Origin of the sequence: Dyadobacter beijingensis DSM 21582, assembly GCF_000382205.1 — a bacterium.
Lineage (GTDB): Bacteria > Bacteroidota > Bacteroidia > Cytophagales > Spirosomataceae > Dyadobacter > Dyadobacter beijingensis.
In genome coordinates this window covers 1,325,260-1,440,602 of sequence record NZ_KB907787.1, presented here as the reverse complement: position 1 = coordinate 1,440,602, position 115,343 = coordinate 1,325,260, and the positions used below count along the sequence as shown (strand labels likewise).

Here is a 115,343-nt window from a genome sequence, read left to right as displayed (position 1 = left end):
CTTTCCGAGACATCTTTCCGCTTTTCGTAGCCTTTCATGTATTCATCGAAGGCAAAGATGTAGGCTACGGCAGGCGGTAGCATGAACGCACGTTTTATCCGGTCAGCGGTAACTTTCTCGTTTCGGCGTACCAAGTCATTAAAAATGCCCCACAATCGCATTTCTAAGCCTTTTAGCGTCTCGTTCTTTAAGTTATTCAATGGATCGCGGCCGGTGATCTTTTGCCCGTCGACGTTCCAATCTTTTACACTGATAGTAACCCCGGTAGAACCTATTTCAACGCGGCTACCATTAACGGTAATGCGCAGATAAAGAGTGCAAAGTCCGGACTTTTCTTGTTTTGAAGTTGCATGTTTCCAAAATAAAATTTCCATGCGATTAGAGGGAATTGGTGTACTCATGTGGGTATTAAAATAGCATTAAAAAAACCCACGAAACTATGTAACCGCTGAATAGATAGTTTGTATTTCAGGTACAAATACGTAGCCGAACAGGTAAAACTACCTATTTCTAAAATCCACTTCCGTCATCGAATAATTTCATAGCAAATGCAAAAATGTTCGTGCCACCGCGAGCTTTTTCGTGCCACCGAATGTGCCACCGGAAGGGCGTAGGAGAGCTAATAAACTAGAGTTTAAAAAGATAGGATACAAAAAAACCTCCCAAAATGGGAGGTTTCAGATCAGAAGTAGTTAATAAGTGGAGAATATCGGATTCGAACCGACGACCTCTTGCATGCCATGCAAGCGCTCTAGCCAACTGAGCTAATCCCCCATTTCAACTCATTGTCGGCGCCCGCATCTGGCCGCCTGCCCTCGTTTGAGGAGTGCAAAGATGAAACGGAGTTTTTACAGATGCAAGCGCCAGCGCATTTTTTATATAGCAAATCCTAACTTTTTCAGTGCCGTCAGCGCGACCCGCCGCCGAATGCCTTGGCCAACAGCCATATTACGATCGCGATCACACCAACGACGAGGATGACGCCCGTCCAGACGCCCGTTTTGAATATGTCGCCGATCAGCTCGCAGCTCGTCAGTGTGAATGATAACAGGAGGATGATCAGAAGATTGATGTATGCTTTCATGAGAAGGAATTATTTAGGTTAGTAATACTTCCTATCCTTCAAAAACCATTCCATGCGGCACTACACGGTGTATCGAAAGCCTAAAACCTATTGAAACAGGTCGATCGGGATGAGCTTCTGCCGATCGTTCAGCAGCAGTTTTTCAAATAAACGCACCGTAGCTTCCGCATCGCCGTGGGCGCGGTGACGGTTTTCGATCATGATTTCAAGACTTTCGCAGAGATTTCCCAGGCTGTAAGATTTCAGTCCGGGGAAAATTTTCCGGCTTAACTGAACGGTACACAGTAAATCCCGTTGAAAATACTCGTCCAACGCACCGAATTCCCTTTTGATAAAGCCGTAGTCGAACTTGGCATTATGGGCTACAAACCAGGCGTCGCGCGTCATGGCACGGACTGCATCCTGCACCTCGTGGAACGTCGGCGCGTCTTTTACCATCTCATTATCAATGCCCGTCAGCCGGGTAATGAATGGCGGTATGTACATTTCGGGATTGACGAGCGAATGAAAAAAATCAACGATACGAGTGCCGTCGTGCCTGAAAACAGCTATTTCGGTAATGCGCGCAGTTCCCCCTCCCCCCGTCGTTTCAATATCTACAATTGCGTACATTAATTACTCACTCTGAAATGGTTATCTAAAAACACCGGTTATCCCCGGCAGCGCCGGCAGCAGGATTTAACATTACAAAAAAACGAAAAAATCCCCGCCGAAGCGAGGATTTTCTTCAATAACAGGGAGGCATCTACGTAATCAGACTAAGATCAGTCCAGTTGAAATGCAATCGGCAGGGTAAATTTCACACGCACCGGAATGCCGGCCTGCTTGCCAGGCATCCAGTCTTTCATCATTTTCACCACTCTTACCGCCTCTTCATCGCAACCAAACCCAATCCCTTTGATTGCCGCCGCATTCTCCACTTTTCCATCAGAACCTACAACAAATTGTACGTATACCTTTCCCTGGATGCCGGCCTGCGATGCCGGTCTAGGGTATTTCAAATTCTTGCGCAGGAAAGCAGCCATCGCCTCGGTGCCGCCTTCATATTGTGGCGACTGTTCCACAGCCGTAAACGTTTCTTCTTTTTTAGGTTCGACACCAGTCGCCTCGGATTTAGCGGAAGGTACATTTTCAACCGGCGGCACGATCACATCCAGGTTGGCGATACCGTCGACCGTTTCCGTCGAAGGCTGTGCATTTTCCAGCTCGTCGATCGCCGGCGGAAGGTTTTCAATTTCCACCAATTCATCGGGCAGCACTTCCGGCGTCAGCGATTTCACCGTTTTGGGCGCAGGGGCGATCTCTTCTTCTACCGGTGGCGGCTTGGGCAGCTCTTCCATTTTAATGTCCACAGGATTCGCTTCCACAATGTAGGCGATATCATCGGGCTTGGGGTCCGGTTTGAGCCTCGCGTACAATTGCGGCAGCATCACAAGCAGCAGAAAGAACGCAACCCCCATCACCACCGACCGTTGTACAGTCTGCCCGTAACCCTTTCTCAAATCATAAGCACCATAAGACTTATTACGGTTCTCGAAGACGATGTCATTCAAAGACTTTTCCATGGCTAATAGATTTTGATGATCAACACTCAGATTCAGGAGGGTTTGCGCATCAGCCGTCTTTACCATATCCCGGTAAATCTGCTCGAATGGCTTGCCATCCCAAAGACTTTCCTCCGCCTCACAAGCCAGGTGATCGAGGATCTCCGGAAGCAACTCCGGGTCCAGCTTGTGAGCCTGCAAATATTTGCTTATTTGGTCAATGCGATTTTCCTGAAGGCGTTTCATAGATCGATCAGTTTAGAGTTTAGCCATGTAACTGTTCTTTATTCGGTTGCCAGGTTCTTAGGGGCCAGCAGCAATCTTACCGCCTCTATAAAACGCTCTAAGTCATTGGTTTTAGTACGCGCGGTTTCATTGCCGCGGTGGGTCAGAGAGTAATATTTACGAAGGCGCCCGTCTACCTCTACCGATTCGGTGAGCAGCAGCCCTTCCTGTTCCAGCTTATGCAATACCGGATACAAGGCACCGAAAGTGAGCGCAATAGCCCCTCCTGTCCTGTCTTTGACCTCCTGGGTGATTTCATAACCATACATCCGGTCGTGCTCAGCCAGCAGATTCAACACGATGGTTTTCAGTGTACCCCTTACATATTCATTACTCGTTGTGCTATTCTCCATGAGTGAAATTGTTATATACAAATATATATAAGTTTTTTATATATACAATACAAATCTAGCAATTTATTTTAATCGGTTCAAGAGAAATTTACAACTAGCTCTCTGCCAATGGAATAGAACGATTAATGCGCTCTTCCAGCGAAATAAACGTCTCTGTCCGCTGGATTCCGTTCACTTTCTGGATCTTGTCATGGAGGATTTCGCGCAGGTGCCCGGTGTCGCGGCAAACGATTTTAAGAAATATACTATAAATACCGGTCGTATAATGGATATTCACCACTTCCGGAATATTTTCAAGCTCGGTGGCAACCTGCTCGTATAACGAACTTTTATCGAGGTAGATTCCCAGAAAAGCGCTGATATCCCAGCCCAGCTTGGTAGGGTCGATCACGAGCTGCGAACCCTTGACGATGCCCATTTGTTCCAGTTTTTTCATGCGCACATGCACGGTCCCGCCCGAAACAAACACCCGCTTTCCAATTTCCGTGTACGGTAACGCAGCGTTCTCTATGAGCAGGGAAAGGATGCGCAGATCGGTATTATCAATATCTGAATATTTTTGCATTCCACGTTAAAAGTTTGAATTTTTCGCAATAATACAATCCAAATTATAGAAGAATTGTAAATTTTAACAATTTTAAATGAAAAAATTTTAGAATTCAGATCAGAAGTTTTAGTTTTGCAGAACCAAATTCAGAAAAGCAGTCGGTCACGGCTCTTTACTCGATTTGAGATCACATTGTAGGGTGATGAAATTGGCAGCCATGCCCTCCTGTCTCGGGGGTGGTGAATAAGGGATAAACGCGGCATAATGCCGACGCAAGTCGACTGGGGTGGACCACCAACAGTATTTGTACCGTAGCTAACCGCACCGTGGGTGGTTCGAATCCCCCTCCTACAGCAAAAAAAACTTGACAAGCGAATTTTTTCGTATTAGTTTTATTTGGTTTTTAGTTTGTTGATGAAGTGTAATTTGACACGCGGGTTCATTTTGAAACCTGCGTGTTTTTTTATGGGCATTTATGAGCTTTTCAAAAATACTGATTTCGCTATGTCTGGTATGGATTGCGGGTGCTCATACGCTGTATGCGCAGGGAGATTCCACCCGTACCTATGCCGTCGTTATCGGTATTTCTCATTACCAGCAAGCGAGTTTACCCCAGCTACAATTTGCCGATAAAGACGCGACGCTCTTCGCCGCCCACCTTCGCTCCTCCGCAGGCGGCAACGTACCTAAAGAAAATATCAAACTCCTCCTCAATGAAGACGCTACCATTGCCGCCATTTACGATGCGCTGAACTGGCTCCAGGAACGCTGCCGGAAAAACGACAAAGCCTACTTTTATTTTTCGGGGCACGGGGATGTGGAAACGCAAAACAGTTTCAGCCTCGGGTACCTGCTCGCCCATAATTCGCCCGCGACCAACTACCGCAACAACGCCATCCGCATTGAAGACATCAACAAAGTCGCCAACCACCTTTCCACCGCCGCCAATGCAACCGTTGTCCTCGTCACCGACGCTTGCCATACCGGCAAGCTCGCCGGGGATTATTACAAAGGCAAACAACTCGTGGCGAGCCAGCTGAAATTAATATTGAACAACGAAGTAAGGCTGGCCGCATGCGGAGTCGACGAAAAAGCTGCCGAGGGCCTCGATTGGGGCGGCGGGCGCGGCGCATTTTCCTATTACCTGCTCAAAGGCCTGAATGGCCCGGCAGACCGCAACCGGAACGACACGATCCAGCTGCGCGAACTGCAAACCTACCTGGATTCCGTATTCGCCACCGACAGAGCCCTGATCCGCAATGCGCACAGGCAGCATCCCTCGCTGGACGGCAACCCTTACCAGACTTTGGCATTCGTTAAGGCGACTTCCAGCGAAATGGCGCAGTCCCCCGACTCCGGCAGCGACGCTAGCAGCCATTTCCGGAAGGTTTTGGACGCATTCAAACCCGTGGGCATACAGCCTGTCGATTATTTTTTCAGGTTAATCAAAACAAAAGCTATTGAAAGCAGGCTTCGTTTTTCTCGCTATGCATCCGTCAGAAAGGAAGCATTTCCATTAAAACTGGTCGATGATTGCCTCTCCTACCAGGCAAAAATGGATTCCCTGGCAAATGCGGATCCCGAAAACCGGGAAAATCATGTTTTCGCGAACTCCGACACGCTGATTTTACTCAAAAACCAACTGGCCCAAAGCAATGCGTCCGTTAACAATTTCAATGAACGCTTTGTACAAATGGTCCACGGCCAGGCGCAGGATATGGTAAATGCTTACCTGGAAGGCGACGAGGCCGAGCTGGAAAGAAGGCAATATTACTATGCGGGCAACCGGCAGTACGGTGCTTTTGTGCAAATGCTGCAAATCGCCATCGGATTGACCCCGCCAGAACATTACCTGCTGCCGCTGCTGCACGTGCAGGAAGCCTATCTCACCGGCCTGACCGCCCGGCTGGAAATGGCCACTTCCGCTAATGGCCTCAAACTCCTCGCCCGAGCATTCCGCTACCAGCGCCAGGCGTTGAAACTGGAACCTTATGCGGCATTTATTTACAATGAAATGGGCAACCTCTACCTGCGCAGCAGGCAATATGCGCAGGCCGACCGGCAGTTCGAAATAGCGAAGGAACTCTCGCCTGCCTGGGCCATTCCGTGGAGCAATCAAATCCGCCTGAACCTGGCCGCAGGCAATCTTAAAAAAGCGAAGACCGCCATTGCCAAAGCGGATTCACTTCAAAACGACCTCGCGTACACGTATACGAATGCGGGAATGGTGATGCTGAAACAAGGCGACTTGCTGGCAGCAGAAGGCTATTTCCGCAAAGCGATCGCCAGAAACAATGTTCATTTCCTGCCATTTCAAAAACTCGGCGAGCTTTACACCAGGACCGGAAAATACCGCGATGCCGACTGGTTCCTGGCCGCGGCGCAGATGCGCAGGAAGGATTTCGCTGTCAATGACCAAAGTTTTGAATACGGCATCGAACTTGGCGGCCTGCCGTCTTTTTTGGCACAAAACAATCTAGCTCCCGCCTCGCCGGACGATTCCATTTCGCCTGCTCAGCCGCCTTTCGTGCGCCTCATTCACACGCTGGGGCTCATGCGCGCGAAGCCGGAACTGGCATTAAGCAGGTTAAAGTCGCTGCTAAACGAATTGAGTGCCGGCAAGTACCTGGCCTATCATTACATAGGCAAAATATTTTATGAAAACCGGCAATGGCAGGAAGCAGAGCCATTCTTCGCCCATGCAGCGCATGACTATCAGTCCGATTCAGCATTGATCGCCTCGCTCAGAAACGGCCCGAATTCCGGCATCCGCATCGATAGTTCGGCAACGGTTGTGCAGATCGCTTACCAATACGACGCATTGGAAGACCATTATTACCTCGGCAGCATTTACGAAAACCTCGGAAAATCGACGGAAGCCATCACGCAATACACATTGATTACCCGCATCGAAAACCAGCGGCAACGCGACCAGGCCATTTTCAAGGGCTTTGACGTTTCGCCCGATATTCCTGCGGACCAGTTCCGGCAAATGCTTGCGGAAGGGAAATACGGCGACCCGGAAACGCTTCTGGGCCATTACGAAAACCCCGTTGTGATGGGAGGTTACATCAAATTGGGCAGCCTGTACGAGAAAGCCGGCAATTACGAAATAGCTGAAAAAGTGTACCTGGAACAAGTGAAGCAAGACCGGGAAGCTGGTAATGCCAGGAGCGCGGCGACTGTTTCGGGGCCATTTCAGCGAATGTCGGGCAACAGCATCAACTACTACCGGGTTGCCATCAATCGCCTCGCCGAAGCGCAAACCCGCGCATTTTACCAGCAAATGCTCCGGCGTTTCGCCCGCGACACGGACTGGCACCGCAAAGCCGGACTGTTTTTGTACGATCGGCTCCGGCTCGCATTTCAGCAAATACCGGTCAGCCAGTTCAAGCCGGTATACGAAAGCATTAACCAGTTTGCATACCCTTTCATGACGGCCGACGAAACCGAAACCGGCCTGGCCGCATCCGTTACATTGCCCGGAACACAGGAACAGCTTCACATTCCAACACCCAAATACGACCCGCTGAAAGAAGCATTGGAAAGCCTGGAAATGTCCGTGAAGCTCTCCGGCGATCTCCTCCCCGACCCGCTAACACTAGAAGCCATCGCCGATCTGAACAGCTGGATGGGAAATGCACCGGTAGCATTGAAGAGCTTCCGCGCATTGAGCGCCTTGCGAGCGCCCAATCCTGCTCTTCGCAACAAAATCGTCGCATATGCCCTCGCCGTACACGAATATCCCCTGGCCGTAGCGCAGCTCAGCATTCTTTACCAACAAAAACTGACCACCCCGGCCCAGAATATGGTCCTGGCGGAATGCAACCTGCTAAGCGGCTCACCAGCAGCATCGGCGAAGATCACCAGTGCCCCGGACCGGATAGCCGGCATCCCAAAACCGGATATTGCCTTGCTGAATGCCAAAACCCACTCGCTCGCGGGCCGGTACGCACAGGCGCTTTCATACCTGCGCACGATCCCCGCGCCGGGCAGTGAGGATATGCTCAATGACAGCACCAGGGAAGCTACGGTTTGCCGCTACTACACCATCGCCAGGCTCAATGCGCTTTTGAAACAGAATACTCAGGCATTCAATGCATTAACGAAAGCACTGCAAACAGGCTTCAACTTTGGTTTCCTGCTGGCCGCCGACCCCGCATGGAATGCATTGCGTACATTGCCTCAGTGGGAACGGCTGCAAAAAGATTACGCGGAGCAATTGCAATCGCGGGACTATGTCTCTCCACAAGGCTATTACAACGCCCTCGATTACCGCATCCCCGATTCACGTCATTGACTCACCACAAACCGGGCTTTCTGCACGCAAGGCTGGACCTTCGCGTCTGCGCCGCGTTCGTTCCGGTTGCAATCCGCTCCCAGCGAGAGCTCGAATGCCTGTTGACGGCTGGCCGCCAGGATCGTGCGCCAGGTAATGTCGGCAGGGGACAGTTCAAATAGCCGTTTTTCGAGCTCCACCTTGAACGCATTGGTGAAATACCCGCCCAGCTTGTCCGTACATACCGCCAGCTGGTTCTTATCCGCCGATCCTATAATAATGCCTACCGGCTTTTCCGGAAAGAACAATTTTTTGCAAAGGGAAATATTCAATGGCGGCCGGCCCGGCGGCGCTTTTACGCGCAGGAATTCCTCGACCATCGGCACCGGCGAGCCGATGTCTTCATTACAACAATCGCTCAGTACAAGGGTTACCTTTGCTTTTTTCCGAAGCAATGCCTTGTACACGCCCTCGACGCTCATATTGTTTTTCGCCAGATCGGCGAAAGGCTGTGTACGGAATGACATGCGCGGGTATAGGCTCGCATCATTGGAATACCTGAAACCGTGACCGCTGTAATAGAACACCACAATGTCGGACGGGGCAGGCTGCAACTGGGCAATGGCTATTTCAACCGCTGTTTTTGTAAAGTCGGCATCCGCGATTTTCCGGACCCGGATTTCCATATCCAGGCCGTTGGCAATGCGGGTAAACATCCCGACGATATTGTCGAGGTCGCGGCGGGTGCTGCTTCCCAGTGTCGTGTCCCGCGTGTTCGCGACGGCGATCAGGTGCAATTTTTCCTTTCGCTGGTTTGGCGAACCGCTCCGCATCAGGAAGAGGCTTTGGTAAAAAAGGTCTCCGGCACTAAAAAAGAATGTGACCAGATCCGCATCGCGCTGTAAATCTGCCCTTGTTTTCTGCGCATTCACGAGCATTTCTGAGTAATGCCAGCTTCCGTCCGGCCACTGGTACGCCCAGGCTGCCGGTTTGAAATAGGTTTCGCCAGCCTCTTCGTATTTTTCAAATACATATTTCGGCGGGACGTAAAGCCGGCCTGGCGTGCCTTCGATGGGCAAAACTTCGCCGCGCTGCACGAGAAAGCGCCGCTTCGTGGGGTCGGTACCGGCCGAATCGAGCAATGCAGTTTCGAACAAACGGTTCTCGCCCGAAACCGGGTCTTTGAACCGCGTGCGCGCGATGCCGCTGCCGTTATTATATAATGTCAGAAAGGTATAGTAGCTAACCACCGAATCGTTGGGATAACCGATCCTGTTTTCGAAATAAAAATACGCCTGACCCGACGACTCGAACCCCGCCAGGAGCAGCCACAGGAAAAGCATCGCCGGTCCGGTAATGTTGTGAAACCAGCCCGGCGAAACAGGAGAATCCGAGCGCTTCATCGGGTTGTGCGCGGCTCCGGACGGATCTTGGCTGCACTGTCGATGACAGGCAAACTATCCGGCATCGTTAGCGTATCGAGCGCTTGTTCGGTCGTGTCGGTGGCGGGAACGGCTTCGGTCGCTTCGGTTTTCTGGGCATTACCGCAAGAAACGAGCATCCAGGCAGCAAACAGCATGGCGGGGAGGGCACCGCACTTTTTGATTTTGTTTGTAAATTGTGACATGGTATCTGGTTGATTTACCACAAGTTAAGCTTTTATTTTGAAATCAACCAAGCGCCTTGCATTACTATATACGCAGCAAGTCCTTGTAAAGCAAGCTGTTACCTCCTCTTCATATCAGCCCCGTTCGTTATCATGGAAAAAATGTCCAAGATACTCCTGCTTACCGCTTTCCTGTGGAGCTGGTCTGTCCCCCTCGTCTTCGCGCAGACTACCGATCTCCGGCACCTGAAAGAAGAGCGGTTACGCCTTCAAAAAAAGGCTGATTTTCACAGCGACACCGCCTATCTGAATGTGATCAACCAGATCGCGTTCCTGTACGCCGACAGCTACCCCGATAGCGCCCTGCAACTCACACAAGCCAATATCGCCGACTGCCAGCTCACCGGGCACAGCAAAGGCGAAACCAATGCCCTGAAAATCACCGGCACCGCTTATCTCACCAAGGGGGATTATGCCAATGCATTGGCCTGGTACCGGAAAAGTTATGAAAACGCGGAGGCTACCGGCGACAAGAGCGCCATTCCCGGCATTCGCAATAACATCGGCCTCGTGTACATGAACCAGGGCAACTACGCTGCCTCGCTGAACGAGTTTTACGGCGCATTGCAGGCGGCCAGGGAAAACGGCAACCGATTCGTGATGGCCAGCGTGCTGAACAACATTGCCATCATTCATTTTTACCAGGGGAAATTCAGGGAATCCGAGCGGACATATCATCAGACGCTGGCGATAGCGCAGGAAATGGCCGATACCATCGGGATTATTTTAGCCTACAATAATATAGCGGAGGTAAATATCGAACAAAACGCTTTGCCGGCGGCATTGCAGAACCTTAACCGCGCCAATACCCTCGCCAACCGCAAGAACAACCCCGAAATGCAAACCATCGTGGCGCATTCGCTCGGCAATACCTATTTGCGGATGGATAGCCTCAATAAAGCTGCTGCGTATTTCAGCACGGCATCCACGCTGGCGAAGCAAAACAATTACAGCACCTCTTCCTGCAAAGCGCTGATTGGTCTCGCACGTGTGTATGCGAGGCAGGGAAAATGGCAGGACGCGCTGCGGAATGGGCTCGAAGCCCTCGAACTGGCCCGTAATATGGGGCATACGCAGCTGCTGAGGGATGCCAACGAAATTGTGTCTTCCGTGTATGAAAAAACGGGCGACGGCATGAATAGCCTGCTGCATTACAAGGCATTCAAGCTGTATTCCGACAGCCTGCGCAACCTGGAAAGCCAGCGCATTGCCATTGTTTACGATGCCAAACTGGAATTTTCCAAAAAAGAAGACGAACTGAACCGTAAAAATCTGCAACAGCAATGGCTGATCTTCTCGGCATTCGCGGGGCTCGTGTTGCTGGGCGTGATATTGTGGATCGTGAACCGGAACCGGACAAAGCTGAACCATACCTACAAGGAACTGCAACAGCAGCATGTCGTAATCGAATCGGAGCGAAAAAAGGCGGAAGATGCGCTGATAGAGCTACGTTCCGCGCAGGCGCAGCTGATCCAGTCCGAAAAAATGGCTAGTCTCGGCGAGCTTACGGCGGGTATCGCCCACGAGATCCAGAACCCGCTCAACTTCGTCAACAACTTCTCCGAGACCAGTATCGAACTCCTGGAAGAAATGCGGGAAGAGCTTGATTCGGGCGATACGGATGAAGTAAAGGCCATCGCGACTGATCTTTCGGCCAATCTTGAGAGGATCAACTTCCACGGCAAGCGCGCCGATTCGATTGTAAAAGGCATGCTGCAACACAGCCGCGCCAGTACCGGCCAGAAGGAACTTACCGATATCAATGCACTGACCGAGGAGTACGTCCGTCTGAGCTATCACGGCCTGCGGGCGAGGGACAAGTCATTCGACGCGACCATCGAAGAGCATTTTGATCCGCAAACGGGGAAATGCCTGCTCGTGGCGCAGGACATGGGCCGCGTGATTCTGAATCTGCTCAACAATGCATTCTATGCCGTACACCAAAAGCAGAAAACCGATACCGGCAATGGCTACGTCCCGACGGTCCGCGTCAGCACCCAAAAGGTGGATGGAAAAGTAGTGATACGGATAGGCGACAATGGCAACGGGATTCCCGAAAGCATCCGAAACAAGGTGTTTCAACCGTTTTTCACCACCAAACCCACCGGGCAAGGCACGGGCCTCGGGTTATCCCTGAGCTACGACATTATCACCAAGGCTTTCGGCGGAACGATTGACTTACAGTCCAGGGAAGGAGAAGGAACGGAATTCACGATCACGCTGCCGGCATAAATCCGGCGGGACCCGAACCCGCGACCCCATGCGTGACACCCTGCGCGGGGCGGACATGTATTCCAGCCAGCTGAACTTTAATGTAAGATCCTAAAATGCAAAAAGCCCGGATTTCTCCGGGCTTTTGTGCGGTCTGGACGGGACTCGAACCCGCGACCCCATGCGTGACAGGCATGTATTCTAACCAGCTGAACTACCAAACCATTAAATAAAGAACTTCAACACTTTCAAAAATCGGCGGTCTGGACGGGACTCGAACCCGCGACCCCATGCGTGACAGGCATGTATTCTAACCAGCTGAACTACCAAACCGATTCGTTTCACAATCGTTTTTGTAAAACGTGGTGCAAAACTACCACTAAAATTTACGATTGCAATACCTTACACAGCAATTTAGTTATTTTATTTGTAAATCAATAACCCTTCATTCAAGAATATTCTGAAAATGAAACAGTTGAATCAGGAGAAAAATTTATGACTTTCATCAAAGAAATATTAACCGAACTCGAAAACCTCGCCCCACTACCCTACCAGGAAGATTATGACAACGCCGGACTGCTCGTCGGCTCACCGGATACAGAGGTTACGGGCATCCTCTTCACGCTCGACATTACCGAGGCCATCGTGGAAGAGGCCATTCGCAGGCAATGCAACCTCATTATCGCGCATCACCCAATCATTTTCAAAGGCCTTAAAAAGCTGAATGGCAAAAACTACGTGGAACGGACGGTGATCAAGGCGATCAAAAACGACATCGCGCTTTACGCCACGCATACCAACCTCGACCACGTCACGGGCGGCGTAAACTGGCAGATCGCCAAACGCCTGGGCCTTCGGAATATCAAGGTCCTGGCGCCGAAAAAACAAATCCTTACGAAACTGGCCTTCTTCTGCCCGGTCGAAAACACGCAGGAGGTGCTGAATGCATTATTCGAGGCCGGTGCGGGCGAAATCGGCGATTACCGGAATTGCAGTTTCCGCACAGAAGGCCTGGGTACTTTCCTGCCTGGCGATGCTGCCAATCCTGCAATAGGTTCGCGCGGGCAGCTGGAAACGGTGAAGGAGCACCGCGTGGAAGTAATGCTGCCTTCGCACTTGGAAGCGCGGGTGTTACAGACGCTCCGGCGCGCGCACCCGTACGAGGAAGTGGCGTATTATATGTCGGCATTGGAAAACGAGGACCAGGAAGTGGGCGCCGGGGCCATCGGCGAGCTCTCCGAGCCGATGGATGCTGCTGCATTTCTCTCGCATTTGAAGGGGCAGATGGACGCTTCCATAGTGAAGCACACCGAACCGTTAAATAAGCCAATCCGGCACGTGGCTGTTTGCGGCGGCGCGGGCAGTTTTTTGCTGCGCAACGCCATTTCAGCGGGTGCCGACGTGTTTGTAACGGCCGATTACAAGTATCATGAATTTTTTGACGCCGAGGGCCGCATTATGATCTGTGACATAGGCCATTATGAAAGCGAAGTATTTACGAAAAATTTGTTGCACGATTATATATCAGGAAAATTTAGTAATTTCGCACTCTGTTTGTCAGAAATCAGTACCAATCCGGTCCGGTATTTTTCCTGAAAGCCGGGTTTTGACAACTAATTCTGCTGATAATCTGTTAAATTAAGGCTGACTACCTTCACATTTAAAGCATTGAAACAAGTCCATTAAAGACATACATGGAAAACACAATCGCACAAAAACTAGATGCTCTCCTGAAACTTCAGGAAATCGATTCAAGCCTTGACGAAATACTAAAAACCCGCGGGGACCTTCCCGAAGAAGTGAGGGACCTGGAAGATGAGATTGTCGGATTCGAAACGCGTTTAGGAAAATTTAAATCTGAAATTGCCAACCTGAACACAGAGATCGACAATTTCAAAAATGCGCAGAAAGAAGGGGAAAAGCTGATCAAAAAATACAAAGATCAGCAGATGAACGTCCGCAACAACCGCGAATACGACGCCATCACCAAAGAAATAGAATTGCAAGAACTCGATATGCAACTGGCCGACAAGAAGATCAACGAAGCCAGAGCGCGTATCCGCCTCATCGAAGAAGACGCCAATCGTGCGGAATCTATCCTCAATGAAAGAAACGAAGACCTGAAAGTGAAGAAAAACGAACTTTCGGTTATCACCTCGGAAAGCCAGGCCGAAGAACAGGCATTGATCGCTGAAAGAGAGAAGCACATCAAAAAAATCGAAGAACGCTTACTGAAATCCTACCAGAAAATCCGCGACAACTCGCTGAACGGCCTCGCCGTCGTGCATGTACAGCGCGGAGCCTGCGGCGGATGTTTCAGCATCGTTCCTCCTCAGCGCCAGGCGGATATCCGCGAACGCAAGAAACTGATCGTATGCGAGCACTGCGGACGTATCCTTGCCGACGTGGAAAGCGTACAGCCGGTTCACCAGCGTCGCTAAGATTTTTAATAGTAAATTGAAAGGTTGTCTTACCCGGACAACCTTTTTTTATGTGCATTCATATGACAAGGAGCTATCGGAAGGTAAAATATGCGGTAAAATGGCTGCCCGTATTATTGCTCCTCTCCTTCACAGGCGCTCCGGCTGTAACTATGGCCGAAGAGCAAACCGACGTCGTTTTCTCTCCCAAACTGCAAAAAGCCTATTTTGAAATCCAGAAGCTGAGACTGCCCGCCGCCCGGGAGCTGATCGACGACGAAAGGACCGCAATGCCCGGTAATCCGCTTATCGCCTATCTCGACAGCTACGCCGACCTGCATTACCTGCTCATTGCCGAGGACCGCAATCGCTACAAAACGTTCGTTCAGCAGGAGGACAATCGGCTGGACGATGTCGGCAAACTCTCTGAAAAATCGCCCTACAAACGGTTGTTCCAGGCCGATATCCGGCTGCATTCGGCATTTGCGAAGCTCAAATTCGGCAATGAGGTGAGCGGCTCCTGGGAGATCATCAAAGCCTACCGGCTGTTGGAGGATAACCGCAAAAAATTCCCCGCATTCACCCCTACCCTCAAATCGCTGGGCCTGCTGCACGTGCTCATCGGTTCCATTCCGGACAATTACACGTGGATTGCCAAAATACTGGGGCTCAGAGGCAACATCGCACAGGGCATTCGCGAGCTGCGGGAAGTAGCGCACGAAGAACCGTTTTTCCGGCAGGAAGCCGAGCTGATCGACCTGCTTTTGCACGCCTACACCCTGCAATTGAGTCCCGCCCAGCAAACGCGCATTCGCCAATGGCCCGCCGAGCAGCCCGATAACCTGCTGCTGCATTTCTTCGCGACGACCGTTTTAATGAAGGAAAACAAAAGCGACGAGGCGGCCCACTTCCTCGCGGAGGCGCCCACGGGCAAGGAATACATGCCGTTCCCGTTCCTTGATTACCTGCGCGGCGAGATTGCCTTGCAAGATGGTGACTATGACGCGTCATTCAGCCATTATGCCCGGTTTTTGAAACAGTACCGCGGGTTTAACTACATCAAAGACAGCTATTTCAAGATGTTCATGTGCCGCTGGCTGGCAGGGCGCGACCAAGAAGCTGCGGGTTACATGCAAAAAGTAACGCAAACGGGCAGTACCATCGTGGAGGCCGACCAATTTGCCGAGAGAATGGCGAAGGAGTTCACGGCCGGAAGCATTCATGCAAGTCAGAAAGTGCTTTACAAGGCGCGTTATGCCACCGACGGCGGTAACTTTCAGCGGGCTTTTGAGCTGATGAAAATGGTTTCGGAAAAAAGTTTTGAAACAACTTATGAAAAGGCTGAGTACAATTATCGAATGGCGAGAATTCTGCAAAAATCCGCTCGTGTGAATGAATGCATGCCATTTTACGAACGCTCGGTCGCATTGGGGCAGAGCGATGCGGGCGCAGCGGGCTTTGCAGCTTCATCGGCGTTGCAAATGGGCTATATCTATCAAAAAAAGGCTGATAATCAGAAAGCTGCCGCCTATTTCAGGAAGGCCATGAGTTTTAAGAAGCACGAATACAAAAACAGCATCGATAACAAAGCCCGTGCGGCACTGACGGAACTCGGTCAATAGCGAATGTGACCAAACCCGGTCCTTGTCGTATCAAGGATGCAAGCCTAAAATGCATCCGTATATGCCCAGAAAGAAAAGTGACAACCCGAAAGTGATCGTCAACTGGCACGCTGACGACCAACCGCGTGAAAAATTCATGAACAAAGGCCGCGCAGCCTGCTCCGATTCCGAACTGATGGCCATCCTTATCCATTCCGGCACGAAGGAAATGTCGGCCGTCGACCTTGCCAAATCCATCATGGCCTCGGTGGGCAACAATATCAACGAGCTCGCCAAGTTGAATGTCAAGGACCTGACCAAAATCAAAGGAATCGGCGAGGCAAAGGCGCTGACGGTCCTTGCCGCACTGGAACTCGGCCGGCGCCGCAGTGACATTATACCGGTCAAAAAGCCGAAAATCACCGGTTCCAAGCCTGCCTACGAAGCCATGCGCCCCTACCTGATGGACAAAACGCACGAAGAATTCTGGATCCTGCTCCTGAACCGCGGCAACTACGTCATGCGGGCCATACAGGTTGGCGTGGGCGGGATTGCGGGCGTGCCTATGGATGTAAAAATGATATTCAAATTCGCCCTCGATCATATGGCCAGCTCGCTCATTCTGGTGCATAACCACCCGTCGGGGCAGCTGGTACCGAGCCTGGCCGACAAGCTGATCACGGCACAAATTAAAGAGGCAGGCCAATTGCTCGACCTGCCTATTCTGGACCATATGATCTTTACCGATGAAGGCTATTACAGTTTCAAAGACGCGGGCGAAATGTGATCAAAACACCGCGTCCCGGTTGACAATGCCTTTCAGCTCTTCATAAGGGATGGTAAAATCGATCGCGCCGCGGGCATATGCCGCGATTTCGTATGGATTATAGTAAAAAAGGATTCCGTCCTGCGTGAAAACGTAGTTGGCCGGGAGGAAAAACTTGTGATCGGCCAGAAAGTAGCCTGCATCTTCCAGGTTCACTTCGGGCGTCAGCTTTTCCAGCTCGCGGAACTTGGTTTCCACCAGGTTCATCAAGGCAACGGAATCTTGCACGAAGCTCTTCATTTCCACTTCCTCGCCTGTTTTGGCATCGAATGCATGAAAAGACGTGAAAGAATTCGGATGCGCGCCACCGACAAATGCGTAATGATCGAGCTGATAGAAAAGCATTTTCGACGTCGTGAGTACCGTATCGCCCTGTAAATCCACCTCCCAGCAACCCGGTGCGTCGGGGAATTCTTTTTTGAAATCGTTGTAATTCTTTTCAAAAATATCGAAAGCAGCTTTGGCACTCCGGCTAGCCTCGGGATGGGCCGCAATGCTGGCAGAATCGCCGTACGAATTCAACCGCTTGATCGTCTTATCCGTCAGTATCTGCCGGATTTTGGCCGCAACGGCGCTGGAATCGGTCGGTTGCCAGAGATTTATGTGCACCGTCACGCCTTTGTTACTTGCCGTATCGCAGCTTCCGTATTCCTCCTTGGTGATCTTACCCTTCCGGAAATCCGGGCTACCGGCTGCATTCTCCTTTTTAGACGACTGGTTACATGCCCAAAAGAGCAAAGTGCCCAACGCCAGGGCAGCCATTTGCTTCAATCCCATACAAATTGATTTAAAAACTAGGGAAAAATTAAAGGCTCATCAGTTCCTTGAAACGGATCGCCTGGCGACGCGAAATCTCGATCTTGTCGCCGCCCTGCAAGGTCACGAGCAAGCCGCCGCTGAACCACGGCTCGATCTTCTCGATCCAATGCAGGTTGATAATGTGCTTCCGGTTGGCCCGGAAATAGGTATTCGGATCGAGCCTTTCTTCGAGGTTGTTCAGGGATTTCAGCACGAGCGGCTTCTGGTCGTCGAAATGCAGGCGGACGTAGTTACCCATCGACTCGAACAGGCGGATTTTACCCAGTTTGACAAACCAGCATTTCTCGCCGTCCTTCACAAAAACCTGGTCGTTTTCTCCTAAGACCTTCTCCGCGCGCTCGTTCGTATGCGAGGGAGCTTCGGGTTGGGCTTGGTTTTCCTCGATGCGATGGATGGTTTCTTTGAGGCGCTCGGTATCGATCGGTTTGAGCAGGTAATCCAATGCATTGAATTCGAATGCCTTGATCGCATACTCGTCGAATGCGGTCGTGAAAATCACTTCCGGGCTCTTGCCTTCGATCGACGACAGCAGTTCGAAACCGTTTTTGCCCGGCATCTGAATGTCCAGGAAAAGCAGCTCCGGTTGCTGTTCTTCAATGAGTTTCAACGCCTCTTCGGCATTGGCGGCCTCTCCCACTATTTCAATTTTAGTGTATGGTTCCAGCAATCGCTTCAATTCATTGCGTGCAAGTCGTTCATCATCAACAATTAAGGTCCTCATGGCGGATGGAGTCAGTTAGGAATTTTGTTAGATAGTATATTGATTATTGGTCATTAGTTTGCTTGCTCCGATCCCTCTCCTACCATCATCACTCCTTCGGACAACATCGGGATCCTGATTTCCGAACATACCACGTTTTCCTCTTCCTGGAAAATCCGGAATGTGGCCGCCTTCCCGTACAGGATCGACAGCCGCTCGGCCGTGTTTTTCAACCCCACCCCGCCCGACTCGGTGTTACCCAGGTTGCCGGCATTCACTTCGGTATTGCCGAGATTACCCGAGTTATGGATCGTGATCACGAGCAGCTCATTGGCAATTTCCGATTTTACCCCGATAAATCCACCACCCATTTGCTTTGCCACCCCGTGCTTGATGCCATTCTCGACCAAAGTCTGCAGCATCATCGGCGGCACCTGCCAGTAAATGGCCTGCGGATTGGTGGTAATGCTGTAACAAAGACGCTCTTCGTACCGCACTTTTTCGAGTTCGAGGTAATCCTCCACGGTTCGGAGCTCTTCCTGCAAGTCGACTGTCTTGCGGCGGTCGGCGAGGAGTGAGTTCCTCAATATATTCGAAAGCTGCGTAATGCTGAGCTGCGCCCTTTTGGGATCTTCGTACACCAGCGCGCGGATGCTGTTCAATGCGTTGAATGTAAAATGCGGGTTCAGCTGCGAACGGAGCACCTTAGCCTCCGCTTCCCGCATCGACATTTTCAGCATGATCTTCTCGTAACTCGCGAGCCGGGTTTGTTCTACATAATGATAAACCGTGTAGGACAAAATCCACGCCAGCAGGTTTTTGCACCAGTTGGCATAATACCCCCAGAAAACGAGCGGCTGGTTGAGCAGGTTGTGTTCCAGCACCTCGCGGTCCATCGGCTGGTTGATCATCGCCATAATGAGCCCCAGCCATAGCACGGAGCCGATCACCCGCAAGGCTAGCCTGGGGAGCGGCAGCGACGACCAATTCCACCGCCTAATAACCAGCCGGTACACGTGGGTAAGGCAAATGCCTAACAGAATATTCGCCAGTGCAGTATAGAATTCCCCCAGTTCGAACCCGTATTCCAGGGCATAGGGAATGTATTCGAACATGATCAACAATGTCCAGCCCAGTATCTGCAGAACCCAATAGATGCGTTTTTTGGACATGAACTCAGAACGCTGAATAGTAGTAATGGAAAGCCACAAATGTATTAATGACCCCTCAGGAGAGGTACATTAATACACCAATGGAAACGAATCTACACAAACGGCTGCTATATCGTTTGCGGAATTTCGATGGAAAGAAGGTGTGTGATGTCGTTGGACACTTCCAGCTCGAACTGCTGGGTATCGTAGGAATAATTGATTTTGTAGAGGCAGAGATTGCTGTGCTCATAGTCGTCCATCCGTACCAGCGGCTGGCTGAAAAGCGTCGTCAGCAAAACGCGCATGGCGCGGCCGTGCATGGCAATGAGGATGTTGCGCTCGTGCGGGCGCGAGAGGATCGTTTCGATCACCGGGATCTGACGTTCGCGGACGTCTAACGGGCTTTCGCCTCCTTCTGCCGCCAACTCAACGGCACCGCTTTTCCAGGCATTCACCAGGCCGCGGTAATAGTTGTTGTCGCCGGTGTTCGGCTCGCGGCCTTCGCGGTCGCCCCAGGATATTTCGTTCAGCCCGGAATAGCTTTCATGCGGGATGCCGAGCCTGATGAACCCGCGAACCGTTTGATGTGTTCGCTTTAAGTCAGAGGTATAAATTTTGTCAAAAGGAACATGTTGATAAGCATTAAAAAAAGCAGCGGCCTGAGCTTCCCCCCATTCGTTCAGCAAGGAATCAACACCACTTCCCTGAACAACTCCCCTGCGGTTAAAATCAGTTTCACCGTGGCGAATGAGGTAAATCGATTTTCTTTTCAAAATAATAGGATAATTTAAATATTAAATTTGCAAATACCTTGTTTTTCCTCTGCAAAGCCAATACAAATTTATACATTTTTTAGATATGTTTGTTAAAACCGTCACCGTTGATTCACTACAATCTTTTGGAACTAACACCATTGCCGGACACATCGGAATCGAGTTTACGGAAATCGGAAAGGATTATATCTCAGCCCGTATGCCGGTGGACAAACGCACGCATCAGCCGTTCGGGATTTTGCATGGCGGCGCGTCGGTCGTGCTTGCCGAAACACTCGGGAGCATTGCCTCTTTTCTCTGCATTCCCGAGGGCGAAAACAAGCACGCGGTGGGGCTGGAAATCAATGCGAACCATTTGCGGCCGGTAAAATCCGGGTTCGTGTACGGCACCGTCCGCCCCATACACGTCGGCCGAACCACGCACATTTGGGACATTCAGATTACCAATGAAGAAAACAAACTCGTTTGTATCAGCAGACTCACCGTTGCTATTGTGAATGCAGAGCGCTAACCTTATTTTGCAAAAAATTGACCTAACGGGCATTACCCATTCGTTATAAATGCTATCAGTACAGACCGACACCGGGATTTCGATATTTGAAGGATTGCAGATCGAGGAGCTTTGGCACGCGTCCAGGATAATGGGCTTCCCCTCTGCCCTGTGGCGCCTGCCGCATACCAACGAAATCAAACTGCTCATTTCCATCCGGGACGGCATACGCAAATGTCTCCCCGAGCTCGAAAAAATGACTCCGGGCTTCGTAATGAGCACTTTCTACTGGGAAAGCGACCAGGAAGTACTGTTCCTGGAAGGCGACATCATTCTCACATTCTCGGAAGAGAACCGCATTACCACCGTCGATAACAAGCTGGGTGAAGAGCATACCGAGGTCAAAAGGCTGGTAAAGCTCGCTGCGTCGGCAAGTTCCGAAGAACCGGCAGGCGCTTCCCCCGCCGGCCTGCTGCTGCCGATCGATCCGCATCTGGACGCCAAAGCGCGCTTCGAACGGACCGTGGAAATGGCCGTGGCCGCCATTCGCCAAAACCAGTTCAAGAAAGTGGTGCTTTCGCGCACGAAAGACCTCGCCTACACCGAAGCATTCCAGCCTGCACAGGCATTCCAGCGGCTGGTAAAAGCTTATCCGCACGCATTCATTTCGCTCGTGAATTTGCCGGAAGAAAACGAAATGTGGCTCGGTGCCAGTCCGGAAGGCCTGGTCGAGCAGCGGTCGGACGGTATTTTCAAAACGATGTCCCTCGCAGGCACGCAAGGCGCGCGCGACGCGGCGGGTACGATCATACCCAAGTACGATATTCGCTGGGGTGAGAAAGAAATTGAGGAGCAAGCACTTGTGAGCCGGTATATTATTGAATGTTTCAAAAAGATCCGCCTGCGCGAGTACCTCGAAACGGGCCCGCGCACAGTATTGGCGGGTAATCTATACCATTTGCGTACGGTTTTCGAAGTGGATACCGTGGACCTGAATTTCCCCGAACTGGCTTCGGTGATGCTCAAACTTCTGCACCCAACCTCCGCCATTTGCGGCGTACCCAAGGCGCCCAGCCTGCAATTCATCAACGACGTGGAAGGCTATAACCGCTCGTTTTACAGCGGCTTTCTCGGCCCCGCACAAGTGGGCGGCGACACGAACATCTTCGTAAATCTGCGCACGGTTCGTTTCAAAGACGGCATCGCTACATTCTTCGCCGGAGCGGGCATTACGGAAGACTCTGTGCCTGAGCAGGAATGGTTTGAAACCGAACTGAAATGCGATACGCTCCTCAAAGTGATCGGCAGTTCCTTCTAAAAAAATTAGCTGGCATTAAACTTTTATAGGTACAAAAAGTCTAAACCGTTCGAGATTAATATCTAATTTTGGACAAACCTCTGAACTAAACGCATTTAGTTTCGCAGGACCCCCAAATTACTAAGCCCAGGTTAACAAAACCCTATGAATGTTATCGCCAGATCTGCCCGCGCAGAAGGACTGCCAATTTTACCCAAACCCCTGTCTTCACTTTTCATTGCCGGCTCGCTCTTCATTACGCTTTCATGCGGAGAAAAAAAGGATACTTTTCAGCAAAAAGGGGGCGGCGGGCCTACTATCGTCGACGTCATTGTTGCGAAATCCGAAAAGGTCAGTGACAAGGTGGAAGTGAATGGCACCATCGTAGCCAACGAATTTGCCGAATTGCGGCCCGAAGTAAGCGGGTTGCTCACTTTCCTCGATGTTCCCGAAGGCCAGACCGTGCAGAAAGGGACGGTTATCGCCAAGATCAACAACGCCGACCTCCTGGCCCAGCTCAACCGATCGAAAATACAACTCGACCTGGCCGAAACTACCGAGAAACGCTTGAAGCAGCTCATCGCGGTGAGCGGTATCAATCAGGCGGATTATGACCTGGCGGCCAATAATGTAAATACATTGAAAGCCGATATGGCTTATACACAAGCCCTTATCGATAAAACAATTATCAAGGCGCCTTTCACGGGCGTGGTAGGCCTGCGCAAGGTGAGCGAAGGCGCGTATGTAACGCCCCAAAGCGTGATCGCGACCATGCAGCAGCTTTCTAATCTGCGCATTGATTTCACCGTGCCGGAAAGCTATCAGCAATATGTTTCCAAAGGCGGTAATGTCGAAGTGATGCTCGACCAGGCGTCCGGCAAATACGAAACGGCCCGCATTCTGGCGATCGAGCCGCAGGTGAACCAGACGACCCGCAACCTGACCGTCCGCGCGGTGCTGAATTCAGGCAAAACCAGTCCCGGCTCGTTTGCAAAGGTGTATATCACTGCCAGCAAGAGTAAAAACAGCATTCTGATCCCCAGCAACAGCATCATTCCCGAAGCGAGCAGCAAGAAAGTCGTAACCGTGAAGAACGGGAAGGCGGTCTTCGCACAGGTTGAAACCGGCGATCGCCGGGAAGATGTGGTGGAGGTGACCAAAGGTTTGAATATAGGTGATACCGTGGTTGTTTCGGGCGTACTTTTTGCCCGTCCCGATGCTCCTGTGAAAGTGAGAAGTGTACGAAGCCTCAATAACGGCAAATAAGTGACGGAGTCGCAATGCAAATTGTTACGGTGACCATTCCTTTGAAACCCATACTATGAATATTTCAGAACTATCCCTGAAACGGCCCGTTCTGGCGGTCGTGATGAACCTGCTCATCATCCTCTTTGGTGTGGTAGGATATAACTTCCTGTCGCTTAGGGACTACCCGGCTATCGACCCGCCGATCGTAAACGTGCGAACGAGCTACACCGGTGCCAACGCCGACATTATCGAGAGCCAGATCACCGAGCCCCTCGAAAAAAGCATCAATGGTATCCCCGGTATCAAGAGTATCAGCTCTTCGAGCCAGATCGGTTCGAGTAACATTACCGTCGAGTTCAACCTTGAAGCCGACCTCGAAGGCGCGGCGAACGACGTGCGTGACAAAGTGAGCCAGGCAACCCGTAACCTGCCGCAGGACGTCGATGCCCCGCCGGTGGTCAGCAAGGCCGATGCCAATTCCGACTTCATTCTCCTGCTTGCCGTACAAAGCCCTTCCAAAGGCTTGCTCGAACTGAGCGAATACGCCGAGAACGTACTCCAACAAAGCTTGCAGACGATCGACGGGGTTAGTGCGATCAATATTTTTGGTCAGAAACGGTACGCCATGCGCATCTGGCTCAATCCCGACCAGATGAGTTCCTATAACATTTCATTCAACGATATCACCACCACCCTCGCGTCGGAAAACGTGGAACTGCCGGCCGGTAAAATCTACGGCGACAATACCGAACTGACGATCCGGACGATGGGCCGCCTGAAAACGGAGAAAGAATTCAACGACCTCGTAATCCGTAACGACAGCTCCGGCATTGTGCGGCTCGGCAATGTGGCCAAAGTAGAGCTAGGCCCTGAAAACGAGGAACAAAGCTGGAAATACAATGGCATGTATGCCGTAGGCCTCGCGGTAATCCCGCAGCCGGGCGCCAACTACGTACAGATCTCAGACGAGTTCAACAAACGGCTTGAAGAAATCCAGAAATCCAACAAATCGGACATTACCTTTAACGTACTCATCGACAATACACGCCTCGTGCGCCAGTCGATCAAAGAAGTGGAAGAAACGCTGATCATCGCATTCTCCCTCGTGGTGATCGTGATCCTGTTCTTCTTTCGGAATTTGCTGGTGGCCGTGCGGCCATTGATCGACATTCCGATCTCGCTCGTGGCGACTTTCTTCGTCATGTACATGTGCGGGTTTTCGATCAACATCCTTACATTGCTCGGGATCGTGCTCGCTACGGGGCTTGTGGTGGATGACGGTATTGTGGTGACGGAAAACATTTTCCGCAAACTGGAAAGCGGCTTGCCGATCCGGCAGGCGGCATTGGAAGGCAGCCGCGAGATTTTCTTCGCGGTAATCTCCACCTCGCTCACGCTTGCCGTGGTATTTCTTCCCGTCATCTTTCTGGAAGGTTTTGTAGGAAGCCTTTTCCGGGAGTTCGGTATCGTAGTCGCGTCGGCGGTGTTGATTTCCGCATTCGTTTCACTCACCATTACACCGGTACTAAACGTTGTCCTGAACCGCAAAGACTCCGGCCACGGATGGTTTTACAACAAGACGGAGCCCTTTTTCACTGGTATGGAAAATGGCTACAACAGCATGCTGCGTGGCTTTATGAAGGCGCGCTGGGTTGCCTGGGTACTGGTCGTAGCCTGCGGTGTGCTCATCTGGTTTACCTACTCCCATTTACAGAGCGAGCTCGCGCCGATGGAGGACCGCAACAGTATCCGTTTCAACCTCTCGGCACCTGAGGGTACCAGCTTTGATCAAATGCAGAAGGTATCCGACCAACTCAGTGATTTCCTTAATGACTCTATTCCTGAAAAAGCATTTACCTTCTCCGCAACCCCCGGCTTCGGCGGCGGCGGCGTGAACAGTGGTACCGGACGTATCGGCCTCGTCCCTTCGGATCAGCGCAAAAGAAGCCAGAACGAAATCGCGCAGGAGGTTAACAAGAAACTGTCACGCTTCAACGACGCCCGCATTTTTGCCACACAGGAACAAACCATTTCCGTGGGTATCGGCTCGCGGGGATCGCTTCCGGTCCAATTTGTATTGCAAAACCTCGATTTCGAGAAGTTAAGCGAAGTACTTCCGAAATTCCTCGACGAGGCCCGCCAGGACCCGACCTTCCAGAACGTGGACGTGAACCTGAAATTCAACAAACCCGAGGTAAGGCTCACAATCGATCGCCTCAAAGCCCGCGACCTGGGCTTATCGACCACCGACGTAGCCGCTACCATCCAGGCTGCATTCAGCGGTCGCCGTCTGGCCTACTTCATTATGAACGGGCAGCAATACCAGGTGATCGGGCAGGTTGAACATGCTGAACGCAACAAACCGGCCGATATCGAAAAGCTGTATGTACGCAACAACCGCGGCGAAAACATCCCGCTGACGGCCGTGGTGCAAATGGACGAGGAGTCAGGCCCGCCGACCATTTACCATTATAACCGCTACAAAAGCGCAACGGTATCGGCGTCGCTTGTCGAAGGCAAAACGATCGGCGACGGCGTGGCAGCTATGCGGCGCATCGGCACGAAATTGCTGGACGAATCGTTCCAGACCTCGCTCACAGGCCCCTCGCGTGACTTCGAAGAAAGTTCTTCCAACACCAGCTTCGCATTTGGCCTTGCATTGCTGCTCGTGTACCTGGTACTCGCGGGCCAATTCGAAAGCTTCACCGATCCGTTCATCATCATGATCACCGTGCCGCTGGCATTGGCGGGCGCCTTGCTGAGCCTGTACCTGTTTGGGTTAACGATCAATATCTTCTCGCAGATCGGGATGATCATGCTCATCGGGCTCGTGACGAAGAACGGAATCCTGATCGTGGAATTTGCAAACCAGAAGCGGGAGCAAGGCATGGGCAGAATGGCGGCGGCAGTCGAATCCGCCACGCAGCGTCTCCGCCCGATCCTGATGACAAGCCTTGCCACGGCATTCGGCGCATTACCTATCGCGATGAGCCTGGGAGCGGCGGCCACGAGCCGGGTGCCGCTGGGGGTAGTAATCGTGGGCGGACTGATGTTCTCGCTGATCCTGACGCTGTTTGTGATCCCTGCGATTTATACATTCATTTCACCCAAAAAACACAAGGTAACGGAAGAGCAGAAGATGGCTGAGGAGCTTATTGCCGAACATTAATCACAGAGATAACCGATCCTGCATGCAGGGTCTCATTCATAAAATCAATCATTATTCTTTTCATGGGCTCGCTCACCTTTCTTAAAAAGTACAAAAATACCTGCATCCTTCTCCTGCTCTGCACGGCATCCCGCTGGGCATCCGCAGGCGTACCTGCCGACACCCTCGCCCTTACTTTGGAACAGGCGGTAGCGACGGCGTTGAAAAACAGTTACGAAATTGAAATAGCGAAAAATAATGTCGACGCGAATACGATCCTGAACAACTACGGCGTGGCAGGGGGCTTACCGACCGTTTCCCTGAATGCTTCGAATACCGAGCAGATCACCCAGGTGAACCAGAAACTGAACACCGGCGTCGAGATCAGTCGCAATGCCGCGGCCGGTAACAACACCCAGGCGAACCTCGCCGTGGGCATGCTCCTGTACAATGGCAAGCGCGTGGTAGCCACCAAAAAACGCCTCGCCGAGCTGCAATACCAAAGCTCCGAAGTACTCAACTCGCAGATTCAGAATACGATCGCACTGGTGATGACGAGCTATTATGATGTGGTTCGCCAATTAAGTTACATCAACACGATCCGTACGTCGATTGTAGCGTCCGAAAAGCGCCTCGAAATCCTCAGGGTACGGAAGGAAGCCGGTATGGCCAACAACGCGGACATTTTCCAGGCTGAAATCGATTTGAATACGCTCAACCAGACGCTGCTCAACCAACAGATGGTGGCGCAGGTTGCCAAAACGGAACTCCTGCGTACGCTCACGCTCGATCCCAAATCGGCGGTGACCATTAAGGATACCATTACGGTGGACAACAATATGCAGCTGGCCGCCGTAATAGACCGGCTGGCTTCCAATGCCGATATCAAAGCGGCGGACCATCAGATCCAGATTAACGAGCTGATCGTAAGAGAAACGGCTGCGCTCCGTTATCCTACGGTACGTTTCAATGCGGCTTACAATTTCAGCCGTAACCAAACGGCGGCCGGTCTGACGCTCCTCAACCGCGTGGCAGGTCCGCAGGCGGGGCTTTCGCTGGCCGTCCCGATTTACAATGGCTCCGCATTCAAACGCCAGAAACAAGCTGCGGAAATCGACGCCAAAACGGCGGAATTGCAGAAAAACACCCTGATGCGCGATTACAGCGCCAGCGCCGTGAAAATGTACCAGACCTACCAGAGCTCCATCGAGCAACTCGAAAACCAGAAGAAGAACTACGCGCTCAGCAAGCAGCTCCTCGACCTGACGCTCCAACGTTTCGAGCTCATCCAGGCGACCATTATCGACGTTCGCGAGGCCCAGCGCAGCTTCGAAGAGGCCGGTTACCGCCTCATTAACCTCAACTACGCCGCCAAAGCCGCGGAAATCGAACTGAAACGGCTCAGCAATACCCTTCAATAAGGCCATAGGCACGGTTGCGGATAAAAAATTTCCGTAACCGTGCATTGATTTCCAATCGGGGCATGTCCACACATGTAAAGCCCCGATCCATGAAAATACTGGCCATACATAATATCCTCTGGTCGCACTACAAGGCCAAAATTTTCACTGAACTCCATCAGCGGCTTCAAAAGGAAGGCACCGATTTCTTTGTTCTCCAACTTGCATTCAGCGAACTGAGCAGGCTCGGCCTCAAAACCGACCTCAGCATTCATACATATCCATACGAAGTCCTTTTCCCCGGCAAGGCGATCGAGCACATCGGTCACGTGGAAAAAGCGAAGAAATTACTCGCCGCGCTACGTCAGCACCGGCCCGGCATTGTCTATCTCAATGGCTATTACGATCCGTCCTACTGGCTGGTAATGGCTTACTGCAAATCCCGCAACATCAAAATCGTGCTCGATTTCGAGAGCAGCGAAATCAGCCGGCGGCGGGTCTGGTGGAAAGAGGATTTAAAGAAAATATTCCTCAGCCAATGCGACGCCCTCGTGTGCCTGGGCCAGAAGGCGGCCGAATATGCACAGAAACTGGGCGTGCCCCGCAACAGGATCATGAGTGTCAAAAACGTGGGCGTCGATAACGATGCGCTGCTCGAAATTTTTACCCGGGAGCTCCCCCTGCGTGAACAGCGGAAGGCGAAAACGGGCCTGCCGAAATACAATTTTCTGTATGCAGGCCGCTTTGTCGAACGCAAAAACCTGGATATGTTCATCCGGGCATTCCACGAAGCGAAAAACAGCGCCGCCAACGGCCACGAATGGGGCCTGATCCTCAGCGGGGAAGGCAATCAGAAACCGAAGTTGCAGGAACTGGTCCGCTCGCTGGGCGGCGACAATTGGGCGCAGTGGATGGAACCCTGCGAATGGTACGAAGTGCCGATCCGCTACACGCTGGCCGATGTGGCCGTGCTGCCGAGCACGTTCGAGCCATTCGGGTTTGTGACGAACGAGGCGATGGTGTATTCCATGCCCATACTGGTTTCGGAGCGCTGCGGCAGCGCCCACGATCTGGTGATCGACGGCCTGAACGGCTTCCGGTTCGATCCCCACAACGAGGCAGATTTTACCGGCAAGCTGCTGTGGTTCATGGACCACCCGGCCAAGTTCCGGCAAATGGGCAGCAACGGTAAGGCCATTATCGACCAATGGTCGCCCGACATTATTACGGAAGAACTAATTCAATCATTTCACAAAGTATCCTTACATGGTTAACAAGCAAAGCAAAACAGTACTGGTGACTGGCGGCGCGGGGTATATCGGTTCCGAGCTCGTCAGGGTCCTGTTACAGGACGATTTTCGCGTAGTCGTATTCGATAACCTCTCGTTCGGAGGTGAATCGCTGCTCAGCTTCTGGGGCAATCCTGCATTCACATTCATCAAAGGCGACCTCCGCCACGACGACGACGTCCGCAATGCATTACAGGGTGTGGATTACGTATGCCACCTGGCCGCAATCGTCGGCGAGCCGCCGTGCAAGAAGTACCCCGAGCTTGCATTGGAAGTCAACTGGCATGCGTCCGTGCGCCTGTACGAGCTATGTGAGGAAGCCGGCATCGAACGCTTTGTATTCGCTTCTACATGCAGCAACTACGGCAAAATGGCCGTCGCCGACGCGTTACTCGACGAAACTGCGGAACTCAACCCGATTTCGCTGTACTCGGAGACAAAGGTCAACTTTGAAAAATATCTGCTTAGCCAGGAAAACAGCACTATCACACGCACTATTCTTCGTTTTTCGACGGTTTATGGCATTTCGCCCAGGCCGCGCTTCGATTTGACGGTCAATGAATTCACCCGCGACGCGGCATTGGGCAAACCGCTGCTGATCTACGGCGAAAATTTCTGGCGCCCCTACTGCCACGTGAGCGACCTGGCGCGCTCCGTGAAAATGGCGCTCACGGCCGATGCCGGCAAAGTGAATGGAGAGGCGTTCAATGTGGGCGATACGGGCCAGAATTATACCAAGAAAATGCTCGCTGCTGAAATCGGGAAGGCGATCCCTTCATTGGAGGTGAATTATCACCCGGTAGTGACCGATCCGCGGGATTACAAGGTGAATTGTGATAAAATCAAAAATGTACTTGGGTTCGAAATCTCGAAAACCGTTCCGAACGGCATTACGGAAATCGCATCCCTTTTCCGCGAACAGGTAATCAGCGAACCGATGAGCGCACGGTATGGAAACGTCTAAACCCTCCCCTATCCCCCTTTGCGAGCCGAATCTCAACGGTCGCGAAAAACAATACATGGCCGAAGCCGTTGATTCCAACTGGCTGTCGGGCGGCAGTTTCCTGCGTCGGTTCGAGCAGCAGCTAACCGACTATACCGGCGCCGCGCACGCCATCGGCGTCAGCAACGGCACGAGCGCATTGCAGGTCGCGCTCACGCTCGCGGGCGTGGAAAAAGGCGATCTGGTGCTCGTACCGGACCTGACTTTCGTGGCCACGGCGAATGCGGTCAAATACCTCGGCGCCGACCCGGTAATGATCGATATCGACGCTGCGACGTGGCTCCTGGACCTGGACCTGATGCTCGACTTTTTGGAAAACCATACCTACCAGAACCACGGCGGCTGCTTCCACCGCGAAAACCACCGGCGTATCAAGGCGATCGTGCCGGTGCATTTGCTGGGCAATGTGTGCGAAATGGGCCGGCTGCTGGCCATTGCCAAGCAGTTTGCATTAACTGTCGTGGAAGATGCCGCCTGCTCGCTGGGTTCATTCAAAGGAGGGAAGCATTCCGGCACGTTCGGGCTGCTGGGGACGATGAGTTTCAACAGTAACAAAATCATCACTACGGCCGGCGGCGGCGCGATCCTTACCAACGACGACATACTGGCAAAACGCGCGCGGCACCTCATTACGCAGGCCAAAAGCCATGCTACCGAATACATTCACGACAGCCTGGGTTTCAATTTCCGGCTCGTGAACCCATTGGCAGCGATGGGCTGCGCGCAGATGGAACAGCTACCCGCATTTGTACAGGTCAAAAAGAATGCGGCGGCATTTTATGAACAACAACTAGCGCAATGCAATGTCACATTCCAGCAGCTCACACCCGGCACCGACTCGAATTACTGGCATTCGGCCATGCTGACGGACAATAGCCGCGGGCTGCTCACCGCATTAACGACCGAGCAGATCGAAACGCGACCGTTGTGGACGCCCATTCATGAACTGCCTGTTTTTCGTGAAGACTTGTATGTGAGCCGCACGAACGCATCGTCCACCATTTCCCGCCGCGGGATCATGCTTCCCTGCTCGACGTCGATCTCCGCCGGGCAGTTGCAGCGCGTTTGTCATGCCATCCGAAAACACCTGAACTAACGAAATCATGCACTGGAACACCGAGTCGGGCGCGTGGCCCGTGAACGTCATCATCATGGCAGGCGGCAAGGGTACCCGCCTGAAACCCCTTACCGACAATACCCACAAATCGCTCATTCCCGTGGCCGGCAAGCCCATTATCCGCCACCTGATCGATCATCTGGCCGCGAACGGGTTACGAAAAATCCACATTTCGGTCGGCCATCTGGCCGAGCAGGTGATGGGTTACCTCGGCGACGGGCGCGAGCTGGGCATTTCGATCCGGTACATCCATGAGCGCATTTCGATGGGCAGCATCGGCGCCGTGACGCTCGAAAAGCGTTGGCCGCACGAGCATTTCCTCGTCATCAACGGTGATATTTATTCCAATTTCGATATCGGCGGATTTTGCACGCATTACTTCTCTCACCGCGCCGACATGGCCGTCCTGGCTGTTTCCAACCTGATGAAGGTCCCCTACGGCGTGCTCGAAATGGGCCCCGACGGCGGTATCCGGCGTTTCGACGAAAAACCCGAGTATGAATGGATGGTCAATGCGGGCGTATACCTTTTTAACCAAAACATCCTGAACCTCATGCCCAAAGGCATTGCCTACGAAGGCTGGCAACTGGTCCAGGCCGCATTGCAGGCCGGCCAGCATGTGGTGGGCGTGCCGCATACCAGCGGATACTGGATCGACATCGGCAGTATGGAAACACTCCGAAAGGCCCAGGAGATGAGCCAGATAGACGCGCCGGCCGACTAGCGAACACTGGCACGCAATTTATTTTCATGAAGATTAAAAAGTCATTAAACCTTTACCCGGCTTTCTAATCTAACCGGCTCACCTTCAACCTAACATATTCTCGGGCCACCGCCTGCGGATGTGGCACACGCCGTCATGAAAAAAACATTACTCATCGTTTCACTCCTAATGCTCCTGTCATTCACACTACACGCACAGGAGGAACCGGCTACGACCTACCCCATTACCGGCAAGCTCGAAGACCAGGACAAAAAGCCGGTTCCGTTCGCCAACGTCGCATTGCTTGCCGCGAAGGATTCCAGCATTTCGGGAGGCGGTACTGCCGATGAGAACGGGCAATTCACCATTCCTGCCGAACCGGGAAGCTACCTGATCAAGATCACATTCCTGGCTATGGATGAAAAGATCATCCCAAACGTGCGGGTAGCTGCACAGCCGGTAGCATTAGGCACGATTAGTCTTACTTCGAACGCCCGCACGCTGGACGAGCTGGTTGTACAGGGCGAAAAAAGCCAGATGGACCTGCAACTGGACAAGCGCGTTTTCAATGTGGGAAAAGACCTCGCAAACATTGGCGGCAATGCGTCCGACATTCTGAATAATATGCCCTCGGTGACGGTGGATGTAGAGGGAAACGTGGCTTTACGCGGCAGCGGCAATGTGCGCATCCTGATCGACGGCAAGCAGTCGGGTATGGTGGGGCTGAACCCTGCGGAAGCATTGCGGCAAATCCCGGCCGACCTGATCGAGAGCGTGGAGATCATTACCAACCCGTCGTCGCGGTACGATGCGGAAGGCGAAGTAGGGATTTTGAATATTGTAATGAAGAAAAATATCCGCTATGGCCTTAACGGTACATTCACGGGTACTGCTGGTTATCCTTCCAATTTCGGGGCTTCGTTCAATGTCAACTACCGCAAAAAGAAGGTGAACCTGATCGCAAACTATGGCTGGATGTACCGAGACGGCCCCGGCCGTGGGAATTCGCGGCAGGAATACAACAGCGCGGATACGAGCTTTGTATACGAGCAAACCAACAGGCGTAACCGCTCCGGCTATTCCAACAACTTCCGCGTGGGCCTCGATTATTTTTTGAATAACTACAATACCCTCACCGCCACGCTATCCCTGCGCAAATCGCACAACGACAATAAATCGAACCTCGAATACCGCGATTTCGACATGAATAACCTTCTCACGCGCACGGTGACGCGTTCGGAGGACGAAACCGAACCGCGTACCAATATCGAGGCGGCACTGAACTACCGCAAAACATTCGAACGAAAAGGCCAGAGCCTGTCGTTCGACGCCAAATACATCCTGAGTGACGAAACGGAGGCTTCGAAATACCACGAGGTGGCCAACGACAATTCCGTGGACATTCGCCAGCGGTCGTACAATACCGAGGATGAAAAGAACTTCCTGGCCCAGCTGGACTACATTCACCCGCTTGGCAAGGACGGCAAGCTGGAAGCCGGTCTGAAAACCTCCATCCGCCTGCTCGATAACGATTTCTCCGTCCACCAGCTCCGCGAGGCCGATTACTGGGTTATCCTGCCCGAATACGATAACCGGCTCGCTTACGACGAGAAAATCCATGCCGCATACGTGATGGGCAGCAACCAGTTTGGCAAAGTATTCGTGCAGGCAGGCTTGCGCGGCGAGTACACCGACATTCTCACCGAACTTAAAAAAACGGCCCAGGCAAACCGCCGGCGCTATTTCAATGTGTTCCCGAGCATTCATTTGTCCTACAAACTGCAAGATCAGCAGACTCTCCAGCTCAGTTACAGCTACCGCCTCAGCCGCCCCAATTTCCGCGATTTGCTGCCATTCTCAAATTTCAGCGATTCGCGCGTTTTCCGCGCCGGCAACCCGCTGCTGAACCCGGAATTTACGCATTCGTTCGAGGCCGGGCATTTGATAAACATGAACAAGGGCACGCTCCTTTCGAGTATTTACTACCGGCGCAGGCTGGGCGTGGTGGAGAATATTACTTCCGTGGATTCTACCGGTTTCACCACCATTACGCCCATTAACCTCTCGACGGGCGACTCCTATGGTTTCGAGTTCAACCTCACCTACGACCCTGCACCGTGGTGGAAAATGACGGCCAACGCCAACATTTTCAGGGCGATGAATGAGGGGTACTACAATGATAAACTATATAAAAGCGACACCTATTCCTGGACAAGCCGCTTCTCGTCACGCATTACGCTGTTCGGTTCCGTGGATTTCCAGACGTCGTTTAATTACCGCGCGCCGAGGCGCACCACGCAGGGTCGGGACTTGTCGATCTACTTTATCGACCTCGGTTTGTCGAAAGATATTCTCAAAGGTCGCGGCACGCTTACGGCGAGCGTGCGTGATTTATTTAATTCTCAAAAACGCCGAAGCATTACGGAAAACGCGGGATATTATTCCTATTCGGTATTCCAATGGCGGCCCAGGCAGTTTCTCGTGACGCTTTCCTACCGGCTGAACCGCTCCAAAGAGAAGCAGAATTTCGACAAGCAGGGCGGTGACGGAAACGACGAAGAGTAAATCGGTGCGAAAACGTTACCTTTGTGCCCAAACCTCGACATTTGAATAATGCTATTTATCGGAAAATACAATTACCTCACCATCGAACGGGTCACCAGCGTAGGCATGTTCCTGAGCGATGTGGAAGGTGAAGAAGTGCTGCTGCCCAACCAATATATCACCGACGAGATGCAGGTCGGCGACCAGATCAAGGTTTTCGTTTACCTCGATTCGGAAGACCGCCCCGTGGCGACCACCCAGACGCCCAAAATCATCCGGAACGAATTTGCCTTCCTGGAAGTGAAAGATGTCTCCGAATACGGTGCATTCCTCGACTGGGGCCTCATTAAGGACCTTTTCGTACCTTTCCGTGAGCAAGGCAAGCCCATGGAAATCGGCGAATGGCATGTGGTATTCCTCTATCTGGACCAAAAAACACAGCGCCTGCTGGCCTCGACCAAAATCGACAAATTCCTCGAAAACGAGCGTTTGACGGTTCAGGAAGGGGAAGAAGTGAATTTGCTGGTTTGGCAAAAAACCGATTTGGGTTATAATGTGGTGGTAAATCAATACCACAAAGGCCTCATTTACGCCAACGAAGTGTTCCAGCCGCTCAACATCGGCGACTCTTTGAAAGGTTATGTAAAAAAAATCCGCGAAGAGAACAAGCTGGATATCAGCCTGCAAAAGACCGGCTACGAAGTGATAGAACCCGTCGCGCAGCAAATCCTCGATGCCGTAAAAAGAGGTAAAGGATTTCTTAACCTCTCGGACAACTCTTCGCCCGAAGACATTTACAAGGAATTGAAAATCAGCAAAAAAGTTTTCAAAAAGGCAATTGGCGGATTGTATAAGCAGGGAATGATCCGAATAGCAGAGGATGGTATTTACCTGATTGTGGAGGATTAGCTATTCATGATCATGCAAAAAAGCCATCCGCTTCAAAACGGATGGCTTTTTTGTATTTCAGTACTACCGGCGATTATTTGCCGTATTTATCCTTATACTTCTCGTAAAGCCGCTTTTGCTTGTCGTCGAGGTTGACTTTGCCGCCGCGGATATAAACCATTTGGACGACGTTTCCGCGCATATCCAGGATGTCGCCTTCCGAAACGATGAGGGAAGCCTGCTTCCCTTTTTCCAGCGTCCCGACGAGCTGGCCGGCACCTATAATATCGGCAGCGTTGCGGGTGATGAATTGGAGCGCTTCTTCCGGTGTAACATTACCGAAGCCCGATGCCGTACCGGCCAGGAAGCCCAGGTTACGCGTGCGCCACCATTCGTCGGCGTAGGTAACGGCCACTTTCACGCCCGCTTTGTGCAGGATTCCCGGAAGCTCATAGGGCAAATACACATTTTCATCGACGCCTTCGGGCAGGCGGTGGGTGGTGTTGATGATCACCGGCACCTGGTTGTCTTTCAGGAATGCAGTCACCTTATGCGCTTCGTTTCCGCCCGCGATCACGATCTTTTTCACACCGGCTTCCTTTGCGAAACGGATGGCTTCGATAATGTCTTTCGCATAATCGGCGCGGATGTAAAGGTTGGCAGTCCCCTCAAAAAGCGGCTTCATAGCGGTCAGACGCAGGTTTACCGGGCTCGGATTAGCGATTTCCGAATAGGCTTTGGCTTCGGCGAAAGTCTGTTTAAATAGATTGATCGTCTCCTGGCGCTTTTCGTTTCGCTTGACGGCGTAAGTGAATGTCTCGTTATCGAAACTTCCCGCCAAAAACGGCGGCCAGCTGAGCCAGATACCGTCATCCTTTTTCAGCACGGCATCTTCCCAATTCCAGCCATCGCTGTAAAACACCGACGACGAACCGGAAATAGCACCACCCTGCGGCACCGACTGCGACACGAGAATACCATTGCCGCGCAATGTCGGAATAACCTCCGAATCGGTGTTGTACGCCACAAGCGCACGCACGTGCGGGTTGATCTCTCCTACTTCGCGGTAATCGACCGTAGCCCTTACGGAGGCGATTTCCTGCAAACCGACGGTCGTATTGAGCGAAATAATGCCTGGAAAAACATGTTTACCCTTCACATCGACAGTCTCCGCTCCTGCCGGGCCGCTTACCGAGCCAGCCTGGCCTACCTGCGTAATAATGCCTTTATCAAACGCAATAGCGCCATTCTGGATCACCTCACCGTTCCCTACGTGAATGGTCGCACCCGTGAGCACGACCGGCTTCGTTTGCGGCTTGGCCGGGGCCGGGTTTTGCGCCTGTGCTCCGGCGGTCATTCCGAGGAGCAAGCTGGCGATTAATGTATATTTTTTCATTGTTGTCAAATTGAATATCCTGAACGAGTACTAGTTACCGGTGTGATCATGCTCCGAGTGGATACCCGCCACATCTTCGCAATGCCACATATGCGGCTTGGTAGATTCGGGTTTCTGGGTAGGCTTGCCTTCCGCCTTTTCGCCGAGCATTTTCTGGATCAGGCGCTCCCGTTCGATCACGATTTGCTTCTGCTTTTCCTCATCCTTTTTACGGTCGAAATAAATCGCCCCTTCCACCATCGTAAAGTCCGGTCTTGCATAAACGGAAAGCGGATTCGCGTTCCAGAGTACCAGATCGGCATCCTTACCGGCCTTGATGCTGCCCATGCGGTCGTCCACATGCAGCAGCTTCGCCGGATTAAGCGTCACCATCTTCCAGGCTTCCTGCTCCGGCACTCCACCGTATTCGACCGTCTTGGCGGCTTCCTGGTTCAATCTCCGGGCCATTTCGGCGTCGTCCGAGTTGATCGCGACGGTCACGCCTTCATGGTACATCAATGCCGCATTGTACGGTATCGCCTCTTTTACCTCCATTTTGTACGCCCACCAGTCGGCGAATGTCGAACCGCCGATGCCGCGTTTCTGCATACCGTCGGCCATTTTATAACCTTCCAGGATATGGGTAAATGTGTTAATGCGGAATTTCAAGGAATCGGCCACATGCATGAGCATATTGATCTCCGACTGTACATAAGAGTGGCAGGTAATGAAGCGTTCGTTACCGAGAATTTCAGCCAGGGCGTCGAGCTCGATATCCCGGCGTGGCGGTGCGATGGCCTGCTTTTTGGCATTCGCATTGTAGCTTTTCCAGCTGGCCGCATATTCTTTCGCGCGAAGGAAATGATCGAAATAGATCTGCTCCACACCCATGCGCGTCTGCGGGAAGCGTACCCGCTGCACATCGCCCCAGTTCGACTGTTTTACATTCTCCCCCAATGCGAATTTGATCGTTTTCACCTGCGGTATCACCATTTCCGATTGGCTGGCGCCCCATTTCAGTTTGATCATCGTGCTTTGTCCGCCGATCGAATTCGCCGAGCCGTGCAGCAAATGCGAAGCCGTCACGCCGCCGGCAAGTTGTCGGTAAATATTGATATCGTCCGGGTTCACGACATCGCTCATCCGCACCTCCGCCGAGCTCGATTGCCCGCCTTCATTGATGCTGAACAGTGCGATATGCGAATGTTCGTCGATAATGCCGCTCGTCAGGTGCTTGCCGGTGCCATCGATGGTCCTTGCCCCCGACGGCGCGGTCAGGCCCTTTCCTACTTTGGTAATCTTCCCATTCTGCACAATCACATCCGCATTGGCGAGAATACCTTCCTTCTCGTTCGTCCAGATCGTCGCATTTTTGATCAGTACCGTTTCTTTAGCCGGCAAGGTTTCGTTCCCGTAACCCACAAATGGGTAAACGATCGGTCCGGTTTCCTTGCTTTTCGGTTTGGCAGTGTCGGCTGCGGCTACCGCTGCATTCTTTTCCGTAAGCGTGGCATTCCAGGGAATCACGGTTCCGTTGGGCAGCACGCCTTCACCTGCGAAACCGTTTCCGCTGAGCCAGCCGGTTAGCCGTGTGGTACCGCCGGCTTTTTTGTCCTGCTGGTAGGTCAAAGTCAGCAATGCGTTGGCAAGCGTCGCTTTGGGGGTAATCTTGATGGAATCCTGTACGGTAATTTTGTACTCGGGCTTCTCCGGCGAGCCGGTGATCTGCAATTTTCCGGCAGGCTGATTGTTCAGTGAAAGCGAGTAAGTACCCCGCACATCCGGCGCATCGAGCACAGTCAGCACGAATTTCTTGCCCTGGACCCAGTTTTCATAAATCACATTATCCTTCGAAAACAGATCTCCCGAAGTGATAATGAAATTGGCGAGCATGCCTGGTTTCAGGCTTCCGATCTTATTATCGGCCTTCACCAATGCTGCCGGCAGTGTCGTAAGCGCAGCCAGTGCCCGCTCCTTCGGCAAGCCGTATTCGATGGCGGTCCTGAGGTTTTTCCAGAAATCGGCCTTGTTTCTCAAACCGGAGGTCGTCAATGCGAACGGGATTTCCGCTTTGGCTACTTCCGAAGCATTGCGCGGCGCCAGTTCCCAGTGTTTCAGCTGGCTCATCGTCACCACCTCCGCGTCCCAGGGGTCCGATACGTCGTAAGCATCCGGAAAAACGAGCGGCAAGAGCAACGTAGCCCTGGTTTCCCTGATCTCCTGAATGCGCTGGTATTCGTCACCGCCGCCGCGGATGATGTATTGAATGCCAAATTCATCGCCGATCTTGTCAGCCCGCAGGACACTGTATTTGTCATTCGTTTCGAAAAAAGAAGGCAAGCCCTTGATCTGGTTGAAAGCTTCCAGCGAAAGGTTGGTTTCCTTCTTGCTTCCGCCTTTCGCGTACCAGTCGGCATCGTAGTAATTCTGCCGCAAAAGCGCCACCACACCCATTCCCGACGACGGGTAGGTCTGCGACGAACTTCCTTTGCTGAACGAAAAATGCGCCGACGCCTTGCCGTTCAGCACCGCCTTGTTGGCCAGCTCGTCGGTGAGCGTCACGAGTGCGCCGCTCCCGCGCACGATCCCGTCATGCGCATGCACGAGCACTGTACCGAAACCGATTTTCCGCATATCGCCCGCCTTTTTCGCATCGGGCGTAAACAGGACGCTCGCATCGGTTTCCGGCTGAATAGCCTGGTTCCAGCCGAATGCGCCCTTTTTATTCGATTCGAGCTGGGGCGTTTGCCGGCCGGCCCCGCCTGCCGCCCTTTTCACCTCCGGCATGCCGTAGTCCGAGTCGAGTTCAATCAGCGAAGCGTAAATGAATTTGCCTTTCAGGTCGATCGTCACTGTTCCGGCGGGGATTTTGACCTGTTTGCCCGTCTCGCGGATCACGCCGTCTTCGATGAGCAGCGTCGCATTATCGATCGTCGTTTTCGGGTCGACCACGATTGTGGCATTTGTAAAAGCATACCGGCCCGTTCTTTCATCGTAGGCGCCGTTCCTTGGGAAGGTCTCCTGCGCGTGGCAATAAACCGCCAGCGTCATGAAGCCCAATATCGTTGATAATTGTTTAAACATATATTGTTGTTTTAATTACAATTGTGCCTTACAATATACAAGTAAAATCGTGAAATAGAGGCTTCGGAGCGTGATTCAGGGTAAGTTGCAATAAGCCCGCAGAATTTTCCTGTTGTTTTGATTTATTAGCATCTTGCAGGTGCTTTGACCGCAATCCACCATCATTTTCTATCATCATGACATTCGAACAATTCCAGGAATCGCTTACACTTCCCGCCCCTCCCAAAGGCCTTTCCGTGCTGCTGGAAGCACTTTGGCACGACGCCAACGGCGATTGGGAAGCCGCCCACAACATCGCCCAAAGCCGCGAAGGCACCCGCGCATATGATCGCCTGCATGCCTATCTGCACCGTGTGGAAGGAGACACTTTCAATGCGGGATATTGGTACAGACGTGCTGGTGCTGAGGTATTTAAAGGTAACTTAAAAGAAGAATGGGCAGATCTGGTTCAAGTTCATCTTCAAAATACATAAGGCTTTAACCTTATATCGGACTAATATAAGGTTTTAAGCTTATATCTTTAAAATATAAGGCTTTTGCCTTATATTTGGGTATTATAAGCTAAAAGCCTTATGTCCATGAAAGCGTTCCGGGCGGTTATAACCGCGGATATGGTTAATTATACGCAGTTTTCGCGTGAAGAATCGGCTGCGTGGCTCGAAGAAATGCTGGTTATTTTGCACCAGCATCCGGCCTTTAAGTGGGCACTAAAACCGGAAATTTATCGCGGGGACAGCTTTCAGGCAGTTCTTAAAAACCCCGGGGAAGTTATGCGTGCGGCCATTCTCGCGCGCGCATGTGTACGTAAGCACGCGCCTAACGCGGACATGCGCATAGCCATCGGCGTCGGCAAGACAGAACTCCTCACCGACCGCCCCGGCACGTCCGACGGCGAAGCATTCAGGCTTTCGGGCCATTTGGCGGATACAATAAGGCAGCAAAAAGCACGGATCGGGATTGCCTTACCCCGGCCCTCGGAGTCCCTTACCGCCACTTTAAACTTGCTGGAAACTGTGATCGAAAACTGGACGGTATCCCAAAGCCAGGTGATCGAGGCGCTACTGCAAGGCAAGAACATCACGCAGATCGCCGAAATGCTTTCGATCAGCCAACCGGCTGCGAGCCAGCGCGTGTCCTCGGCGAAGTGGTGGGCAATTGAAAGTTTTCTTGCTAACTTTCCTAAGCAATTATCACTATACACTACTAAACGCCAGCCGCTATGACAGAATTTCTGCTATTGCTCCTCGCCCATGTTATCGTCGACTTCTATTTGCAGCCCACTAAATGGGTGATTGACAAAAAAGAGAAAAAGTACAAATCCCGTTACCTGTACTTTCACGTACTGCTCGTTATCCTTTTCTCTTATATTCTGCTGCATCAATGGAAAAACCCATTGCCAGCCATGGCATTAGGCATTGCGCACGGGGTGATCGATCTTATTAAAATAACATTCGACAAAAAAGGATCGCTCACGTGGTTCATCGCCGACCAGGCGGCGCATCTGGCCACCATCGCATTCACCGCATTGATCCTGACCAGCAGCATATTACCCGGTTTTGAAACATTGATCACCTGGTTCAACAAACCCAAAACATTAGCCACATTATCGGGAACACTGTTTACGCTCAATCCGGTCTCATTTTTCGTTGGCATACTCACCAAACCCTGGCGCGAAGAGCTCGCTGCACTGGCGCCGGGTGCCGATGACAACCTCGCCAATGCCGGCCGATGGATAGGCATGTCCGAGCGTTTGCTCATTTTTGTTTTTGTGCTGGTCAACCAGTATTCCGCCATTGGCTTCCTGATCGCCGCCAAATCGCTGCTCAGATATAATGATAAAACCACGGACGCCGACATTCCTCCGGCCTACATCAGCAAGAAATCCGAGTATGTGCTCGTCGGGACACTGATGAGCTATACCTGCGCCATTGCCGTGGCGCTCGTGGTTCAGATGCTGAGCCAAAAATTTCATTGAGCCGTTAAACTTACCGCCGCTTTTCGCATCTAACCCCGGTATCTAAACTTTTTTGACCATGAGGAAAACATTGTTGGCCCTTTTACTGGCCTTTGTAAGCTTCACAACTTTCGCGCAACGCGGCGGCGGCAATGCAACGCCCGAGCAGCGCGCCGAAAACCAGACTAAAACTTTGAGCGAAAACCTCAAACTTTCGGACGACCAGCAGAAGAAAGTGTATGACCTCAGCCTCGTCCGCGCGAAGAAAATGCAGGAACTGAGAGACGCCCAAAACATGGACCGCGAACAAATGCGTGCTTCGATGGAGACATTCAACACCGAACTCGCCAAAATCCTGACCGTTGAGCAGCAGGAAAAATACAAAACCATGCTCGAAGACCGCCGTAATAACCGCGGCGGAGGTGGAGGTGGCGGCGGACCGCGTAACTAGAAGGTCCTTTGAAGCAAAACAGGCTGCCTCGTGATGAAGCAGCCTGTTTTGTTAGTGCCAGGGATATTGAACACGCTAAATCACCCTCAAAGCGCCATTTCCGTCTTAAATTCCGAGGTGAAATGGAAGTGGATAGCCGGGTTGTTTTCGCGGTTCATGCGGATCATCCACTCTGATTCGGCAAGGAAAACGGGGTTGCGGTCCTTATCAAAGGCGATTTGGTTGCCTTTGAGGCGGATGAATTGGTCCATTGCCGGCTTTTCGTCGGCAGTTAGCCAGCAGGCGCGGGAGATGTTCATCGGCACCCAGCGGCATTTGGCGCCGTATTCGTGTTCGAGGCGGTACTGGATTACGTCGAACTGGAGTTCTCCAACGGTGCCTACGACTTTTCTATTACCCAAATCGAGGGTGAAAAGCTGCGCTACCCCTTCGTCGGTAAGCTGCTGGATACCCTTTTCCAATTGTTTGGATTTCATCGGGTCCATATTGATCAGCTCCTTGAATATCTCGGGCGAGAAGCTTGGGATACCGGAGAATTGCAGGTTTTCGCCTTCGGTCAATGTATCGCCGATTTTGAAGTTACCGGTGTCGTACAACCCGACCACATCGCCGGGGAAGCCTTCTTCCATCACGCTCTTGTCCGACGCCATGAATGTAAACGGGCTCGAAAAGCGGACGTCCTTACCCAAACGAACGTGTTTATAGAACTTACCTCTCTCGAATTTACCCGAGCAAATGCGGAGGAACGCAATGCGGTCGCGGTGGCGGGGGTCGAGGTTGGCGTGGATTTTAAATACAAAACCCGTGAATTTCGGCTCGGTCGGCTCAACCTCACGCACGTCGGTCGGGCGCGGCTGCGGGATAGGTGAAATATCGCAGAACGTATCGAGCAATTCCTTGATACCGAAGTTATTGATCGCACTACCGAAGAACACCGGTGCCAGCTGGCCTTTTTGATAAGCTTCTTCCGAGAATACGTCGTAAACACCTTCCACGAGTTCAACGTCTTCGGTTAGCTGCCCGGCGTCCTTTTCACCAAGCAATTCCGAAAGATTCTCATCGTCCAGGTTCACTTTGGCTACATCACTTTCAATTTTCGTCTTATTGATCTTGAAGAAATACAGCATTTGCTCGTACAAGCTGTAAACGCCTTTGAAATTGGCTCCCATATTGATCGGCCACGTCAGCGGGCGCACGCGGATATTCAGCTTGCTTTCCAGCTCATCGAGCAGTTCGAACGGGTTCTGTCCTTCGCGGTCGAGCTTGTTGATGAACACGATCACCGGCGTATTCCGCATCCGGCACACCTCCATCAGTCGCTCGGTTTGCTCTTCGACGCCCTTCACGCAGTCCACCACGAGGATGACGCTGTCGACGGCCGTCAATGTGCGGTAAGTATCTTCGGCAAAGTCCTTGTGACCCGGCGTATCGAGGATGTTGATCAGCAGGTCCTTGTATTCAAATGTCATGACCGACGTCGCCACGGAAATACCCCGCTGCTTCTCGATTTCCATAAAGTCGGAAGTCGCCGTCTTTTTGATTTTATTGGATTTCACTGCGCCCGCCGTCTGGATCGCACCGCCGAAAAGGAGCAGCTTTTCCGTCAATGTGGTTTTCCCGGCATCGGGGTGACTGATGATCGCAAACGTCCGGCGTTTCTTAATTTCTTGTAAATTACTCATATATGCCTGGCAGCGAGTGCCAAATGGTTGGTCAAAATTTGCGCAAAGATACGAATTAAAAAAAGCCGCCCCTAGCAGGAACGGCCCTAAATTCCACCGGGCTAATGGATACTCATCCGATAACCGGCGTTATAATGCTGTGTCGATTCAATAGTAAGAATGCTTGTAATCTTCTACCGAAGTAAGGATCACTTCATGCGCTTCTTCCTTGCCATACACATTGGTAATTTCAATGTGCGCCTTTTCGCCCGGCAGGTTTTTGTAAGTCAGGAAGTAGTGCTTCAAGCGCTCAACGATACCGTCCGGCAGCTCACTCAGGTCGTTGAACTGACCATATACTTCGTCGCCTTTGAGCACCGCGATGATCTTGTCATCCGCCTCGCCGCCATCGATCAGACGGATACCGCCGATGGGTTTCGCTTCGCACATGATGTTACCGTGCGAAATGATTTTTTCGCACAATACAATGATATCCAGCGGGTCACCATCGCCTTCGGTCACATCGCGACCGGAACGCTCTCTTGCCAATGCAGCGATTTTGTCGGCGCAATAGGTTTTGGGGATGAAGCCGTACAATGCGGGAACAATGTTCGAATATTTCTGAGGGCGGTCGATTTTGAGGTAACCGGTCGCCTTGTCAATTTCGTATTTTACGGTATCGGTAGGAACAATCTCAATAAATGCAGTCACTAGTTCGGGTGCTTTGTCACCCATCGGAATTCCGTGCCACGGATGTGCTTTGTGTACGTTAGCGATCATTAGTTGTGTAATAGGTAATAACTTTTAAACTTAAATACGTTGAATACAAATCTTGATTTTCTACAATCCTGCCCTTTCAGCAATAGTATAATCCCCTGTCTTTGAAACAGATTGCTTCACAAACAATTCACCCAAAAATCCTGCGAGAAATAATTGAGAACCTACCATAATCGCTACCAACGCGAGAAAGAACATCGGGTTTTCAGTAACATTCCGATAGGGCAGTAAATTGTAAATGTTATAAATCTTTTTTCCGATCAGCCACACAGCTATAAGGCTTCCAAGAAAAAACATAAGGGTTCCCAGACTGCCGAACAAATGCATCGGCCTTCGTCCAAACTTATTCACAAAGGCGATCGAAAGCAAATCCAGGAAGCCAAAAATGAACCGTTCGAGGCCGAATTTTGTGTGACCGTACTTGCGCGCGCGATGTTGCACCACCTTCTCGCCGATCCTGGCAAAACCATTCCATTTCGCGATCACCGGAATGTACCGGTGCATCTCTCCATAAATAGTGATATTTTTCACCACATCCTTGCGGTAAGCCTTTAAGCCACAGTTGAAGTCGTGCAGGTAAACGCCCGAGATCTGCCTTGTGGCCGCGTTGAAAAGCTTCGTCGGGATAGTCTTCGTAATGGGGTCGTAACGCTTCTTTTTCCAACCCGAAATCAGGTCGTAACGGTCGTTGACGATCATGCTGTACAGCTCCGGAATCTCGTCGGGACTGTCCTGCAAATCGGCATCCATCGTGATCACCACATTGCCTCTTACCGCCTGAAAACCGGTTTGCAATGCAGCCGTTTTACCATAATTCCGCACAAACCGCATTCCGCGTACATTCGGATTCTCCTGCGAAAGCCGCTGGATCACTTCCCACGACCCGTCCCTGCTGCCATCGTCCATGAAGAGCACTTCGTAGGTGAAGCGGTTCTCGTCCATTACCCGGGCAATCCATTCGCAAAGCTCCGGCAACGACTCTTCTTCATTATAAAGCGGGATAACAACGGAAATCTGGATAGCTTGGTCGGTCATGTACGGTTTCAGTGACAATGCTTTGCCGGTAATTTGCCGCAAAGTTCGTGTTTTTCCTGATCAAAATTTCAAATAAAAAGCTTTTAGCAATTCCCTGAAACGCCGGTCGTGGGTAACACCATCCTGCTCATAAATGCACAGATCGTCCTCAACGTGCACATTATGAGCAAATTCGGGCCGTTGGAATAGCATCAGCAACCGGAATGCTTTTTTGTCTTCCTGGTGAAACAAAGTCATTTTGCGCGTCAGTTTCCAGCCGGCTTGTGCCGCTTTTTCTGCGAAGCGCTCGCCTTCGTCGACGGGAAAAAGAATATTGAATTTACCCTCCGGCTTCAACAGCCTTTCGATAGCCACCAGCAATTCCTCAAAATCAAGCGATTTGGCGTGATGCGCGATGTTCTTTTTGTCGATCGGCGACAGCAGGTCCGACTGGAAAAACGGCGGATTGGTAATAACCACATCATATAAATGGTCCGATACAAACTCCTGCACGGCCGAATGAAAAAGGGTAATCCGGTCGTGAAACGGGCTTTGCTCCACATTTTCGCCCGCCTGGTAAAATGCTTCCGCATCGATTTCCACGGCATCGATCATCGCGTACGAGTTGCGCTGTGCGACCATAAGCGACAGCAGGCCCGTGCCCGCGCCGATATCGAGAATGCGATCGGCATCTTCCACATCCGCCCATGCGCCGAGCACGCAGGCATCGGTACACACTTTCATGGCGCATTGGTCCTGCCGGATGGTAAACTGCTTGAACCGGAAATGGGCGTTGCGAGGCATCTTATATCTTATTTTCGTCCAAAATCAGCCGGGTTTTCCCCCCAATATTCCGTCTCCCACTTCAATATTTTATTCGGGTAAGTGTTGGTGGCCAGCCAGCGCTCGGCGCGTTGCAGCATTTCGAACAACGGCTTGTTGCGGGGCGTCAGTGCCAGTTTGGTATTCGCATGTTTCTTTTTAATCCACGCCATCGCCGTTTTGGAATCCGTATAGATCGGCAGGTCGCTTTCTTTCTTCTGCAAATAAGCCAATGCATGCACGATGGCCAAAAACTCGCCGATGTTGTTCGTGCCGTCTTTAAATGGCCCCTGCAAAAAAATGCGGTCGCCGGTCGCGTAGTACACACCCTGGTATTCCATGTCGCCCGTGGCGGTGTTCCACGCTGCATCTACGGCAATGCTGTTTTTAATCGGTCGTCCTACGTTAGCAGGCGGCTCCTGCACGGCTGGTTTGGAGTCCTTTTTGGCCACAAATTCCCAGTAGTTCCGCTGAATGGCCGCTTCGGCTTCCTGCAAAGATTCAAACGACTTGTAGCGCGCATCCTCAAAGCCTTTAATCTGCGCCTCGCATTCCTTCCAATCGGTAAAAACCCCGGTTTTCCGGCCTTGCCACACTACGTAATATTTGGTCTTTTTAGACACGAATGCTCCTTTTTATTAACTATTAATGTATTTGTCAGGTATGGTCAGGTATGGTCAGGTGTAGTCAGGTGTAGTCAGGTTTGGTCAGGTGTGGTCAGGTGTAGTCAGGTGTGGTCAGGTGTAGTCAGGTGTAGTCAGGTTTGGTCAGGTGTGGTCAGGAAGTCTTTAACTGAGACAAACCTATGACAATACATGACTACGCTTGACTATAAATGACCACACCTGACTACTTTTCCACCCAAACGCCCGCCAAGCTGACGATAACGTCAACCGCCTTCTCCATATCCTGCACCGATACCCATTCCAGCTTCGAATGAAATGCATGTTCGCCGGCGAAAATATTCGGGCATGGGAGGCCCATGAATGACAGCCGGGAACCGTCCGTACCGCCGCGGATGCTGCGCTGGATCGGGTTCAGGCCCACCCTTTTCATCGCCTCCAATGCATTCTGGATCACTTCGGGATGCTGGTCGAGCACCTCCTTCATGTTCCGGTATTGCTCCTGCACTTTAAATTCCGCCGTCGATTGAGGATATTCCTGCAAAACATCATCCACAATGCCTCTCAGTAATGCTTCTTTCTCGTGCAGACCGGCGACGGTAAAATCGCGGATAATGAAGCTCAAAACCGCTTTTTCCTGAATACCTTCCATTTGCACCGGGTGGATAAATCCTTCCTTGTCCTGCGTAGTTTCCGGCGAAAGTTTATTCTTCGGCAAGCGAGCGAGTATTTCGGCTGCGATTTTCAATGCATTTTCCAGCTTGCCGATCGCATAGCCCGGATGTGTGCTTACGCCGTAAATGGTAATTTTCACACCATCGGCAGAAAACGTCTCGTCTTCCAGCGTTCCAATCGCTTCTCCATCTACCGTGTAGCCGAAGTCGGCTCCCAGTTTCTGTAAATCTACTTTTTCTGTCCCTCGACCCACCTCCTCGTCCGGCGTGAAAAGGATTTTAATGTCGCCGTGTTTCAAATGCGGGTTGGCCAGCAAATGCTCGGCAGCCGCCATGATTTCGGCCACGCCCGCCTTGTTATCGGCCCCCAGTAATGTAGTACCGCTGGCAGTAACAATGTCGTTTCCGATCTGCTGGTCAAGGTCGTGCAGTTCCCCTATTCTCAAAACCTGCGAATGATCGTCCGGCAGGATAATGTCCGAGCCGTCCCAGTTTCGGTGAACGATCGGTTTTACGTTTTCACCCGTTACGTCCGGCGAAGTATCCACGTGCGAGCAAAAGCAAATCACCGGTATGTCTTTCCGATCGGAATTCGACGGGATCGTCGCGTAAACATACCCATGTTCATCCACATGCGCGTCCGCCACGCCCAACGCACGAAGCTCTTCGGCGAGCAGGTTGCTCAGGTTACGCTGCTTGGCCGTGCTGGGAAAGGTCTCCGAATTAGGGTCCGATTGTGTATCGATTTGCACATATCGCAGAAATCGTTCAAGAACAGAGCTCATAATGAGTCGATTGAATTTATTAGAATACGATTAACCGATGATCGACGCCAGATCGGCAGGCGAGTAATTGATATTCTTCAAAGTCTTATCGTCGGCCGTGCGGTACACGAGGTATTTGCCATTGTCCTCTTTGAAATAGCAATCCGTACCTTTCGCCTGGTAGTGTGCCACGGTTGCTTCGGCTTCTTCCACCGAGTTGCAGGCTTTCGACATATTCGAACGCTGCACTTCATCGAACAACGTGCGGAATTTTTCGCCCAAACCGAATTCCAGCACCGCGCCCGACAACACATATTGCAGGTCGCAAAGCGCGTCGGCCACTTCTACAATGTCCTTTTCGAGGATTGCCACTTCCAGCTCCTTCAACTCCTCGGCCAGCAATGCCACGCGCAGGCGGCTTCGTTCTTCGGAGGGGATCGTCGGGGTTTCCAGGATCGGGTGTTTGAAAGTTCTGTGAAAATCCGCGACTTGGTTAAGGCTATCCAGTTGTTGCATTGTTAATTTGATTTAAAAATTTGTCTTGATATAAAAAACGGCGACCCGTGCGCCACTACATCGAAAGGTTGGTTTTGAACAATTTGATGGAAATTGCCAGCAAAATGATACCGAAAACCTTGCGGAGAATGTCGGTACCGCCCTGGCCCAGCTTCCTTTCCAGCCAGTTCGATGATTTTAATACGAGGTAAATAAAAAAGAGGTTCAGCACGATGCCGACCAGGATATTCTGGATCTGGTAGGTCGAACGGAGCGACAGCAATGTGGTCATCGTAGCCGCTCCCGCGATCATCGGGAACGCAATAGGCACAATGGACGCCACGCCCACATCGACATTACCGTGCTTGAAAATATCCCTGCCCAAAATCATTTCGAGCCCAAGCAGGAACAGAATAATGGCCCCGGCAATGGCGAAAGAGGCGATATCGACGCCGAAAAGGCTAAGCAATCTTTCTCCCAAAAACAAAAAGATCACCATGATCAGACCAGCCACAATCGTCGTTTTCTCCGACTCGATCTTGCCCAGTTTCCGCCGGAAATCGACGATAATCGGCAATGAGCCAAGCACATCGATCACCGAAAAGAGGATCAGCGTGACGGAGATGATTTCCTTGAAATTGAACATGGGCTTACACTTTGGGGCGTTTCGATCCCGCAAAGTTGCTCAAAACCGACTGCTTACACAACCTCAAAAACCGATGATCGTGAAAATAGCGGCGGCTATGAAGCGCTTCCCGGCAGGAAGTTCAGGAATGTATTGAACTGCTTTTTATACTTCTCTTCGTCGATTTTGTAAAAGAATGCGCCTTTTTTGGAATAGCCTTTCTGCTTCTCGTCCAGTTTAATCAACAGATTGGTAGACAACAATTTACGGCTAAAATTCCGCTTATCGAGCTCCGTACCGAAAATAGCCTCGTACAGTTTCTGCAACTGCGGAATCGTGAATTTCTCCGGCAGCAATTCAAAGCCGATCGGGTGCTGAGAGGCCTTGTAACGCAAATGCTGGATCGCCATATCGACCATCACACCATGATCGAAAAGCAGCTTCGGCAGTTCCTGCATCGAAAACCACTGTGCCTCGAAATTTTTGGAAATCTTGTGGTCGTAGTCTTCCACATTGATCAATGCAAAATAGGCCACCGAGACCGTCCTTTCCACCGGGTCGCGGCGGGGGCTGCCGAACGTGTGCAATTGTTCGAGGTAAATGTCCGTCAGATTGGTGAGCTCGAAAAGAATGCGGGAAGAGGCGCCTTCGAGGCTTTCGTCGGGCTGCACCCACCCGCCCATGAGCGACCACGTATGGTGCTCTTCCTCAATGCCCCTTTTTACCAGCAACAGTTTCAGTTCTTCGCCGTCAAAACCAAAAATAATCGAATCCAGCGCGACCAGACATTTGGTCTGGGCCTGGTATTGCTTTAAAATATCTAATCGCACAACTAGTAAGCCGCAGGTGAGTGGATTTGTTTTTAGTTATAAATACAAGGAAAGCCATTTACTACTCATTCGCCCCATTTGGCGCCATTTTTACCAAAAATGCTTTCAGTATCGCGATTTCCTCGTCGCTGATCGCCGGGAAATTGGCAATGCGGAAACTCGTCTCCTTCTCCTTGCCGTACCCGTTGCCCAACACAATGCCTTCGTTTTTAGCCGCTTTTTTCAGGACGGCGACGCGTTCTTTCGTCTCGCGCACGGCAATGACGGTGTCCGAACGCACGGCCGTATTTTCCGCCACCAGCGCATAACCGTTTTCGAGCAGGAAAGCGTACCATTCCTGCGCGCGCCGGCGCGTCTGTTTGTCCACCTCCTTGATGGCCGGCACTTGCTGCATCACTTTTCCCAGCAGGTAAATGCCGAGAATATTGGGCGTGAACGGCGTCTGGAACTTCAAAAAGTTGTCACGAATAAACAGCAGGCTGTTATAATGCTTCCGCTCGCCCACCTGGATCGCCCGCTCGATGGCTTTCGGCGAAACGATCATGACCGCGAGCCCGGCAGGCAGGCCAAAGCATTTCTGCACCGACGCATACCAGATATCCGCGTTTTCCCAAGGCAAATTCACGCCCGCCATCGACGACGTGGCATCCACGGCAATGAGGTTATCGACTTTTTTACGAATGTCAAGCAAAAAATCCTCCGGGACTTTGGTGCCGTTCGACGTTTCGTTATGGGTAACACATATGAGTTCATTGCGTGAAAAAACGGCTGAACGGTCCATGAGCAACGTCTCGTTCAGCCCGAAAGAAGCGTCGCTGGTGCGGAGCGAAATGCGGTGGGTATACTCCATCCATTTTTCCCCGAATGCGCCATTGTATATATGCAAGCTCGAATCGATCAGGAGCGACTGCGCGATGATTTCCCAGCATTCCGTCGCCGACGACACGAAATAGACCTCATAACCGGCCGGCACGTCGAGCTTCACTTTCAGATCGGCGATTGTTTGTTCCAGCAACTGCATGAAGCCCTCGCTGCGGTGATTGGAGCTGATGAGCCCGCTGGCAAATGCTTCGGAAATATGTTGTTCGACCTGCGGATAAACCTTGCTGGGCCCTGGGTAAAACGTAATCATAACATTTCGCTTTTGGTTTAAAACAAAACATCACAGGTCGGAATTAAATCCCCAAACCTGTGATGCCTGAAATATAAATTGAAAGCCGGAATACCCAAATCTCAACACCCAACCATTGCAAACCACAAATGACTACGAATGACTCACTTGACTAGTCCTGACTTTTTTCTTGTCACATAAACCCTTCCCGTACCATTGCCTTTTCCAGCTTCTCACCCAGTTCTTTCGAAGCTTTCAGCAACGGCAAACGCACGTCCGAGCTGCAAATGCCTTTGATTTCCAGGCATTTCTTGATGCCTACCGGATTCGATTCGATGTAGAGCAGTGTATCGAATTCGAGGAATGCGAGTTGCAATCTCGCGGCGTCTTTGAAACGGCCTTCCAGTGCAGCCCAGGTAAGCTCGCGGAATTCCTTCGGGAATGCATTGGCAATCACCGAGATCACACCGTGCCAGCCTACACTTACCATCGTCGTTACCAGATTATCGTCGCCCGAAAGCAGCAGGAAGTCTTCCGGCGCGCGTGAAGCGAGTTCCATGCTTTGTTCGAGGCTGCCGCCGGCGTCTTTGATACCGATGATATTCGGATGCGCCGCCAGTTTCACGATCGTATCCGCTTTCATATTGATTACCGTACGGCCAGGTACATTATACAAAAGGACCGGAACAGGTGAAGCGTCGGCGATGGCCGTAAAATGGGCGATAATGCCTTCCTGCGTCGGTTTGTTGTAATAAGGACATACCGAGAGGATAGCGTCCACGCCCGTGAAGTCGGTCTCCTTAATGGTATTCAGTACTTCCTGGGTATTGTTGCTTCCGACACCGTAAACGATCGGCAGCTTTTTGTAGTTGTTCTTTATTGTAAATGCCAGGATATCACGCTTTTCCTTCGAGAAAACTGTTGGCGACTCGCCTGTTGTTCCTTGTACTACCAGGTAGTCCGTACCACCTTCCGTTACCAGTTCGATCAGTCTTTTCAGACCCGGGTAATCAATCTCATTCTGTTCATCAAAAGGTGTGATCAGCGCGGCCCCTACCCCTTTGAAACGTTGGTCCAATGGCATTATTTACTTATATAATTGTTAGATTTTAAAACACAAAGTTAGCCTTCCGGGGCTATATTATTTACTTAATTTCCAATCATTGCTAAAAATTCTTCCTCGGAGATGATCGTAACGCCGAGCTTACGGGCTTTTTCGAGCTTGGAAGGTCCCATATTGGCCCCAGCGAGCAGGTAATTGAGCTTCCCGGACACGCCGCTCAGTACCTTTCCGCCATTCGCCTCGATCTTTTCTTTGAGCTCATCGCGCTCGAAATTTTCGAAAACCCCGGAAATGACGAACGTCTTGCCTTCCAGCAGGTCGCTTTCGATTTCAACCGGCTTCTCGTCGCTTTCCATTTGCAAACCAGCCCGCTCCAATCGCTCAACGAGCAACTGATTTTCCGGTACGCTGAAAAACGATTCGATACTCAATGCAATGCGACCGCCGATTTCGGGTACGGCCGTAAGCTGGTCGTACGTAGCTGCGCGCAATGCCTGCATGGATTTGAAATAGGCTGCCAGCTTTTCCGCCACCGTTTGCCCCACGAACCGGATACCCAAGGCGAAGAGCACATTTTTGAATGGCACCGTACGCGACAGGTCAATGCCTTTCAGAATGTTATCCACCGTTTTTTCACGGAAGCTGATCTTCTTCACCTTGCCGGTTTCTTCGTTCAGCAGGTTCTTTTCCAGGCCGAGCAGCTTGTCGTAGTTCAGGTCGTACAGGTCCGCGGGGGTGCGCACAAGGTCCAGATCGAACAGCAGTTCTATTTTACCTTCCCCCAAACTTTCGATATTCATCGCTTTGCGGTGGATGAAATGCTCGATGCGGCCTTTCAGCTGCGGCGGGCAATGGCTGTCGTTCGGGCAGAAGAATGCGACCTCGCCTTCATTACGCTGCAATTCGGAGTTGCATTCGGGGCAATGCGTCGGGAAGATGATCGGCTCGGTGTCGTACTTCTCACGCTGCGAAATGTCCACGCCGGTAATTTTCGGGATGATCTCGCCGCTTTTCTCCACGAAAACCGTGTCGCCGAGGCGGATACCCAGCCTTTCGAGCTCATTGGCATTGTGCAGTGTGGCGCGCTTCACACGCGTGCCCGACAAATGCACGCCTTTCACCTGGTTATAAGGCAATGCGCGCTCGGTAAGGTCGCACAGGTTAGCCACCGGCGTCACGGCGCCCGTTCGGCCCACCTGGTAAGTGACCATCCGCAGCACGGCCGGTTTGTTTTCTGCCTTGTATTTGTAGGAAATAGCCCAGCGCGGGCTTTTAGCCGTGAAACCAAGTTCCCGCTGCTGTTCAAACGAATTGATTTTGACCACGATACCGTCCGTAGCCAGCGGCAAATGCGCCCGTTTTTCTTCCCATTCGTGAATGTAGGCGATCACCTCGTCGATATTCGAGACCTTTTTCCAGCCCGGCGACACGTTGAAACCCCAGGATTTCAATGCCAGCAAACTTTCCTCGTGGCTTTTGAAAAATTCATGATCCGACAAGAACGAATAAATGTAGCTGTCGAGCCCTCGCCGCGCCGATTCTCCCGAATCCTGTAACTTGAACGAGCCCGAAGCGGCATTGCGGGGATTGGCATACTGGTTCTCGCCCAGCGTTTCCATTTCCTCATTCAGCTTCTGGAAAGAAGACAGGGGCATAAAACCCTCGCCACGGATCTCAAAAACCGGCGGTATATTCTCCGCTTTAACGCGCAACGGCAGTGAACGAATGGTTTTGACATTGTTTGTGATCTCATCGCCGCGCGTACCGTCGCCGCGCGTTACGCCGCGCACGAGGACGCCGTTTTCGTAGGTAAAACTGAGAGAAATCCCGTCGAATTTAAGCTCGCAAATGTATTCGTAAGGCTCGCCGTCGAGCCCGCGGCGCACACGGTCGTCGAAACTGCGCAGCTCGTCCTCATTATAGGTATTGTCGAGCGATAGCATCGGGTAGCGGTGATACACCGTGTTGAACGCCTTGGTAACCGTCCCGCCGACACGCATGGTAGGCGAATCGTCCTGCCTGAACTGCGGATATTCATTTTCCAGGGCCTGCAACTCTTTGAGCAGCTGGTCGAATTCGTAATCCGATATTTCCGACACGCTGTCCTGGTAGTAGCGGTCATTATAAAAATGCAGCTTTTCTGAAAGCTCCTGGATTCTCTGTTCGGGATTCATAGTGGTCACGGCGGCTTAAATGATTCGGCCCAAATTTAAGATTTAATTCAAATTTTGAGCACTCGCAAAAAGATGTGTGACGAAGTGCGGATGCTGTCGTATCAACAGAAGATTCGCATATCAACCACACACTCAGTATGTCGCACATTTTTAGTATTTTCGTTCAAAACGGCCAAGCATATGAAAACCCTGGAACCGCCCATTTACTACAATCCGGACCTGACGCAGATTATCAACGGGGAGGAAATTATGTCGCCTAGCCCGAAAATGCCCCATCAATCGGCTTCAGGAGAACTTTTTCTTCTGTTGGCCAACTACGTCAAGCAAAATAAGCTTGGTCGTGTATTCGCTGCGCCATTCGATGTAATTCTGGAACAGGATTTCAACCACCTGCAACCGGATATTTTCTTCGTATCCAATGCGAACCGGGAGATTATGCAGGACTGGATTCGTGGTGTGCCTGATCTGGTCATCGAAATCGTGTCGCCAGGTTCGAAAAAAATGGATATGGTGATCAAAAAGGGTGTTTATGAAACTTACGGCGTTCCCGAATGCTGGCTTGTGTTTCCCGAAAAAGTTTGCATTGAGATTTATAACCTGGTGGATCGTCGGTACACATTGTCCGGATCATACGCTGATGATGACCGCGTGCGGTTGCAAGTGCTTGATACCCTTTCATTTCCCGTGAATGCAATCAACGAATAACCCGCATTGCCCATAAATTCATTAATTTCGGCCTGACCAATTCAAATTAGATTCTGATTTCATGGCTGAAATTGCCCCTTCCATACTCGCCGCGGACTTTGCAAACCTGCAACGCGACGTCGAAATGATCAATAGCAGTTCCGCGGATTATATTCATGTCGATATCATGGACGGCATGTTCGTCCCCAATATTTCCTTCGGTATCCCCGTTTGCGAAGCCATTCACAAGCATGCCAAAAAGCCGCTCGATGTGCATCTGATGATCGAGCAGCCCGACCGCTACCTCCAGGCATTCCGCAATGCGGGCGCATCGGGCATTACCGTGCATTACGAGGCTTGCCCGCATCTGCACCGGACCATTCAGCATATTAAGGAACTCGGCGCCGAACCTGGAGTCGCGCTCAACCCGCATACGCCCGTGGAAGTCCTGAGTGAGATCATGGGCGATGTGTCGCTGATCCTGATCATGTCGGTGAACCCCGGCTTTGGCGGACAGAAATTCATCGAAAACACCTACCGGAAAGTGGCGACGCTGGATGGCTATCGCAAAAAATTCGGCTACAATTTCAAAATTGAGGTTGATGGGGGCGTGAACCTGGGCAATGCACCTTTGCTGGTGCGCGAGGGCGTGGATATTCTCGTGGCCGGCAGCTTCGTTTTTAATTCTCCCGACCCTACCCAAACGATCGCAGAGCTCGGAAGAAGCTAGCAATCAGGCCAATGCTGACACCCATGAAGATTTCCAAACCGCTGGCATGTGCGTTACTCGCATTATGCAGCCTGCTTGGGGCAGGATTCGCATTCCGGCCGCAAGACCAGGCGCCGCCGCGATTTCCATTGAAAATCAGTCCGAACGGCAGGCACATTACCGACAATAACGGCACGCCGTTCCTGATGGTGGCCGACGTGGCCTGGCAAATGCTGCGAAAGCTGAGCTATGCCGAGGCGGTGCAGTATATGGATAGTCGCAAGGCGCAGTCTTTCAATACGTTCCTCGTGCATTTGCTACCCGCGCTGCCTAACCAGCGGAATTTCAATAAGGTAGCCCCGTTTCTGGACAACAACGACCTGACCAAACCGAACAAAGCCTACTTCGATTACCTGGAAAAGATCGTGATCGCGGCCAGGGAGCGTAACCTGGTAGTGGGCATTGTCGTGTCGCGGCAGAGCTGGAATATCGTTTTTGACACACAAAAAGAGGAAGCCTGGAAAAGCTATGGCACTTACGTGGGCAAACATTTCGCGAAATATCCGAACATCATCTGGATCGTAAGCGAGGAAGAGTACCAGAGCGCGTCGCAGTTCAAGGCGATTTCGGAAGGTATCCGGGCGGAATCGGACGGGCAGATCCTGGCGTCGCTCAACACCTGCTCGCCCACGAGCGTGAACGACAACTCGCCGAACCACTCGGAACTGAAATTCATCATCCCCGACTCCACGGTGACGCCGGCCGAATATGCCGCATTGGCCAATTGGCAAAAAAACTCAGCCGAAGCCGCATTACGCCCGTTCCTGATTGCAAACTCGGAGTTCCCGAAAGAGATCACCGACCAGTCGACGCTCATCCGTAACCAGGCCTACCAGTCGATCCTGAGCTCGGCGGCGGGCTTCTGCCACATGAGTACGATCAAGAACTTTAATCCTACCTGGAAAGTCAATATCACCAAGGACGGGGCGGAATACATTCACCAGCTCGTCAAAATCCTGAAAGGCATTCCGTGGGAATACATGCAGCCCGATTCGCCCGACCTGCTTGTGGACTCGCTCGATAAGGCAGAAATCGGCATCGTTTCCCTTTCCAATAAACGACTGGCGATGCTGTACCTTCCTACGTCGCGGCCCGTACGCCTGGAACTGAAACACCTGGAAGGCAGCGAATTCGGAGCGGTATGGTACAGTCCGCGTACCGGCAAACGCTGGGCGGGCAAAGACCTGAAAGCCGGGGAGGAAGCCGTGGTACAGCCGCCGGATTCGCAGCCGGAATGGGACTGGATACTGCTCATCGGCACGAAGCAGTAGGATTGACATTTTTTTGTATTATTAATATATTACCAGATATTGAATAGCCCGGCCGGTATCTGATCACCCCATGATTTTGAGATTTAAACGCATTCTTTTTGGCCTTTCAATGGCAGTTGCCCCCGTTACAGCGTACTGCCAGGAGGTGTTATGGGCCAATAAGGTGCTGGGCTATTCTTCCGAATACAGGCCGTCCCAGATCGGCCATGCCTACCGCTCCAAACAGATCCTGGGCGTCCCGAGCAAGCTGCCCGACGTCGGCGACAGTCCCTGCGCCTGGTCGCCCGCCGAGCCCGACGGCCGGAACGAGGAGTGGATCAAAGTGGGCTTCGACAAAACCGTTCCCCTGAAACAGATCGCCATTGCCGAGAACTTCAACCCCGGCTCGATCGCCCGCGTGTATGCGTACGACGCGAACGGGAAGGAATACCTCGTGTCCGAAACGCCGGCCGCCCAGCAGATGGTGAAAGGCCGGATGCTGCATATTTTTCCCAAACAGACTATCCAGGCCAATGCCGTGAAACTGGTGTTGCAGCCTAACAAAGTTTCGGGGTTTAACCAGATCGACGCGGTAGCTATTTCAGCGGACGCGACGCCGGTTGAGGCAAAGATCAATTTTGCCGCTACCCAGCTCAAAACGCAGAAGGAAAACATGGGTAAAGCCATTAATTCCAAAGGCCAGGAAGTAGCGCCGATCATTTCGCCGGATGGTAAGACACTTTATTTCACTAGAAACAATTTCGAAGGCAACATCGGCTCGCCCTCGCGCCAGGATGTTTGGTACTCGACATTAAATGACAAGGGACAATGGACGGATGCGCTGAATATCGGCCCGCCGATCAATAATGCGGGAGATAATGCCATTACCAGCATTTCTGCCGACGGAAAAACCATTTACCTGATCAACGAATACCGCCCCGACGGCAGCATGTATTTCGGGTTTTCGCGGTCGTTCAAAACCAAATCGGGATGGGGCTTTCCGAAATCCTCGCGGATTATGAACCTGGTCGGCTCGGCGACTACTATTGAAATTACCGTATCGCCATTCGAAAATGTGCTGATCATGTCCGTGCAGCGGGCGGATTCGGAGGGCGGCAAGGACCTTTACATTTCATTTTTACAAAAAGACAATACCTGGTCGGAGCCGCGTAACCTGGGCAGCGTGATCAATACGGCGGATTATGAGGGAACGCCTTTCCTCGCATTGGACAACAAAACCCTGTATTTTTCCTCGCAGGGGCATGCGGGCTACGGCGAGGGCGACCTTTTCCTCACCCGGCGCCTGGACGACACGTGGCTGAACTGGTCGACGCCCGAGAACCTGGGCCCGGCCATCAATTCGCCGCTTTGGGACGCATTCATCAACATTCCCGCCACGGGCGATTATGCCTATTTCAGCGCCAGTGAAAAGGTGTTGGGCCAGGAAGACATTTTCCGTATCCGCATGACGCCCGAGATCAAGCCCGATCCCGTGGCCGTGGTAACCGGCACCGTGCTGGAAGCGGAAACGAACAAACCCGTCAAGTCCGACATTGCCGCGGACATCAAGAAAACCAATGCCTCATTTGCCACGGCCAGTTTCGATCCGGAAACGGGCGAGTACCGATTAATACTTCCTTTAAAGGAGATTTACCGCATTTCCGCTTCCGGCGAGGGTTATTTCCCGGTGTCGGAGGACATGGACCTGAGCGAAGAAACCAATTTCCGCACCATTCGGAAGAACATCGTCCTGCAACCGATCAAGGCCGGGCAGCAGATCAGGCTGAGCAATACGATGTTTTCACAAAGCAGCGCGGAGGTGATCCCGTCGTCGTTTACCGAGCTGGACCGCATTGCGGAGACGATGAAGACCTACCCTGCGATGGAAATCCTCCTGGAAGGCCATACCGACAACCAGGGCGAAGTCCAAAAAAATGTAAAACTTTCCGCCGACCGCGTGGAGCAGGTGAAGAAGTACCTGCTGGCCAAGGGGATCGACGGCAAGCGCATTCAAACCAAGGCCTGGGGACCGGCACGGCCCATTGCCAGCAACCTTACCGAGCAGACGCGCCAGAAAAACCGCAGAGTAGAGTTTACGATTCTTAAAATCTGAAAAATACCCGGTAACGGGAAATTTCCTTATTTTCGCGGCATCTTGATATGTTCAACCGGAGCTTGTCTTTGCGGATAAGCGGAAACAGCCATCATCAGCGAACGCCATAATGTCTCCCAACCATACCAAAGAAACCCTTCGATCCAGGCTATTACTCATCCTTATTCTGGTCGCGGGACTTGGCCTGAGGCTCTATCAGCTCGATCGTTACAGCATTTTCTTCGATGAAGTGAGCACGCTGCTCGTCAGCCAGGGCATTGTGCTGGAAGGTGCCAACCAGAAAGAAGCATTTGCCAGCCGCGAGCTGCGCGATTCGCGCTTCTGGACGACGCCGGCATTCCCGCAAAAGCAGGTGCTGCGCACATTTACGGCCAATGAAATTTACCATCCGAAGCCATTCACACCGGCGGAGTTCTGGGCACCCAAATCCATCGACGATTACTACGAGGCCATGACCCGCAGCGATATCGGGAACAGCCCGTTTTACTATGCGCTGCTGCATCCCTGGATCGACATTTTCGGCTTCTCCGATTTCTCCATCCGGCTCTTTTCGGTCGTTTTCAGCCTGCTGATCATCGGTTTGACCTACATTTTCGCGAGAAGGTTCTTCGGGACGAACACAGCATTGATCGCCGCCGGCATTACCGCGATCGAGCCGTTTTTTATCGCTTACAGTCATCAGGCACGGAACTATTCGCTCACATTTTTCCTCACGCTGGCGGCAACCTATTTCTTTTTACAAATTATTGAAGATAAGCCCGGTAAGCGCAATGTCATCTGGCTTTACATAGGCTATATCCTGTCGGCAGGGTTGGGATTGCTCAGCCATTTCCTCGTCATTTCAGTATTGCTCGCGCATGGTTTGTACGCATTGTTCTTCCTTCGGACGATCAAAGGATGGGTACGAATGGCCATTGCGGCAGTGTTCACACTTTCGGGGGTCACGTGGTGGCTGATGTTCGGGGGCGGTGTTTACACGTTATCGTCCTTGCAGCATCAGGCGGAGCGCTACCGCTATCAGGCCGAAACCGGCGGACAGGCTTTCGGCGTCATTTTGCCCGCCACGCCTTTGAACGTATTCAACAAATCGCTGCCGATCTTCTCCGATCTGATCCTGTTTACCAACGGCCTGGCCGATGCACTGGGAGGCAGGAAGAATGTGGCGGTGGCATTGCTCGTCGCATTGATACTGATCGTTTGGTACCGTTTCAAAGACAAGATCAACACGCCGGCGTGGCTCACCCCTCGCTTCCCTTATCTGCTGATCATCATCGCCGGCTTTTTTTACAACAACCACAAATTACAATTCAGCATCCTGAGCGTCAGCCTGTTTGCATTGACCTTCATCCCTGATTTGCATCAAAACGCGGACCGCCGGCAGCGGGCGCGGCTCTGGCTGCTGTACATGATGGCCCTCGTACCGACGCTGTTTTTGATACTGATGTCGTTCAAAAACGGGCATACTTACGGCATTATGCAGCGGTATTCCGGGTTTTCCTTCCCTTATGTGATCATCCTGCTGAGCCTGCTGCTGCAATTCTACACGACGTTGAAAGTGGAATTCCGGGTGCTCATCTTCGTGTTCCTGGCTGCGCAGCTCTATTTTGTTGGATTAAGGTTAAAAGAATTCTACGAGGACCGCTCGCCGAAATATGGCTACTTCGCCGTACCCCGCGTGCCTAACCCGTACCTGGAAGCGGCCCGAAAAATAGAAGCCACTTACCAGCCGGGCGATACCATCTATTATCCGGCGCCACGGTACGAGGTGCTTTCCGAAATGGACCGTACATTCCTCCCCTATTCGATCCACGACGCGCAGATTACCAACCTTTATTTCCCGAAGGACGCGCAGTATGTGCAGGTCATGGATATGGACCAGACGGACCGCATCTGGATCAAAAAGCCGGGCCGTAAAGAGCCCCTGGAAATCATGAAACTGACGGGCAAACGTTACGGATTTGAGTAACCGGACCTGTTTTTTAGTCCCGTACAGTAAATAAAGTTTTCGCACATTCCGAACTTAAAGTCCTATATTTGGCCGTTAATTCCGAAAAGTTTCTTACATCACTATACCATAGACAGGCATGAATGCAGAAGAGATATTGAGTGATCCCCGGCAGATCAGCGGCGAATTACGCCTCCGGATTCTGGACATGTATTACAAGGCCAAGGCGGGTCACATTGGTTGTTCGCTGAGCTGCATTGACCTGATGATCGCGGTGCTTTTTCTTCAGAAATCATCGGATGATACATTTCTTCTCTCGAAAGGCCATGCAGCCACAGCATTGTATGCCTGCCTGAACGCATTGGGCGAGATTACCGACGAAGAAATCGATACCTATTACAAAGACGGCACGACGCTACCGGCACACCCGGCGCCCAAGCAATATAAAGGCATCCCATTCGCGACCGGTTCGCTCGGTCACGGTCTTCCTATCTCGACGGGCATTGCCCACGCGGCGAAGATCCGCGACGATGGCACGTACTCGTTCGCACTCCTGTCCGATGGTGAAACCAACGAAGGAACTACCTGGGAAGCAGCACATTACGCCATTCAAAACAAGCTGGATAACCTCATCATGATCATCGACAAAAACAACCTGCAAGGGTTCGGGTTTGTGGACGAAGTGCTCGGCGAAACGGCTTCCGTGGAAAAATGGAAGGCGATCGGGTTTGAAACGGTCGAAATCGACGGTCACGACGTGGCGGGTATCGCCCGGACGATCGCCGAACTGAAAGAGCGCAAAAACGGCCTTCCGAAGGCCATCATTGCCAATACCGTAAAGGGAAAAGGAGTTTCCTTTATGGAGAACAAGCTGGAATGGCACTATATCAGCATGAACCAGGAGCAGTACGAGGCGGCCACGCTTGAAGTAAAGGAACATTATCTTAATGAATTAACGAATGCTCCATCATTTACCGGCTTACCGCAATAAAATTGAGAGCTTAAAAGGGCCTGTTTTTGTATTTGGAGCCAGCGGCTTTATCGGCGCCAACCTTTTTAACGACATTTTCAAGATCCGGAAGGATTGCTACGCAGTAACACACGACGCCACCAAAGCATGGCGACTGAAACTGCTCGGCGTGCCTTTCGAGAATATCATTCACTGCGATATACTTTCAAACAACTCCGTGCAGGATGTTTTTGAAAAATATAAGCCGCAGACCATCTTCAACCTCGCGGCATACGGCGCTTACAGCAAGCAGAGCAATGTAAACCTTACCTACGAAACCAATGTGTTGGGTACGGTGAATATCCTGCAGAACTGCACGGACCAGATGGTGTATATCCATGCGGGAAGCAGCTCCGAATATGGCTTCAATTGCACATCGCCCAAGGAAACCGACCGCGTAGAGCCCAATAGCCATTACGCGGTGTCCAAAGTTTCGGCAGCGTACCTGCTGGAATATTATGCCAAAGTTGCAGGTCTCAAAACACTGAATTTGAGACTATATTCCATTTACGGTTACTGGGAAGAACCCGACAGGCTCATTCCGCGGCTGATCGAGAATGCGCGCAGGAAAAAGCTGCCGTCGCTCGTATCGCCGGACATCAGCCGTGACTTCGTGTTTATCGAAGACTGCGTGGAAGCGTTTCTGGATGCGGCGCTGAAAGTGGACGCTACTACTTCCGGACGCTCCTATAACATCGCTACCGGTCGTAAAACGACGATGGGCGACCTCGTGGAAACGACCCGCGAGACGTTCTCCATTGCCGAGCAACCGCAGTGGGGCTCGATGAGCAACCGCAAGTGGGACCTTGCCGAATGGTACGGCGACCCGACCGCATTCGAAAACGACTTCGGCTGGAAAGCCTCCACCCCGCTGGAAACTGGCCTTTCGAAATACAGCCAGTGGCAGGAAGAAATCCGTTACGAGGAGCGCGTAATCCCGGCATTCGAAAATCCGAAGCTGAACCCGATCATCACGGCGATCATCGCGTGCTACAAGGATGCGCAGGCGATCCCGTTCATGTACGAGCGGCTGGTGAAGACATTCAATGAGCTGAAAGTACGGTACGAGATCATTTTCGTGAACGACAATTCGCCTGATAACCAGGAAGAAGTGATCAATGCCATTTGTGACAAAGACCCTAACGTGGTCGGTATCAGCCACTCGCGCAATTTCGGCTCGCAATCGGCATTCCTGAGCGGCATGGAGATCGCCACGGGCGACTGCGTGGTGCTCATGGACGGCGACTTGCAGGACCCGCCCGAAATTATCCCGGCATTCTACGAGAAATGGATGGAAGGCAACGACGTCGTCTACGGCGTGCGCGTGCAGCGTGAAATGAAGCCGCATATCCACTTCTTTTACAAATCGTTTTATAAAGTATTCCAGGGCCTGAGCTACATCCCGATCCCCCGCGACGCCGGAGATTTCTCGATGATCGACCGCAAGGTGGTGAAGGAGCTCGTGGACCTGCCTGAAACGGAACAATTCCTGCGCGGGCTGCGCGCCTGGGTGGGCTTCAAGCAGACGGGCGTGCCCTATGTGCGTCCGGAAAGGATGTTCGGGGTATCGACCAACAACTGGACGAAGAATATCTGGTGGGCGAAAAAAGCGATATTCTCATTCAGTTTCGCGCCATTGGAGCTGATGAGCTACGCAGGATTCGGCCTCACGGCCCTGTCGATCCTCGGCATTGTCTGGCAGATTCTCGCGAAATTCATTTTCTTCCCGGATACGCCGCGCGGGCTTAGCACGGTTATTATCCTGGTGGTGTTCTTCGGCGGGTTGACGATCCTCGGTATTTCGTTTCTGGGAGAGTACATCACCAAGATTTTCGAAGAAACGAAGAAGCGGCCCAAGTACATCCGTACCCGCATACGCCGCGGACCGAAGTCTTACAAAACCGCCGACGAGATCCGGGCATTGGTAAAACAACTGAGAAAATAAGGGGTACCAACCGGTAACGAGCCCGAAATTGACAACGCAGGCCATTTTTGTTACCTTTGAGATTACCCAACCTATACACTATTCATGGAAACTAATCGGCGGCTATCCGCCTTGACCAAATGAGAAAAGAATTTTCGACAGCGATAGAACAATTGGCGAAGGAAGACGAGTCCATCGTTTTCATCACCGGCGACCTCGGATACAGCGCCCTCGAAAACCTGCGGGACACGATGGGCAAGCGGTTTATTAACGCCGGCGTAGCCGAACAGAACATGGTAGGAGTAGCTGCCGGAATCGCGCATAAAGGCTATAAAGTATTCTGTTACAGCATTGCGCCATTCGTGGTTTACCGCTGTCTCGAACAATTCAGAAACGACGCCTGCTTCAATAACCTGCCCGTTTTCCTCGTCGGTAACGGCGGCGGCTACGGTTACGGCATCATGGGCAGCAGCCACCACACGCTCGAAGACCTAGCGTGCCTCAGCGGCTTGCAAAATGTGAATGTATGGACGCCAGCCTTCCTCGACGAGGTCGATCCTGTGGTCCGCAACATCGTGAACAATGCCAATCCAACCTATCTCCGGCTCGGAAATAGCAGAATATCACCGGAAAACACCTATCAAACCGGCTCTTTTAAAGTGATACAGGCGCCTGAAAATGCCGAGATCACCATTTTCGCATTGGGCCCGATCGTCGGGAACGTACTTTCCGCATTGGCGCAATCGGCCGAACTGGCCGAGAAAGTGAATGTGGTAACGGCGCTGCAATTCCCGCTGCAAATAACGGACGAGCTCGTAACGATGCTTAGAAAAGCATCGGCGGTGATGGTTGTGGAAGAGCACGGCACTACCGGCGGTCTGGCACAGCAGCTTTCGGTCCAATTCCTTGAAAAAGGCATCTTCCCGAGTGCATTCAAGAGCATCAAGGCTGAGGGCTATCCCAACAGCCGCTACGGCAGCCAGGCTTACCACCAGAAAATCTCCGGGCTCGATGCCGATTCTATCCTATCTTCCATCGGTCAATTAATGGTCCTGGAATGACGCGGAAGGCTTTTGTCATTATCCTGAGCCTGATCCTGCTGTTACCCGTTGCCATTTACTTCACGGTCTGGGATTATTATGCCATCAATATCCCGAAATGGGATGACCACGCGTTAAAGACGTTCATCGTCGAATATGCGCAGGCCGGTGACTGGCAGGGCAAGATCCAGGCACTTTTCAAACAGCATAACGAACACCGCATCGCGCTCACCAGGCTCTTTGCGTGGATCGATTATGCCATTTTCGGGCACCTCAATTACCGGCACCTCATGACCGCCGGCAATGTGCTGCTCCTGGCGGCTATTCCGCTCTGGTATGAGTTGCTGAGAAAGAATAAAAAGCCGCTTTTTGCATTGGTACCCATTCCATTCCTGTGGATGACGCTGGCATTCTGGGAAAATATGTATTGGGGGATGGCCGCGGTGCAGAACCTGGGTGTGGTTACGCTCGTGCTCTGGACGCTCTACCTGGTCATCAATCCGAAAGTAGTCCCCTTTTCCGTTGCTATTCTGCTCAGCTTCGTGACGGTGCTTACGAGTGGGAACGGCCTGATGGTGCTTCCATTAGGCGCATTGCTGCTGTTCCTTGCACAGAACCGCAAACGGTTTGCATTATGGCTGATCATCAGCGCTGCGGAGATTTTCTGCTATTTCTATGGGTATACCAAACCTGAATCCAACCCGGAATCGAAGGCGGGGATTGTGCAGCTGGCCAAGGGCTATATGGCGTTCCTGGGCTCATTTGCGGAGTCCATCCCGGTGCTCGACAATTTCAAGGTCTGCCTGTTTATCGGGACCGTGCTGTTCCTGGTGGCGGTGTCCATTGCCTCAACGACGCTTTTCCGCATTGTCAGGAATAAATACGCCGTGAAATTCGAGCGGACGACCGACCTGTTCTGCCTCGGCGTGATCCTTTTTATCCTGGGTACGGCGCTGATCGTCGTGTACACGCGTGCGGGATTCGGTTTAGAAGGATTGATTACGAGCCGATATAAAATTTACTCGGTGCTGCTGCTTATTACCGCCTATCTCTACGTGGTAATCCCGATCCGGGGCAGCTTCCTCTCGCCGTACATTACGGCCATCGTGGCATTGGCGGTGACATTCAACGTGTTCAGCTACCACTACCACCTGGTCGACGCCTACAATCTGCGGAAGCAGCTCGTAACCTGGCAGTTCAACTGGACATTTTCGGATAAATCATTGCAATACCCCAAAGACACGGCATTTGCGGCAACCATTGTGGAGAAAACACCGGTGATTTACGACAAATGGCTCCCACTTATCGCCATCGCCGACCGCCAGAATTACGCCGGTAGCTCCCGCGGCATGGTCGATCTGTACGATAAGACGACATTCAGCCCGGATACGGCATCGCTGAAAATCCATAACTCGACATTCACCAGCCAGCGTTTGCAGGACAGCGGCGTATACATATTGCTCAGCTCCGACAAATGCTATTACATTTTCCCGGCCCTGCGCACGCGCAACACGAGCCGCAAGCAGCTGTTTCTCAAACAATACTATTTCGCACCGGGCTTTTACGCCGATATTCCGTTCTCTGAAATCGATAAGGGCACGTACAAGATCGCGCTGATCCGCCAGCAGGGTTCGGAAACCGGCATCCTGTTCAAAGGCAGGACGGTGACCGTCAAAGAATCGCTTAAAAAAGAAGTGAAAGTAAACTGGTAACCATGCGCACCAATTCGGAAGGACACATTATTCAACTTGACGGCGTGCGTTTCATTGCAGTGGGACTGGTACTGCTCGACCACCTCATCGTGGCGATCAACATCATCCCATTCGGTGCCCTGGGCGTGACGATCTTCTTCGTACTCAGCGGTTTCCTCATTTCCCGCATTCTCCTGAAAAGCAAGGAAAAGACTTACGGAACGCCCGGCGGTTTCAAGAAATACCTGCGCAAATTCCTTATTCGCAGAACGATCCGCATTTTCCCCGTCTACTACCTCATCATTGCACTGCTGTTCATCTTCAATGTCCCGCCCGTTCGCGATAAGCTGGCGTGGCTCGCGTTGTACGGGACCAACATTTACATTGCATTGCACAAAACCTGGATGGGCTCGGTGGACCATTTGTGGTCGCTGGCCGTAGAAGAGCAGGTCTACCTCTTCTTTCCTTTCCTGATATTCTTCATTCCAAAGAATAAACTGGTGCCGGTTTTAGGATTAATGGGCATTTTCAGCATTCTGCTGCGGGCTTACATCTTCTACTCCGGCCGCATTCCTGGCACCAACTTTGTGACGATGGGCGAATGGACGGTCGCGTACGTGTCCACACCCGCGTGCTTCGATTCGTTCGCATTGGGCGGGCTCATGGCGTGGATGCAGCTTTACAAGAGTGATTTGTTTGTCAAAATCTTCGACAAATCGTGGCCGGTACTGCTGGGGTTACTGGGCTGGGTGCTCATTCAATGGTGGGCGAAATCGCTCGCGCAGCCGTTCAACTTTCCGTACGTGGTGCTCGACAGAACCATGTCGTCCATTTTCGGGTTTATGCTGATAGGGCGCGCAGTGATGGGTTTCAAGGGTTGGATGGCCGCGTTCCTCGAAAATCCGGTGTGTATTTATCTGGGCAAAATCAGCTATGGCCTATACCTGTACCACAATTTTGTATATAACCACTTTCACAGCGGTCCCATGCACCCGACGGTCAGGCTTTTCCGGAAAATCTATCAATATATCCCCGGCCTCGAAGGCAATATCGCCTTTGAAGCAACGGTTGTAGTAGCGCTTACTGTCTTAGTCGCATCGGTTTCATGGCACTTTTTCGAGAAACCGATTAATGCCCTGAAAGACAAGTACGCTTACTAAATAATAACACCCCATAGCCCGGTTACAGGCTTTATTTATTAATTTCGCGCAACCATACCAAATACGCTTTTGCATGTCATATCTTCTGAGTATAGTAATGCCCGCATACAATGAGCAGGATTGTATCGAAAAAGTAGTTTATAATTGGACCTCCTTCCTTAAAACTAAATTCCCCAACGATAACACTACCCTGATCGTCATTAACGACGGTTCGAAAGACAATACGAAGGTATTATTGGATGAACTGGACAAGAAGATCGACAATCTGACGGTGGTTCACCAGAAAAATGGCGGGCATGGTAACGCGGTCGTGAACGGCTACCGCAAAGCGCTGGAACTGGATTCGCAATACGTGTTCCAAACCGACAGCGACGACCAGTTCGTTTCCGAAGATTTTGACAAACTCTGGGACAAACGTTCCCAATCCCAATTTATACTCGGTTACCGCCAGGTACGGCACGATGCGGGCGTCCGCCTGTTCATCACCAAGTTCCTCCGTGGCACGATCTCGGCGGTATATGGTACATTCATCATGGACAGCAACATTCCATTCCGTTTGATTAAGGGAACATTCCTGAAAAAACTGATGGACCAGCTACCCAATCCCGAACCTTTCGCTCCGAATATCTTCCTGGCGGTTATGGCCAAGAAATCAGGACAGGAGCTGTTCGATATCCCTATCACTCACAAAGACCGGGAAACCGGCACGGTTTCGATCGTAAAATGGAACCTGTGGAAAGTTTGTATCCGAAGCTTTAAAGAACTCTTGCGGTTTCGCCTCGAACTGAATGGTAAAGTGAAAGCGATCCGCGCTTAAAAAACAGGCTTGTGTCGAAAAAAAAACTGATTGCTATCCTGCTGGTCGTCATTCTCGCATCAGCAGGATATTTCCTGTTCAAATGGTCGAGGGGCTCGTCGGCAGCCTGGCAATTCATCCCGTCCAATGCCGTTGTGGTGATTACCAGCGAGCATTTGCAAGATTCGGCTTACACCGCCTCCGAAGCCGCGCTTGACCTTAAACGGCTTCCCCTTCTCGACATCGCCAGCGACAACCTGACATTGCTCAATCTGCTGACGAAAGACGCCAAAAAACTCAAAACATTCCTCAGAGGCAAAGCCCTGTCCTACTCCTACCACCCGCGCACGAGCACGGAATGGGGGGTGATCATGTACATTCCCGTTACGGAGGATGAGACAAAATGGCTCGCCAGCCCGCAGCACGCCAACATCCGGCTGCTGCACCACAACTTCCAGGACCACCGCATTACCGACGCCATCGACGCCAACTCTCGGCCGCTATTCTCCTATCTGGTCAAAGACCACTTCCTGATCGTGAGCTATTATGGCGATCTGATCGAAGACGCGGTACGTGCTTCGTCGCTCAATATCGGCTCGTTCAGGCTGCGTTCGCGGTTTTCGAATATCAATGATTCGGATTACGGCACGAGCATTTACCTGCGCACCGACGCCTGGAAATCGGTGATCTCGATGCAGAATGTGGCTACATTGGCCGAGTTTGGAAAAAGCTTTCCTTCCTACCAGGACTTTCATATTGAAAAAGCAGAGAATAAGGGCAATCTGGTCGTGAAATCGGATGGTACCGATGCGCCGGATTACTATTTGGCTGAGCTTTTGAAGGACAGCCCGGGTACGCCGTTCGTGGGGCACAAGCACATTTCGCAGCAAACCTCATTCATGTACCGCGCTGCCGCATCCGACAAGGCGGCATTTAAAGCGGCTTTTTCAAAATGGCACAAAAAGTACAAATCGCCGGCCTGGGATAAGCTGGTCTACTACATTGCCGGTGAAAGCAATGTGCTCGTGGACAATATCGGTTCGGAGTTTGTGTTATGCCAACTGGAAGAAAATAACAGCATTACCGACGGTAAGATCCTGCTCACGGAGTTTTCCAACTACGATAAAGTGCGCCCGGTACTGCAAAAGCTGGCGCGGCTCGCAAACCAGGAAACCAATGTGTCGGCGGACCAATTCCAGGGCTACGATATTTACTCGGTCCCCATTCCGGAATTGCCCTCGGGGCTGTACGGGCCGATGTTTACAGGCTTCCCGCGAAGCTACATAACCTACGTCGCGCCTTACCTGGTGATCAGCAACAACTCCCAGGTTTTACAGAACTACATTGTCGACTACGAAAACCAAATTACCTGGCAGCAATCGCCCGAATATGACAGCGTGCTGACGAATGTCAACAATGAGGCGCAGCTCTCGCTGATCGTGAACCTGCGCAAGGCGCAATCGGGCGAAGAAACGCAGGTGAGCAAGAAATACAGCGACCTGACGGCCAAAATGGAATCCATTACGCTCCAGTGCCATTTCGACGGCAGCGAAGCGTATCCCGAGCTGACATTCCATCCCAAAAAACGCCAGACCGCCAGCAAAGTCCTCAACCGCACATTCCTGAATATCGATATCGAATGGCCGGACATTTACGACTCGGAACTGGCCGCCTTGCAAAACCCGGTGGACGGCAGCTCGGAAATATTGCTGACCGACAAGGAGCATAACCTGCTGCGGACAAACAATCTCCGCGAAGGCAAAACGCAAACCATCGCCAAACTGAACGGCCCGATCAGCACGGCGTCCTATAAAGTCGATTTCCTGAACATTGGCCGCCAGCAGCGGCTTTTCGCCACCGGCCGCACGGTATATGCGCTGGATGAAGACGATTCCACTAACGTGTCGACGTTCCAGGCGCATTTGCCCACAGGCGACGCCATTTCGGCACTGTACCTGATCGACGGCGGCGAGGACGGCAGTAACCGGCTGCTCGTGAAAAGCTCGGCGGAAGAACTGTTTTTGTGGGAAAGCGTGACGCGTTCGCTGAAAAGGCTGAACCATTCGGTGCGTTTCGACAAGATCGTCGGCCCGGTGGTGGCGCTGAACCAGATTGGTAACCGCGGCTTCATCGTGACGCAGCAGAACGGGAAGATCTATTTACTGAAAGAAAACGGCACGGTCAGGCCCGGCTTCCCCGTCGATATTCTAACCCGCACCGAAAGCCCTTTCACCTGGACGCAGGACCCCGCAACGGGCCAGCCCGAGCTCGTGGGCGTAAGCGTATCGGGCGAGCTGATCCGCATTAACCTGGATGGGAAAGTAACTTCGCGCAAGCAGCTGCTGCGTCCCGAACCCGGCTCACGATTCCGCATCCTGTTCGACCGCAATTCGCTCGACTGGATTCTCGTGCGATCGGTCAATTCCAAAACGGCGATTATCACGAAAGATGGCCGCGAGTTGTTCGAGATCAAGGATATTTTACCGAATGCGACGATCCAGTACCACTTCTTCGGCGTGGATAACCGGTTCATTTCGATCAAATCGGGCAGCTATTCTACGGTGTTCGATGTGAACGGACGCCGACTGGGCGACAAGGCGATACCGTCGGAAATGCCCGTGCAGCTTACTTACCAGCCGGGCTACTACAAATTATTAATATTCAGCCGGTCGGAGAAGAAAATCCAGGTCTGGTCGATCAAGTTGAGATAATGCTATGAAAATTTTAAGATATATCGTCCTGGCCGTCGCCTGCGTGATCTGGGTGGTTGGATTAACCCCCTCCATCCTGCCCTGGCTTTGGAAAGAACAAATCGTGGAGGACGGCTACCAGTATGGTGATCTGTACAAGCTGTCGACCTTATCGGACTTCCGCGATCCGCGGAAGCAATGCAAGGGTTACACGCCGCCCGTCAAAGCGCCATCGGGCAGGAAAGTGCATTTGTACATTATCGGCGATAGCTTTACCGAAGCGGGCCGTGTCGGTCAGCAGGATTTTGCTGTGGATGCGTACACCTATGTGCACCTCGCTGATTTTCTGCATATTAAACTGGATACCAGCGAGCATAATATCCTGCTGATCGAAACCGTGGAGCGCCATTTCCGGCAGCGGTTTGCCAGCGAACTATCCGTGCTGGTACCGGATACCGCCACATTTGTCGCCAGGGTAGCCCCCGGCAAATTCGTGCACCGGCTCGATGAAGCATTCAGCGGAAGGCATACCGCCGACCGCCTCGACGGCTTTTTGTTCCAGAGTGACCTTGCGCTGCGGGTAAAGGAGTGGAAATCGGATTTCAACCACCGCTTCTTCAACCGTAATGCCTCCGGCGTGACGCTGGTTAACAACGACCGCGACATGGTGTATTACATGGATACCGATACGCCTGAGATTACGTCGTCGTTCCAGCCATTCCGCACAACGGAGCTCGATTCCATGATGAATAACCTCGCCGCCAGCCGCCATTTTGCCGATTCGCTGGGTTTCAACAATGTGATTTTGTCTATTATTCCCAATAAAGTATCGGTGCTAAACCCGGAATACGGGCAATACAACCACCTGATCGAAACCGTTTACAGCCATCCCAAACTGGGCATGCCGTATATCGATATTCTCCCGGATTTCCGTCAACTGGGCCGCGCGGCTTATCTCAAAGGCGATTCGCACTGGACATGCGAAGGGCAAACGATCTGGCTGAACAAGGTCAATGCGCTGATCAACCAGCTCGTCGCCGGGCCGGCTTCCTAGGCGACGGCCTCCTCCTCGTCGGGAAAACGTTTGGTGAGCTTGCCGACGGTGAGACCTTGTACGATAATCGAGAACAACACGACGAAATACGTAATCGCCAGGAGCAGGTCTTTGTTCAGATCCTGGTCAATGGAGAGGGCCAACGCAATGGACACGCCTCCCCGCAAGCCACCCCAAACCAATATCGCAATCGATTTCTTCCCGAACCGCGTCTTGAACGGGATCAGCTTGACGGGAATGTAGATCGATATGAACCTTGCAGAAAGTACTACCACAATCGCGGCCAGACCAGCCCAGCCGTACTGCTTCATGTCGGGAATCAATAACAGCTCGAAACCGATGATCAGGAACAGGATCGCATTGAGGATTTCATCAATCAGCTCCCAGAATTTGTCGATGTAGTCGCGCTCGGTATCCGAAACGGCACCGGGATTTTTACCGTAATTCCCAACCACCAAACCGGCCGCCACCATCGCGAGCGGGCCCGACATGTGCAGCGCCTGCGCCGCCAGGTGACCTCCCATCACGATCGCGAGCGTAATGAGCACGTGTACATTGTAGCCATCGACCCGGTACATCATTTTGGAACCCAAAAAACCGAGTAGCAAGCCCAGCACAATACCGCCGATCGCCTCCTTCACAAAAAGCCCGGCAATGCCCGTAAACGAAGTATTGACTTCCTCGCCACGCGCCAGCGCAAGCATGAGGATAAACACGACAACCGCCATACCGTCATTGAAAAGCGACTCGCCGGCAATTTTTGTTTCCAGCGTCTTCGGTACTCCCGCCTGTTTGAGGATGCCCAGTACGGCAATGGGGTCGGTAGGCGAGATTAACGCACCGAACACAAGGCATTGGATCAGCGGAATGGTAATACCGAGCAGCGGCAGAATGGCGTACATAATACCCCCGATCACGAATGTGGAAATCACTACGCTGACGGTTGAAAAGATAATGACCGGTAACCGCTGCTCGCGCAGATCCTCCAAATGTAAATGGATGGCGCCGGCGAAAAGGAGGAAATTGAGCATAGCGCCCATTAATATTTCGGTGAGGTCGACGCTCGCGATGAGCGTCGAAATGCGGATGAATGTACGCGGAAATATGCTGTCCGTTGCGATAAGCCCCAATGAAACCATCAATGCAATGACCATCACGCCAATAGATGGGGGCAGTTTCAGGAAGCGGGAATTGAGGTAGGAAAATATCGCAGAGAGGACGATTAATGCAGAAAAAGAATAATACAGCTCCATGAAAATATTTTTTAGACTAACCAAAAATATGAAATTCAGCGGTGGTATTCAAGGCGAGGGACCCTTTACCAGCAAACTCTAATAGTATTCTAATTTGAACAAACTAGCTAAAAACAAGGCCACAGCCACATTTGAAACGGTAGAAATTTAGCTTCACGGATTGTTTTCCTACATTTAGTAATCGTTGCTAACCGACAGTCCCGTTCCGCTATGCAAATGTCTCCCTTCCATAACAGCCGGTTTCCGTTCCGGGTACCGCAGGTCGTTTTTTTGCTTGCATTCATATGGCTTACTCCTGTGATGGCACAGCCTGGAAGCGGCAAACTTAAACCGGGCTTTGACAAGGCTGAATATACCGAGTTGCTCTACATGCATGCGCTGCTTTACGACTCGGTTGCCGCCAATGTGGCTACGCCGAAATTCGTGGTCCCTAAACCAACTTATTTTAAATCGCTGTACCGGTCGCCCGTGATGGGGCTCGACAACAAATGGGAGCTTTGGAAAAGCGACGGGCCGGTGGCTGTCATCAATATCCGCGGCACGACTGTGCAACCGGTAGGCTGGCTTGAAAATTTTTATGCCGCGATGGTACCCGCCAGGGGCGAATTGAAACTCAGCAATTCGTTCACTTTTCAGTACGACCTCGCCAATCATCCCCGCGCCGGCGTTCATGTCGGCTGGCTGATAGGCACCGCATTCCTGGCGCAGGATATTCTGCCGAAAATCGATTCGTTGTATAAAGCGGGGGTGACGGATTTCATCGTCATGGGGCATAGCCAGGGCGGTGCGATCGCCTATCTGATGAATTCCCACCTGCATTCACTTCAAAAACAGGGCAAAATCCCGAAAGACATCCGGTTTAAAGCCTATTGCAGCGCGAGCCCGAAGGCAGGTAATACCTACTACGGCTATGAATACGAAGCGATGATCGACGGCGGGTGGGGTTATAATGTGATCAACAGCGCCGACTGGATCCCCGAAGTCCCCTTTTCGGTACAGACGCTGGATGATTTCAACGAGACCAATCCATTCAAAGACATCAACGGCGTTATCAAAAAACAGAAGCTGATTGCGCGCATCGCCATGCGGCACGCCTACAAAAGCATGCGGAAACCCAGCGAAAAAGCGCGGCGCAATTACCGGAAATACCTGGGTGACTACGCCGGTAAAATGGTGCGGAAAACTTTGCCGGAATTTCAGCCGCCTGCGTATTTCAACAGCGCCAACTATGTCCGGATCGGGCCGACCATCGTGCTGCTGGCCGACAACGATTACTATCAGAAGTTTCCCGATTCCAAACAGAATGTTTTTATTCACCATTTAATGGCGCCATACCTTTACCTGCTGGCTAACTATCAGCATTGATTTTCACTCCATGATCCGACTTTTACTGCTTACGTTGCTGGCTGCCGGCACATTCGATGCCACGGCACAGTACCAGACCCGTTTTGAAAAAAGCGGCGGCAAACAAACGCCCACCTACGAGGAAGGCATTGCTTTTTACCGCCAGTTGGCGAAAGACTTTCCGCAGGTTCAAATGCAGGAAAAAGGCCTGACCGACAGCGGGCGGCCATTGCATCTGGTGTTGTATTCGAGAAACAAAGTCTTCGATATCCAAAAACTGAAAGCGCAGGGGAAGGCTATTCTGTTTATCAATAATGCCATTCATCCCGGCGAACCCGACGGTGTGGATGCCTCGATGATGCTGTTGCGCGATATGCTCGTGAACCCGAAGAAATTCCCTGAAATGGACAGCATCGTGGTAGCGATCATTCCATTCTACAATATCGGCGGCGCATTGAACCGCAATAGCACCACGCGTACGAACCAGAATGGGCCGGAAGAATACGGCTTCCGGGGAAATGCGCGAAATTATGATCTGAACCGCGATTTCATCAAATCCGACACCCGCAATGCACGCAGCTTCGCGGCCATTTTCCACGAACTCGATCCGGACCTGTTCGCGGATACGCACGTGAGCAACGGGGCAGATTATCAATATGTGATGACGCTCGATTATGCCCAGAAAGACAAACTAGGCGGCCCGCTCGGAGATTTCAACGACCGGGTTTTCCTGCCCTACATGTACAAGCATCTGAAAGAAGCCGGATTTGAAGCGACGCCCTACGTGAATGCGTACGGACAAACGCCCGACAAAGGTTTTGTCCAATTCCCCGACTGGCCCCGCTATTCCACGGGATATGCGGCATTGTTTCACACCATCGGTGTGATGACGGAAACGCATATGCTGAAACCCTACGATCAGCGCGTGAAATCGACCTATGCCTATTTGCACGGCAATATCAAATTCCTGGCAGCGCACCGTCATGCATTACTGAAACTGCGCCGGGAAACGAAGGAGGCCGTTAAAACGCAGGAAAAATTTGCCGTGACTTGGCAGGTGGACAAGTCGAAACAATCGACGATCGCATTTAAAGGTTACGAGCCCGAGTATATTACGAGCGAAGTAAGCGGGCAAAAAAGGCTGCATTACGACCGCGCGAAGCCATTTACCAAAGACATCCCGTTTTACGACACCTATGCGCCGCTCGATGTAGTAACGCGGCCGGAGGCATACGTAATCCCGCAAGGATGGCACCCTATTGCGGAGTTGCTGCGGCTGAATGGCGTGAAAATCAAAGCGCTCGATAAAGATACCGAAATGAACGTCGAGACCTATTACATTGAAGAACTCGAAACACCCAAAACGCCTTTTGAAGGACATTACTGGCATACGTCGGTAAAATTACTGACGGAAAAGCAGAAGCTGGTTTTCAAAAAAGGTGACTGGCTCGTACCTGCAAACCAATGGACCAACCGCTACATCATCGAGACGCTGGAACCCAAGGGCGTCGATTCGTTTTTCAAATGGAATTTCTTTGATACCATTCTTCAAGCCAAAGAGCATTATTCGGGATATGTTTTCGAAGACCTGGCTGCGGATTTAATCAAAAAATCCCCTGAACTGAAAGCACAGCTCGAAGAAAAGCGTAAGGGCGACCCGGAATTTACCAAAAGCGGTAATGCACAGCTGGATTTCATCTACCAGCATTCGGATTACGCCGAAAAGGAATACATGCGCTACCCGATTTTCCGGGTCGTGAAATGATCAGAACCGGAAACCGAGGCTGAAATTGAACTCGCCCGTAATGTCGATGCCGCTTGAACGATACGTATTTGTCCCGAATTTCTCGCGGTTGACGTAACGCGGGCCGACCCCGGCGTTCAGGCCGATCTGGAAACGAGGCATGATCTGAAAATTGACGAAGTTGTTGACGATCATACCCATCCGGAAACGGTCACGCCTTTCGTCGCGGTTCGTGTAGACGCCCGTGGACGGATCGTAATCGGTGTAATTGTTCCAACGCCTGCCCAGGCCGGCAAATAGCGTGGGCCCGATGGCGTACGTGACGCGGCGCTGGCCGAAAGGATATACTTTCAATGTCGGCGCGAAATAATACATCTCGTCATCGCCGGAGCTGCTGCTGCCTCCGGGGAAATAGTACGAGTCCGGAATGGTCATCGTAAACGGCAGGTACAGGCCGAAATAGCCGCTTTTATCCAATATGCGTTCGTAGCTGATCCCGAATCCCGGCCCGCTGTCGAGCGCTTTGAACGGCGAAACTTCGATCTTGTTTTTACCAAATTCCTCATCCTGAACGACCGGCGAATTCCGCTCGCGCGACCGGTCCGGGTTACGCGCATTGCCGCGTTCGGCGCGTTTATCGAACCAGATCGTCTGCCCGTTCCCGAACTCGATCCGCAGCAACTCGTTCTTCCGCACGACGAAATTGGCGGCATTCGCTTCCTGACTGATTTTGTACAAAACACGGTCGATACCGACCTCGACGACCTTTCCTTCGATGATGGAACCATTTTTTCGCACGAGCACATCCTGTGCTTTGGCAGCGATGAAAAAGAGCGAGAATAAGAAGGTGAGTGTAATAATCCGGGCCATAATGTAGCAGTGTTGATGAATTGTGACCGAAATTAAGATAATACTGTCTATTTTTGCGCAGTATACTCACTGAACGTTTAAAAACATACTTCTGTTATATACGAGGCCGCAATGGCCGATTCATATTATGCAGGCTGCGTTTAAAATGGATAATCAAACGGCAGCCTTTAAAAAGACCAAATGACATTTCAGGATTTAAAACTCATAGAGCCGATTAAGAAGGCTCTTCAAGAAGAAGGATACACCACTCCCACCCCCATTCAGGCCAAAGCCATTCCCATCATTTTAGAGAATAAGGATTTGCTGGGTTGCGCGCAAACGGGCACCGGAAAAACGGCCGCATTTGCCATTCCGATGCTGCAATTGCTGCATGATAACCCGGTTGGGAAGTTTGAAAAAAGCCGTATCCGCGCATTGATACTGACGCCCACCCGCGAGCTCGCGATCCAGATCGGCGAGAGCTTCGCCGCGTACGGGCGTTATACAGGTGTGAAACACAGCGTTATTTTTGGTGGTGTGGGTCAAAAACCGCAAACGGACGCATTGGCGAAAGGTGTGGACGTACTCATTGCTACGCCGGGCCGTTTGCTGGACCTGATCAACCAGGGGTTCATCAAACTGAACCAGCTGGAATTTTTCGTACTCGACGAAGCGGACCGCATGCTCGATATGGGGTTTGTGCACGACGTCAAGAAGGTGATCAAACTGTTGCCCGCCAAGCGCCAGTCGCTGTTTTTCTCGGCTACCATGCCCCCGGCGATCGTCACTCTAGCGGGTACCATTCTGAGAAACCCTGCGAAGGTGGAGGTGACCCCGGTTTCTTCTACGGCCGATACCATTCGCCAATCGGTGTTTTTCGTCGATAAATCGGATAAAAACTCGCTGCTGCTGCACATTCTGAAAGACGAATCGATTGCGACGGCACTGGTGTTTACCCGTACCAAACACGGGGCCGACAAGGTGGTGAAAGTGTTACGCAAAGCGGGGGTTACGTCCGAAGCCATTCATGGTAACAAGTCACAGTCCGCGCGCCAGAATGCGTTGAAGAACTTCAAGAACCAGACCACCCGCGTACTGGTGGCAACCGACATTGCAGCCCGTGGTATCGACGTCGACGACCTCACGCACGTGATCAATTACGAGATCCCGAATATCCCGGAAACTTATGTGCACCGCATCGGCCGTACTGGCCGCGCCGGCGCGAAAGGCATTGCATTGTCGTTCTGCGATAAGGAAGAGAAGCCGTTTTTGAAAGACATTCACAAGCTGATCGCGAAAAACATACCGGTCGTGAACGACCATCCGTATGCAAACGTGAGACAACCCGCGTAATGGTCCGGAAAACCTATGCCGATATCGATCTTTCGCAGGCGCTTGCGTTGGTAAAAAAGCCGGATGCGGTTTTGGTGGATGTGAGGGAGGTTTGGGAATTTGATGAATTCAATGAAGGAGGAATCAATATCCCGCTGGCCGAAATCCGTGAAAAACGGGCATTGGTGGCTCCCTATCAAACGATTGTCGTAATCTGTACCAATGGCGTCCGCAGCAAAGTGGCCGCAATGGACTACTGCCGAGTCCCGGAATGGGCCGACAAGCAGATTTTCCACGTGAAAGGCGGCATTATCGAATCGGAATAATAGAGTTTAAAGTTCAGAGAACAAAATAGAGCCTTGCAAGTCGATGACCTGCAAGGCTCTGCTTTTTACTCAAAACTCTAAACTTCTATTAAACTTTAAACTTCTATTAAACTCTAAACTTTCAAACTCCCTTCGAAAACGCGCACAGCCGGACCGATCAGGTAAATATCTTTGAACCGGCCTTCGCCAGCTTCCTCGTATTCCACGGCCAGTGTTCCGCCGATCGTCTCAACGGTTACGGGGCCGTCCCAGCCCTCGCGGATGTGCGCGGACAATGCGCAGGCAGTTACGCCCGTGCCGCATGAGAACGTTTCGTCTTCCACGCCGCGCTCGTACGTGCGCACGCTCAGGTGGTTGTCTTCGATCACTTCCACGAAATTGACGTTCGTACCGCCTTTCGGGCCATATACCGAGCCGTAGCGGATCTCGCTTCCGATATTGACGACGTCGGGTTCGTGAATATCCTCCACATATGTCACATAATGCGGCGAGCCGGTATTCATGAAATCGTATTCCTCATATTGTTCGACGCCATTCACATTCGACATTTTCAAGCGGACGGTATCGCCGGAAACAGTAGCCTCGTGTTCCCCATCGACGGCGATGAATTTGGTAAAATCCGTAAAAAGCCCCAGGTCGTTCGCAAAACGCACCACGCAGCGGCCGCCATTCCCGCACATGCTTCCTTCCCCGCCATCCGCATTGAAATACACCATCCGAAAATCGTAACCTTCGGCATTTTGGAGCAAAATAAGGCCATCCGAGCCCACCCCGAAGCGCCGGTGGCAGATGGAGGCGATCAGCTCTTTGGAAACCGGGAATTGCAAGTCACGATCATCGATCATCACAAAATCGTTGCCGGTACCCTGGTATTTATAAAAGGAGATATTCATTTGAAAAGGCTATAAGTGTAAAGGCTGTAAGCTTTGAGCTGTAAGCTGTGAAATTTGCAAGCAAAGAGCCGCCTATTGCTTATAGCCTGCTGCTTATAGCTTATGGCCTACTGCTTACAGCTCGTTTCAACAAAAAACAAAACCCCGCAAGAAAAATTCGCTTGCGGGGTTTTAAAATTTCGTGCCGAAGATCCGGGGGATTACTTCGTTGCTTTAAGCTCTTTAATACGAGCGGCTTTGCCCTGACGACCACGCAAGAAGAACAGACGTGAGCGACGCACCTTACCACGACGAATCAATTCGATTTTCGCGATGCTTGGTGAAAGGATTGGGAAAACACGTTCAACTCCGATACCGTTTGAAATTTTACGTACTGTAAAAGTTTCGCCAGCTCCGTTTACGTTACGACGCTGCATAACCGTACCCTGGAACTGCTGGATACGCTCTTTGTTACCTTCACGGATTTTCACGTGAACATTGATCGTGTCGCCTGATTTGAAATCAGGATACTCGGATTTACGATTTTCAATCGTAGCTTCTACGAGTTTAATAAGTTCGCTCATGACGAGTGATTTTATGGATTTAAAATGATAGCTTGCTCCCAGCGGACGGGGTGACGCCCCTTCATTCAAAACAGCTTTTGAGAAAACGAGTGCAAAGCTAGTATTATTTGTCCGTAACAAAAAGCTTTTCACGTGATTATCATGAAGATTTTCAATGTAGAACAGATCCGGGCGATGGATGCCTACACGATCGCGCACGAACCCATTACCTCCCTCGATCTCATGGAACGTGCCTCGCTGGCATTTGTCCGCTGGTTTTGTAACCAATATGTAAACACCCGCCCGATCGCGGTCTTCTGCGGGAAGGGCAACAACGGCGGCGACGGGCTCGCGATTGCCCGCTTGCTGAGCGCCCAGGGCTATGATGTGCAGGTTTTCATCGTCGAATATACCTTGAATGCAACCGACGATTTCCGGCAAAACCTTTCCCGCCTCGGCCACCATCTCACGCCCCGCCGCATTCATTCTGAAAACGACCTGCCGCAGCTTCCCAAACAGGTTGTTTGCATCGACGCGTTGCTCGGCTCCGGTCTTTCGCGACCCGTGGATGGGCTGCTGAGCATTGTGATCAGGTACTTGAATGAGCTTTCGTGCAAAGTCGTTTCTGTCGACATCGCCAGCGGCCTCTATACCGACCAGCCGAACGATCCGGGGGATGTCATTGTCAAACCCCGCTATACCGTCACATTCCAGCTGCCCAAAATCGCATTCCTATTCCCGCAGAACGCGGAATACGCTGGTGAATGGCATGTGGTGGACATCGGCCTGAGCAGCGATTATATCGACGCCACCGAAACGCCCTACTATTTTACGGATAAACCCGAAGCCGACCGCCGGATCAAACCCCGGCAAAAGTTCTCGCACAAAGGCACATTCGGCCATGCCGTGCTCATTGCGGGAAGTTATGGTAAAATGGGTGCCGCGGTACTGTCCGGCAAGGCCTGCCTGCGTGCAGGCGTGGGCCTGCTCACGATGCATGTCCCTGCATGCGGGTACGAGATCATGCAGATCTCCGTTCCCGAAGCCATGACGACGGTAGACGAAGCCGAAAAACACATCAGCAAAACGCCTGACCTCAGTTCGGCAACAGCGATCGGCATCGGGCCGGGCCTCGGCCAGGACGGCGCCACGGTGAAAGCATTGGAAAAAGTACTGGAACAAGCCAAGGTACCCGTCATGATCGATGCCGACGCATTGAATATCCTGTCTGCCAACCGGCATTTGCTGTATAAACTGCCGGCAAACACGATCCTCACCCCGCATCCGAAGGAATTTCAACGCCTCGCCGGCGATAGCAGCAACGAATATGAGCGACTGGAAAAAGCCCGCGCCTTCGCTGCCAAGTACAAGGTGATTATCTGCCTGAAAGGTGCCAATACGGCCGTAGTTTTACCCAACGGCGAAGTGCATTTCAACTCCACCGGCAACCCCGGCATGGCTACCGGCGGCACCGGCGACGTCCTCACCGGCATCATCACCAGTCTCCTCGCCCAAAAATACGCCCCGGCCGACGCAGCTATCCTCGGCGTTTATCAGCACGGCGCTGCCGGCGACCGCGCCGCCGAAGCCCGCGGACAAACCGCGCTGATCGCATCGGATGTCGTGGAGCACCTGGGTTGGTAACCAGGTTAATTTGAATAAATCAATGTAATGCGGCTATGGAATTTCTGGAAAGGATCACGATCGATCCTGCTATTTGTCACGGTAAACCCTGCATTTGAGGCATGCGCTGGCCCGTGGAGGTTGTCATTGATATGCTCGGTTCGGGGATGTCGATTGCTGAAATATTGGAAGACCATCCTGAACTAAAGACAGAAGATATTCGGGCTAGCCTTAACTACGCTAAAATGCCGGTATCAGGCCGTGCGATTAATGAAGCGGCATAATGAATTTTCTTTGCGGCGTTCATATCCCAATTAAACTGGCCAAATTTCTTCCAAGTAAAGGCCATTCCGCAAAGCATGTAAATCAACTTCCGGCCAAATGGCATACCAATGATTCAGAGATTTGCTTGATCACCAATCAGAACGAATGCATTGTGATTACTAAGGATGAGGACTTCCGCGCCTCGTTTCTGCTCAAAAGAACTCCCCGTAAACTAATCCATATTAGCCTTGGAAACATTTCAAACAATGCATTGATCGAACTCTTTTCCCGGCACCTCGAATTGATCGGGGAAGTAAATCAGCACGAATGCTTCTTCCTGGAATTGGGTAAAATGACGATACTCTATACATTTTAACTCAAAACCTGATAAACCACAAACGCCGAGACATACGCCAGCACGCTCAGGTATGCCAGCTGGATCATCGGCCATTTCCAGCCGTGGGTTTCGCGGTAGACTACGGCGATGGTACTCATACACATCATCGCGAAGACGTAGAATATCAGCAGTGAGTAGCAAACGGCCGGGGTGAACATCTTACCGCCTGTTTCCGGGTTCTTTTCCTGAATGAGTCGTTGCTTTACGGTAAGGACGTCTTCCGTATCGCCGCTGATGCTGTAAATGGTCGCCATTGTCCCAACGAACACCTCGCGGGCTGCAAATGAGGCGAGCAACGCGATACCGATTTTCCAGTCGTAACCCAGCGGTTTGATGACCGGCTCGATCAAACGGCCGAACTGGCCTGCATACGAGCTTTCGAGGCGCGCCGACGCCACGGCGGCGTCGATTTCCTCCTGCGGGGCTGTATTCATCGATGATACCACCTGCTGTTCGGCAACATTCATACTGTCGCCCGGGCCGTAGGACGCCAGCACCCAGAGGATAATAGATATCGCCATGATGACCTTACCGGCTTCGAGGACGAACGATTTTACACTTTCATACATGGTAAAACCGACATGTCCCCAGCGCGGGAGCTTGTAGGATGGCATTTCGAGCATGAAATAGCTCGGTTCTTTTCTTGGAATAAACAAGGACAGCAACCAGGCCGAGCCCAATGCGCCGAGCAAGCCCAGCAGGTAAAGACCGAACAATACCAAACCCTGCACGTTAAATATGCCCAGCACTTTCGTTTCCGGCACTACGACGGCAATGAGGATCGCATAAATAGGCAGACGTGCCGAGCAGCTCATTAACGGCGTTACCAGAATGGTGAGCAGCCGCTCGTACCGGCTGCTGATGCTCCGGGTAGTCATAATGGCAGGTACGGCGCAGGCTACGCCGGAAATGAGCGGCACCACGCTACGGCCATTGAGCCCGAAACGGCGCATGAGCTTGTCCATAATCACCATTACCCGGGCCATGTAACCCGATTCTTCCAGGATAGCCACCAATGCGAACAGGATCGCGATTTGCGGGATAAATATGATAATACCACCGACACCAGCCATGATACCGTCGGTAATGAGGTCATTGAGCACGCCTTCCGGCAATACGCCTTTCATCCATTCGATGGCGGCGGCGGTACCGGCGTCGATCATGTCCATCGGGTAAGACGCCCACGCGAAGATCGCCTGGAACACGACGAGCAATACCAGTGCAAATGTGATGTAACCCCAAACGCGGTGCAGGAGAATGCCGTCCAGCTTGCGCGTCCAGTAAGGCTGCTCAGTAGCACCCTGAGATTTGACGGCCCTGGAAACGATCGGCTTGATCTTTTCGTAGCGCGCGACCGTCTCGTTGGCAAGGAAGTTATTCTCGTCGAAACCGTATTTCTCGATCAGCGCGTCGAGTTTGGCGCGAACGGGTTGTTCGAGAAAAGAGAAATTGTCGTGCTGGCAAACGTATTGGAGGGCTACGTAATCGTTTTCCAGGTGATGGATTTCCTTCACCTCGTTGATCAGCCCGATTTCATTTTCCTTTGGTTCGTAGAAATATTGCAATGCAGGCTGTTCCGTCCGTTCGGCCACTTGCTTTACGGCCTCTTTTAGCCCTTTGATACCATCGCCCGTTCGTGCATTGATACGCACTACCGGCACATTGAGCTGCATCGCGAGCTGTACCGCATTCACGGTCAGGTTCATACTTTCGGCTACGTCGAGCATGTTCAATGCCAGCACGCCGGGAATGCCGAGGTCGTTGATTTCGGTGAATAGCAGCAGGTTACGCTGCAAGTTGGAAGCATCGGCGACGATCACCACCACGTCCGGAAAGTCGGGGTGCTTCGGGTTGGCGAGAATATCCATCACCACCGTTTCGTCCTTCGATTTGGGATAAATACTATATGTACCCGGCAAATCGACCAGCGTCACGTGGGCGTCGTCGTGCCCGTTGGTGGCTGCAATGCGGAATGTACCTGATTTTTTCTCGACGGTCACGCCCGGGAAGTTCCCCGTTTTCTGGCGCATGCCGGTGAGGGCATTGAATAACGTAGACTTGCCGGCATTCGGGTTACCTACCAGCGCAACTTTGATATTTCCCTGTTTCAATGGAGAGGCTGTATGCGGAACGCAATCTTTACTCTAATTCAATTACTGCGGCTTCGTTCAAACGCAGCGACAGGCTGTAATGGCCGCCGACGTTAATGCAGATCGGGTCACCGAAAGGCGCTATCGCATCCAGCCGCACTTCACACCCTGGCAAACAGCCCATTTCGAGCAGTTTGAGGGACATCGCGCGGTCTGTAAATGATTTGATTATGCCTTTTTCACCCTTTTTAAGGTGCGAAACGGTACGAGCCGACATACGTTCCTTATTTAGATTCATTTTATTTAAAGTACAAATAAAGCACTATCAGACGGTAAATCAAACTTTACTTTGGGTAATGTGCCTGCCGTTCGCCAAATCATTCAAAAACCTGACGGTTTTATTATTTCCCTCCGGCTTTGTGTCGTACTTTTGCAGCGCGAAACGAAGTACCGAAGCCGGAAAAAGTGACGCTGGTTACATTACAACAGCAAACCGAAAGCCGAAAGCCGAAAGCCGACGGCCTGCACCAATCACCTTGAACGAGATTAAAACCCTGATCTGGAAAGAAGTAACGCTCGAATGGCGCCAGAAATACGCCCTCAGCGGAATGCTGCTTTACGTGGTCAGTACGGTATTTGTCTGTTACCTCAGCTTCAATCTCCGCCGGAACCAGCTGACGCCGATCGTCTGGAATACATTATTCTGGATTATTTTGCTCTTCACGGCGGTAAATGCCATTGCCAAAAGTTTTTCACAGGAACGCCACGGCCGGCTGCTCTACTATTACAACCTGTGCAGCCCCCAAGCCATTATCATTTCCAAAATCATCTATAACTCGCTGGTAATGGCCGTGTTATCGGCGCTTGGATTTGTTTTTTACGCTTTTGTCATGGGTAATCCCGTGCAGGACAACGGGCTGTTTACAATCTGTATCCTGCTGGCTTCCACCGGTTTTGCTTCCGTACTCACACTCATCGCGGGCATTGCGTCCAAAGCCGATAACAGCGCCACGCTCATGGCCGTACTCAGTTTCCCGATCATCCTGCCGATGCTGCTCATGACGATCCGCCTGGCCAAAAATGCGCTCGACGGGCTCGACTGGTCGGTCAGCACGGATGAAATCACCACACTATTATCGATCGATCTGATAGTAATTACGCTCTCCTACCTGCTTTTTCCTTATTTATGGAGAAGCTGAAAAACAGCAGGTTACAGGGCACAACTTTTAAAGTTTTAGTATAAAATGAGAAAGATCTGGTGGAAAATCCTCTGTGTCGTGATCATATTTTACGTGATCATCATGGGATTTATCGGTCCCGTTCCACGCCTGGCCATTATCAATGAAAGTATCCGCAATACCTACTTCCACGTGGCATTATGGCTCGCTATGACCACATTGCTGCTGCTGTCGATGGTGTTTTCCATCCGTTATCTCGTGAAGGGGAATATCAAAGACGACGATATCGCCAGCGAAGTAGCGAAAGCCGCTATTTTCTTCGGGATATTGGGTTGCCTGACCGGCTCCGTGTGGGCCAATTACACCTGGGGCGATCCCTGGCCGAACGACCCTAAATTGAATGGTGCGGCAGTCGGCATCCTGATTTACCTCGCATACCTGCTCCTGAGAAGCTCCTTTGAGGACGAACAACGCCGCGCGCGGATTTCTTCCGTTTACAATATTTTCGCATTCGCCGTTTTCATCCCGATCATTTACATCCTGCCCCGCCTGACCGACTCCTTACATCCCGGCAGCGGCGGCAACAGTACATTCGGTTCCTACGATTTCGACAACAATATCCGCCGCGTTTTCTACCCGGCCGTGATCGGCTATATCCTGCTCGGATTGTGGATTGCGGAGCTGCGGATACGCATCAAACAAATCAACCGTGTGCGTGAGGAAGCATTGATCGAATCAGGCAAATTGTGACATTTTGGCCTGATTCAGGCTTTTTACAAACGTTTCAAAGTAAATTTTCGTTAAGGTTTAGTCCACTTATATATACAATGAAAAGAATTTCCCTCATCCTCCTGACTTTGCCGGCTATTTGCGGCAACGCGTTCGCGCAGGCAGGTGACACGTCCGTGGAGATGGCCGACAAGCTGCGCGCCGACGGTAAAATCTGGGTCGTGGTAGCAGTAGTAGCCGTTGTTTTCGCAGGTATCGCGGTCAACCTGTTCCGCATTGATTCGAAATTGAAAAAGATTGAAAAAGACCTCAATATCAAGTAAGCCCCTATGAAAAAGATACAGATATTCGGATTGGTGATCATCGCGGTAGCTATTGGTATTATCGTTTCAACCGCCGGCGATGCGAGTACTTATGTCGATTTTACCAAAGCCAAGGAAATGGCTGCGGATGGCGACAATGAGAGCATTCACGTGGTAGGCAAACTCAAAAAAGATGCTGCGGGCCAGATCCTGGAAATGGAATACCGCCCCGAAATAGACCCTAACCTGTTTGTTTTCACATTGATCGACAACAACAATGTGGAACAGAAGGTAGTCTATAAAAATACCAAACCGCAGGATTTCGACAAATCCGAGCAAGTCGTAGTAGTAGGTAAAATGCGGGACGGCTCATTTTCGGCCGAGAAAATCCTCATGAAATGCCCGTCGAAATACGAAAACGGTAAAATGGAAACCACGGAACATACCGCGAAAGAATCATGATTCACAGTACGATCGGAAATGCAGGGCACCTGCTGGTTATAGTCGCATTCGTCACGGCCATTCTGGCGACGTTCGCGTATTTTAAAGCGGGTATCGGTGCCGGCAACCTCGAAGACACCCAGCGCTGGAAAAAATTCGCACGGCTCGTTTTCTGGGCGCATTTGGCGGCCGTGATCGGCGTCGTATTCTCGCTCTACTGGATCATCGGTAACCATTATTTCGAATACCATTACGCATGGAAAAACTCCTCGCTTTCCCTGCCGACGGGCTACACGATTTCCAGCTTCTGGCAGGACCAGGAAGGCAGTTTTCTTCTCTGGATCTTTTGGAACGTCATTCTCGGAGCGACACTGATCTTCACGAACCGCTCGTGGGAGGCGCCGGTTATGACCGTTTTTGCATTGGTACAGGCATTTCTGACCTCGATGATCCTCGGCGTGGTTATCCCCGGCCTGGATCTCAAAATCGGTTCGACGCCATTCCTTTTGCTGAAAGAGGTTATGCCCGACCTGCCGGTCTACAAAATGGACCCGAATTTTATCCCGAAAGACGGTAACGGCCTCAACCCGTTGTTGCAGAACTACTGGATGGTGATCCACCCTCCTACCCTGTTCCTCGGCTTCGCGAGCACATTGATACCTTTCTCGTTTGCAATCGCCGGTCTTTGGAATAAGAAAATCCAGGAATGGGTACGCCCCGCATTGCCCTGGGCATTGTTCTCGGCATTGGTGCTTGGCGTAGGTATCCTGATGGGCGCCTACTGGGCTTACGAAACGCTGAACTTCGGCAGCTACTGGAACTGGGACCCCGTTGAAAACTCGTCGATCGTGCCCTGGATCGTGCTCGTGGCTGCGGTACACGTGATGATCATCGCGAGAAGGAATGCGACGGCGCTGAAAACGTCGTTCATCCTCACCATCGCGACATTCATTCTCGTATTGTACTCCACCTTCATGACGCGCAGCGGTGTGCTCGGAAATGCTTCGGTGCACTCGTTTACCGACCTGGGCCTTTCCGGTCAGTTGCTCATCTACCTTTTTACATTCATTATCGGAGCGGTAGGCCTGCTGGTATACCGCTGGAAATCGCTGCCGAGCGACGAGGAAGAGGTATCCACATACTCGCAGGAATTCTGGATCTTCATCGGCGCGACGTTACTTTGCCTTTCGGGCTTCCAGATCATCGCTACCACTTCCATTCCGGTTTATAACAAAATCGCCGAGGCGTTCGGTGCCGTGCTGAACATGGCGCTGCCGGCGGATCAGGTGGCGCATTACAATAAGTTCCAGCTTTGGTTCTTTGCATTGATCATCGTTCTCACGGGCGTAGGCCAGTATTTCTGGTGGAAAAAAACCGGCAAGGGCAAGCTGCAGACATTGTACAACCCACTGCTGCTCGCATTGCTCATCAGCGCGGCGGTAATCACATTCAAGCAGGTTCGCGACATTCAATACATCGCCTTGCTGACGACCTCGATCTTCGCGATCGTGGCGAATGGTAATATACTACTCAACATTATTCGTGGCAATTACAACCTGTCGGGCGGCGCAATAACGCACATCGGCGTGGCGCTGATGCTGATCGGGATCCTGTTCTCGTCGGCTTATACCAAAGTCGTTTCGATCAACAACTCCGGTCTGATGATCTCCCGCAGCGAGGAATTTACGGCCAACGACAATAAGGAGAACAAGGAGAACATTACCCTCTGGCTCAACAAACCGGAGAAAATGGGCGACTACATGCTTACCTGGCGCGACGTAAGAGTGGAGCCGCGCAACATTCCGGGTTATATTCCAAAGAGCTGGGTAGACATTGTGGAAGGCGATTTCCACGCGGTAGCATTGCGCGATATCGAGGTGAATGGCCAGAAATACACGAAAAAAGGCGATACCCTCGAAATTTTCCCTGAAAACTTCTACTACGAAATCGAATACCGCGAGCCATCGGGCAAGATATTCACGCTCTTCCCGCGCGTGCAGATCAACCCGCGCATGGGCGGCATCGTTTCTTCGCCGGATATCCAGCGCAAAGCCGATAAGGATTTGTACACCTACGTATCGATGGTGACCAACCCGACCGCCGAGCCGGTATGGAGCCAGACGGAGAGCTTTACGGTGAACCTGCGTGATACATTCTTCGTAAACGACTACGTGGCCATTCTCGACAACGTGGTACGTACGGAAGACGTCGAGGGCATTAAACTCGGCCCGGGGGATGCAGCCGTGAAAGCGATTATCCGCGTGCTGGATAAGGACAAGGAATTCGTGGTAACGCCGTCGTTCGTAATCCGTGACCGCATGGTAGCCCGCAAGCCGGAAACGAGCAATGAGCTGGGCATGCGCATTCAGTTCAACGAAATCAACCCGCAAACAGGCCAGTTTACATTTGGTGTAAACACGACCCAGCGCGACTTCATCGTCATGAAAGCGACGGAGAAGCCATTGATCAATATCCTCTGGCTTGGCACATTCGTACTCGTGATCGGTTTCGTGATGGCGACCATCCGCCGCTTCAAGGATTTCATCAAAATGCGCAACAAGGAAGCCGCACAGGCAGAACCAAAACCGGCATCGAAGCCGAAGGTTCAAACCGCCTGATAAGCGATTCATTCCAAATACATTAACAAGAAGTCCGGCTGCACATTGGCCGGACTTTTTGTTGTTTTATACCAGAAAATAAGTAAACCAGCCTCTCACTAAAGGTTTATTTGAGTTGCGTATACGGGCGGATAGTTTTGAAGGACTCAATCGATTCTTCATTACATTATGGACCAGCCGCAACAAACCTCCCGGCGCGAATTCCTGCGCCAATCCGCCCTGCTTGCAGGCGCATCGCTCATTTCCGCCCGCTCTTTCGGGAATATTCATATTGGCAAACAAACGCGCGTGATCGTGATCGGCGCCGGGTTTGCCGGCCTTGCCGCCGCCTATGCATTGAAGCGGAAAAACATCGACGTGACCGTGCTCGAATCGCGGAACCGCATTGGCGGTCGCGTTTTTTCCCACACCATTGCCCCCAAAGAAAACCTTGTCGTGGAGCTGGGCGCGGAATGGGTCGGCAACTCGCATGAGCGCGTGCGGGCATTGTGCGATCAGTTTGGCATACCGCTGCTGAACAACCAGTTCGACACCCATTTAATTTACCAAAACCAATACACCAAAGCGAATGCCTGGGATTTTTCGGACAACTGGAAACCGAAAATGAAAGCATTGCTCGACGGCTATAAGACGCTGGGCGAAAATCAGAAACTGGAACTCGACAGCATCGACTGGTGGCGTTACCTGGTCAACAACGGCTGCGAAGGCAAGGACCTCATCTTCCGCGAACTCCTCGACAGCACCGATTTCGGCGAGAGCATCCGCCACGTATCAGCCCTGATTGCATTGTCGACCTTCGCCGAAAGCAGCGAGAAAAACGAAATGGACCTGAAAATGCAGGGAGGCAATGCCCAGCTGGCAAAGAAATTCGCGGAAGGGATCGGCGACGCGAATATCCTCACGGGCCACATCGTGAAACGCATTGAACAAACGGGTTCAGTGAAGGTAACCTGCGAAAACGGCAAGACATTCGAAGCCGACAAGCTCATCTGCGCCATTCCCACATTTGCGATGAAGAACATTCAATGGGAGCCCGGCCTGCCGACGGAAAAGATCCAGGCGATTAACGAGCTGCAATATGCCCGTATCAACAAGAATGCGATTTTGTTCAAAAAGCGTTTCTGGAAAGACGAAAGCTTCGACCTTATTACCGACCAGACGCCCCACTACTTTTACCACGCCACCAAAAACCAGCCGTCGCAAAAAGGCGTGCTGATTTCCTACACCATCGGCGAAAAGGCCGAACTTGTAGCGGCTCAGAACGACGAATGGCGGAAACAAATGCTCGGCCAGACGCTCAGTCCCTATTTTCCCGGCTCCAAAAAACTCATCGAATCGCAGGCGAACTATTACTGGGGAACCGATAAAATCTCGCAGGGCGCGTATGCGATGTATGGTCTTAATCAATGGCATACCACGCGGCCCGCATTGCAGAAGCCGTTTCTGCACACCTCTTTCGCCGGCGAACACCTAGCCGACTGGCAGGGATTCATGGAGGGCGCGGTAGTTACCGGCGAAATGGCGGCGGCGGAGATTATGGCCGTTTAAAATCGGAACCCAAGCCTTGTAAAGAAGAATGCGCCGTTATTTCCCATCTGCACCGGGTCCCATGCACCGCCCGACTCGGTGAGCGCGGGCAGCGACATATCCGGATATACATTCAGGATGTTGCTGCCGCCGATGGACAGGGAGAAATTCTTCGTGAATTTGTAGTTCAAAGTAAGATCCGTCTGGATTTTGGGGCTATATGTGTCGAGCATATAGTCCCAGTTTGCCAGCTTAATTTCCCCGAAGCGGATAAACCGCAGCATCGAACTGAATTTGCTCACCGAATAATCGAACGTCAGGTTAATCTTCGACGGCGGCGCGGAGGCGAGCACAAAACGGCGCTCACGCTCGTCAAAATAAATATCCTCTTTTCCCGCCAGCTTCGGCACCGTATTCACCGGGCCGAGCTCCATCCAATTGAAATTGGCCGCTACCGTAGTACTCAGCCTGCCGAAACCGAGCGGTGTCGTGTGCGCGATGATCACGTCCAGGCCTTTGGTGGTGGTGTATTCCAATGCATTGGTGAAGAATTGTGCCTTTCCTACCCTGAGTTCTTTGAGCAATGCGCCAATATCCTCGTCCTCGTCGCTGAATTGGCCCGTGAGTACCACGCGGTCTTTTACCTTCACATAATAGCCGTCCACGGTAATGGAAAGCCCGGAAGTGGGCGTGAATGTGACACCCAGGCTGGCGTTCTGCGATGTTTCTTCTTTCAATGGCGGAATACCCAATACGCGGGTAACGGCGCTGTTGTTATTGGCGAGCAGCACTTCGACAGGCTGGCCGTTCACGAAATTGGTAAATGTCGAATTGAAATACTTCTGGGCCAGAGACGGTGCCCGGAAGCCGGTACTCACCGATCCGCGGAAGGCTAATGCTTCACTCACTTTGAAACGCGCGCCGAGCTTGCCGTTCAGGGTGCTGCCGAAATCGCTGTAATTCTCGAAACGACCGGCGACGTCGATCAGGAATTGCTTGGTCACGTCGGCTTCGAGGTCCACGTAAACGCCTACATTGGAACGGCTGCGGTTGGTTACGTCAGCCGGGCTGTAACCGGGGAACCCTTGCGAGCCGCCGGCAAATGCGGGGTCGTAATTGCGGTAGGATGCTTCCTCGCCTGCGAAAATCTTGTAACGCTCGGTGCGGAACTCCCCGCCGAATGCGACGTTCAGGCCTTGGAGGAAGGTTTTATAATACCGGCTCACGTTCAGGTTGGTCACATTCTGGCCCAGCTGGAAACCGCCGGCGTCGAACGAGGTTTGCGAGCGCTCGCCCAGGGATCGGTTCAGCGAATTTTTCACGCCGAAGTGGAATTTGTTAAAGCCGTAAGTATTGCTCAGATCGATATCCCAGGATTTCCACACGCCGCGAACGCCCAGGGCCACCGAACGGTCCTGGATTTTGCTCGTGATGATCGGGTCGAAGCCATTCGGGTACACGGAAGGTATATTGCGGTCATCGTCCGCAAAACGCGTCCACGCATAGGCATCGCCACGGCGCTCGTTCAGGCCTCCGAAGCTATACACCTGAAAGTTGGTACCGACGGGGATTTTAGCATTATAATACACAGCCGCATTGCGGATTTCCGGGTCGCCGTACTGCCGGCGGGCGAGGTCCGATTCATTGTCTACCGTATTGGCCCGGTTGGTATGGTCGCGGGAGTTATAGTCGGCGGTAACATTCAGGAAGCCTTTTTTCGCGATTTTGACGCCGTAGTTTGCATTGATATTATAGTTCAAGCCATCGAACTGCTTATCGTCGAAGCGGTATTTGGCCTTAAACATCCCCGCATTGGCGTTGACGGTCAGCTGCCCGGCCGTTTCTTTCAGGACGATGTTGATCACCCCGGCGATGGCATCGGAACCGTATTGCGCCGCGGCGCCGTCGCGCAGGATTTCGATGCGTTCGATGGCGGCGGCGGGGATCGCATTCAAATCGGTACCGGTATTACCCCGGCCGCGCGAGCCGAAAAGGTTCACGAGTGACGACTGGTGCCGTCGCTTACCATTGATAAGCACGAGCGTCTGGTCGGGGCCCAGGCCGCGGAGCGAGGCGGGATCGACGTGGTCGGTGCCGTCGGAACCGGTCTGGCGGTTGGAATTGAACGATGGCGCTGCAAATTGCAGGAGCTGGTTCACATCGAGCTGGCCCTGCTTGGTGGTCACCTCGCGGATATCGATCACATCCACGGGCGCCGGCGTGTCCGTGGAGGAGCGGTTAAGGTTCCGCGAGCCTACGACGGTCACCTGGCTCAGCACCGTGGCGTCCGACAATGCAAAATCTTGCGTCGCCGTCCCGTTCACATCGCGTTCCACTTTATTATAACCTACAAATGTGACGACGAGCGTGGCATTGCTGTACCCGACCGTGAGGCTGTAAGCGCCGCCTGCATCGGCGACCGTACCATTGCTGGTGCCCTTTTCTACGATAGACGCGCCGATCAGCGGTTCGCCTTTTTCATCGGTAACCTTGCCTGTTACTTTAAGCCCTTGTGCATAACTATAACAGGAGAGCAATGCGAAAAGAAATGTTGAGCATAACAGTTTCATAAGATTGTAATGAGGTGTAAGATTTAACAAATATGCAATAATCAATCTTTCAGCCCATATTTTACAGAATAAAATTTTTTAGAAATCCATTTTCACAAAATTTACATAAACTCCCAGTTACATATTCTTAAAATGTAACATTTCCGCGCAAATCGTTGGCAAACTTCCTGCGTTTCAAGCGGGTTGATCCGTATCTTTGCCGGGATAATGTATTTTCCTATTGTGATTTCCTATGGTTTCCGAACTGATTAAGTCGGCATTAGGCCGACTGCGCATCGTCGCATTTCTTGAAGGCATTTCCTTTCTCGTACTTCTGGGCATCGCCATGCCCCTTAAATATTTCGCCGGACTTCCCCAGGCTGTGCGCGTCGTCGGCATGGCGCACGGTGTGTTGTTCGTCCTTTTCGTGCTCCTGCTCATCCAGGTAGCCATTGAAAAAAGCTGGTCTTTCAAAAAGTCGGCATTGTCGTTCGCTTCTTCGCTGGTACCATTCGGGACATTCTATGCAGATGCCCGCTGGTTCAGAAACTAATTGCCACTGAACCTTTTACATTCCTAAACACCCCTTGAACCAAGTGCTACGTACCTTTATCCTGACCCCTTTCATCTTCTGTTTCATCATTTCCCAAAGCTTTGCACAGAAACCGAACGAAAATTACCAGTACCATATCCACGCCGCCGCCGCGCCCGTTAAAGTCGATGGCGTAGCCGACGACCTTGCGTGGGACCAGGCCGAAACCGCCAGGGACTTTTTCATGATCACGCCGATGGATACGAGCTTTTCCAGGGCGCTGACGGACGTGAAGATGTGCTATGACCGTCATAACCTGTACATCCTGGTCGTCAATCACAAACCCGTGAAAGGCTCGCTGATCGTGGAGTCGCTCAAACGCGATTTCGCATTCGGGAAAAATGACAATTTCCTGCTCTTTATGGACACGTTCGACGACAAGACGAACGGCTTCTCGTTCGGCGCCAATGCTGCGGGCGCTCCCTGGGACGGCCAGCAAGGCGACGGCGGGACGGTCGATCTCAGCTGGGACAACAAGTGGGTGAGTTCCGTGAAAAACGAGGATGACAAATGGGTATGGGAAGCGGCCATTCCATTTAAAAGTATCCGCTACAAGCCCGGCATCACGCGCTGGGGCATCAATTTCAGCCGCCAGGACCTTACTATTTCGGAGAAATCATCGTGGGCGCCGGTACCGCGCCAGTTTCCCTCGGCCTCGCTCGCATACACGGGCGTGCTCGTGTGGGACACGCCTCCTCCAACGCCCGGCCCGAACATTTCGGTGATCCCGTACGCGGCCATGCGCATGACGAAGGACCATCAGAACGACCTTCCTACGAAATACAAGCCGACCATCGGCGGTGATGTAAAAGTAGGCCTCACGCCGTCGCTGAACCTCGATTTGACGGTCAATCCCGACTTTTCGCAGGTGGATGTGGACGTGCAGCAAACGAACCTCGACCGTTTTGAGCTCTTCTTCCCTGAACGCCGGCAGTTCTTTCTCGAAAACGCCGATCTTTTCGCCAACTTCGGGTACGCTACCATCCGGCCGTTCTTCTCGCGGCGCATCGGGTTGGGCGTACCGATCCAGTTCGGCGCACGTATGAGCGGGAAGATCAATAAAAACTGGCGTATAGGTGTGCTGGACGTGCAAACCGGCTCCAACGACACCATTACCCCGCACAACAACTACGCCGTATTTGCATTGCAGCGGCAATTGCTCGCACGGTCGAATGTACGGTTCATTTTCGTCAACAAGGATGCGACCAATTACAGCCTGGAACGGCACGCGGCCACGAACCGCTACAACCGCAACATCGGCGCCGAGTTCAACCTCGCCAGCGCCAAAAACCTGTGGACAGGGAAAGTCATGTTCCTGAAATCTTTCACGCCAGGGAAATCATCCGACGATTGGACGCACGCAGCGGATTTGAAATTCACGAAAGCGAACCTCATATGGCAATGGCAGCATGAATATGTGGGTAAAAATTACAATGCGGAAGTGGGTTACGTGCCCAATGCCGTCCGAATGGGTTATTACAAGATCAGCCCTAACGTTGCTTACCTGTTCTTTATCAAACATCCGAAAATCATCAGCCACGGTCCGAAAATCGTAAGCAATGTGTATTGGGACAAAAAATTTGATATGAGCGACAGGGAATTCATTTTGTCCTACAATGTCAACTTCATCAACCGCGCGACGGTGGCCGTGTGGGGATCAAGCAATTATGTGCGCCTGCTCCGGCCGTTCGACCCTACCAACCTGGGCAATGCTACATTGGCAACCGGCACGGAACACAACTGGAAAGCAGTTGGTTTCGATATCGTTTCGGGGCCGCAGAACCGCCTTACCTACCTCGCATCGGGGATTTTGGGTGGTTACTACCAGAACGGCAAGCGCAACAACCTGAAAGCCGAGCTCGGTTACCGCGTGCAGCCGTACGTGGCGATCACGATGGCCGGTAACTACAACGATATCCGCCTGCCCGAGCCGTGGAAGCGCACACAGCTCTGGCTCGTAGGCCCGCGCGTGGACGTAACCTTCACGAACAGCCTGTTTTTCACGACATTCATGCAGTATAACAATCAGGCCGACAATATCAACCTGAATGCACGTCTGCAATGGCGCTACAAACCCGCGTCGGACCTTTTCATTGTGTACACCGACAATTATCTGCCGGAGAACTTCCGGGTCAAAAACCGGGCGATCGTGCTGAAATTCACCTACTGGTGGAATCTTTAATAAAACACTTCGATATTCTTCTTTTTGAGCTGGCTCAGCTGCTCGCTGTATTTTTGCTCGGCATCCGCTCCCAGGAACGGATTGCCGCGTAAATGCAGCTTGTCGAGCTTGCGGATCTGCAACAGCTGCATCGGGAAATCGGGGAAGTTGTTGGCCGACAAATCCAGCTCCTGCAAGTTGGTAAATGCCGCCAGCTCGGCCGGAAATGTCGTGAGCCAGTTGAAACCCAGGTCCACAACGCGCAGGTCCTTCATACGCGTGATGCGCGCGGGGAGCTTGCTGAGATGGTTATGGTGGGCGTAAATGGTGGTTACGCGCTTCATTTTATCGATGCGTGCGGGCAGTGCGGTGAGCTCATTGTATGAAACCGCCAGGTGCGTGAGGCGTTTCAGCCGGGTGATTGACCTCGGCAGGGTCCCAAGTTTATTGTAATACAAATCCAGCACTTCCAACCGGCGCATTTTGCGGATTCCGGTCGGCAATGCGGCCAGTCCGGCTTTGTAAAAGTTGAGGTCTTTGACCGATTTCAGTTTTTTGAAACTCGCATTGTTCAAACCTGCCAGCCGGTTATTTCCCAGCCAGAGCGATTCCAGCTTTTTGCAATTCCGTGCCGCCGCCGGAATGTCCGTCAGCATATTCATTTGCAGGTTGATGAGCCTTAGCGATCTGTTTCGACTGATGCGGATGCTTTTTTCCGTCAGTATGTTCCGTGTCACGTCGAGGTTGCGCAATTTGGGCAGGCGCGACATATCGAGGTCGAGATTTTCGATATCGTTGTCTGTCAGAAGCAGTTCTTCAAGGTTAGGGAAACGATATATCACCTGGGGAACGGACGTCAGCATGCTCCGGCCAAGTGCCAGCGTCTTCACTTTTAATGTGTCCTTCACCGCCAATGCTTCCTCCATTCCGTGAACCACACTGTCCTTTTTGGCATTCTGCTCCTTCGGCGCCGACGGATAAAACCCGACAAATGCCGTCAGCGTGGCCTTTTTGCCAGCAGTCCTGCGTGATTTGATGCCCGTGAGGTAAGGTGTAATTTTTGCCTTGATAATGGCGGCCAGCGAATCCGCATTATCCGGTTCCCGCTGCTGCTTGCCGTTCACCAGCTTGAACCGCTGGCTCAGGATTTCGAAAGTAAGGTAATCGATCTTTCCTTCGGCATTCAGCAGGAGCGTATTCCAGATGGTAACGTCTTGCAGCTTGTCCGTTTCGAGCATCTGCGCATACATTTCCTGAAATGCCTTTTGAATGCTATAAGGGGTTTCCAACTGGGAATCTTCGGGATTTTTGTAATCCTGTTCCAATTTCAATCCGATCCCCTTTGCATTAACTTCTTTGCGGCTGAGCACCACAGGCTGCGCCGCCAGCCCCAGGCCCGCGACGAGCAATAAAACAGTGAAGAATATTTTCATGACCGGCAGCATTAAGTGAATACGCAAACATAACTAAAAAGCTAGTTATATTATTATATTTACTTATATATTTTACTGCCGAAACGCTAATATCCGCTCATTCTACTTGCTCCTTTCGATGGTGTATTGAACCAGCTGTTCGAGGGAGCGGCGGTGCGGCGAGTCCGCGAATTCGTTGAGTAGTGCGAGGGCTTCTTTTACGTACCGCTCCATCACTTCCTGCGCGTAGCGGAGGCCACCCGATTCCTTTACAAACGCGATCACTTCGCTTACTTTGTTGGGTTTGTGACTTTCGTTGCGGATAATGTTGATAATTCGCCGTTTTTCAAGCCAGGGAGCTTGGTTAAGGGCGTAAATGAGCGGGAGCGTCATTTTCTTTTCCTTGATATCGATACCGAGCGGCTTGCCGATCTCGTCTTCGCCGTAATCGAACAGGTCGTCCTTGATCTGGAACGCCATACCTACTTTCTCGCCGAATGCGTGCATTCTGTCCACCACTTCCTTCGCCGCGCCGACCGAACTGGCGCCCACCGCACAGCAGGAGGCGATGAGTGATGCCGTTTTCTGGCGGATGATTTCGTAATAAACTTCTTCATTGATGTCGAGCCTGCGGGCTTTTTCAATTTGCAAAAGCTCGCCTTCGCTGAGCTCGCGGACGGCTGTGGAAACGATTTTCAGGATTTTGAACTCTTCATGGTCCACCGAGAGCAGCAGCCCGCGCGACAGCAGGTAGTCGCCGACCAATACGGCGATCTTGTTTTTCCACAATGCATTGACGGAGAAAAAGCCGCGGCGGTAGTTGGAATCGTCCACCACGTCGTCGTGCACGAGCGTGGCCGTATGCAGGAGCTCGATCATCGCGCCGCCCCGGTAGGTCGACTCGGCGATGTCGCCGCAAACCCCGGCCGACAGGAACACGAACATCGGGCGCAGCTGCTTGCCTTTCCGTCGCACGATATAGTTCATGATCTGGTCCAGCAGCATTACCTCGCTTTTCATAAACTGGCGAAACTTCTGCTCGAAGGCCTTCATTTCGTCCGCGATAGGCGCCTGGATTTCCTTTATTGAAAGGGTCATATGATTATAAGAGGGGCCGTTGCCGCCTACTGATATTAAAAGGATGCAGACAGGGGCATTTATTCATCCGATAGTTTCGTTTAACCCTCTGAACTTTGATCTTCAAATTTGGAATAAAATCTTCTGTTTATATCAATTTTAAGCTGAAAATGTTTAGAATTGAGCAAAGGCCCGGGCGCCACAAACGGCCGACCGCCGACCGCCGACGGCCGAAGTACAAACTAAACCACGTAAACCGGTTGATATGAAAGCACTCGTCCTCGGCGGAGGATCTATGAAGGGAGCATTTCAGGTAGGAGTAATTCAGGCAGTATTAGAAAATGGCTTTGAACCTGAAATGGTATATGGAATTTCAGTAGGCTCATTGAATGCGACATTCCTTGCCAACGAAACAGGCAAACAAAATGCGGAAAACGGGCGGATAGACTGGCCCCTGGCCGGGCGCAAGCTCCTCGAATTCTGGATCAAGAACATTACCCAGCCCCAGGATATTTCGACGTTGCGCTCGCGCGTCATGCTCGGCATGAACACGCTCATGAGCCGCTTCGACGGCATCGTGGACCCTTCACCGCTCCACCTGCTTATCCGCAAGCATCTCAACGACGATTACCTCCGCGACACGCCCGTTAAGGTGAAAGCCGGGGCCGTGAATATCGAAACGGGGGAAATGAAATATGTGTCGAGCCGCGACCCGCATTACATCGATTTTGTGTACGCCAGCTCGTCGATCCCGATGCTGATGCCGGCGGTCGAGATCGATAACCACTTGTATCTCGATGGCGGCCTGCGCGAAGTAGCGCCCATCCGCGAGGCAATCGAGGACGGGGCGACGGAAATCGTGCTCATCGGCTGCCATTCTCCCCTGCTCTACCAGCCCGAGGGCATCAACACCCGCAACCTGATCACACTCATCGAGCGCGTGCGCGACATTACCGTGAACCAGATCGTGAACAACAACATCCAATGGGCCGAGTCGTACGTCGACCGCTCGAACCTGCGCGGCAAGCCCATGAAGCTAACCGTCGTAAGGCCTTCGACGCCGCTGTTCCTCGATTTGCAGCATTTCAATTCCGAAGACATTTCCCGGCTGATCATCGAAGGTTACCGAGCAGGTGTGGAATCGATTTTGAAGGCGGAAAAGGTATCGGACACGACAATCGTGGATACCGCCATAGGACACCCGGTAGGAAATCCCGTCGGCGACCCGGCTGTGCCAGACAAAACAACCTGATATCGCTATCATGAAACATCAAACCCGGCAGATTTTCACAGCATTGCTGCTCGCTGCCTTTACACACACCATCCAGGCCCAGACCGGCGACTGCAAGTTCGCCGACGCCGATGCCCTGAAAATGTACCTGAAACCGGGCAAACGAACCACCCCGCTCATCATGGCGCACCAGGGCGGTACCGAAGACGGCTTCCCCGGCAACAGCATGGCCACCTTCGCACGGACTTATTCCAAAGTGCCTTGCGTGCTCCTGGAAATCGACGTGCGCCCCACCGCCGACAGCCTGCTCGTCATCTCCCACGACGACGACCTGGCTTTGAAAACCAATGGCAAGGGATTGCTCAGCAAGAAGAAGTGGAAAGAAGTCAGCAAACTGAGGCTGAAAGATCCCTATGGCTCCATGACGGAGCATCCGATACCTACATTCCAGGAGGTGTTGAACTGGTCGGCCGGAAAAAACCTGGTGCTCATCGTGGATAAAAAGCCGGAAACGAGCATTGCACGCACCATTCAGTTGCTGCAAGGTACCGGCAACCTGTACAAGTCGGTACTGATATGCTATTCATTAAAAGAAGCGCAGCTTGCGCACAAACTAGCTCCGCAGCTTATGCTCGCCGTAGGTTTCAACAGCCCGGAACATATCGACGCCGTTGAGCAATCGGGCCTGCCGTTTGAGCAACTGGTGGCACTTACGCCCCGCGAGTTGCAGGACGCCCCTTTTTACCAGCGCATTCACGACCTGAACGTCGCGTCTTCCCTCGGCACCAACGGCAACGTCGACACGCTTCAAACGACCGAATCGCGGCCATTGTACCAGAAGATCCGGGATTCCGGCGGGCCGGACATTATTTGTACCGATAATCCTATTTTGGTCCAGAGTATATTTTATAAGAAGGATTAAAGGGAGGAACGAGGAATGGTAGGAACATTGACATTAGGTATAAAACAAACCGAGCCCGCATTGCTGCGGGCTCGGTTGCTTATAGGAAGCTCGTATTCTTAGTTGAAGATATAACGGATACCGATTTGCGCCTGCCACACGTCGTTGATCGTTCTCGACTTCACGAATGCGTCTTTCACCAAAACAGTTTCGCCATTTACTACCTGCGTACCCATGCGGTAGGTGGGAACACCCTGCGCATTCACGCTCGCGAAGTTGAGCGGGTTAGATTGTGTGCTGTTGGAAGAAGCGGTCACCTGGTTGGCTACGCCCCAGGTATCCTTGATCAGGTTACCCACGTTGAAGATATCTGCCCGAAGACGTATGATGTTCTTCTTGTCTTTCTTGCCCACTTTTACGTAGAAATCCTGCTCTACCGTCAAATCGAAACGGGTTAGCCAAGGGTAAGCACCGCCGTTACGCTCTGCATATTTGCCTTTTCTTTCCTTCAAATACGGGTGGTTATCGATGTATTTCTGGAATGCTTCGGCTTGCTGCTCCGGCGAGAAGGTGTAGGTTTTACCGTTCGCAGTAGTAGTCAGCGTCTGGAATGTAATATCGGTGGCTTTGTTTGGAACAAAGATCAGGTCGTTGTTCTGACCGTCGCCGTTCATATCCGTTGCGCTGATGTAAGATATTTTGGTACCGCTTGAAGAAACGCCGCCCAATGTTACCATCGTAGCACCACCGAATTTACCGCCATATTCTTTGCGATAAGAAACGTAACCTACAAAACGGTGACGAACGTCGTTACCAGAATAAGCCAGGTCGAGATAGTTCAAACCATTCACACCCGGCACGTTGCCTTCCACGGTTGACGATACCGAAGCAATGTCCTTCGCCATCCCGTAAGTATAACCCACCATTCCACCGAAACCGCGTGTTGCAGGTTTTTCGAGTTTACCAGTCAATGAATATGAGTAGCCTTTATTGGTATTGGTCAAAACATAAACGTTCGAAACGTCGGTATTCACAAGGCGCGCTGCGTTAACCTGTGCCGTTGGCAAGCCCGAAGCCGGGAAACGATCGCGTGTATCAGGTCCTGCGAACTGGGTAGTAGGCGCTTTCAGGTTCACGTCGATGTAGCGGAGTGAGTTGTAGTTTTTATTGAAAATACCTTCCACAGTCGCTACTACGCCCCAGCCCAGTTGCTGGTCGATACCGATGTTGCTTTTCCAGATTTGCGGGAATTTCAGGTTTTCATCCGACGCGTTCACCTGGTAGCCTTTCAATGGGCCGGTGGTTGTCGGATTGTAACGGCTTGGGTCCAATGTGAACGGATACTGCGTGGTGTTGTTTCCAACGACCGTAGCGGAGTTCACACCATTGTTACCCAATTGGTTTGAAATCAACACGTAAGGAATGCGGGAAAGGAACAAACCCGTTCCACCGCGAACCTGCGTCGTACGGTCGCCTTTTACGTCCCAGTTGAAACCTACGCGTGGGGACAGGTAGATACGTGATTTCGGCACATTGCCCGTGTTGACGTTGTAGTCGGCACCCTCCGGATCTTTGAATTTGATAGCCGCCACTTGTGCATTGTAGTATTGTTCCGATGTATTCGGGATCGTGATCAGATCAGCGCGGATACCTGCTGTAAGCTTGAAGTTAGGCGTAGCCTGGAACTCATCCTGTGCGTACAAGCTGAAAGTCTGCGTTTTGAATGTCTGCCACGGAGCAGCGCCGCCCGGAAGCAATGAGTAGCGGTAGTTGAAACGTGTTACGGTATCAGGAGCGGTCGTCAGGTTAGGATTAGCGAGGTATGCATTAGCTGCATTCTTGAAATCCTGGATCGATCTGAATACCCACACCCCATTGGAAGTGGGGAAGAACAAGTTGTTCGACTTGAAGTGCTCATATGCCGCACCTACTGTAAATGTATGCTTTCCTGCGAAGTACGTCAGGTTGTCGGTAATGTTGAAAGTCGCGTAATCGAGGCGGTTGTTCGGAGTGAACGGATCTGAACCGATGGTCGTGTAAGTCGATCCGTCTTTCTGGATTTCGATCGTCGGGAAGATCGGCGCCTTGTATTTACGGTCTTCGATCTGCTTGTTGTAAGTCGCGATCAGGTTGTTGGCAAATTTACCGCCGAAGTTCGAGTTCAATTCCGCTACGAATGAACGGGTATTGTCCTGGATAATGTAGCCGGTATTCTGTGGAGAGATCGCCGAAAGCGAGTTGGTACGGTTACCGAAACCTGCCGTGTTGGAGCTGTTCGACTGGCTGATAAGCACGTCCGAATCCGAATCGTGGTGCGAGTAGCGCAAGGTCAGCTTGTGCTTGTCGCTGATGTTGTAATCGATACGGCCGAGGAATTTCTTGCTTTTGTTCTCGTTGTTAAAGCCGTCCAGTGCACCTACATCGTAATTAAACTTCTCTTTCATGAACGAAGCCAGGTCCTGCATATCCGCCAGTGTCGTGCGGGAAACGTTGCTGCCCGACTGGCCGCGGTTCAGTACGAAGTCGAGCGCAGGGCTTGAACGTTTTACAAATTCGCCGTTGACAAAGAAGAACAATTTGTTTTTCACAATCGGACCGCCCAGACGGAAACCGGTCGTTTTCTCGTTGAATTCGGCCACTGTAATGTCGCTGCCGTCAATTTTCTTACCTGCGAGGCTCTTGTTTTTGAAGAAGTGGAATGCAGAACCCGAGAATTCGTTGGTACCCGAGCGTGTTACCGCGTTGATACCCGCACCCGCGAAGCCCGATTGACGCACGTCATAAGGAGCGATGTTGATCTGCACCTCTTCGATCGCGTCGAGCGAGATCGCCGTAGAACCGGTACGACCACCGGCCTGCGCCTCGCTACCGAGACCGAAACCGTTGTTGAACACCGAACCGTCGATCGTGAAGTTGTTATAACGGCTGTCCTGCCCGCCGAATGAGCGGCCGTTGCTGTACGCATTGTACTTGGTAATGTCGTTCAGCGTACGCCCCAATGTAGGGAGGCTGGTAATGAGGTTCTTATTGAAGGTAGTAGCGGCACCTGTACGGTCGGAGCTGAAAATATCGCTTCCTGCGCCGGTCACTACCACTTCCTGCAATTCGGTGGAGCCGTCCTTCAACTCGAAGTTGACGTTGGCCGCAGTACCGAGGTTAGCGAAGATGTTTTCCTGCGACTGCTCGTTGAAACCGACGAAGGAAACCGTCACCTTGTAAGGCCCGCCCACGCGTACGGCCGGGATCGTGTAAAGCCCCTGCTCATTGGTTACCGAGCCGTATTTGGTTCCTGAAGGTTCGTGAATAGCGACTACGGTAGCGCCCGGAAGAACGTCGCCTTTGCCGTCTGCAACACGCCCTGTAATTGCTGATGAAGTGACCTGGGCTTGCGCACCCGGCCCCAATAGAGAGAATAGAAACGCGGTTACCGCAAGGCATACCGCCCGGAAGAGTAAACTTTTCCCGTTCATAAATTTGGTGATTTGGTTTGTAAGAATACTAGCGGATTCATTCAAGGAGGATGAATAATTGGTGCAAAATAATAGCTTTTTACATTCACAAGCAAAAGCCTAAATCCTACTAAAATACAATACTAGTCGCCGTAACTGGCTGATTTATTGAAATAATACAGATTCGTGTACCAATACTTCAATATTTTCTATTTTATCAAATCATTAATAAATGGGGAGGGTAGCGGAGCGCTTGGGGAAGGCTATTTAAGGTGACAAAAAAAGATTTTTTATCTATCCGGGACTTCAATTATCGTACCAAAAGGTAACTGGTATTAAGAAATTGTTAAGTCTAACTTGCGCAGGATTTTTTTCCTTACCGAAAATACTTACAAACTTTACGGGCAAGCGTAGTGACCGCTGACCGCCGACCGCTGGAAGGATTAATCCTGAAAAACGACGGTCGGGCCGTCGGTGGTTAGCTTTCAAAATCTCTTTCCCAAAGTTCAACATTATGCAACTCAATTTCAAACAAATAGGCGAAACCGGCAAGCCGCTCATTATTCTACACGGCGTGTTTGGCTTTCTCGACAACTGGCTGACCATCGGCAAGCACATCGCCGAGCAGGGTTACCGCGTGTACCTCGTCGACCAGCGTAACCACGGCCGCTCCCCGCACGAGGCGCCTCTCACCTTCCCGACGTTGGCGGCTGATCTGAAAGAATTCCTGGATCAGCAGGCGATCGAGTCCCCGATCCTGGTAGGCCATTCGATGGGCGGAAAAACCGTGATGGAGTATGCCGTAACCTATCCCGGCACATTCGAGGCGCTGGTAGTGGTGGACATCGGCCCGAAAGGCTACCCGATCCATCATACCAAAATCCTGAAAGGCCTCAACGCGATTCCCATCGATGAAATCGAAAGCCGAAACCAGGCCGACGAAATCCTGGCGGAATACGAGCCTTTGCTCGGCGTGCGGCAGTTTCTGCTAAAAAACTTGTATAGAAAGGAAGAAGGCGGCTTCGCGTGGCGCTTTAACCTGCCCTTGCTGACGACCGATATGGCCAATGTAGGTGCGCAGATAAAATCCGATACGCCGGTGGAAACGCCGACGCTCTTCATGCGCGGCGCGGATTCCAGTTATGTTCTGGATGAAGATATGGAAGGCATTCTAGACCTGTTCCCGAATGCACAGCTAAAAACGATTGAAGGAGCAGGGCACTGGGTGCAGGCCGAACAGCCGAAAGCATTTGTCAGCACCCTGCTTGAATTTCTGAATACGGCTATCTGACGTATTTGACCCTGGGTGAATTACAGGTATTGAGGATCAGCTGGTCATCGCTCAGGGATACTTCCCAGGTCGGGCAGGTGATGCAGTTCAGCAGTTCGCATTGCGGGTTGCTGGGCAGCGCGGTCAAAGGCTTCACGTCTAACAGGGCGCCATTGATGATCATGGTGGCCGGCGCACAGCACCGGGGCGTACCATTGGCATTCAGCACCACGCCGTCGCTGCGAAAAATCAATGAGTCGGACTGGGTAGCCGCAATGGGCTCCCAGCTGCTTTTGTTATCGAGTGACGATCTCTCAATCTCGATGGAATGCCAAAGACCCGACACAGTCGTGAATGCGGCATTCGGAGACATATCGCCGACACTATCCTTTTTACAAGACACTAACCACACCAGGACCACGGGTATGTATAATAGTCTTTTCATACTTATTAAATAATTTTATTTATTCCGTAGATTCACAATCAGCCATTTTGGTTGGAAAGGAATAAAAAAATGCAGCGCCTATGAACGATTCCGGGATTTCTCTGTACTTAATCCCTACTATACTGGCGGAAGGCACGCAAAACGACGTCCTCTCGCCGCAAATCAAGGATACCGTCCAAAATCTGGATGTTTTTTTCGTGGAAAACGTCCGCACGGCCCGGCGGTTTATCAGCAGTTTAAAGCTCGGCAAGGTGATCGACGAGCTGTCGTTCATCGAACTCGATAAGGATACGCCGGAGAGCGAGACCGTTGCGGCCCTGCGCAGCCTCGGCAAAAGCGCCGGGGTGATTTCGGAGGCCGGGTGCCCTGGCGTGGCCGATCCGGGCGCGGTGGCGGTACGCATTGCGCACGAGCTGGGCATCCGGGTGGTGCCGCTCGTAGGGCCTTCGTCTATTTTGCTCGCATTGATGGCCTCCGGCATGAGCGGACAGTCGTTTGCATTCCACGGCTACCTTCCCATCGACAAAGTGCAGCGCAAGAAAACGTTGCAAACCCTCGAGCGTAATGCGAGACAATATCAGCAAACGCAGATTTTCATGGAAACGCCCTTTCGCAACAACCAGCTGCTGGAAGCCGTAGCCGAAGCCTGCTCGCCCGATCTGCTGCTATGCATTGCCGCGAACGTGACTGCGCCCGACGAGTACATCAGGACCATGCCCATTCGAAAATGGAAGGCCTCGAAGCCCGATTTGCACAAAATCCCGACAATTTTCCTGATCGGATAGGCATTAGCGGAACGCTGGCTTAACTTTACCGGTTTCACGGACGAAAGATACCGACCGATCTTTTCGTTCTTTTTGTAAACTGCATTTGACATTGAAGAAATACATTCTGATCGCCCTTCTGGCCGCCGCAGGCTTGTGGGGCTGTAATGACGACAGCCTCGATGCCGCGATTACGGTGGATTCCAACTTCCAGTCCGGAACGAGCGGGGAAAACGGGTGGGAACCTGGCTTCGCCGGGTATGCCTCCACAGCCGATTCGAGCCAGCTCGATACCGTTGCAGCGATCGCCCTCCTGCCCCGTGGACTCGATACGACACAATATGGGTTTCGTATTTTGTCGAGATACTCGAAGGGCAACATGTTCAGCTATCTCAAAAAGCGCGTAAGCGGGTTTACACCGAACGGCTCCTATGAAATGACGCTGCAAGTGGACCTGGCGACCAATTACAGCAACGACAGCGCCAAAGGTGTCGTAGACCAGGTGACCTTCAAGGCCGGCGTCTCTCCTTCCGAACCATTGACAAAGCTGGTATCCGGTGTGTACGCATTCAATCTCGATAAAGGCACAGGCAAGCAGCCAGGCAAGGACGTGCTGCTTTCGGGCAGCATTGCCAGCACAAACCGCGACACGCGCTACCATACACTATTACGGTATTCCAATGCACCCGTGACGGTCACCGCCAATAACCGGGGCGAGCTATGGTTTTACGCAGGCACCGACTCGGACTATAAGGATACGACGATATTCTATTTCGACCGCATTATCGCCACTTTCAAAGAACTGTGAAGTGTTTCCTCCATTCAGCACCATTTATTAACCCACATAAACCCTACCGGAATGGTACAGGTACAGACGTTTGTCTTCAACCCATTTTCTGAAAATACCTATCTGCTTCACGACGAAACCGGCGAGGCGATCATCATCGACCCGGGCTGCTATGACCGCTCGGAAGTGAACGAACTTACCGCTTTCGTGGAACAACAAGGCCTGAAACCCGTGCTGATCGTGAACACCCACGCACATATCGACCATGTGCTTGGCGTGGCGGCATTGAAGCGGAAATACAATGTGCCCTTCGCATTGCACAAGCTGGACGAACCTTTGCTAAGGGCCGTTAAAACTTACGCATCCAACTATGGATTTTCGGCATTCGAGGAACCGGAGATCGACCGTTTTATCAAAGAAGGCGAAACGATCGATTTTGGCAACACGTCCCTGAAAATCATATTCGTACCCGGCCACGCACCAGGCCACGTGGCATTTGTGGACGATGCCGACAAGTTTGTAATCGGCGGCGATGTACTGTTTCGGATGAGTATCGGCCGCACCGACCTTCCCGGCGGCGACCATGCGACCTTGCTGCGGAGCATTCGTGAGGAATTGTTTACATTACCCGACGATTACACCGTCTACGCCGGGCACATGGAGCCTACGAACATTGGTTTTGAGAAAAGAAATAACCCCTTCTTCAAATAGCGCGCTATGATCCGTCGCAATATCCCCAATGCCCTCACCTGCGGAAACCTGCTTTGCGGCTGCATTGGTGTGGTGGAAGCATTTCACAATAACCTCCTGCTTTCGTGCCTGCTCATCGGTGTGGCCTTGATTTTCGACTTCCTGGACGGCTTCCTGGCGCGGCTGCTCAAAGTCACTTCCCCGATCGGCCGCGACCTCGACTCGCTGGCGGATATGGTTACTTTCGGTTTGCTGCCGGCCATTATCGTTTATCAGTTGCTTATGCAAAGCATTCCTGACCTGTTCGGGATATGGAAAGCCTATCCTGCATTCATTATCGCTATTTTCTCGGCCATCCGCCTGGCGAAGTTTAACAACGACCCGCGCCAGTCCGACTCTTTCATCGGCGTGCCTACCCCGGCGAATGCGATGCTGATGGCGTCATTGCCGTGGATCGTGCATATCGAAGGCGGCATTTGGAAGGATATTATTGTAAACACCAACAATCTGCTGATCCTGAGCGCTGTGATGTCTTATGCATTGGTCATGGAACTCCCGCTGATCGCGCTGAAATTCAAAAGTTTCGGATGGAAAGGAAATGAGGCGCGGTTTGTGTTCCTTGGCATTTCCATCCTTTTATTGGTTACATTAAAAATCCTGGCGATCCCCGCGATCCTGATCATCTACGTGCTGCTTTCCCTCGCCGACAACCTTAGGAAAAAGCGGGCATGAATTGGTTCCCAGTACTTTTTGTTGCATTTTTGTAGTCTTTCCGGCAACGTATGTTGCTAATACATATCTGTTTAGAATTAAAACCGTCCCACTTGCCTGTTGACCCTCGGCAACACGGAGCACCTTCATTCGCATGACATTTTCCCGCATTACCGGCCTAGGCTTTTACGTTCCCGACAATATCATTACCAACGACGACCTTACCCAATGGATGGACACTTCCGATGAGTGGATCCGCGAGCGGACCGGCATCCGGGAGCGCCGCTATTTTCAGTACGGTAAGGATACCAATTACAGCATGGCGGCCGCGGCATCGCGCCAGGCGCTGGAACGGGCCGGGTTAACGCCCAATGATATCGACGTGATCGTCTACGCTACCATTACCCCGGATTACTTTTTCCCCGGCTCGGCGTTTCTCATGCAGCGCGAGCTGGGCATGGACGGCAAGCCGGTGATCGACATCCGCGAGCAATGCTCCGGTTTTGTGTACGCGCTTTCCATCGCCGATCAGTTTATCAAATCGGGCATGTACAAGACGGCGCTGGTAGTGGGTTCGGAAATCCAGTCGTCGTGGATCGACAAAAGCACGGAAGGGCGCAATACGGCGGTGATTTTCGGCGACGGCGCCGGTGCGGCGGTCGTTTCTGCCACGGACGATCCCCAACATTGTATATTATCTACACACCTTCACGCCGACGGGCGGTTTGCGGAGGAGCTTTATGTCAAAGATCCCGGCAGCAGCCGCGAGGGCCGGCCGGTAAGCCAGGAAGTCCTCGAATCGGGCGGGCATAATGTATACATGAATGGCAATGCGGTTTTCAAACATGCGATCGTGCGCTTTGGCGAGGTGATCCAGGAGGCATTGGCGGCAAACGGCTACTCGGCCGGCGATATCGACCTGCTGGTACCGCACCAGGCCAATATCCGCATCAGCGACTACGTACGCCAGCAACTCGGCCTCGAAGAATCGCAGGTAATCAACAACTTACAACGTTTCGGAAATACCACCGCGGCTTCCATTCCCATCGCATTGACGGAAGCCTGGGAGCTTGGAAAGGTGAAAGAAGGTGATCTCGTGTGCCTGGCCGCGTTCGGAAGCGGGTTTACGTGGGCCTCGGCGCTGATCAGGTGGTAGGGACCGGACTAGAATTGTCCGGTCGACAGCATGACCAATGTGCACCCCTCTATTGGTATGATATTTTTATCTATTAAAATATCCTTAAATTCAGGATTCTCTGTACCAGGGTTAAAGATAACGCGTTTAGGATTTAGAGAAACGATGTATTCGTAGTATTCAGGTTGGTGGCTCGGATTGATATACAAAGTGACGGTATCTACGTCCTCCCAGTCAGTTTTGTCTGTGTTGATTTCTTCTCCTAATGCGAAACCTTTCCTGCGTCCGATGAGTAATATGGGGTGACCATAATGCCTGAGTTTCTGTGCAGCCAGGTAAGCGTACCTGGAAGGGTTTGAAGTTGCTCCAATGATGAGTGTACGTTTCATGCCAAATCAATTTAATAAATAACAGGGGCAGCAATGCCCGCCCACACACTTTTGAAACAACAAAAGATCGTTCCCGCGTTCGCGCCGGGTGCGAGTACAGCTGTACAACGTTTAGAACCTATCATAATAGCTTTTAAAAAAATGAATGAATCAAATGTAAGCCGGAGCTTCTGGAACGAAAAGTGGGCAAAAATTTTATTCGACGAGATCGAGAACGCTCCCCATTACGAGGTATCCAATTATGGCAGATTGAAAAGTTTCCAGAACAACCCCAAGGAAGGTGTTGTCATCAAAGGATCTGTCATTCAAGGGTATAGATCATTGAATATCCGTGTAGCCGGTGGAAAGACCATCAACCGTTACGTTCACAAGCTGGTAGCCGAGCATTTTGCGGACAAGCCTGATGCCGACCATAACTTCGTGATCCACCTGGATTTTGACAAGCAGAACAATCATTACGAAAACCTGAAATGGGTTACCAAGGCGGAAATGATCGATCACAATCGCGAAAACCCTGCATTCATCAACCGGGTGATCCCGCGCCGTACGAAAAATTACAAGCTAACGGAAAGTAAAGTGCGGATCATTAAGAAGCTTTTGAAAAACGATAACAACCGTTTGAAAATGATCGCGAAGCAATTCGGAATCACGCATACGCAGCTCAACCGCATTCGTTCGGGAGAAAACTGGAAGCATGTAACCGTTGAAGATTAATCAAAATACTTATTTGAGTTTTTCAGCGGCGGAAACCGTATAACCGCTGCCGTTCGCACCCTCTTCAAAGTCAACAGACACGCCAATCACATACATGAGGTGGCGCTTGTCTATCAGTACCTTAATTCCTTCGATGAGGTATGTCTGGTCATGCTCTGTGGCTGTGTCGAACCCAAGCAAAAAGGATCCGCTGCACGCACCCCCTCTTAAACCTACCCTGAGTCCATAGGTATCCGGGATTTTATTGGCTTCGAGTGTCGATCTGATTTCCAGCTGTGCTGCCTGGGTCAGTTGAATCGGGTTATTCATTCCTGCTCATTATTCTTGGTGGCGATAAATCAGTAAACGCAAACTGCTTCCGTTCCATTCGCGTTTTGAAATAAATATCTCCCAAATGCGGCTATTCGTTTAATTTTGTGCCTCATTTTGGCATAAAATTACTTTTCACACCATGGAATATATCTGGATACTGACCATTCTCGCCCTCGGCGTCATCGTTACTTTCGGCATTTACCTCACCATTACGACCGTCGCTAATAAGATATTCGAGAAGCAGCGCTGGGACATTCGTAGCAAAAATATCGAAATCACCCTGCCCCTGCGCTTGCAGGCCTACGAGCGTATGTGCCTCTTCCTGGAACGCATTACCCCTAATAACCTGTTGTTAAGACTCGCCCCGTCGGCGATGAGTGCCCTGGAACTGCAGCAGATCGTGCTGCATGAAATCCGGGAAGAATATAACCATAATGTAGCGCAGCAGCTATACATCAGCACGCATGCCTGGGAACAGATCGTGAACGCGATGAACGAAACCGTGGCCGTGGTGAACCAGGCAGCAGCGGAAGTGAGCGCCGAAGCGCCCTCCTCCGACCTTGCCAAGAAAATCTTCTCGCACGTGATCGAAAAGGAAATACAGCCCTCGACGCACGCATTGAAGGTTTTGAAGGAGGAGATCAGGAATGTTTTCTGACCGCGGACGGCTGACCGCCGAGTGCGGATTGCGACCACTGACGGAAGACCGCTGACGGCGGATTGCGGACCGCTGACGGCCGACCGCTGACCGCCGTTGGTGCTTGGTCTGATGAGGCGTAGTCGGAGGTCGTTGTTGCCGGTCGTAAAAGACGTAATCGGCCGTCAGCGGTCGGCGGTCCTAAGAGGCGTAACGGCCGTCGGCGGTCAGCGGTCCTAAAAGGCGTAACGGCCGTCGGCGGTCAGCGGTCGTTGTTATCGATCGGAAAAGGCACAGTCGGCGGTCGGCGGTCGTTGTTACCGATCGGAAATGGCGTAACCGGCCGTCAGCCGCCAAAATTAACATCAACACTATTTCAATCCGGCCGGAAACAAGCGCCGGCGACCAATAAGAAAATGCTTTACCCCAATACATTAGAACAAAAACTAGGTTTCGACAAGCTGAGGGAACGACTGAAAGAGCTTTGTATCAGCTCGCTCGGGCAGAATTATGTCGAGAAAATCCGGTTTTCCGAGAATTTCGGCATGGTGGAGAAACTCGTAAGCCAGACCGCCGAAATGCAGCGCATCCTGGAACTGGGCGAGAATTTCCCATCGCAGAACTACATTGATGCCACCCCCTATCTAAAAAGGGCGTCCATTGAAGGCATGCTGCTCACGCAGCCGGAATTTTCGGACCTGAAAGTGTCGCTCCTGACGATCCGCCTCTGCCTCCGCTTTTTCGAAAGCCAGGAAGCGGACGCTTTCCCTATTTTGGGAGAATACGCCAAAACGATTAAGGTCGAAAAGGCCGTTACCGATGCCATCGACCGCATTATCGACGACCGCGGGCAGATCCGCGACTCGGCTTCGCCCGAGCTCTCGCGCATACGCAAAAAACTCATTTCCGAGCAGGCCGGCATTCGGAAAAAGCTGGATACGATCCTGAAATCGGCCAGAAGCAATGGCTGGATCGGCGACGACGTTTCTTTGACTGTCCGCAACGGCCGTATGGTAATTCCCGTGGCCGCAGAACACAAGCGGAAGCTGCGCGGATTTATCCACGACGAATCAGCCACGGGACAAACCGTGTTCATCGAACCGACGGACGTTTTTGAGTCCAACAATGAAATACGCGAGCTTGAATATGAAGAACGCAGGGAAATCAACCGCATTCTGCTGGAACTCACTGCCTATATCCGGCCCTTCGTGCCCGATTTGCAGAAGGCGTACGGCTTCCTGGGCTTAATGGATTTCCTGCGCGCCAAAGCCCGGTTAGCAGGGGAAATGGGTGCCATTAACCCGCCGTTTGAAAACCGGCAGTTTATCGATTGGCGAGAGGCGCGGCACCCGCTGCTGCATTTGTCGTTCCAGAAGCAGGGCAAAAAAGTGATCCCGCTGAATATCGAGTTACAGGAAAAGCAACGCATTCTCATCGTTTCCGGGCCTAATGCCGGTGGTAAGTCGGTGGCGTTGAAAACAGTGGGGCTCATTCAGTACATGTTTCAATGCGGCTTGCTGGTACCGATGCAGGAAGGCTCATCGATGGGTTTTTTCCAAAATATCTTCATCGATATCGGCGACGAACAATCCCTTGAAAATGATCTGAGTACGTACAGCTCGCATTTGACCAATATGCGCCATTTCCTCTCGATGGC

At 51.8% G+C, this 115,343-nt stretch carries 99 protein-coding genes and 4 tRNA genes (2 of these 103 only partly in view); 60 read left to right on the top strand and 43 right to left on the bottom strand.

Features of this window, described 5'->3' with window-relative positions; genetic code table 11:
• The 7 genes from H144_RS0113225 to H144_RS0113195 all read right to left on the bottom strand — a co-directional run.
• Window positions 1-374 carry the start of a phage integrase SAM-like domain-containing protein gene (locus H144_RS0113225; RefSeq protein ID WP_019942549.1) on the bottom strand. It extends 835 nt beyond the left edge of the window, so the window shows 374 of its 1,209 coding nt (coding positions 1-374); the start codon lies at window positions 372-374; its stop codon lies beyond the left edge, outside the window.
• 326 nt (window positions 375-700) lie between these two features.
• Window positions 701-774: transfer RNA gene (locus H144_RS0113220), tRNA-Ala, on the bottom strand.
• A 133-nt stretch (window positions 775-907) separates the two neighbouring features.
• Complete coding sequence (locus H144_RS34585) at window positions 908-1,084, bottom strand: hypothetical protein (protein ID WP_019942548.1); 177 nt, start codon at window positions 1,082-1,084, stop codon at window positions 908-910.
• A gap of 87 nt (window positions 1,085-1,171) precedes the next feature.
• Window positions 1,172-1,696: a 3'-5' exonuclease gene (locus H144_RS0113210; RefSeq protein ID WP_019942547.1), complete on the bottom strand. Its 525-nt coding sequence runs from the start codon at window positions 1,694-1,696 to the stop codon at window positions 1,172-1,174.
• Window positions 1,697-1,848: 152 nt separating this feature from the next.
• The gene (locus tag H144_RS0113205; RefSeq protein ID WP_019942546.1) at window positions 1,849-2,874 is read right to left on the bottom strand and encodes an energy transducer TonB; all 1,026 of its coding nucleotides are present in this window, start codon (window positions 2,872-2,874) and stop codon (window positions 1,849-1,851) included.
• A gap of 38 nt (window positions 2,875-2,912) precedes the next feature.
• Complete coding sequence (locus tag H144_RS0113200; RefSeq protein WP_019942545.1) at window positions 2,913-3,266, bottom strand: PadR family transcriptional regulator; 354 nt, start codon at window positions 3,264-3,266, stop codon at window positions 2,913-2,915.
• 94 nt (window positions 3,267-3,360) lie between these two features.
• Complete coding sequence (locus tag H144_RS0113195) at window positions 3,361-3,831, bottom strand: Lrp/AsnC ligand binding domain-containing protein (RefSeq protein WP_019942544.1); 471 nt, start codon at window positions 3,829-3,831, stop codon at window positions 3,361-3,363.
• A gap of 457 nt (window positions 3,832-4,288) precedes the next feature.
• Here H144_RS0113195 and H144_RS0113185 point away from each other — a divergent pair, with 457 nt between their 5' ends.
• The gene (locus H144_RS0113185) at window positions 4,289-8,113 is read left to right on the top strand and encodes a caspase family protein (protein ID WP_019942543.1); all 3,825 of its coding nucleotides are present in this window, start codon (window positions 4,289-4,291) and stop codon (window positions 8,111-8,113) included.
• Here the strand turns inward: H144_RS0113185 and H144_RS0113180 are convergent.
• Complete coding sequence (locus tag H144_RS0113180; protein ID WP_019942542.1) at window positions 8,107-9,495, bottom strand: caspase family protein; 1,389 nt, start codon at window positions 9,493-9,495, stop codon at window positions 8,107-8,109. The two genes, H144_RS0113185 and H144_RS0113180, sit on opposite strands and share 7 nt — an antisense overlap.
• A complete protein-coding gene (locus H144_RS0113175; RefSeq protein WP_026350670.1) occupies window positions 9,492-9,719 on the bottom strand; it encodes a hypothetical protein in 228 nt (75 codons plus the stop codon). Before H144_RS0113175 ends, H144_RS0113180 begins: the two co-directional genes overlap by 4 nt.
• A 141-nt stretch (window positions 9,720-9,860) precedes the next feature.
• Between H144_RS0113175 and H144_RS33260 the strand changes: the two genes are divergently transcribed.
• Window positions 9,861-11,990 carry a tetratricopeptide repeat-containing sensor histidine kinase gene (locus H144_RS33260; RefSeq protein ID WP_169409386.1) on the top strand — a complete coding sequence of 710 codons (2,130 nt, stop codon included), beginning with the start codon at window positions 9,861-9,863 and terminating at the stop codon, window positions 11,988-11,990.
• On the opposite strand, the gene H144_RS34285 is transcribed toward H144_RS33260, so the two are convergent.
• The 3 genes from H144_RS34285 to H144_RS0113160 form a co-directional block, all read right to left on the bottom strand.
• Window positions 11,988-12,069, bottom strand: a tRNA-OTHER gene (locus H144_RS34285). The two genes, H144_RS33260 and H144_RS34285, sit on opposite strands and share 3 nt — an antisense overlap.
• A gap of 50 nt (window positions 12,070-12,119) precedes the next feature.
• Window positions 12,120-12,193, bottom strand: a tRNA-Asp gene (locus tag H144_RS0113165).
• Window positions 12,194-12,228: 35 nt separating this feature from the next.
• Window positions 12,229-12,302 (bottom strand) — tRNA-Asp (locus H144_RS0113160).
• A 162-nt stretch (window positions 12,303-12,464) separates the two neighbouring features.
• Between H144_RS0113160 and H144_RS0113155 the strand changes: the two genes are divergently transcribed.
• The 4 genes from H144_RS0113155 to radC all read left to right on the top strand — a co-directional run bounded on the left by H144_RS0113155 (window position 12,465) and on the right by radC (window position 16,777).
• Entirely contained in the window at window positions 12,465-13,565 is a 1,101-nt protein-coding gene (locus H144_RS0113155; RefSeq protein ID WP_019942539.1) for a Nif3-like dinuclear metal center hexameric protein, read from the top strand.
• A gap of 98 nt (window positions 13,566-13,663) precedes the next feature.
• Window positions 13,664-14,410: a zinc ribbon domain-containing protein gene (locus tag H144_RS0113150; protein ID WP_019942538.1), complete on the top strand. Its 747-nt coding sequence runs from the start codon at window positions 13,664-13,666 to the stop codon at window positions 14,408-14,410.
• 62 nt (window positions 14,411-14,472) lie between these two features.
• Window positions 14,473-16,011, top strand: a complete 1,539-nt coding sequence (locus tag H144_RS0113145; RefSeq protein ID WP_026350669.1) for a tetratricopeptide repeat protein — start codon at window positions 14,473-14,475, stop codon at window positions 16,009-16,011.
• A 61-nt stretch (window positions 16,012-16,072) separates the two neighbouring features.
• Window positions 16,073-16,777: a RadC family protein gene (gene radC, locus H144_RS0113140; RefSeq protein WP_026350668.1), complete on the top strand. Its 705-nt coding sequence runs from the start codon at window positions 16,073-16,075 to the stop codon at window positions 16,775-16,777.
• Here the strand turns inward: radC and H144_RS0113135 are convergent, their stop codons facing one another.
• The 4 genes from H144_RS0113135 to H144_RS0113120 all read right to left on the bottom strand — a co-directional run bounded on the left by H144_RS0113135 (window position 16,778) and on the right by H144_RS0113120 (window position 20,259).
• On the bottom strand, window positions 16,778-17,593 hold the full coding sequence (locus H144_RS0113135) for a PdaC/RsiV family protein (protein ID WP_019942535.1): 816 nt from the start codon (window positions 17,591-17,593) through the stop codon (window positions 16,778-16,780). It lies immediately after the preceding gene.
• Between the two features lie 28 nt (window positions 17,594-17,621).
• Window positions 17,622-18,356: a LytR/AlgR family response regulator transcription factor gene (locus tag H144_RS0113130; RefSeq protein ID WP_026350667.1), complete on the bottom strand. Its 735-nt coding sequence runs from the start codon at window positions 18,354-18,356 to the stop codon at window positions 17,622-17,624.
• A 53-nt stretch (window positions 18,357-18,409) separates the two neighbouring features.
• Window positions 18,410-19,507, bottom strand: coding sequence for a sensor histidine kinase (locus H144_RS0113125; protein ID WP_019942533.1), 1,098 nt, complete (start codon window positions 19,505-19,507; stop codon window positions 18,410-18,412).
• Window positions 19,508-19,614: 107 nt separating this feature from the next.
• Entirely contained in the window at window positions 19,615-20,259 is a 645-nt protein-coding gene (locus H144_RS0113120) for a histidine phosphatase family protein (RefSeq protein ID WP_019942532.1), read from the bottom strand.
• Between the two features lie 85 nt (window positions 20,260-20,344).
• On the opposite strand from H144_RS0113120, the gene H144_RS0113115 reads away from it, so the two are divergent.
• From H144_RS0113115 to H144_RS0113065, 11 genes are all read left to right on the top strand, one after another.
• A complete protein-coding gene (locus tag H144_RS0113115; protein ID WP_019942531.1) occupies window positions 20,345-20,770 on the top strand; it encodes a hotdog fold thioesterase in 426 nt (141 codons plus the stop codon).
• Between the two features lie 49 nt (window positions 20,771-20,819).
• Complete coding sequence (locus H144_RS0113110) at window positions 20,820-22,067, top strand: chorismate-binding protein (protein ID WP_026350666.1); 1,248 nt, start codon at window positions 20,820-20,822, stop codon at window positions 22,065-22,067.
• 144 nt (window positions 22,068-22,211) lie between these two features.
• Complete coding sequence (locus tag H144_RS0113105) at window positions 22,212-23,312, top strand: efflux RND transporter periplasmic adaptor subunit (RefSeq protein ID WP_019942529.1); 1,101 nt, start codon at window positions 22,212-22,214, stop codon at window positions 23,310-23,312.
• Between the two features lie 55 nt (window positions 23,313-23,367).
• Complete coding sequence (locus H144_RS0113100) at window positions 23,368-26,463, top strand: efflux RND transporter permease subunit (protein WP_019942528.1); 3,096 nt, start codon at window positions 23,368-23,370, stop codon at window positions 26,461-26,463.
• A gap of 62 nt (window positions 26,464-26,525) precedes the next feature.
• A complete protein-coding gene (locus tag H144_RS0113095; RefSeq protein ID WP_019942527.1) occupies window positions 26,526-27,863 on the top strand; it encodes a TolC family protein in 1,338 nt (445 codons plus the stop codon).
• A gap of 89 nt (window positions 27,864-27,952) precedes the next feature.
• The gene (locus tag H144_RS0113090) at window positions 27,953-29,116 is read left to right on the top strand and encodes a glycosyltransferase family 4 protein (RefSeq protein WP_019942526.1); all 1,164 of its coding nucleotides are present in this window, start codon (window positions 27,953-27,955) and stop codon (window positions 29,114-29,116) included.
• The gene (locus H144_RS0113085; RefSeq protein WP_019942525.1) at window positions 29,109-30,095 is read left to right on the top strand and encodes an NAD-dependent epimerase/dehydratase family protein; all 987 of its coding nucleotides are present in this window, start codon (window positions 29,109-29,111) and stop codon (window positions 30,093-30,095) included. Before H144_RS0113090 ends, H144_RS0113085 begins: the two co-directional genes overlap by 8 nt.
• Entirely contained in the window at window positions 30,082-31,230 is a 1,149-nt protein-coding gene (locus H144_RS0113080; protein ID WP_026350665.1) for a LegC family aminotransferase, read from the top strand. The genes H144_RS0113085 and H144_RS0113080 overlap by 14 nt, the downstream gene beginning before the upstream one ends.
• Window positions 31,231-31,237: 7 nt before the next feature.
• Entirely contained in the window at window positions 31,238-31,975 is a 738-nt protein-coding gene (locus H144_RS0113075) for a nucleotidyltransferase family protein (protein WP_019942523.1), read from the top strand.
• A gap of 135 nt (window positions 31,976-32,110) precedes the next feature.
• On the top strand, window positions 32,111-34,519 hold the full coding sequence (locus H144_RS0113070) for a TonB-dependent receptor (protein ID WP_019942522.1): 2,409 nt from the start codon (window positions 32,111-32,113) through the stop codon (window positions 34,517-34,519).
• A gap of 48 nt (window positions 34,520-34,567) precedes the next feature.
• Window positions 34,568-35,407 (top strand): CvfB family protein, encoded by an 840-nt coding sequence (locus tag H144_RS0113065; RefSeq protein WP_019942521.1) that lies wholly within the window; start codon window positions 34,568-34,570, stop codon window positions 35,405-35,407.
• Window positions 35,408-35,480: 73 nt separating this feature from the next.
• On the opposite strand, the gene H144_RS0113060 is transcribed toward H144_RS0113065, so the two are convergent.
• On the bottom strand, window positions 35,481-36,782 hold the full coding sequence (locus tag H144_RS0113060) for an amidohydrolase family protein (RefSeq protein WP_019942520.1): 1,302 nt from the start codon (window positions 36,780-36,782) through the stop codon (window positions 35,481-35,483).
• Window positions 36,783-36,812: 30 nt separating this feature from the next.
• Complete coding sequence (locus H144_RS0113055) at window positions 36,813-39,845, bottom strand: amidohydrolase family protein (RefSeq protein ID WP_026350664.1); 3,033 nt, start codon at window positions 39,843-39,845, stop codon at window positions 36,813-36,815.
• Window positions 39,846-40,021: 176 nt separating this feature from the next.
• Between H144_RS0113055 and H144_RS0113050 the strand changes: the two genes are divergently transcribed.
• From H144_RS0113050 to H144_RS0113035, 4 genes are all read left to right on the top strand, one after another.
• The gene (locus H144_RS0113050) at window positions 40,022-40,318 is read left to right on the top strand and encodes a hypothetical protein (protein WP_019942518.1); all 297 of its coding nucleotides are present in this window, start codon (window positions 40,022-40,024) and stop codon (window positions 40,316-40,318) included.
• A 105-nt stretch (window positions 40,319-40,423) separates the two neighbouring features.
• Window positions 40,424-41,068 carry a hypothetical protein gene (locus H144_RS0113045; protein WP_157504653.1) on the top strand — a complete coding sequence of 215 codons (645 nt, stop codon included), beginning with the start codon at window positions 40,424-40,426 and terminating at the stop codon, window positions 41,066-41,068.
• Complete coding sequence (locus tag H144_RS0113040) at window positions 41,065-41,820, top strand: DUF3307 domain-containing protein (protein ID WP_019942516.1); 756 nt, start codon at window positions 41,065-41,067, stop codon at window positions 41,818-41,820. Before H144_RS0113045 ends, H144_RS0113040 begins: the two co-directional genes overlap by 4 nt.
• Before the next feature lie 58 nt (window positions 41,821-41,878).
• Window positions 41,879-42,250: a DUF4890 domain-containing protein gene (locus H144_RS0113035; protein ID WP_019942515.1), complete on the top strand. Its 372-nt coding sequence runs from the start codon at window positions 41,879-41,881 to the stop codon at window positions 42,248-42,250.
• A gap of 86 nt (window positions 42,251-42,336) precedes the next feature.
• Here the strand turns inward: H144_RS0113035 and H144_RS0113030 are convergent, their stop codons facing one another.
• From H144_RS0113030 to ligA, 12 genes are all read right to left on the bottom strand, one after another.
• Window positions 42,337-43,932 (bottom strand): peptide chain release factor 3, encoded by a 1,596-nt coding sequence (locus H144_RS0113030; protein WP_019942514.1) that lies wholly within the window; start codon window positions 43,930-43,932, stop codon window positions 42,337-42,339.
• 147 nt (window positions 43,933-44,079) lie between these two features.
• Window positions 44,080-44,691: an inorganic pyrophosphatase gene (locus tag H144_RS0113025; RefSeq protein WP_019942513.1), complete on the bottom strand. Its 612-nt coding sequence runs from the start codon at window positions 44,689-44,691 to the stop codon at window positions 44,080-44,082.
• Between the two features lie 60 nt (window positions 44,692-44,751).
• Window positions 44,752-45,723 carry a glycosyltransferase family 2 protein gene (locus tag H144_RS0113020; protein WP_026350662.1) on the bottom strand — a complete coding sequence of 324 codons (972 nt, stop codon included), beginning with the start codon at window positions 45,721-45,723 and terminating at the stop codon, window positions 44,752-44,754.
• Between the two features lie 60 nt (window positions 45,724-45,783).
• Window positions 45,784-46,506, bottom strand: coding sequence for a tRNA1(Val) (adenine(37)-N6)-methyltransferase (locus tag H144_RS0113015; protein WP_019942511.1), 723 nt, complete (start codon window positions 46,504-46,506; stop codon window positions 45,784-45,786).
• 8 nt (window positions 46,507-46,514) lie between these two features.
• On the bottom strand, window positions 46,515-47,147 hold the full coding sequence (locus H144_RS0113010; protein ID WP_019942510.1) for a ribonuclease H1 domain-containing protein: 633 nt from the start codon (window positions 47,145-47,147) through the stop codon (window positions 46,515-46,517).
• 226 nt (window positions 47,148-47,373) lie between these two features.
• Entirely contained in the window at window positions 47,374-48,606 is a 1,233-nt protein-coding gene (gene pepT, locus H144_RS0113005) for a peptidase T (RefSeq protein WP_026350661.1), read from the bottom strand.
• Between the two features lie 30 nt (window positions 48,607-48,636).
• Window positions 48,637-49,101 carry a pyrophosphohydrolase domain-containing protein gene (locus H144_RS0113000; RefSeq protein WP_019942508.1) on the bottom strand — a complete coding sequence of 155 codons (465 nt, stop codon included), beginning with the start codon at window positions 49,099-49,101 and terminating at the stop codon, window positions 48,637-48,639.
• Window positions 49,102-49,156: 55 nt separating this feature from the next.
• Window positions 49,157-49,726, bottom strand: a complete 570-nt coding sequence (locus H144_RS0112995; protein WP_019942507.1) for a MarC family protein — start codon at window positions 49,724-49,726, stop codon at window positions 49,157-49,159.
• 95 nt (window positions 49,727-49,821) lie between these two features.
• Entirely contained in the window at window positions 49,822-50,535 is a 714-nt protein-coding gene (locus H144_RS0112990) for an NUDIX hydrolase (protein WP_019942506.1), read from the bottom strand.
• Between the two features lie 61 nt (window positions 50,536-50,596).
• On the bottom strand, window positions 50,597-51,667 hold the full coding sequence (locus H144_RS0112985) for an aminotransferase class V-fold PLP-dependent enzyme (RefSeq protein WP_019942505.1): 1,071 nt from the start codon (window positions 51,665-51,667) through the stop codon (window positions 50,597-50,599).
• A 172-nt stretch (window positions 51,668-51,839) separates the two neighbouring features.
• On the bottom strand, window positions 51,840-52,730 hold the full coding sequence (gene dapA / locus H144_RS0112980; RefSeq protein WP_019942504.1) for a 4-hydroxy-tetrahydrodipicolinate synthase: 891 nt from the start codon (window positions 52,728-52,730) through the stop codon (window positions 51,840-51,842).
• 65 nt (window positions 52,731-52,795) lie between these two features.
• A complete protein-coding gene (gene ligA / locus H144_RS0112975) occupies window positions 52,796-54,883 on the bottom strand; it encodes an NAD-dependent DNA ligase LigA (protein WP_019942503.1) in 2,088 nt (695 codons plus the stop codon).
• A 180-nt stretch (window positions 54,884-55,063) separates the two neighbouring features.
• Here ligA and H144_RS0112970 point away from each other — a divergent pair, with 180 nt between their 5' ends.
• The 13 genes from H144_RS0112970 to H144_RS0112910 all read left to right on the top strand — a co-directional run bounded on the left by H144_RS0112970 (window position 55,064) and on the right by H144_RS0112910 (window position 73,008).
• On the top strand, window positions 55,064-55,588 hold the full coding sequence (locus H144_RS0112970) for a Uma2 family endonuclease (RefSeq protein WP_019942502.1): 525 nt from the start codon (window positions 55,064-55,066) through the stop codon (window positions 55,586-55,588).
• A 61-nt stretch (window positions 55,589-55,649) separates the two neighbouring features.
• Entirely contained in the window at window positions 55,650-56,297 is a 648-nt protein-coding gene (gene rpe / locus H144_RS0112965; RefSeq protein WP_019942501.1) for a ribulose-phosphate 3-epimerase, read from the top strand.
• 23 nt (window positions 56,298-56,320) lie between these two features.
• A complete protein-coding gene (locus tag H144_RS0112960; RefSeq protein ID WP_229207895.1) occupies window positions 56,321-57,607 on the top strand; it encodes an apiosidase-like domain-containing protein in 1,287 nt (428 codons plus the stop codon).
• A gap of 70 nt (window positions 57,608-57,677) precedes the next feature.
• Window positions 57,678-59,699 carry an OmpA family protein gene (locus H144_RS0112955; RefSeq protein WP_063826389.1) on the top strand — a complete coding sequence of 674 codons (2,022 nt, stop codon included), beginning with the start codon at window positions 57,678-57,680 and terminating at the stop codon, window positions 59,697-59,699.
• Between the two features lie 109 nt (window positions 59,700-59,808).
• Window positions 59,809-61,665 carry a glycosyltransferase family 39 protein gene (locus H144_RS0112950; protein ID WP_026350660.1) on the top strand — a complete coding sequence of 619 codons (1,857 nt, stop codon included), beginning with the start codon at window positions 59,809-59,811 and terminating at the stop codon, window positions 61,663-61,665.
• Window positions 61,666-61,783: 118 nt separating this feature from the next.
• A complete protein-coding gene (locus H144_RS0112945) occupies window positions 61,784-62,635 on the top strand; it encodes a transketolase (protein ID WP_019942497.1) in 852 nt (283 codons plus the stop codon).
• On the top strand, window positions 62,604-64,598 hold the full coding sequence (locus tag H144_RS0112940; protein ID WP_019942496.1) for an NAD-dependent epimerase/dehydratase family protein: 1,995 nt from the start codon (window positions 62,604-62,606) through the stop codon (window positions 64,596-64,598). The genes H144_RS0112945 and H144_RS0112940 overlap by 32 nt, the downstream gene beginning before the upstream one ends.
• A gap of 119 nt (window positions 64,599-64,717) precedes the next feature.
• On the top strand, window positions 64,718-65,638 hold the full coding sequence (locus H144_RS0112935) for a transketolase family protein (protein WP_019942495.1): 921 nt from the start codon (window positions 64,718-64,720) through the stop codon (window positions 65,636-65,638).
• Window positions 65,635-67,329, top strand: coding sequence for a hypothetical protein (locus H144_RS0112930; RefSeq protein ID WP_019942494.1), 1,695 nt, complete (start codon window positions 65,635-65,637; stop codon window positions 67,327-67,329). Before H144_RS0112935 ends, H144_RS0112930 begins: the two co-directional genes overlap by 4 nt.
• A 2-nt stretch (window positions 67,330-67,331) precedes the next feature.
• Window positions 67,332-68,468 carry an acyltransferase family protein gene (locus H144_RS0112925; protein ID WP_019942493.1) on the top strand — a complete coding sequence of 379 codons (1,137 nt, stop codon included), beginning with the start codon at window positions 67,332-67,334 and terminating at the stop codon, window positions 68,466-68,468.
• 73 nt (window positions 68,469-68,541) lie between these two features.
• Window positions 68,542-69,285: a glycosyltransferase family 2 protein gene (locus H144_RS0112920; RefSeq protein ID WP_026350659.1), complete on the top strand. Its 744-nt coding sequence runs from the start codon at window positions 68,542-68,544 to the stop codon at window positions 69,283-69,285.
• Window positions 69,286-69,296: 11 nt separating this feature from the next.
• Window positions 69,297-71,975, top strand: a complete 2,679-nt coding sequence (locus H144_RS0112915) for a DUF3352 domain-containing protein (protein WP_019942491.1) — start codon at window positions 69,297-69,299, stop codon at window positions 71,973-71,975.
• 4 nt (window positions 71,976-71,979) lie between these two features.
• Complete coding sequence (locus tag H144_RS0112910) at window positions 71,980-73,008, top strand: alginate O-acetyltransferase AlgX-related protein (RefSeq protein ID WP_019942490.1); 1,029 nt, start codon at window positions 71,980-71,982, stop codon at window positions 73,006-73,008.
• Here the strand turns inward: H144_RS0112910 and H144_RS0112905 are convergent.
• Window positions 73,005-74,261 carry a cation:proton antiporter gene (locus tag H144_RS0112905; protein ID WP_019942489.1) on the bottom strand — a complete coding sequence of 419 codons (1,257 nt, stop codon included), beginning with the start codon at window positions 74,259-74,261 and terminating at the stop codon, window positions 73,005-73,007. The two genes, H144_RS0112910 and H144_RS0112905, sit on opposite strands and share 4 nt — an antisense overlap.
• 210 nt (window positions 74,262-74,471) lie before the next feature.
• On the opposite strand from H144_RS0112905, the gene H144_RS0112900 reads away from it, so the two are divergent.
• On the top strand, window positions 74,472-75,626 hold the full coding sequence (locus H144_RS0112900) for a lipase family protein (RefSeq protein WP_019942488.1): 1,155 nt from the start codon (window positions 74,472-74,474) through the stop codon (window positions 75,624-75,626).
• A 10-nt stretch (window positions 75,627-75,636) separates the two neighbouring features.
• Window positions 75,637-77,370, top strand: a complete 1,734-nt coding sequence (locus H144_RS0112895; protein WP_019942487.1) for a M14 family metallopeptidase — start codon at window positions 75,637-75,639, stop codon at window positions 77,368-77,370.
• Here H144_RS0112895 and H144_RS0112890 read toward each other — a convergent pair whose 3' ends face one another.
• Window positions 77,371-78,219, bottom strand: coding sequence for a hypothetical protein (locus H144_RS0112890; protein ID WP_019942486.1), 849 nt, complete (start codon window positions 78,217-78,219; stop codon window positions 77,371-77,373).
• A 180-nt stretch (window positions 78,220-78,399) separates the two neighbouring features.
• Between H144_RS0112890 and H144_RS0112885 the strand changes: the two genes are divergently transcribed.
• Both H144_RS0112885 and H144_RS0112880 read left to right on the top strand, forming a co-directional pair.
• On the top strand, window positions 78,400-79,551 hold the full coding sequence (locus H144_RS0112885; RefSeq protein WP_019942485.1) for a DEAD/DEAH box helicase: 1,152 nt from the start codon (window positions 78,400-78,402) through the stop codon (window positions 79,549-79,551).
• Complete coding sequence (locus tag H144_RS0112880; protein WP_019942484.1) at window positions 79,551-79,856, top strand: rhodanese-like domain-containing protein; 306 nt, start codon at window positions 79,551-79,553, stop codon at window positions 79,854-79,856. Before H144_RS0112885 ends, H144_RS0112880 begins: the two co-directional genes overlap by 1 nt.
• A gap of 113 nt (window positions 79,857-79,969) precedes the next feature.
• On the opposite strand, the gene dapF is transcribed toward H144_RS0112880, so the two are convergent.
• Both dapF and rplS read right to left on the bottom strand, forming a co-directional pair.
• On the bottom strand, window positions 79,970-80,749 hold the full coding sequence (dapF, locus tag H144_RS0112875; protein ID WP_019942483.1) for a diaminopimelate epimerase: 780 nt from the start codon (window positions 80,747-80,749) through the stop codon (window positions 79,970-79,972).
• A gap of 200 nt (window positions 80,750-80,949) precedes the next feature.
• Complete coding sequence (rplS, locus tag H144_RS0112870) at window positions 80,950-81,312, bottom strand: 50S ribosomal protein L19 (RefSeq protein ID WP_019942482.1); 363 nt, start codon at window positions 81,310-81,312, stop codon at window positions 80,950-80,952.
• Window positions 81,313-81,453: 141 nt separating this feature from the next.
• Between rplS and H144_RS0112865 the strand changes: the two genes are divergently transcribed.
• The 3 genes from H144_RS0112865 to H144_RS0112855 all read left to right on the top strand — a co-directional run bounded on the left by H144_RS0112865 (window position 81,454) and on the right by H144_RS0112855 (window position 83,554).
• On the top strand, window positions 81,454-82,935 hold the full coding sequence (locus tag H144_RS0112865; protein WP_019942481.1) for a bifunctional ADP-dependent NAD(P)H-hydrate dehydratase/NAD(P)H-hydrate epimerase: 1,482 nt from the start codon (window positions 81,454-81,456) through the stop codon (window positions 82,933-82,935).
• A 101-nt stretch (window positions 82,936-83,036) separates the two neighbouring features.
• A complete protein-coding gene (locus tag H144_RS32995; protein ID WP_019942480.1) occupies window positions 83,037-83,198 on the top strand; it encodes a DUF433 domain-containing protein in 162 nt (53 codons plus the stop codon).
• Window positions 83,198-83,554 carry a DUF5615 family PIN-like protein gene (locus H144_RS0112855; protein WP_019942479.1) on the top strand — a complete coding sequence of 119 codons (357 nt, stop codon included), beginning with the start codon at window positions 83,198-83,200 and terminating at the stop codon, window positions 83,552-83,554. Before H144_RS32995 ends, H144_RS0112855 begins: the two co-directional genes overlap by 1 nt.
• Here the strand turns inward: H144_RS0112855 and feoB are convergent.
• Window positions 83,551-85,686 carry a ferrous iron transport protein B gene (feoB, locus tag H144_RS0112850; RefSeq protein WP_019942478.1) on the bottom strand — a complete coding sequence of 712 codons (2,136 nt, stop codon included), beginning with the start codon at window positions 85,684-85,686 and terminating at the stop codon, window positions 83,551-83,553. The two genes, H144_RS0112855 and feoB, sit on opposite strands and share 4 nt — an antisense overlap.
• Window positions 85,687-85,714: 28 nt before the next feature.
• A complete protein-coding gene (locus H144_RS0112845; protein WP_019942477.1) occupies window positions 85,715-85,942 on the bottom strand; it encodes a FeoA family protein in 228 nt (75 codons plus the stop codon).
• 259 nt (window positions 85,943-86,201) lie between these two features.
• Here H144_RS0112845 and H144_RS31760 point away from each other — a divergent pair, with 259 nt between their 5' ends.
• From H144_RS31760 to H144_RS0112815, 6 genes are all read left to right on the top strand, one after another.
• Window positions 86,202-86,864: a heme exporter protein CcmB gene (locus tag H144_RS31760; RefSeq protein WP_026350658.1), complete on the top strand. Its 663-nt coding sequence runs from the start codon at window positions 86,202-86,204 to the stop codon at window positions 86,862-86,864.
• 45 nt (window positions 86,865-86,909) lie between these two features.
• Window positions 86,910-87,593, top strand: coding sequence for a cytochrome c biogenesis protein CcsA (gene ccsA, locus H144_RS0112835; protein WP_019942475.1), 684 nt, complete (start codon window positions 86,910-86,912; stop codon window positions 87,591-87,593).
• 77 nt (window positions 87,594-87,670) lie between these two features.
• Window positions 87,671-87,895, top strand: coding sequence for a CcmD family protein (locus H144_RS0112830; protein ID WP_019942474.1), 225 nt, complete (start codon window positions 87,671-87,673; stop codon window positions 87,893-87,895).
• 6 nt (window positions 87,896-87,901) lie between these two features.
• The gene (locus H144_RS0112825) at window positions 87,902-88,336 is read left to right on the top strand and encodes a cytochrome c maturation protein CcmE domain-containing protein (RefSeq protein WP_019942473.1); all 435 of its coding nucleotides are present in this window, start codon (window positions 87,902-87,904) and stop codon (window positions 88,334-88,336) included.
• Complete coding sequence (gene ccsA / locus H144_RS0112820; protein WP_019942472.1) at window positions 88,333-90,933, top strand: cytochrome c biogenesis protein CcsA; 2,601 nt, start codon at window positions 88,333-88,335, stop codon at window positions 90,931-90,933. Before H144_RS0112825 ends, ccsA (H144_RS0112820) begins: the two co-directional genes overlap by 4 nt.
• Before the next feature lie 168 nt (window positions 90,934-91,101).
• A complete protein-coding gene (locus H144_RS0112815; protein WP_019942471.1) occupies window positions 91,102-92,481 on the top strand; it encodes a flavin monoamine oxidase family protein in 1,380 nt (459 codons plus the stop codon).
• Here H144_RS0112815 and H144_RS0112810 read toward each other — a convergent pair.
• A complete protein-coding gene (locus tag H144_RS0112810; RefSeq protein ID WP_019942470.1) occupies window positions 92,478-95,030 on the bottom strand; it encodes a TonB-dependent receptor in 2,553 nt (850 codons plus the stop codon). The two genes, H144_RS0112815 and H144_RS0112810, sit on opposite strands and share 4 nt — an antisense overlap.
• Before the next feature lie 232 nt (window positions 95,031-95,262).
• Here H144_RS0112810 and H144_RS0112805 point away from each other — a divergent pair, with 232 nt between their 5' ends.
• Together H144_RS0112805 and H144_RS0112800 are read left to right on the top strand one after the other, a co-directional pair.
• Window positions 95,263-95,562, top strand: a complete 300-nt coding sequence (locus H144_RS0112805) for a DUF3817 domain-containing protein (protein WP_019942469.1) — start codon at window positions 95,263-95,265, stop codon at window positions 95,560-95,562.
• A gap of 43 nt (window positions 95,563-95,605) precedes the next feature.
• Entirely contained in the window at window positions 95,606-97,783 is a 2,178-nt protein-coding gene (locus H144_RS0112800; RefSeq protein ID WP_157504651.1) for a DUF5916 domain-containing protein, read from the top strand.
• On the opposite strand, the gene H144_RS0112795 is transcribed toward H144_RS0112800, so the two are convergent.
• Window positions 97,780-99,195 (bottom strand): leucine-rich repeat domain-containing protein, encoded by a 1,416-nt coding sequence (locus tag H144_RS0112795; RefSeq protein ID WP_229207894.1) that lies wholly within the window; start codon window positions 99,193-99,195, stop codon window positions 97,780-97,782. The genes H144_RS0112800 and H144_RS0112795 overlap by 4 nt on opposite strands.
• Window positions 99,196-99,297: 102 nt before the next feature.
• Window positions 99,298-100,272: a polyprenyl synthetase family protein gene (locus H144_RS0112790; protein ID WP_026350657.1), complete on the bottom strand. Its 975-nt coding sequence runs from the start codon at window positions 100,270-100,272 to the stop codon at window positions 99,298-99,300.
• 244 nt (window positions 100,273-100,516) lie between these two features.
• Between H144_RS0112790 and H144_RS0112785 the strand changes: the two genes are divergently transcribed.
• Together H144_RS0112785 and H144_RS0112780 are read left to right on the top strand one after the other, a co-directional pair.
• Window positions 100,517-101,503 carry a patatin-like phospholipase family protein gene (locus tag H144_RS0112785; RefSeq protein ID WP_051100086.1) on the top strand — a complete coding sequence of 329 codons (987 nt, stop codon included), beginning with the start codon at window positions 100,517-100,519 and terminating at the stop codon, window positions 101,501-101,503.
• A gap of 10 nt (window positions 101,504-101,513) precedes the next feature.
• On the top strand, window positions 101,514-102,404 hold the full coding sequence (locus H144_RS0112780; protein ID WP_019942464.1) for a glycerophosphodiester phosphodiesterase family protein: 891 nt from the start codon (window positions 101,514-101,516) through the stop codon (window positions 102,402-102,404).
• A gap of 98 nt (window positions 102,405-102,502) precedes the next feature.
• Here the strand turns inward: H144_RS0112780 and H144_RS0112775 are convergent, their stop codons facing one another.
• The gene (locus tag H144_RS0112775; protein WP_026350656.1) at window positions 102,503-105,853 is read right to left on the bottom strand and encodes a TonB-dependent receptor; all 3,351 of its coding nucleotides are present in this window, start codon (window positions 105,851-105,853) and stop codon (window positions 102,503-102,505) included.
• Window positions 105,854-106,346: 493 nt separating this feature from the next.
• On the opposite strand from H144_RS0112775, the gene H144_RS0112770 reads away from it, so the two are divergent.
• Window positions 106,347-107,123: an alpha/beta fold hydrolase gene (locus H144_RS0112770; protein ID WP_019942462.1), complete on the top strand. Its 777-nt coding sequence runs from the start codon at window positions 106,347-106,349 to the stop codon at window positions 107,121-107,123.
• On the opposite strand, the gene H144_RS0112765 is transcribed toward H144_RS0112770, so the two are convergent.
• Window positions 107,116-107,547 carry a hypothetical protein gene (locus H144_RS0112765; RefSeq protein ID WP_033402499.1) on the bottom strand — a complete coding sequence of 144 codons (432 nt, stop codon included), beginning with the start codon at window positions 107,545-107,547 and terminating at the stop codon, window positions 107,116-107,118. The genes H144_RS0112770 and H144_RS0112765 overlap by 8 nt on opposite strands.
• 80 nt (window positions 107,548-107,627) lie before the next feature.
• Here H144_RS0112765 and H144_RS0112760 point away from each other — a divergent pair, with 80 nt between their 5' ends.
• From H144_RS0112760 to H144_RS0112740, 5 genes are all read left to right on the top strand, one after another.
• Window positions 107,628-108,332 (top strand): SAM-dependent methyltransferase, encoded by a 705-nt coding sequence (locus H144_RS0112760; RefSeq protein ID WP_019942460.1) that lies wholly within the window; start codon window positions 107,628-107,630, stop codon window positions 108,330-108,332.
• Between the two features lie 91 nt (window positions 108,333-108,423).
• The gene (locus H144_RS0112755) at window positions 108,424-109,119 is read left to right on the top strand and encodes a hypothetical protein (RefSeq protein ID WP_157504649.1); all 696 of its coding nucleotides are present in this window, start codon (window positions 108,424-108,426) and stop codon (window positions 109,117-109,119) included.
• Between the two features lie 51 nt (window positions 109,120-109,170).
• Window positions 109,171-109,809 (top strand): MBL fold metallo-hydrolase, encoded by a 639-nt coding sequence (locus H144_RS0112750; RefSeq protein WP_019942458.1) that lies wholly within the window; start codon window positions 109,171-109,173, stop codon window positions 109,807-109,809.
• Window positions 109,810-109,815: 6 nt separating this feature from the next.
• Window positions 109,816-110,520 (top strand): CDP-diacylglycerol--serine O-phosphatidyltransferase, encoded by a 705-nt coding sequence (gene pssA, locus H144_RS0112745; protein ID WP_019942457.1) that lies wholly within the window; start codon window positions 109,816-109,818, stop codon window positions 110,518-110,520.
• A gap of 133 nt (window positions 110,521-110,653) precedes the next feature.
• A complete protein-coding gene (locus H144_RS0112740) occupies window positions 110,654-111,655 on the top strand; it encodes a 3-oxoacyl-ACP synthase III family protein (protein ID WP_019942456.1) in 1,002 nt (333 codons plus the stop codon).
• 8 nt (window positions 111,656-111,663) lie between these two features.
• Here the strand turns inward: H144_RS0112740 and H144_RS0112735 are convergent, their stop codons facing one another.
• On the bottom strand, window positions 111,664-112,023 hold the full coding sequence (locus H144_RS0112735) for a CoA-binding protein (RefSeq protein ID WP_019942455.1): 360 nt from the start codon (window positions 112,021-112,023) through the stop codon (window positions 111,664-111,666).
• 141 nt (window positions 112,024-112,164) lie between these two features.
• Between H144_RS0112735 and H144_RS0112730 the strand changes: the two genes are divergently transcribed.
• Window positions 112,165-112,737: an NUMOD4 domain-containing protein gene (locus H144_RS0112730; protein WP_019942454.1), complete on the top strand. Its 573-nt coding sequence runs from the start codon at window positions 112,165-112,167 to the stop codon at window positions 112,735-112,737.
• Between the two features lie 9 nt (window positions 112,738-112,746).
• On the opposite strand, the gene H144_RS0112725 is transcribed toward H144_RS0112730, so the two are convergent.
• Entirely contained in the window at window positions 112,747-113,046 is a 300-nt protein-coding gene (locus tag H144_RS0112725; protein ID WP_019942453.1) for a HesB/IscA family protein, read from the bottom strand.
• 142 nt (window positions 113,047-113,188) lie between these two features.
• Here H144_RS0112725 and H144_RS0112720 point away from each other — a divergent pair, with 142 nt between their 5' ends.
• Complete coding sequence (locus H144_RS0112720; protein ID WP_019942452.1) at window positions 113,189-113,707, top strand: DUF7935 family protein; 519 nt, start codon at window positions 113,189-113,191, stop codon at window positions 113,705-113,707.
• A gap of 395 nt (window positions 113,708-114,102) precedes the next feature.
• Window positions 114,103-115,343 carry the 5' portion of an endonuclease MutS2 gene (locus H144_RS0112715; RefSeq protein ID WP_026350655.1) on the top strand. The gene runs 1,168 nt beyond the window's last position, so 1,241 of the gene's 2,409 nt are visible here — the first part of the coding sequence; its start codon is at window positions 114,103-114,105; its stop codon lies off the right edge, out of view.

Excerpts from the sequence above, each read along its gene's own strand:
- H144_RS34585 (WP_019942548.1), bottom strand. The coding sequence starts at position 1,084 with ATGAAAGCATACATCAATCTTCTGATCATCCTCCTGTTATCATTCACA.
- H144_RS0113210 (WP_019942547.1), bottom strand. The coding sequence starts at position 1,696 with ATGTACGCAATTGTAGATATTGAAACGACGGGGGGAGGGGGAACTGCG.
- H144_RS0113205 (WP_019942546.1), bottom strand. The coding sequence starts at position 2,874 with ATGAAACGCCTTCAGGAAAATCGCATTGACCAAATAAGCAAATATTTG.
- H144_RS0113200 (WP_019942545.1), bottom strand. The coding sequence starts at position 3,266 with ATGGAGAATAGCACAACGAGTAATGAATATGTAAGGGGTACACTGAAA.
- H144_RS0113195 (WP_019942544.1), bottom strand. The coding sequence starts at position 3,831 with ATGCAAAAATATTCAGATATTGATAATACCGATCTGCGCATCCTTTCC.
- H144_RS0113185 (WP_019942543.1), top strand. The coding sequence starts at position 4,289 with ATGAGCTTTTCAAAAATACTGATTTCGCTATGTCTGGTATGGATTGCG.
- H144_RS0113180 (WP_019942542.1), bottom strand. The coding sequence starts at position 9,495 with ATGAAGCGCTCGGATTCTCCTGTTTCGCCGGGCTGGTTTCACAACATT.
- H144_RS0113175 (WP_026350670.1), bottom strand. The coding sequence starts at position 9,719 with ATGTCACAATTTACAAACAAAATCAAAAAGTGCGGTGCCCTCCCCGCC.
- H144_RS33260 (WP_169409386.1), top strand. The coding sequence starts at position 9,861 with ATGTCCAAGATACTCCTGCTTACCGCTTTCCTGTGGAGCTGGTCTGTC.
- H144_RS0113155 (WP_019942539.1), top strand. The coding sequence starts at position 12,465 with ATGACTTTCATCAAAGAAATATTAACCGAACTCGAAAACCTCGCCCCA.
- H144_RS0113150 (WP_019942538.1), top strand. The coding sequence starts at position 13,664 with ATGGAAAACACAATCGCACAAAAACTAGATGCTCTCCTGAAACTTCAG.
- H144_RS0113145 (WP_026350669.1), top strand. The coding sequence starts at position 14,473 with ATGACAAGGAGCTATCGGAAGGTAAAATATGCGGTAAAATGGCTGCCC.
- radC (WP_026350668.1), top strand. The coding sequence starts at position 16,073 with ATGCCCAGAAAGAAAAGTGACAACCCGAAAGTGATCGTCAACTGGCAC.
- H144_RS0113135 (WP_019942535.1), bottom strand. The coding sequence starts at position 17,593 with ATGGGATTGAAGCAAATGGCTGCCCTGGCGTTGGGCACTTTGCTCTTT.
- H144_RS0113130 (WP_026350667.1), bottom strand. The coding sequence starts at position 18,356 with ATGAGGACCTTAATTGTTGATGATGAACGACTTGCACGCAATGAATTG.
- H144_RS0113125 (WP_019942533.1), bottom strand. The coding sequence starts at position 19,507 with ATGTCCAAAAAACGCATCTATTGGGTTCTGCAGATACTGGGCTGGACA.
- H144_RS0113115 (WP_019942531.1), top strand. The coding sequence starts at position 20,345 with ATGTTTGTTAAAACCGTCACCGTTGATTCACTACAATCTTTTGGAACT.
- H144_RS0113110 (WP_026350666.1), top strand. The coding sequence starts at position 20,820 with ATGCTATCAGTACAGACCGACACCGGGATTTCGATATTTGAAGGATTG.
- H144_RS0113105 (WP_019942529.1), top strand. The coding sequence starts at position 22,212 with ATGAATGTTATCGCCAGATCTGCCCGCGCAGAAGGACTGCCAATTTTA.
- H144_RS0113100 (WP_019942528.1), top strand. The coding sequence starts at position 23,368 with ATGAATATTTCAGAACTATCCCTGAAACGGCCCGTTCTGGCGGTCGTG.
- H144_RS0113095 (WP_019942527.1), top strand. The coding sequence starts at position 26,526 with ATGGGCTCGCTCACCTTTCTTAAAAAGTACAAAAATACCTGCATCCTT.
- H144_RS0113090 (WP_019942526.1), top strand. The coding sequence starts at position 27,953 with ATGAAAATACTGGCCATACATAATATCCTCTGGTCGCACTACAAGGCC.
- H144_RS0113085 (WP_019942525.1), top strand. The coding sequence starts at position 29,109 with ATGGTTAACAAGCAAAGCAAAACAGTACTGGTGACTGGCGGCGCGGGG.
- H144_RS0113080 (WP_026350665.1), top strand. The coding sequence starts at position 30,082 with ATGGAAACGTCTAAACCCTCCCCTATCCCCCTTTGCGAGCCGAATCTC.
- H144_RS0113075 (WP_019942523.1), top strand. The coding sequence starts at position 31,238 with ATGCACTGGAACACCGAGTCGGGCGCGTGGCCCGTGAACGTCATCATC.
- H144_RS0113070 (WP_019942522.1), top strand. The coding sequence starts at position 32,111 with ATGAAAAAAACATTACTCATCGTTTCACTCCTAATGCTCCTGTCATTC.
- H144_RS0113065 (WP_019942521.1), top strand. The coding sequence starts at position 34,568 with ATGCTATTTATCGGAAAATACAATTACCTCACCATCGAACGGGTCACC.
- H144_RS0113060 (WP_019942520.1), bottom strand. The coding sequence starts at position 36,782 with ATGAAAAAATATACATTAATCGCCAGCTTGCTCCTCGGAATGACCGCC.
- H144_RS0113055 (WP_026350664.1), bottom strand. The coding sequence starts at position 39,845 with ATGTTTAAACAATTATCAACGATATTGGGCTTCATGACGCTGGCGGTT.
- H144_RS0113050 (WP_019942518.1), top strand. The coding sequence starts at position 40,022 with ATGACATTCGAACAATTCCAGGAATCGCTTACACTTCCCGCCCCTCCC.
- H144_RS0113045 (WP_157504653.1), top strand. The coding sequence starts at position 40,424 with ATGAAAGCGTTCCGGGCGGTTATAACCGCGGATATGGTTAATTATACG.
- H144_RS0113040 (WP_019942516.1), top strand. The coding sequence starts at position 41,065 with ATGACAGAATTTCTGCTATTGCTCCTCGCCCATGTTATCGTCGACTTC.
- H144_RS0113035 (WP_019942515.1), top strand. The coding sequence starts at position 41,879 with ATGAGGAAAACATTGTTGGCCCTTTTACTGGCCTTTGTAAGCTTCACA.
- H144_RS0113030 (WP_019942514.1), bottom strand. The coding sequence starts at position 43,932 with ATGAGTAATTTACAAGAAATTAAGAAACGCCGGACGTTTGCGATCATC.
- H144_RS0113025 (WP_019942513.1), bottom strand. The coding sequence starts at position 44,691 with ATGATCGCTAACGTACACAAAGCACATCCGTGGCACGGAATTCCGATG.
- H144_RS0113020 (WP_026350662.1), bottom strand. The coding sequence starts at position 45,723 with ATGACCGACCAAGCTATCCAGATTTCCGTTGTTATCCCGCTTTATAAT.
- H144_RS0113015 (WP_019942511.1), bottom strand. The coding sequence starts at position 46,506 with ATGCCTCGCAACGCCCATTTCCGGTTCAAGCAGTTTACCATCCGGCAG.
- pepT (WP_026350661.1), bottom strand. The coding sequence starts at position 48,606 with ATGAGCTCTGTTCTTGAACGATTTCTGCGATATGTGCAAATCGATACA.
- H144_RS0113000 (WP_019942508.1), bottom strand. The coding sequence starts at position 49,101 with ATGCAACAACTGGATAGCCTTAACCAAGTCGCGGATTTTCACAGAACT.
- H144_RS0112995 (WP_019942507.1), bottom strand. The coding sequence starts at position 49,726 with ATGTTCAATTTCAAGGAAATCATCTCCGTCACGCTGATCCTCTTTTCG.
- H144_RS0112985 (WP_019942505.1), bottom strand. The coding sequence starts at position 51,667 with ATGATTACGTTTTACCCAGGGCCCAGCAAGGTTTATCCGCAGGTCGAA.
- dapA (WP_019942504.1), bottom strand. The coding sequence starts at position 52,730 with ATGCCATTGGACCAACGTTTCAAAGGGGTAGGGGCCGCGCTGATCACA.
- ligA (WP_019942503.1), bottom strand. The coding sequence starts at position 54,883 with ATGAATCCCGAACAGAGAATCCAGGAGCTTTCAGAAAAGCTGCATTTT.
- H144_RS0112970 (WP_019942502.1), top strand. The coding sequence starts at position 55,064 with ATGAAAACCCTGGAACCGCCCATTTACTACAATCCGGACCTGACGCAG.
- rpe (WP_019942501.1), top strand. The coding sequence starts at position 55,650 with ATGGCTGAAATTGCCCCTTCCATACTCGCCGCGGACTTTGCAAACCTG.
- H144_RS0112960 (WP_229207895.1), top strand. The coding sequence starts at position 56,321 with ATGAAGATTTCCAAACCGCTGGCATGTGCGTTACTCGCATTATGCAGC.
- H144_RS0112955 (WP_063826389.1), top strand. The coding sequence starts at position 57,678 with ATGATTTTGAGATTTAAACGCATTCTTTTTGGCCTTTCAATGGCAGTT.
- H144_RS0112950 (WP_026350660.1), top strand. The coding sequence starts at position 59,809 with ATGTCTCCCAACCATACCAAAGAAACCCTTCGATCCAGGCTATTACTC.
- H144_RS0112945 (WP_019942497.1), top strand. The coding sequence starts at position 61,784 with ATGAATGCAGAAGAGATATTGAGTGATCCCCGGCAGATCAGCGGCGAA.
- H144_RS0112940 (WP_019942496.1), top strand. The coding sequence starts at position 62,604 with ATGCTCCATCATTTACCGGCTTACCGCAATAAAATTGAGAGCTTAAAA.
- H144_RS0112935 (WP_019942495.1), top strand. The coding sequence starts at position 64,718 with ATGAGAAAAGAATTTTCGACAGCGATAGAACAATTGGCGAAGGAAGAC.
- H144_RS0112930 (WP_019942494.1), top strand. The coding sequence starts at position 65,635 with ATGACGCGGAAGGCTTTTGTCATTATCCTGAGCCTGATCCTGCTGTTA.
- H144_RS0112925 (WP_019942493.1), top strand. The coding sequence starts at position 67,332 with ATGCGCACCAATTCGGAAGGACACATTATTCAACTTGACGGCGTGCGT.
- H144_RS0112920 (WP_026350659.1), top strand. The coding sequence starts at position 68,542 with ATGTCATATCTTCTGAGTATAGTAATGCCCGCATACAATGAGCAGGAT.
- H144_RS0112910 (WP_019942490.1), top strand. The coding sequence starts at position 71,980 with ATGAAAATTTTAAGATATATCGTCCTGGCCGTCGCCTGCGTGATCTGG.
- H144_RS0112905 (WP_019942489.1), bottom strand. The coding sequence starts at position 74,261 with ATGGAGCTGTATTATTCTTTTTCTGCATTAATCGTCCTCTCTGCGATA.
- H144_RS0112900 (WP_019942488.1), top strand. The coding sequence starts at position 74,472 with ATGCAAATGTCTCCCTTCCATAACAGCCGGTTTCCGTTCCGGGTACCG.
- H144_RS0112895 (WP_019942487.1), top strand. The coding sequence starts at position 75,637 with ATGATCCGACTTTTACTGCTTACGTTGCTGGCTGCCGGCACATTCGAT.
- H144_RS0112890 (WP_019942486.1), bottom strand. The coding sequence starts at position 78,219 with ATGGCCCGGATTATTACACTCACCTTCTTATTCTCGCTCTTTTTCATC.
- H144_RS0112885 (WP_019942485.1), top strand. The coding sequence starts at position 78,400 with ATGACATTTCAGGATTTAAAACTCATAGAGCCGATTAAGAAGGCTCTT.
- H144_RS0112880 (WP_019942484.1), top strand. The coding sequence starts at position 79,551 with ATGGTCCGGAAAACCTATGCCGATATCGATCTTTCGCAGGCGCTTGCG.
- dapF (WP_019942483.1), bottom strand. The coding sequence starts at position 80,749 with ATGAATATCTCCTTTTATAAATACCAGGGTACCGGCAACGATTTTGTG.
- rplS (WP_019942482.1), bottom strand. The coding sequence starts at position 81,312 with ATGAGCGAACTTATTAAACTCGTAGAAGCTACGATTGAAAATCGTAAA.
- H144_RS0112865 (WP_019942481.1), top strand. The coding sequence starts at position 81,454 with ATGAAGATTTTCAATGTAGAACAGATCCGGGCGATGGATGCCTACACG.
- H144_RS32995 (WP_019942480.1), top strand. The coding sequence starts at position 83,037 with ATGCGCTGGCCCGTGGAGGTTGTCATTGATATGCTCGGTTCGGGGATG.
- H144_RS0112855 (WP_019942479.1), top strand. The coding sequence starts at position 83,198 with ATGAATTTTCTTTGCGGCGTTCATATCCCAATTAAACTGGCCAAATTT.
- H144_RS0112845 (WP_019942477.1), bottom strand. The coding sequence starts at position 85,942 with ATGTCGGCTCGTACCGTTTCGCACCTTAAAAAGGGTGAAAAAGGCATA.
- ccsA (WP_019942475.1), top strand. The coding sequence starts at position 86,910 with ATGAGAAAGATCTGGTGGAAAATCCTCTGTGTCGTGATCATATTTTAC.
- H144_RS0112830 (WP_019942474.1), top strand. The coding sequence starts at position 87,671 with ATGAAAAGAATTTCCCTCATCCTCCTGACTTTGCCGGCTATTTGCGGC.
- H144_RS0112825 (WP_019942473.1), top strand. The coding sequence starts at position 87,902 with ATGAAAAAGATACAGATATTCGGATTGGTGATCATCGCGGTAGCTATT.
- ccsA (WP_019942472.1), top strand. The coding sequence starts at position 88,333 with ATGATTCACAGTACGATCGGAAATGCAGGGCACCTGCTGGTTATAGTC.
- H144_RS0112815 (WP_019942471.1), top strand. The coding sequence starts at position 91,102 with ATGGACCAGCCGCAACAAACCTCCCGGCGCGAATTCCTGCGCCAATCC.
- H144_RS0112810 (WP_019942470.1), bottom strand. The coding sequence starts at position 95,030 with ATGAAACTGTTATGCTCAACATTTCTTTTCGCATTGCTCTCCTGTTAT.
- H144_RS0112805 (WP_019942469.1), top strand. The coding sequence starts at position 95,263 with ATGGTTTCCGAACTGATTAAGTCGGCATTAGGCCGACTGCGCATCGTC.
- H144_RS0112795 (WP_229207894.1), bottom strand. The coding sequence starts at position 99,195 with ATGAAAATATTCTTCACTGTTTTATTGCTCGTCGCGGGCCTGGGGCTG.
- H144_RS0112790 (WP_026350657.1), bottom strand. The coding sequence starts at position 100,272 with ATGACCCTTTCAATAAAGGAAATCCAGGCGCCTATCGCGGACGAAATG.
- H144_RS0112785 (WP_051100086.1), top strand. The coding sequence starts at position 100,517 with ATGAAAGCACTCGTCCTCGGCGGAGGATCTATGAAGGGAGCATTTCAG.
- H144_RS0112780 (WP_019942464.1), top strand. The coding sequence starts at position 101,514 with ATGAAACATCAAACCCGGCAGATTTTCACAGCATTGCTGCTCGCTGCC.
- H144_RS0112775 (WP_026350656.1), bottom strand. The coding sequence starts at position 105,853 with ATGAACGGGAAAAGTTTACTCTTCCGGGCGGTATGCCTTGCGGTAACC.
- H144_RS0112770 (WP_019942462.1), top strand. The coding sequence starts at position 106,347 with ATGCAACTCAATTTCAAACAAATAGGCGAAACCGGCAAGCCGCTCATT.
- H144_RS0112765 (WP_033402499.1), bottom strand. The coding sequence starts at position 107,547 with ATGAAAAGACTATTATACATACCCGTGGTCCTGGTGTGGTTAGTGTCT.
- H144_RS0112760 (WP_019942460.1), top strand. The coding sequence starts at position 107,628 with ATGAACGATTCCGGGATTTCTCTGTACTTAATCCCTACTATACTGGCG.
- H144_RS0112750 (WP_019942458.1), top strand. The coding sequence starts at position 109,171 with ATGGTACAGGTACAGACGTTTGTCTTCAACCCATTTTCTGAAAATACC.
- pssA (WP_019942457.1), top strand. The coding sequence starts at position 109,816 with ATGATCCGTCGCAATATCCCCAATGCCCTCACCTGCGGAAACCTGCTT.
- H144_RS0112740 (WP_019942456.1), top strand. The coding sequence starts at position 110,654 with ATGACATTTTCCCGCATTACCGGCCTAGGCTTTTACGTTCCCGACAAT.
- H144_RS0112735 (WP_019942455.1), bottom strand. The coding sequence starts at position 112,023 with ATGAAACGTACACTCATCATTGGAGCAACTTCAAACCCTTCCAGGTAC.
- H144_RS0112730 (WP_019942454.1), top strand. The coding sequence starts at position 112,165 with ATGAATGAATCAAATGTAAGCCGGAGCTTCTGGAACGAAAAGTGGGCA.
- H144_RS0112725 (WP_019942453.1), bottom strand. The coding sequence starts at position 113,046 with ATGAATAACCCGATTCAACTGACCCAGGCAGCACAGCTGGAAATCAGA.
- H144_RS0112720 (WP_019942452.1), top strand. The coding sequence starts at position 113,189 with ATGGAATATATCTGGATACTGACCATTCTCGCCCTCGGCGTCATCGTT.